103 protein-coding genes, 4 tRNA genes, 1 pseudogene and 1 CRISPR repeat array (2 of these 109 cut by a window edge) are annotated in these 115,343 nt (G+C 41.7%); of the genes and pseudogenes, 67 read left to right on the plus strand and 41 right to left on the minus strand.

Translation table 11 applies throughout. The features are described from left to right. From KZ793_RS04810 to cas6f, 7 genes are all read left to right on the plus strand, one after another. On the plus strand, positions 1-289 hold the 3' portion of the coding sequence (locus tag KZ793_RS04810; RefSeq protein ID WP_225813991.1) for a type II toxin-antitoxin system RelE/ParE family toxin. It extends 23 nt beyond the left edge of the window; only the last 289 of its 312 coding nucleotides appear in the window; its start codon lies off the left edge, out of view; the stop codon is at positions 287-289. A gap of 560 nt (positions 290-849) precedes the next feature. After that, a complete protein-coding gene (locus KZ793_RS22505; RefSeq protein ID WP_255619158.1) occupies positions 850-984 on the plus strand; it encodes a hypothetical protein in 135 nt (44 codons plus the stop codon). 136 nt (positions 985-1,120) lie between these two features. Continuing rightward, complete coding sequence (locus tag KZ793_RS04815) at positions 1,121-1,297, plus strand: hypothetical protein (protein WP_225813993.1); 177 nt, start codon at positions 1,121-1,123, stop codon at positions 1,295-1,297. A 95-nt stretch (positions 1,298-1,392) separates the two neighbouring features. Then, positions 1,393-2,736 carry a type I-F CRISPR-associated protein Csy1 gene (gene csy1, locus KZ793_RS04820; RefSeq protein WP_225813995.1) on the plus strand — a complete coding sequence of 448 codons (1,344 nt, stop codon included), beginning with the start codon at positions 1,393-1,395 and terminating at the stop codon, positions 2,734-2,736. Then, positions 2,733-3,695, plus strand: a complete 963-nt coding sequence (gene csy2 / locus KZ793_RS04825) for a type I-F CRISPR-associated protein Csy2 (RefSeq protein WP_225813996.1) — start codon at positions 2,733-2,735, stop codon at positions 3,693-3,695. The genes csy1 and csy2 overlap by 4 nt, the downstream gene beginning before the upstream one ends. A 23-nt stretch (positions 3,696-3,718) precedes the next feature. Beyond that, complete coding sequence (gene csy3 / locus KZ793_RS04830) at positions 3,719-4,729, plus strand: type I-F CRISPR-associated protein Csy3 (protein WP_225813997.1); 1,011 nt, start codon at positions 3,719-3,721, stop codon at positions 4,727-4,729. A 9-nt stretch (positions 4,730-4,738) separates the two neighbouring features. Further along, positions 4,739-5,293, plus strand: a complete 555-nt coding sequence (cas6f, locus tag KZ793_RS04835) for a type I-F CRISPR-associated endoribonuclease Cas6/Csy4 (protein ID WP_225813998.1) — start codon at positions 4,739-4,741, stop codon at positions 5,291-5,293. Positions 5,294-5,525: 232 nt separating this feature from the next. Here cas6f and KZ793_RS04840 read toward each other — a convergent pair whose 3' ends face one another. From KZ793_RS04840 to KZ793_RS04880, 9 genes are all read right to left on the minus strand, one after another. After that, positions 5,526-6,323 carry a PhzF family phenazine biosynthesis protein gene (locus tag KZ793_RS04840; RefSeq protein WP_225813999.1) on the minus strand — a complete coding sequence of 266 codons (798 nt, stop codon included), beginning with the start codon at positions 6,321-6,323 and terminating at the stop codon, positions 5,526-5,528. Positions 6,324-6,667: 344 nt separating this feature from the next. Further along, positions 6,668-9,334: direct repeats of the CRISPR family, unit length 28 nt; unit sequence GTTCACTGCCGTACAGGCAGCTTAGAAA. Between the two features lie 48 nt (positions 9,335-9,382). Further along, positions 9,383-10,210 carry a 5-deoxy-glucuronate isomerase gene (gene iolB, locus KZ793_RS04845; RefSeq protein WP_225814001.1) on the minus strand — a complete coding sequence of 276 codons (828 nt, stop codon included), beginning with the start codon at positions 10,208-10,210 and terminating at the stop codon, positions 9,383-9,385. A 46-nt stretch (positions 10,211-10,256) separates the two neighbouring features. Continuing rightward, complete coding sequence (gene iolE / locus KZ793_RS04850) at positions 10,257-11,147, minus strand: myo-inosose-2 dehydratase (RefSeq protein ID WP_225814002.1); 891 nt, start codon at positions 11,145-11,147, stop codon at positions 10,257-10,259. A gap of 39 nt (positions 11,148-11,186) precedes the next feature. Then, entirely contained in the window at positions 11,187-13,091 is a 1,905-nt protein-coding gene (locus KZ793_RS04855) for a bifunctional 5-dehydro-2-deoxygluconokinase/5-dehydro-2-deoxyphosphogluconate aldolase (RefSeq protein ID WP_225814003.1), read from the minus strand. A gap of 75 nt (positions 13,092-13,166) precedes the next feature. Continuing rightward, on the minus strand, positions 13,167-14,300 hold the full coding sequence (locus KZ793_RS04860) for a Gfo/Idh/MocA family protein (protein ID WP_225814004.1): 1,134 nt from the start codon (positions 14,298-14,300) through the stop codon (positions 13,167-13,169). A 412-nt stretch (positions 14,301-14,712) separates the two neighbouring features. Next, complete coding sequence (locus KZ793_RS04865; RefSeq protein WP_225814005.1) at positions 14,713-16,422, minus strand: solute:sodium symporter family transporter; 1,710 nt, start codon at positions 16,420-16,422, stop codon at positions 14,713-14,715. A 119-nt stretch (positions 16,423-16,541) separates the two neighbouring features. Then, complete coding sequence (gene iolG / locus KZ793_RS04870; protein ID WP_225814006.1) at positions 16,542-17,528, minus strand: inositol 2-dehydrogenase; 987 nt, start codon at positions 17,526-17,528, stop codon at positions 16,542-16,544. Between the two features lie 364 nt (positions 17,529-17,892). Beyond that, entirely contained in the window at positions 17,893-19,827 is a 1,935-nt protein-coding gene (gene iolD, locus KZ793_RS04875; RefSeq protein ID WP_225814008.1) for a 3D-(3,5/4)-trihydroxycyclohexane-1,2-dione acylhydrolase (decyclizing), read from the minus strand. Between the two features lie 16 nt (positions 19,828-19,843). After that, positions 19,844-21,355 carry a CoA-acylating methylmalonate-semialdehyde dehydrogenase gene (locus tag KZ793_RS04880; RefSeq protein WP_225814009.1) on the minus strand — a complete coding sequence of 504 codons (1,512 nt, stop codon included), beginning with the start codon at positions 21,353-21,355 and terminating at the stop codon, positions 19,844-19,846. A 303-nt stretch (positions 21,356-21,658) separates the two neighbouring features. Here KZ793_RS04880 and KZ793_RS04885 point away from each other — a divergent pair, with 303 nt between their 5' ends. From KZ793_RS04885 to KZ793_RS04910, 6 genes are all read left to right on the plus strand, one after another. After that, entirely contained in the window at positions 21,659-22,492 is an 834-nt protein-coding gene (locus KZ793_RS04885; protein WP_225814011.1) for a MurR/RpiR family transcriptional regulator, read from the plus strand. Between the two features lie 222 nt (positions 22,493-22,714). After that, entirely contained in the window at positions 22,715-23,137 is a 423-nt protein-coding gene (locus KZ793_RS04890; protein ID WP_225814013.1) for a hypothetical protein, read from the plus strand. Positions 23,138-23,281: 144 nt separating this feature from the next. Further along, positions 23,282-23,617 carry a tRNA-binding protein gene (locus KZ793_RS04895; protein ID WP_225814015.1) on the plus strand — a complete coding sequence of 112 codons (336 nt, stop codon included), beginning with the start codon at positions 23,282-23,284 and terminating at the stop codon, positions 23,615-23,617. A 56-nt stretch (positions 23,618-23,673) separates the two neighbouring features. Next, positions 23,674-24,381 carry a helix-turn-helix domain-containing protein gene (locus KZ793_RS04900; protein WP_225814017.1) on the plus strand — a complete coding sequence of 236 codons (708 nt, stop codon included), beginning with the start codon at positions 23,674-23,676 and terminating at the stop codon, positions 24,379-24,381. Positions 24,382-24,448: 67 nt separating this feature from the next. Then, entirely contained in the window at positions 24,449-24,736 is a 288-nt protein-coding gene (locus KZ793_RS04905; RefSeq protein ID WP_225814019.1) for a type II toxin-antitoxin system RelE/ParE family toxin, read from the plus strand. Positions 24,737-24,750: 14 nt separating this feature from the next. Further along, positions 24,751-25,077 (plus strand): HigA family addiction module antitoxin, encoded by a 327-nt coding sequence (locus KZ793_RS04910; protein WP_225814021.1) that lies wholly within the window; start codon positions 24,751-24,753, stop codon positions 25,075-25,077. Between the two features lie 90 nt (positions 25,078-25,167). Here KZ793_RS04910 and KZ793_RS04915 read toward each other — a convergent pair whose 3' ends face one another. Together KZ793_RS04915 and KZ793_RS04920 are read right to left on the minus strand one after the other, a co-directional pair. After that, positions 25,168-26,706, minus strand: coding sequence for a peptide MFS transporter (locus KZ793_RS04915; protein ID WP_225814023.1), 1,539 nt, complete (start codon positions 26,704-26,706; stop codon positions 25,168-25,170). A 597-nt stretch (positions 26,707-27,303) separates the two neighbouring features. Continuing rightward, the gene (locus KZ793_RS04920; protein ID WP_225814025.1) at positions 27,304-28,245 is read right to left on the minus strand and encodes a Kdo(2)-lipid IV(A) acyltransferase; all 942 of its coding nucleotides are present in this window, start codon (positions 28,243-28,245) and stop codon (positions 27,304-27,306) included. A 272-nt stretch (positions 28,246-28,517) separates the two neighbouring features. On the opposite strand from KZ793_RS04920, the gene KZ793_RS04925 reads away from it, so the two are divergent. Continuing rightward, positions 28,518-28,754: a DinI family protein gene (locus KZ793_RS04925; protein WP_225814026.1), complete on the plus strand. Its 237-nt coding sequence runs from the start codon at positions 28,518-28,520 to the stop codon at positions 28,752-28,754. A gap of 255 nt (positions 28,755-29,009) precedes the next feature. Continuing rightward, positions 29,010-30,068 carry an oxygen-dependent tRNA uridine(34) hydroxylase TrhO gene (gene trhO / locus KZ793_RS04930; RefSeq protein ID WP_225814027.1) on the plus strand — a complete coding sequence of 353 codons (1,059 nt, stop codon included), beginning with the start codon at positions 29,010-29,012 and terminating at the stop codon, positions 30,066-30,068. 187 nt (positions 30,069-30,255) lie between these two features. On the opposite strand, the gene KZ793_RS04935 is transcribed toward trhO, so the two are convergent. From KZ793_RS04935 to KZ793_RS04960, 6 genes are all read right to left on the minus strand, one after another. Then, a complete protein-coding gene (locus KZ793_RS04935; protein WP_225814336.1) occupies positions 30,256-30,858 on the minus strand; it encodes a response regulator transcription factor in 603 nt (200 codons plus the stop codon). A 204-nt stretch (positions 30,859-31,062) separates the two neighbouring features. Then, positions 31,063-31,317: a biofilm formation regulator BssS gene (gene bssS, locus KZ793_RS04940; RefSeq protein WP_036775794.1), complete on the minus strand. Its 255-nt coding sequence runs from the start codon at positions 31,315-31,317 to the stop codon at positions 31,063-31,065. 200 nt (positions 31,318-31,517) lie between these two features. Beyond that, positions 31,518-32,570 carry a dihydroorotase gene (gene pyrC / locus KZ793_RS04945; RefSeq protein WP_225814028.1) on the minus strand — a complete coding sequence of 351 codons (1,053 nt, stop codon included), beginning with the start codon at positions 32,568-32,570 and terminating at the stop codon, positions 31,518-31,520. A gap of 217 nt (positions 32,571-32,787) precedes the next feature. Further along, positions 32,788-32,863: transfer RNA gene (locus tag KZ793_RS04950), tRNA-Asn, on the minus strand. Positions 32,864-33,128: 265 nt separating this feature from the next. Beyond that, a tRNA-Asn gene (locus KZ793_RS04955) sits at positions 33,129-33,204 on the minus strand. 241 nt (positions 33,205-33,445) lie between these two features. After that, positions 33,446-33,521 (minus strand) — tRNA-Asn (locus KZ793_RS04960). A gap of 708 nt (positions 33,522-34,229) precedes the next feature. Here KZ793_RS04960 and KZ793_RS04965 point away from each other — a divergent pair. Continuing rightward, positions 34,230-35,306 (plus strand): hypothetical protein, encoded by a 1,077-nt coding sequence (locus tag KZ793_RS04965; RefSeq protein ID WP_225814029.1) that lies wholly within the window; start codon positions 34,230-34,232, stop codon positions 35,304-35,306. A gap of 143 nt (positions 35,307-35,449) precedes the next feature. Here the strand turns inward: KZ793_RS04965 and KZ793_RS04970 are convergent. Continuing rightward, positions 35,450-35,525, minus strand: a tRNA-Asn gene (locus KZ793_RS04970). Positions 35,526-35,668: 143 nt separating this feature from the next. Then, positions 35,669-36,175, minus strand: a complete 507-nt coding sequence (locus KZ793_RS04975) for a YlaC family protein (RefSeq protein ID WP_225814030.1) — start codon at positions 36,173-36,175, stop codon at positions 35,669-35,671. Positions 36,176-36,658: 483 nt separating this feature from the next. Here KZ793_RS04975 and cspE point away from each other — a divergent pair, with 483 nt between their 5' ends. The 15 genes from cspE to cheZ all read left to right on the plus strand — a co-directional run bounded on the left by cspE (position 36,659) and on the right by cheZ (position 53,657). Then, on the plus strand, positions 36,659-36,871 hold the full coding sequence (gene cspE, locus KZ793_RS04980) for a transcription antiterminator/RNA stability regulator CspE (RefSeq protein ID WP_011146114.1): 213 nt from the start codon (positions 36,659-36,661) through the stop codon (positions 36,869-36,871). Positions 36,872-37,319: 448 nt separating this feature from the next. Beyond that, entirely contained in the window at positions 37,320-38,018 is a 699-nt protein-coding gene (locus KZ793_RS04985; protein WP_225814031.1) for an MgtC family protein, read from the plus strand. 623 nt (positions 38,019-38,641) lie between these two features. Continuing rightward, on the plus strand, positions 38,642-38,824 hold the full coding sequence (locus tag KZ793_RS04990) for a hypothetical protein (RefSeq protein ID WP_225814032.1): 183 nt from the start codon (positions 38,642-38,644) through the stop codon (positions 38,822-38,824). A gap of 2,550 nt (positions 38,825-41,374) precedes the next feature. Further along, the gene (gene flhD / locus KZ793_RS04995) at positions 41,375-41,725 is read left to right on the plus strand and encodes a flagellar transcriptional regulator FlhD (protein ID WP_036775787.1); all 351 of its coding nucleotides are present in this window, start codon (positions 41,375-41,377) and stop codon (positions 41,723-41,725) included. A 3-nt stretch (positions 41,726-41,728) separates the two neighbouring features. Further along, positions 41,729-42,310 carry a flagellar transcriptional regulator FlhC gene (flhC, locus tag KZ793_RS05000; RefSeq protein ID WP_118984432.1) on the plus strand — a complete coding sequence of 194 codons (582 nt, stop codon included), beginning with the start codon at positions 41,729-41,731 and terminating at the stop codon, positions 42,308-42,310. A 135-nt stretch (positions 42,311-42,445) separates the two neighbouring features. Then, positions 42,446-43,333, plus strand: a complete 888-nt coding sequence (motA, locus tag KZ793_RS05005; RefSeq protein WP_225814034.1) for a flagellar motor stator protein MotA — start codon at positions 42,446-42,448, stop codon at positions 43,331-43,333. Continuing rightward, a complete protein-coding gene (gene motB, locus KZ793_RS05010) occupies positions 43,330-44,325 on the plus strand; it encodes a flagellar motor protein MotB (protein WP_225814036.1) in 996 nt (331 codons plus the stop codon). The genes motA and motB overlap by 4 nt, the downstream gene beginning before the upstream one ends. 2 nt (positions 44,326-44,327) lie before the next feature. Then, positions 44,328-46,373, plus strand: a complete 2,046-nt coding sequence (gene cheA / locus KZ793_RS05015; RefSeq protein WP_225814038.1) for a chemotaxis protein CheA — start codon at positions 44,328-44,330, stop codon at positions 46,371-46,373. A gap of 53 nt (positions 46,374-46,426) precedes the next feature. Then, on the plus strand, positions 46,427-46,924 hold the full coding sequence (cheW, locus tag KZ793_RS05020; RefSeq protein ID WP_015834820.1) for a chemotaxis protein CheW: 498 nt from the start codon (positions 46,427-46,429) through the stop codon (positions 46,922-46,924). Between the two features lie 167 nt (positions 46,925-47,091). Continuing rightward, entirely contained in the window at positions 47,092-48,786 is a 1,695-nt protein-coding gene (locus tag KZ793_RS05025; RefSeq protein WP_225814040.1) for a methyl-accepting chemotaxis protein, read from the plus strand. A 53-nt stretch (positions 48,787-48,839) separates the two neighbouring features. Then, positions 48,840-50,474 carry a methyl-accepting chemotaxis protein gene (locus KZ793_RS05030; protein WP_118984428.1) on the plus strand — a complete coding sequence of 545 codons (1,635 nt, stop codon included), beginning with the start codon at positions 48,840-48,842 and terminating at the stop codon, positions 50,472-50,474. Between the two features lie 6 nt (positions 50,475-50,480). Beyond that, positions 50,481-51,368: a protein-glutamate O-methyltransferase CheR gene (cheR, locus tag KZ793_RS05035; RefSeq protein WP_225814042.1), complete on the plus strand. Its 888-nt coding sequence runs from the start codon at positions 50,481-50,483 to the stop codon at positions 51,366-51,368. Continuing rightward, the gene (locus KZ793_RS05040) at positions 51,361-52,413 is read left to right on the plus strand and encodes a protein-glutamate methylesterase/protein-glutamine glutaminase (protein ID WP_225814044.1); all 1,053 of its coding nucleotides are present in this window, start codon (positions 51,361-51,363) and stop codon (positions 52,411-52,413) included. The genes cheR and KZ793_RS05040 overlap by 8 nt, the downstream gene beginning before the upstream one ends. 194 nt (positions 52,414-52,607) lie before the next feature. Beyond that, positions 52,608-52,997, plus strand: a complete 390-nt coding sequence (gene cheY, locus KZ793_RS05045; RefSeq protein WP_118984425.1) for a chemotaxis response regulator CheY — start codon at positions 52,608-52,610, stop codon at positions 52,995-52,997. 9 nt (positions 52,998-53,006) lie between these two features. Further along, positions 53,007-53,657, plus strand: a complete 651-nt coding sequence (gene cheZ / locus KZ793_RS05050) for a protein phosphatase CheZ (protein WP_225814046.1) — start codon at positions 53,007-53,009, stop codon at positions 53,655-53,657. A gap of 495 nt (positions 53,658-54,152) precedes the next feature. Here the strand turns inward: cheZ and KZ793_RS05055 are convergent, their stop codons facing one another. Continuing rightward, complete coding sequence (locus KZ793_RS05055; RefSeq protein WP_225814048.1) at positions 54,153-55,556, minus strand: carbohydrate porin; 1,404 nt, start codon at positions 55,554-55,556, stop codon at positions 54,153-54,155. Between the two features lie 1,386 nt (positions 55,557-56,942). On the opposite strand from KZ793_RS05055, the gene KZ793_RS05060 reads away from it, so the two are divergent. The 4 genes from KZ793_RS05060 (at position 56,943) to KZ793_RS05075 (ending at position 63,324) form a co-directional block, all read left to right on the plus strand. After that, complete coding sequence (locus KZ793_RS05060; RefSeq protein ID WP_225814049.1) at positions 56,943-58,940, plus strand: dehydrogenase E1 component subunit alpha/beta; 1,998 nt, start codon at positions 56,943-56,945, stop codon at positions 58,938-58,940. A gap of 9 nt (positions 58,941-58,949) precedes the next feature. Next, positions 58,950-60,497, plus strand: a complete 1,548-nt coding sequence (locus KZ793_RS05065) for a biotin/lipoyl-containing protein (RefSeq protein WP_225814051.1) — start codon at positions 58,950-58,952, stop codon at positions 60,495-60,497. After that, the gene (locus tag KZ793_RS05070; RefSeq protein WP_225814053.1) at positions 60,490-62,340 is read left to right on the plus strand and encodes a type I polyketide synthase; all 1,851 of its coding nucleotides are present in this window, start codon (positions 60,490-60,492) and stop codon (positions 62,338-62,340) included. Before KZ793_RS05065 ends, KZ793_RS05070 begins: the two co-directional genes overlap by 8 nt. Before the next feature lie 561 nt (positions 62,341-62,901). Beyond that, positions 62,902-63,324, plus strand: a complete 423-nt coding sequence (locus KZ793_RS05075; protein ID WP_225814055.1) for a cupin domain-containing protein — start codon at positions 62,902-62,904, stop codon at positions 63,322-63,324. A 646-nt stretch (positions 63,325-63,970) separates the two neighbouring features. Here the strand turns inward: KZ793_RS05075 and KZ793_RS05080 are convergent. From KZ793_RS05080 to KZ793_RS22825, 4 genes and pseudogenes are all read right to left on the minus strand, one after another. After that, positions 63,971-64,438 carry a DUF6392 family protein gene (locus KZ793_RS05080; RefSeq protein WP_225814057.1) on the minus strand — a complete coding sequence of 156 codons (468 nt, stop codon included), beginning with the start codon at positions 64,436-64,438 and terminating at the stop codon, positions 63,971-63,973. 99 nt (positions 64,439-64,537) lie between these two features. After that, on the minus strand, positions 64,538-64,795 hold the full coding sequence (locus KZ793_RS05085; protein ID WP_118984414.1) for a colicin E3-like toxin immunity protein: 258 nt from the start codon (positions 64,793-64,795) through the stop codon (positions 64,538-64,540). An 8-nt stretch (positions 64,796-64,803) separates the two neighbouring features. After that, positions 64,804-65,328, minus strand: a pseudogene (locus tag KZ793_RS05090) (colicin E3/pyocin S6 family cytotoxin); the annotation flags it as partial. Continuing rightward, the gene (locus tag KZ793_RS22825; RefSeq protein WP_225814059.1) at positions 65,303-65,425 is read right to left on the minus strand and encodes a PAAR domain-containing protein; all 123 of its coding nucleotides are present in this window, start codon (positions 65,423-65,425) and stop codon (positions 65,303-65,305) included. The pseudogene KZ793_RS05090 and the gene KZ793_RS22825, both read right to left, overlap by 26 nt. A 452-nt stretch (positions 65,426-65,877) precedes the next feature. Here KZ793_RS22825 and flhB point away from each other — a divergent pair, with 452 nt between their 5' ends. From flhB to KZ793_RS05145, 10 genes are all read left to right on the plus strand, one after another. Continuing rightward, the gene (gene flhB / locus KZ793_RS05100; protein ID WP_225814061.1) at positions 65,878-67,029 is read left to right on the plus strand and encodes a flagellar biosynthesis protein FlhB; all 1,152 of its coding nucleotides are present in this window, start codon (positions 65,878-65,880) and stop codon (positions 67,027-67,029) included. Beyond that, positions 67,022-69,103: a flagellar biosynthesis protein FlhA gene (gene flhA / locus KZ793_RS05105; protein ID WP_225814063.1), complete on the plus strand. Its 2,082-nt coding sequence runs from the start codon at positions 67,022-67,024 to the stop codon at positions 69,101-69,103. The genes flhB and flhA overlap by 8 nt, the downstream gene beginning before the upstream one ends. 495 nt (positions 69,104-69,598) lie before the next feature. Then, entirely contained in the window at positions 69,599-70,018 is a 420-nt protein-coding gene (locus KZ793_RS05110) for a hypothetical protein (RefSeq protein ID WP_225814065.1), read from the plus strand. 554 nt (positions 70,019-70,572) lie between these two features. Next, on the plus strand, positions 70,573-71,016 hold the full coding sequence (locus KZ793_RS05115) for a hypothetical protein (RefSeq protein ID WP_225814067.1): 444 nt from the start codon (positions 70,573-70,575) through the stop codon (positions 71,014-71,016). Positions 71,017-71,195: 179 nt separating this feature from the next. Next, complete coding sequence (locus KZ793_RS05120) at positions 71,196-72,764, plus strand: FG-GAP repeat protein (protein ID WP_225814069.1); 1,569 nt, start codon at positions 71,196-71,198, stop codon at positions 72,762-72,764. 18 nt (positions 72,765-72,782) lie between these two features. After that, the gene (locus tag KZ793_RS05125) at positions 72,783-73,205 is read left to right on the plus strand and encodes a hypothetical protein (RefSeq protein WP_036775748.1); all 423 of its coding nucleotides are present in this window, start codon (positions 72,783-72,785) and stop codon (positions 73,203-73,205) included. Between the two features lie 35 nt (positions 73,206-73,240). Further along, the gene (locus tag KZ793_RS05130; protein WP_225814071.1) at positions 73,241-74,755 is read left to right on the plus strand and encodes a hypothetical protein; all 1,515 of its coding nucleotides are present in this window, start codon (positions 73,241-73,243) and stop codon (positions 74,753-74,755) included. A gap of 84 nt (positions 74,756-74,839) precedes the next feature. After that, on the plus strand, positions 74,840-76,354 hold the full coding sequence (locus tag KZ793_RS05135; protein WP_225814337.1) for a hypothetical protein: 1,515 nt from the start codon (positions 74,840-74,842) through the stop codon (positions 76,352-76,354). Between the two features lie 864 nt (positions 76,355-77,218). Continuing rightward, positions 77,219-78,718 carry a hypothetical protein gene (locus KZ793_RS05140; protein WP_225814072.1) on the plus strand — a complete coding sequence of 500 codons (1,500 nt, stop codon included), beginning with the start codon at positions 77,219-77,221 and terminating at the stop codon, positions 78,716-78,718. Positions 78,719-78,776: 58 nt separating this feature from the next. After that, complete coding sequence (locus tag KZ793_RS05145) at positions 78,777-80,264, plus strand: hypothetical protein (RefSeq protein ID WP_225814073.1); 1,488 nt, start codon at positions 78,777-78,779, stop codon at positions 80,262-80,264. A 149-nt stretch (positions 80,265-80,413) separates the two neighbouring features. On the opposite strand, the gene KZ793_RS05150 is transcribed toward KZ793_RS05145, so the two are convergent. The 4 genes from KZ793_RS05150 to flgA form a co-directional block, all read right to left on the minus strand. Further along, a complete protein-coding gene (locus KZ793_RS05150) occupies positions 80,414-81,502 on the minus strand; it encodes a hypothetical protein (protein WP_225814074.1) in 1,089 nt (362 codons plus the stop codon). A 397-nt stretch (positions 81,503-81,899) separates the two neighbouring features. Further along, entirely contained in the window at positions 81,900-82,340 is a 441-nt protein-coding gene (locus tag KZ793_RS05155; protein ID WP_225814075.1) for a flagella synthesis protein FlgN, read from the minus strand. Between the two features lie 11 nt (positions 82,341-82,351). Continuing rightward, positions 82,352-82,657: a flagellar biosynthesis anti-sigma factor FlgM gene (gene flgM, locus KZ793_RS05160; protein WP_049582025.1), complete on the minus strand. Its 306-nt coding sequence runs from the start codon at positions 82,655-82,657 to the stop codon at positions 82,352-82,354. A 124-nt stretch (positions 82,658-82,781) separates the two neighbouring features. After that, positions 82,782-83,441 (minus strand): flagellar basal body P-ring formation chaperone FlgA, encoded by a 660-nt coding sequence (gene flgA, locus KZ793_RS05165; RefSeq protein ID WP_225814076.1) that lies wholly within the window; start codon positions 83,439-83,441, stop codon positions 82,782-82,784. A gap of 221 nt (positions 83,442-83,662) precedes the next feature. On the opposite strand from flgA, the gene flgB reads away from it, so the two are divergent. The 22 genes from flgB to KZ793_RS05275 all read left to right on the plus strand — a co-directional run bounded on the left by flgB (position 83,663) and on the right by KZ793_RS05275 (position 106,534). Further along, complete coding sequence (gene flgB / locus KZ793_RS05170; RefSeq protein ID WP_118984342.1) at positions 83,663-84,076, plus strand: flagellar basal body rod protein FlgB; 414 nt, start codon at positions 83,663-83,665, stop codon at positions 84,074-84,076. 5 nt (positions 84,077-84,081) lie between these two features. Continuing rightward, on the plus strand, positions 84,082-84,486 hold the full coding sequence (flgC, locus tag KZ793_RS05175; RefSeq protein ID WP_225814077.1) for a flagellar basal body rod protein FlgC: 405 nt from the start codon (positions 84,082-84,084) through the stop codon (positions 84,484-84,486). Positions 84,487-84,498: 12 nt separating this feature from the next. Beyond that, on the plus strand, positions 84,499-85,197 hold the full coding sequence (flgD, locus tag KZ793_RS05180) for a flagellar hook assembly protein FlgD (RefSeq protein WP_225814078.1): 699 nt from the start codon (positions 84,499-84,501) through the stop codon (positions 85,195-85,197). A 28-nt stretch (positions 85,198-85,225) separates the two neighbouring features. Beyond that, positions 85,226-86,440, plus strand: coding sequence for a flagellar hook protein FlgE (flgE, locus tag KZ793_RS05185; RefSeq protein WP_088371945.1), 1,215 nt, complete (start codon positions 85,226-85,228; stop codon positions 86,438-86,440). 18 nt (positions 86,441-86,458) lie between these two features. Beyond that, positions 86,459-87,214, plus strand: coding sequence for a flagellar basal body rod protein FlgF (locus tag KZ793_RS05190; protein WP_225814079.1), 756 nt, complete (start codon positions 86,459-86,461; stop codon positions 87,212-87,214). Between the two features lie 23 nt (positions 87,215-87,237). Beyond that, positions 87,238-88,020: a flagellar basal-body rod protein FlgG gene (gene flgG, locus KZ793_RS05195; protein ID WP_225814081.1), complete on the plus strand. Its 783-nt coding sequence runs from the start codon at positions 87,238-87,240 to the stop codon at positions 88,018-88,020. Between the two features lie 74 nt (positions 88,021-88,094). Continuing rightward, the gene (locus KZ793_RS05200) at positions 88,095-88,847 is read left to right on the plus strand and encodes a flagellar basal body L-ring protein FlgH (RefSeq protein ID WP_225814083.1); all 753 of its coding nucleotides are present in this window, start codon (positions 88,095-88,097) and stop codon (positions 88,845-88,847) included. Positions 88,848-88,859: 12 nt separating this feature from the next. Then, the gene (locus tag KZ793_RS05205) at positions 88,860-89,969 is read left to right on the plus strand and encodes a flagellar basal body P-ring protein FlgI (RefSeq protein WP_225814084.1); all 1,110 of its coding nucleotides are present in this window, start codon (positions 88,860-88,862) and stop codon (positions 89,967-89,969) included. Beyond that, positions 89,969-90,910, plus strand: a complete 942-nt coding sequence (gene flgJ, locus KZ793_RS05210; protein ID WP_397443576.1) for a flagellar assembly peptidoglycan hydrolase FlgJ — start codon at positions 89,969-89,971, stop codon at positions 90,908-90,910. The genes KZ793_RS05205 and flgJ overlap by 1 nt, the downstream gene beginning before the upstream one ends. Before the next feature lie 129 nt (positions 90,911-91,039). Further along, positions 91,040-92,683 (plus strand): flagellar hook-associated protein FlgK, encoded by a 1,644-nt coding sequence (flgK, locus tag KZ793_RS05215; protein WP_225814086.1) that lies wholly within the window; start codon positions 91,040-91,042, stop codon positions 92,681-92,683. Positions 92,684-92,892: 209 nt separating this feature from the next. Continuing rightward, positions 92,893-93,858 carry a flagellar hook-associated protein FlgL gene (flgL, locus tag KZ793_RS05220; protein WP_225814088.1) on the plus strand — a complete coding sequence of 322 codons (966 nt, stop codon included), beginning with the start codon at positions 92,893-92,895 and terminating at the stop codon, positions 93,856-93,858. A gap of 802 nt (positions 93,859-94,660) precedes the next feature. Next, positions 94,661-96,637 (plus strand): type VI secretion system Vgr family protein, encoded by a 1,977-nt coding sequence (gene tssI, locus KZ793_RS05225; RefSeq protein WP_225814091.1) that lies wholly within the window; start codon positions 94,661-94,663, stop codon positions 96,635-96,637. After that, the gene (locus KZ793_RS05230) at positions 96,630-97,463 is read left to right on the plus strand and encodes a DUF4123 domain-containing protein (protein WP_225814093.1); all 834 of its coding nucleotides are present in this window, start codon (positions 96,630-96,632) and stop codon (positions 97,461-97,463) included. The genes tssI and KZ793_RS05230 overlap by 8 nt, the downstream gene beginning before the upstream one ends. 34 nt (positions 97,464-97,497) lie before the next feature. Next, positions 97,498-97,767, plus strand: coding sequence for a type VI secretion system PAAR protein (locus KZ793_RS05235; RefSeq protein WP_088371926.1), 270 nt, complete (start codon positions 97,498-97,500; stop codon positions 97,765-97,767). Between the two features lie 9 nt (positions 97,768-97,776). Then, positions 97,777-99,375 carry a hypothetical protein gene (locus KZ793_RS05240; RefSeq protein WP_225814095.1) on the plus strand — a complete coding sequence of 533 codons (1,599 nt, stop codon included), beginning with the start codon at positions 97,777-97,779 and terminating at the stop codon, positions 99,373-99,375. Further along, positions 99,372-100,292, plus strand: a complete 921-nt coding sequence (locus KZ793_RS05245; RefSeq protein ID WP_225814097.1) for a hypothetical protein — start codon at positions 99,372-99,374, stop codon at positions 100,290-100,292. The genes KZ793_RS05240 and KZ793_RS05245 overlap by 4 nt, the downstream gene beginning before the upstream one ends. A 109-nt stretch (positions 100,293-100,401) precedes the next feature. Next, positions 100,402-101,325 (plus strand): hypothetical protein, encoded by a 924-nt coding sequence (locus KZ793_RS05250; protein ID WP_225814099.1) that lies wholly within the window; start codon positions 100,402-100,404, stop codon positions 101,323-101,325. 172 nt (positions 101,326-101,497) lie between these two features. Beyond that, the gene (locus KZ793_RS05255; RefSeq protein WP_225814101.1) at positions 101,498-102,355 is read left to right on the plus strand and encodes a hypothetical protein; all 858 of its coding nucleotides are present in this window, start codon (positions 101,498-101,500) and stop codon (positions 102,353-102,355) included. Between the two features lie 109 nt (positions 102,356-102,464). Then, positions 102,465-103,385, plus strand: coding sequence for a hypothetical protein (locus tag KZ793_RS05260; RefSeq protein WP_225814103.1), 921 nt, complete (start codon positions 102,465-102,467; stop codon positions 103,383-103,385). 109 nt (positions 103,386-103,494) lie between these two features. Then, a complete protein-coding gene (locus tag KZ793_RS05265; RefSeq protein WP_225814105.1) occupies positions 103,495-103,881 on the plus strand; it encodes a hypothetical protein in 387 nt (128 codons plus the stop codon). Between the two features lie 198 nt (positions 103,882-104,079). After that, on the plus strand, positions 104,080-104,445 hold the full coding sequence (locus KZ793_RS05270; protein WP_225814108.1) for a hypothetical protein: 366 nt from the start codon (positions 104,080-104,082) through the stop codon (positions 104,443-104,445). A 1-nt stretch (position 104,446) separates the two neighbouring features. Continuing rightward, positions 104,447-106,534, plus strand: coding sequence for a DNA methyltransferase (locus KZ793_RS05275; RefSeq protein WP_225814110.1), 2,088 nt, complete (start codon positions 104,447-104,449; stop codon positions 106,532-106,534). A gap of 188 nt (positions 106,535-106,722) precedes the next feature. Here the strand turns inward: KZ793_RS05275 and KZ793_RS05280 are convergent, their stop codons facing one another. From KZ793_RS05280 to fliI, 13 genes are all read right to left on the minus strand, one after another. Further along, on the minus strand, positions 106,723-107,073 hold the full coding sequence (locus KZ793_RS05280; RefSeq protein WP_225814112.1) for a type II toxin-antitoxin system RelE/ParE family toxin: 351 nt from the start codon (positions 107,071-107,073) through the stop codon (positions 106,723-106,725). Continuing rightward, positions 107,073-107,357 (minus strand): CopG family ribbon-helix-helix protein, encoded by a 285-nt coding sequence (locus tag KZ793_RS05285; RefSeq protein ID WP_225814114.1) that lies wholly within the window; start codon positions 107,355-107,357, stop codon positions 107,073-107,075. The genes KZ793_RS05280 and KZ793_RS05285 overlap by 1 nt, the downstream gene beginning before the upstream one ends. Before the next feature lie 458 nt (positions 107,358-107,815). Next, positions 107,816-108,223, minus strand: coding sequence for a cytidine deaminase (locus tag KZ793_RS05290; RefSeq protein ID WP_225814116.1), 408 nt, complete (start codon positions 108,221-108,223; stop codon positions 107,816-107,818). Between the two features lie 192 nt (positions 108,224-108,415). After that, entirely contained in the window at positions 108,416-109,198 is a 783-nt protein-coding gene (fliR, locus tag KZ793_RS05295) for a flagellar biosynthetic protein FliR (protein WP_225814118.1), read from the minus strand. A 2-nt stretch (positions 109,199-109,200) separates the two neighbouring features. Next, complete coding sequence (gene fliQ, locus KZ793_RS05300) at positions 109,201-109,470, minus strand: flagellar biosynthesis protein FliQ (RefSeq protein ID WP_021324077.1); 270 nt, start codon at positions 109,468-109,470, stop codon at positions 109,201-109,203. Between the two features lie 20 nt (positions 109,471-109,490). Further along, positions 109,491-110,225, minus strand: coding sequence for a flagellar type III secretion system pore protein FliP (gene fliP / locus KZ793_RS05305; RefSeq protein ID WP_225814339.1), 735 nt, complete (start codon positions 110,223-110,225; stop codon positions 109,491-109,493). 31 nt (positions 110,226-110,256) lie between these two features. Further along, positions 110,257-110,709 (minus strand): flagellar biosynthetic protein FliO, encoded by a 453-nt coding sequence (fliO, locus tag KZ793_RS05310; protein ID WP_225814119.1) that lies wholly within the window; start codon positions 110,707-110,709, stop codon positions 110,257-110,259. A 1-nt stretch (position 110,710) separates the two neighbouring features. Continuing rightward, on the minus strand, positions 110,711-111,130 hold the full coding sequence (gene fliN / locus KZ793_RS05315) for a flagellar motor switch protein FliN (protein ID WP_021324075.1): 420 nt from the start codon (positions 111,128-111,130) through the stop codon (positions 110,711-110,713). After that, a complete protein-coding gene (fliM, locus tag KZ793_RS05320; RefSeq protein WP_225814120.1) occupies positions 111,123-112,127 on the minus strand; it encodes a flagellar motor switch protein FliM in 1,005 nt (334 codons plus the stop codon). Before fliM ends, fliN begins: the two co-directional genes overlap by 8 nt. Positions 112,128-112,132: 5 nt before the next feature. After that, a complete protein-coding gene (gene fliL / locus KZ793_RS05325) occupies positions 112,133-112,609 on the minus strand; it encodes a flagellar basal body-associated protein FliL (protein WP_225814340.1) in 477 nt (158 codons plus the stop codon). Positions 112,610-112,802: 193 nt separating this feature from the next. Beyond that, the gene (locus KZ793_RS05330; RefSeq protein ID WP_225814121.1) at positions 112,803-114,107 is read right to left on the minus strand and encodes a flagellar hook-length control protein FliK; all 1,305 of its coding nucleotides are present in this window, start codon (positions 114,105-114,107) and stop codon (positions 112,803-112,805) included. Then, positions 114,107-114,550 carry a flagellar export protein FliJ gene (gene fliJ / locus KZ793_RS05335; RefSeq protein ID WP_225814122.1) on the minus strand — a complete coding sequence of 148 codons (444 nt, stop codon included), beginning with the start codon at positions 114,548-114,550 and terminating at the stop codon, positions 114,107-114,109. The genes KZ793_RS05330 and fliJ overlap by 1 nt, the downstream gene beginning before the upstream one ends. A 42-nt stretch (positions 114,551-114,592) precedes the next feature. Continuing rightward, a protein-coding gene (gene fliI, locus KZ793_RS05340; RefSeq protein ID WP_225814123.1) for a flagellar protein export ATPase FliI crosses the window boundary here: on the minus strand, positions 114,593-115,343 show its 3' portion. The gene runs 614 nt beyond the window's last position; the window shows 751 of its 1,365 coding nt (coding positions 615-1,365); its start codon lies off the right edge, out of view; it ends in the stop codon at positions 114,593-114,595.

Genomic DNA, 115,343 nt, shown 5'->3' on the forward strand with positions numbered 1-115,343 from the left:
ACCGGATGCCCAAAGAGATCTGATCGAAATCCGCCGATTTACCATGAAACAATGGGGAACAGCTCAATCAAAAAAATATCTGTTGGAACTACGAAAAACCATTCGCCTGCTTGCCGATACTCCTTTCCTAGGCAAGTCTAAGTCTGATATTGGACCGGATATTTTGAGTTTTCCCTATGTCAGCCATGTCATTTATTACGTAGTGCATGAGCAGCAATTAGTAGTGTTCGGTGTGTTGCACAAACGTATGGTACCGTTGAACCACCTAGCTGAGCGAGAAGTGATTTGATGTGGCTGATTTTTTTGAATTGAGATTAGAGATGGAAAACACTAAATGTATTTGCCTGTTATCCGTACGGAAGTAGAAGAATTTAAGGAGGGAGATTTTTTTAAATAAATTGAACGTTTAAAGAGATAAGCTATCTAATGAATATGTCATTGATGATGAGATGTTTCATGGATATATTCATCTTGAATTGACAGAAGAAAAAAGTTTAATGCCATGACTTGATTGATACCCTATTTCTCATTACCACAGCGATAATTTTGGGTGAGGATATGGTGAGCTTTAGGTATTTTGTTGTGAAATATACAGAGGGAAAATCTTGGTAAAGGGAATGGACAGAATAAATTAAAATATCCTAGCTAGGGTGATGAATGCAGGGCTGGAGTATTTATTGGTCGGTGGTGATGTACCAAGTCATGTTTTCGCGCTAAATTTAGCGAGACACTAAGTGTTTGGATTGAACTTGATACTGAGACAATTTACCAGAATCTGGCTGATACCCATGAGATGGAACTAAAAGATATCAGCCAACGTTTTGGTGAGATTTGCCTCAGGAAAAAAAGATGATGGAGAAGTGCGGTGTTATCACCCGTTTTTATGGGTATTTGGCGCACCTAGTTGAGTGCGCCGCTGCCTGTACGGCAGTTGGTTTCTACTTAAGACTAAAGAAACATGTTTCTAAGCTACTTGCACAGTAGTATCTATACGATAAGCAATTAAAAAATTAAATGCTATATGTTTTATTTATACTAAAGAATAAAGATACATGGGTTGACTGTTTTTCTGGTGTAGTATAAGGTGTAGTTGTAAGCTATTCATTTTAGGAAAACAGCTATGAAAAGAAATCCGAATAGGAAGCAAGGAAAAGCAGGAAATTTGCTGAGTATGGTTATCATGTTACTTATATATTTGCCTTCAGTAACTGACTTTCATCAGGAGTCAGGTATTGTTCAAGGTCAAAAAGTAATCACGGTATCTGTCACTATCAGCCAAAGTCCTGCTAACCAGTAGAGTGATTGGAATAAACATGGTGCTATCTTTCTGTTTTTAGGGAGATAGCGCATTCTGATGACCAATATTGATAAGATAAGGTGAAATAAGAGGTTATGAATGAAAATGGGTTAAGTCGATTCATTATCGATTATATCGAAAGCCGTAAACAACCAAAGCTAGAGGCTTTTGATAAAGAGGCTGAAAAGAAACTAGCAAAACTAACCTCTGTGGAAGATATTACGCTAGTTAAACAAGAGTTAGATAAACAACGTAACGAATTGGAAGAGCGCTATGAAATTAGAAATTGGTTAGATGATGCTGCAAATCGGGCAAAACAAATCAGTCTGGTAACACATGCTCTGAAATTTACTCATAGTGATGCTAGAGGTAGTAGCATTTTTGCAACATCATCAAATACAGCTGGAAATACTAAATATCTTTCTACGGCGACTTTATATAAACCTGTAATCGATTCAGTTGGTAATGCGGCTGCTCTTGATGTCGCAAAATTGTTACAAACTGAATATCAGGGAGATTCACTAGTGGAGTGCCTAAATCGCGGAGATTATTCAGCATTAGCTGAATTGGTGGAAAATGATCAGCAACTTGAACGTTGGGTGAATGGATTCCGTCAAGCTTTGTCAGATGAAACGCTTTCCTCTCATAAACTAGCAAAGCAACTTTATTTCCCGGTAAATGGTAAATGTGATGAGTATCATTTGTTAAGTCCACTATTTTCGTCATCTCTGGCTCATGCTATGCATCAGCGTATCGTTGAAGCCCGTTTTGGTGAATCATCGAAAGAAATTAATAAGGCAAAGAAAGAAGAACGTTGGCATCCTGAAACTAGAGCAATTTATCCCAATACAGCTGTACAGAATATAGGTGGAACTAAGCCGCAAAATATTTCTTACCTTAATAGCGTACGAGGTGGACGAGCTTGGCTTTTATCTTGTTCCGCTCCTGACTGGCAAAGTAATATCAAGCTTCCGGAACGGTACAGGTCCATTTTTGAACAGCGTAGTCAGTTTGTTCGGTTATCTTATCGTACTGTCAGATTGATGCGACAATATCTATTTCGGGTACAGAAAAGTACGGAAGAAATCCGACGGAATCGTCAGGCATATGTTGATGAAATTATCGATATTTTATTTAATTATGTTGCTAGCGTACAGAATCAGGCTGAATTTAAAGGCTGGAGTGCGAATTGTGGTTTAAAACGTTCTCAGCAGCTTTGGCTTGATCCCTATCGTTGTCAACAAGATGAAATATTCAAATTTGAACGTGAAAGTGGAGACTGGAAAAAAGAAATTGCCGACGATTTTGGTCTCTGGTTGAACAACGAATTGCGCCATGAACGGTTAGAAGTTGGGTTGGCTGAACGTCATGAATGGGCTTCTGTATTTAAAAAACGGTTACGTGAATTTGGGGATGAATTGCCAGAGGTATCGTTATGAGTTATTTGATTGTTTTGCGCCATATTAAAGTAGAAAACGCAAATGCAATTGCAGGTTTAACCTATGGTTTTCCGGCAATTACTCATTTTCTTGGCTTTACTCATGCACTTTCACGTAAGTTACAGCAGAGTCATAATTTAAGATTAGAAAATTGTGGCGTTATTTGCCATAACCACCAACTGCATGCTTATCAGTCTGATCCGATTAGGGATAAAGTCTTTGCTTTAACTCGTAATCCATTAACTAAAGAGGCAAATACCGATTCTTTTAATGAAGAAGGTCGTATGCATATGACGGTTTCTTTATTAATAGAATGTTCTGGTGAAATTGCTGGTGATGCAGAGGCTAACGAATTGGAACAATATTTACTAGAAATATGTCCAACTCAGAGACTAGCGGGTGGTACTATTACTGAAATTGCTAAAGTCCATGTTATTGCTTTTCCACAACAAGAGCAGGAAACCCGTAAGTTAATGCGTCGTTTATTGCCGGGTTTTGCCTTATTAGATCGCACTGAATTGCTAGCTAAACACTACGAAGAATTAAAACAGGATAATCCTCAAGCAGAGATGCTTGATGCCTGGCTTGATTTTTCTACTATCAAAATGCGAGCTATTCCTGTTCAGGATGATAAGCAACCTGAAATTGGTGATCCTGCATATTGGGAATATATTCCTAAACCCGGTTTTGGATATTTAGTTCCTCTGATGACAGGTTATCAGGCAATATCGCCGCTATATCCCGGCGGGAAAGTAGATAAAACCCGTGATCCTAATACTCCATTTTGTTTTGTTGAAGCAATCTACGGAGTAGGTGAATGGAAAAGCCCGCATCGTATTGACGATATTCGCCAGTTACTCTGGTGTTATGACTACCAAGAGGGGGTCTACAGGTGTTGTAATCAGCAGACTGTTGCTCGTCAATCCAAACCCAATAAGAAAGTAAGAATAATCGACTGATTAATTTAAAGAAGGATATCTACATGTCTAAATCAACTATTAAAACGGCTTCTGTATTGGCATTTGAGCGTAAACTTTCTAATTCTGATGCTGTTATGTTTGCTGGAAATTGGAAACAAATTGACGGTGAATGGCAACCCATTGCTATTCAGGAAAAAGCTGTCCGGGGGACGATCTCTAACCGCTTGAAAAATGCATTAACTAGTGATCCTGCTAAGTTGGATGCCGAGATTCAAAAAGCAAACCTGCAACGTGTTGATGTTGCTGCATTGCCTTTTGATGTTGATACCCTAAAAGTCAGTTTTACATTACGGGTGTTAGGTAATCTTTCAACTCCATCAGTATGTAATGATCAGGATTATCAGGCTGAACTGGCAAACGTGATCAACGGTTATATCGCTGAACATGGTTTCAAAATGCTCGCTGCACGTTATGCAGAAAATCTGGCTAATGGACGGTTTTTGTGGCGTAACCGAGTTGGAGCAGAAGAAATTAAGGTTCGCGTAAGTGGTAAGAGTGGCAAATGGTGGGAGTTTGATTGTGAAGATTTCAGCTTACGTGAATTTGGTAAGGTAGACGGTAACTTAGCTGAACTTGCCGCCGAAATTGAGGAAGGATTGGCAAGCGATAGATCAACATTCTTCAACGTTGAGGCTTTTGTTCGTTTAGGTCATGGTCAGGAAGTCTTCCCCTCTCAAGAGTTAGTTCTCGATAGTAACAGTAAAAAAAGCAAAGTGTTGTATCAGGTTAATGAGATCGCTGCATTGCATTCGCAAAAAGTGGGTAATGCACTCCGAACTATTGACACGTGGTATCCAGATGCTACGGAGTTGGGTCTTGGCCCAATCGCGGTTGAACCCTATGGCTCTGTAACCAGTCGCGGTAAAGCTTATCGTCAACCTAAAGTAAAAATGGATTTTTATACTTTATTAGATAACTGGGTTATCAAAGGAAAAGTGCCAGAAGTAGAGCAACAGCACTATGTTATGGCGATTCTGATTCGTGGTGGCGTTTTTGGTGAAAAAGGTGAATAAGGGGACACAATGGATTATTACTTTGAAATCCGCGTCCTTCCTGATCCTGAATTTAGCCAACAAAGTCTGATGGAGGCATTATTTGCTAAGCTGCATCGGGCGTTAGGACAAGTAGGTAACGGGCGTATTGGGGTCAGTTTTCCGGGTGCGAGAAAAACATTGGGGGACACGCTGAGGATTCACGGTGCAAACGAAGCATTGAATGATTTGCAGTCGTTATCTTGGTTAAAAGGGCTCCGGGACTACACTGAAATGACTGATATCCAGCTGGTACCTCAAGATACTCGATATCGTCGTGTGAGCCGAGTGCAGGTAAAAAGCAATGTTGATAAGATTCGCCGTCGTTCGATTAAAAAAGGATGGTTAACGGAAGAACAAGCCCGGCAGCGTATTCCTATTAGCAAAGAGCAACGTACCAATTTACCGTTTCTGAATCTTAAGAGCTTGTCATCAAGGCAAAGCTTTCCGTTATTTGTTGAACAAGGGCCAATAGAGGAAGAACCAGCATCAGGTGTTTTTAGCGCTTATGGATTAAGTGCATCAGCTACCGTACCTTGGTTTTGACCCTTTTTTAGCGATTAATGATAACCTATTGATTTATCTAGGAGATTAAACTCTACTTATAAAAAGAGTTTTTCTCCTTTTTGTTCTTTAATAATTAATAGATTACAGATAATATTCAACTGTTTTCTGCCGCATAGGCAGCCAGAAGAAAAGAGTTTTGCTTTAATGGCAGAACTCTTTTTCTTCTCTCAATATAACCTTAATATCAATAATGCGTGTTGAGGTTCTTATCTTAGGAAATAATTGAGGTATTGAGGACGATATGCCCGTAGGAAAATAATTTGGCTTTTCCTAATAAATGTACTCGATCTCCGTGTAATTCACACACAATGTCTCCACCGCGTTTTGACAATTGACGTGCATACAATCTCTGTTTATTTAAACGGTTACTCCAAAATGGGGCTAATACACAATGTGATGATCCGGTTACTGGATCTTCTGGCACGCCTTTAGTGGGGGCAAAATATCGGGAAACAAAGTCAATTTGTTGTTCACCAAGTGCTGTTATGGCAACTCCCGGTAAAGGCAGAGTAGCTATTTTGTCAAAATTAGGTTTTGTATTTAGAACCTGTTCTGCGGTTTCGAGTAAACAAATATAGCGATTGTCAGAAACAAGAAGCTCGGATATTTTCTGGCCTAGTGCATTTTCGATATTTTCTTGCAGAGATGACTCTTTTTTGTAAGTCGCTTTGGGTAAATCAAGTGTATAAGTACCGTTGTCATGATAAACGGTAATATCGCCGGAACGAGTCTGGAATACGATGGGGTTATCAGTAACGGATAGATGTTCAATCATTACGAACGCGGTTGCTAATGTTGCGTGCCCACACAAATCTACTTCAACTTTGGGTGTAAACCAACGTAGGTGGTTACCGACTAAAAAAGCAGTTTCAGAGAGGTTTACTTCTGTAGCAATTGATAATAGCGCTTCATCTGGAAGCCAGTTATCTAATATAACAACAGCGGCGGGGTTGCCAGAAAATTGGCGATCTGTAAATGCATCAACATGATAGATGGGTAGTGAAATCATTTGCATTTCTCTTAAAATAGAATTGGTCATGAAAAAGGGATCAATGTTCTTAATTTTATTAAAAAATTACCCGCTATTTTATATAACTATATGTAATCGGAAAGAGAGTAAGTCGCTCAGTTTTAAGATATTTAGTTGGTTTACCGAAACATTGGGTATCGTTGTATTAACCAGATATGTGACCCTATTTTGACCCTATTTTGACCCTATTTTGACCCTTTTTTTGTGGTTGATTTTAACTTATTGATTTTTATATGATATTATATAATGCTTATAAAAAGGGTTTTTCTGCTTTTTGTCATTATGTTCTTTAATAATCAGTAAATTAAAGTTAGTATCTAACAGTTCACTGCCGTACAGGCAGCTTAGAAAAACAAAAAAAGGCCGTGACAGAATCGCGTCATTGTTCACTGCCGTACAGGCAGCTTAGAAAATTCCCGCCCAAACATTGGAACGCTGGATATCGTTCACTGCCGTACAGGCAGCTTAGAAAGAAGCAACCAGTCCGATTAGCGGCATACTGGCGTTCACTGCCGTACAGGCAGCTTAGAAAGTTGCAACCAGAGCACTTTTGCTTCGATATCGTTCACTGCCGTACAGGCAGCTTAGAAATGTACGGCAGTGCACGTGTTATCCTTCGTAACGTTCACTGCCGTACAGGCAGCTTAGAAATGAATCAGCATATAAACCGCAGCACCCGCACCGTTCACTGCCGTACAGGCAGCTTAGAAAGCTGGACTATTTCTGAATTCAAAGATCTACCTGTTCACTGCCGTACAGGCAGCTTAGAAAATATGCGGGATTTGCTATGTAATTTATTCCATGTTCACTGCCGTACAGGCAGCTTAGAAATTGGTCAGAGAGGGCACAAGATTGAGCGCTATGTTCACTGCCGTACAGGCAGCTTAGAAACCCAATCTTTCGAAAGTTACTCTGGATTTTAAGTTCACTGCCGTACAGGCAGCTTAGAAAAATACAGGCTTTTTGCTTCGTCGCGGGGATCAGTTCACTGCCGTACAGGCAGCTTAGAAAAACGATACCAATGCCTCCGAATAACTCATGATGTTCACTGCCGTACAGGCAGCTTAGAAATCAAGGATATCGCTAAACACGGAACATCGGATGTTCACTGCCGTACAGGCAGCTTAGAAAGTTGCACGTAAAATAACCGGGGGGCGTGTACCGTTCACTGCCGTACAGGCAGCTTAGAAAACACACGCGGCCCATATCAACACCCCGGCTATGTTCACTGCCGTACAGGCAGCTTAGAAAGCAATCAACCGAAGTACTGACAGCGAGAAATAGTTCACTGCCGTACAGGCAGCTTAGAAATGCTGGATAAGCCAGTATCGTGGGAAAAACGAGTTCACTGCCGTACAGGCAGCTTAGAAACGCACTGGCCGCTAACGCATTAGCGACATTGTTCACTGCCGTACAGGCAGCTTAGAAAGCAATAAAATCACGAATGCACTGTGGGCCACAGTTCACTGCCGTACAGGCAGCTTAGAAAGCGCAAATTCAGCTTTATTGCCGTGGAAATTTGTTCACTGCCGTACAGGCAGCTTAGAAAATCGTCATCGGGCCAGAGATAATTCACACCATGTTCACTGCCGTACAGGCAGCTTAGAAAAGTATTTCCCAGCCCTTTGCGAGAGTCAATTCGTTCACTGCCGTACAGGCAGCTTAGAAAATTGATTGGCGAAAAATCATAATAGCTACTACGTTCACTGCCGTACAGGCAGCTTAGAAAACGGCGATTAGCTCGCAAGGATGGAGTTAGTTGTTCACTGCCGTACAGGCAGCTTAGAAAACACGCCAAACATGGGACGGGCCGGGGCAATAGTTCACTGCCGTACAGGCAGCTTAGAAATTAAAAAGGTTCCATAAAAAGCCAGTAGCGAAGTTCACTGCCGTACAGGCAGCTTAGAAAGCGATATTTATGAGATGGTGGCAAATCAGGGAGTTCACTGCCGTACAGGCAGCTTAGAAACTACGCCATCAATATCGGAATACAAGCGTAGCGTTCACTGCCGTACAGGCAGCTTAGAAAAGGGGCGATTATCACAAGACAGAACCCGCCATGTTCACTGCCGTACAGGCAGCTTAGAAATTGCCGGCTGGCCCGTATGATATGAGATAATTGTTCACTGCCGTACAGGCAGCTTAGAAATGAAAACAGCAACCTCCGTTTGACCGCTTCGGAGTTCACTGCCGTACAAGCAGCTTAGAAATCTTTGATCCGTTGTGACCAGTCACAATGAATGTTCACTGCCGTACAGGCAGCTTAGAAAGTATGAGACAGAAAATAAACACGTAAATCGTCGTTCACTGCCGTACAGGCAGCTTAGAAATTTACTAGCCAGGGATAACATGAGATTAAAAGGTTCACTGCCGTACAGGCAGCTTAGAAATCTTTTTCGCGGACAGAATAACCAATTGTATCGTTCACTGCCGTACAGGCAGCTTAGAAAATAGCCTGGTTATTACGGTGAACAAAGCCCAAGTTCACTGCCGTACAGGCAGCTTAGAAAAAGAATAGCAATGACAACAAACTCAACGATACGTTCACTGCCGTACAGGCAGCTTAGAAATCAGCTGCTCGACCGTCTGATGCCCTGTAGTTGTTCACTGCCGTACAGGCAGCTTAGAAATTCACCACGCGCTATCGATAAATTAGCATTACGTTCACTGCCGTACAGGCAGCTTAGAAAATAGTCGCGCGATAGACTCTATGTCTGTAAATGTTCACTGCCGTACAGGCAGCTTAGAAAAAACCGCTTCGGTGATATCGGATGGATCTCCCGTTCACTGCCGTACAGGCAGCTTAGAAAGTGATTCAATTCATAATCAACAGGCTTCGGAAGTTCACTGCCGTACAGGCAGCTTAGAAAATTCGAGTAGAGCGGCTTTATCTGCATCAGTCGTTCACTGCCGTACAGGCAGCTTAGAAAAGTAAAATGTAAGATATCCCTGATTATCACGAGTTCACTGCCGTACAGGCAGCGGCGCACTCGATTGAGTGCGCTAAAATAAAAAGCCTATTTTCTGCCTGATGAGCATTAATTCTTATGCTTTTGAGCATACGTTTCACTATTAACCCATTGATGGTCTTTTTCCCAGGTAAATAGCCATTTGCGGGTTGGTCCGGCCATTACGTTGAGATAATAGTTGTCGTAACCGGCAATGGTTGCTACTGGATGATAGCCTTTGGGGACCATTACCACATCTTTGTTGTAAACAGCCATTGATTCATCCAGTGAACGGTCATCGGTATAGACGCGTTGCATGCAGAATCCTTGAGATGGGTTCAAGCGATGGTAATAGGTTTCTTCCAAATAGGTTTCCTGTGGCGCATTGTCGGTATCGTGTTTATGGCTAGGGTAGGAGCTGGTACAGCCTTCATTAGTAAAGACTTCAACCACTAACAAGCTATCAGCAGGTTTGTTATCCGGTAGGATGTTGTGAACATGGCGTCGGTTGTAGCCATTTCCACGTTGTTCTGCACCAATATCCTGTGGCGTAATCAGTCGAGTCGGGTAGCTTCCTTTACCCGGTGCTTGGCATACCGCGAGTTCGAGAGCAGTATCAGCAATAATTTCAACAAATTCCCCCGCCGTGATGTAAACAGCATAAGGTTTTTTGCGTTCAAATGGTTCCATACGATCGCCAATATGCTCAAACCGCTGATGCGGCGTAGTCACTGTAGCTTTTCCTGCCACTAAAACCAGACAGGTCTCATTTTCTGATGCGGGTAAGGTGATTTTTTCACCCGAAGCCAACTCATAAACATCAAAGTGGACATACTTCCAGTTGGCAGATTCTGGCGTGATATGTTGAGTACGTTTGTTCTGATCCGGTGCATGATATTTTGATAATAATTTGGACATGTTACCTACCTCAGCATTGCTTTTACATGAATCGAACGGTAGCTAATTAAAGTAACCCCGCGTTAATAGCCAGTTTACGTAAGTTGTTATAACCCATCATTGCGTAGGTTAATGGATGAGCAACCGCAGGATCTTGTTCCGCTTCAACCACCAGCCAGCCTTTATAATTCTGTTTTTTCAACACTTGGAAAATTGCGGGATAATCAACACAACCATCTCCCGGTACCGTGAATACCCCACTCAGCACAGCATCAAGGAAACTGGTTTTACGGTTTTTTATATCGTTGAGTACATCAGGACGGATGTCTTTACAGTGAACATGGTTGATACGTTTTGCCCAGCGTTCTGCGATAGCCAGTGGATCAGCGCCAGCAAAGGTTAAATGGCCGGTATCCAGCAACAATCCAACTTCATTACCGGTATTCTTCATCAGATGATCAATATCTTCCTCAGTTTCGATCACAGTTCCCATATGGTGGTGGTAAGCAATCTGAACACCTTGTTCTTGGGTGTAACGGGCAAATTCAGTCAATTTTTCACCGTATTCTTGCCAGCGGTTAGCTGGAAATTGAGGGCGAAGATGGACTGGCTTGTTTTGATTGCCGTGAATGCAATTTGTCACTTCCGCAAATACCATGACATTCGCCCCCAATTCGCGCAGCAGAGTTAGGTGAGATTGTACCGCTTTAATCTCTTCCGCTACTGAATGGGTGAGTAATTCGCCAGAATACCAGCCAGATACCAGCATGAGATCGTGGGCAGCGAGAATTGGGCCCAATACGTTGGCCTGACGAGGGAATTTGTTGCCCAATTCAAAACCGATAAAACCTGCTTGGCGGCCTTCTGTTAAGCAGGTTTCCAGTGATGTATCTGCGCCAAGGGTGGGTAAGTCATCATTAGTCCAGGTCAGAGGGTTGATACCAAGTTGAACAGCCATGATGGTGCTCCTGTTGAATAAAATAATTTTATTATGTTGCTATCCGCGCTGACGCCATAGGCTAATCAGGTTGTGATAGTTGGTTTTTATTTTCTGGATCAAACGGTTATCATCAATCTCATTTTTTAGCCATTTTAGGGATGGTTGACCAAATAGGGTTCTTCCGACAGCAAAACCTTTGACGATAGATTTGCCGGCTGCGGCATTAAAGCCCATTTCCAGCTCTTCTTGTGGAGCATCGAGGCCAAGAATAACGACGCCACGGCAATAGGGATCTCGCTGCTGGATTAGATAGTTAATGTGGTCCCAACTTTCAGAACTGAGTGGTGGGAGTTTCCACCAATCCGGTTTAACTCCAAGGTTATAAAAGCGTCTAAGTGCGCGAATATAGAACTCATCTGAGTGTTTCATTTCCGCAGGTAGAATCACTTCCAGTAAAAGTTCGTGACCAGATTTACAACATGCGGCATAAATTTCCCGAACTTTTTTCTCTTGCTCCAGGCGGAGTGGGTGAGCATCTTCTGGATGGAAAAACACCAGACATTTGACGATGTGTTCCAATGGCCAGTCAATAAGTTGAGAACCGATGTTGCCGTGTTCCAGACAAAGCGGGCGAGAGCCTGGTAGTTCGATTGGGCGGCCTATCCACCAACCTTGACCGGTAATTTCGTTTAAAACATCTTGACCAAAAGTGCTGTCACATAACAGTCCTATTTTTCCTTGTAATCCTGCTTCTGTGGCAACTTCCCGGCTGGCGCGCAATAGAAGTTGTTTTAATGATGAAATACGCTTGATACTGGCATTTGCTTGACGGGCTAATTCAATAAATTGAATACGATGATCAAATGCCATTACGTACAGTTCGTCCCATTGGTTTTTACGGGTGCTGATACGGTGGAGATGATTAAGTGTTTCATCCAAATCAGGGCGTAGTATTTGATTGGCGCGTGATAGATAGTTATCAAGTTCTGTTTTATCTGGCATTGCCGGTGCGCACCCATGACGAGAAACAACTAATGCGCCACAAGCATTAGCGTAAGTGCAGGCTTTTTCCCAACCTTCTTTATTAAGATAGCCGCGTAATAAGCCGGACATAAAAGCATCTCCTGCACCGAGTACGTTAAGCACATCGACACGAATGCCCTGTATGGTAAGGCTATCATTCACATCATTAGGGATTTCAGCGGTAAAAACAGAGCATCCTAGTGATCCCCGTTTACAAACCAATGCAGCAGATGTGAGTTTACGAATGTTGCGTAGTGCTTCGATAGTATCGGTGGCACCACCGGCAATGTGGAACTCTTCTTCTGTGCCAACAATCAGGTCAAATAGTGATAAGACTTCCTGTAACTGAGCTGTTACCTGTTCCGATGCGATATAACGTGATTCACCATCTCCCAGAGAAGTTAACCCCCAAAGTACCGGGCGATAATCAATGTCCATGACCGTTCTCACCCGGTTACGGCGGGCGTAGTTGAGGGCCGTCAGCACCGCATCGCGAGTGTTAGGATGAGAAAGATGTGTTCCGGTGATAGCCAGACAACGAGCGGATGCAATGTATTCTTCAGTGAAATCATCACGGGTAATTGCCATATCGGCGCAGTTATCACGATAGAAGATCAGGGGGAACGTGGTTTTATCTTTGATTCCTAGCAGTACCAGTGCTGTAAGGCGTTCTTTATCCGTGGTTAGATGGCTGGTATCACAGCCAACACTTTGCAACTCTTCCCGAAGGAAACGTCCCATGTGTTCATCACCGACTCTGGCTAGCATGGAGGATTTAAGCCCCTGACGAGCGGTACCATAGGCGACATTACCGGAAGAACCGCCAAGATATTTTGCAAAACTTCCCATGTCTTCCAGACGTGCTCCGATTTGTTGGCCATAAAGGTCAACGGCGATTCGGCCCATGCAGATGACATCAAATTTTTTTTGCTGCTCCATTGAACAATTCCTTATTAAGTACAACATCAAGTGTTGCTATGCTGAGCTCCGACAGTGGAGCGTTGATAAGAAGAATTAATTAATTTCAGTGACATTCACCCAACGTTGCTCTTGATAAGAACGAGCAATAGCATCCAGAATACGTGAGACTTTCCAGCCTTCGGTGAAATCCGGCCATATCTCTTTATTGCTGGCGATGCCATTAATCAAATCTCTGATTTCCACTGTTTTTTGATCATTGAAGCCGATGCCGTGACCTGCACCGTGACAGAATGGCGCATAGTCAGGATGCTCTGGTCCAATAAGAATAGTTTTAAATCCTTGGCGGTTTGCCGGTTCATCGTGGCGGTAAAGTTTTAATTCCGCCATTCTTTCTTGTGTAAAGCTCAAAGCACCTTTTGTTCCTGTAATGGTGTAGCTCAAACCCATTTTGCGGCCGCAGGCAATACGGGAGGTTTCAATAATACCCATTGCTCCACCGTTGAAACGCACCATAGCATGTGCTTGATCTTCGTTTTCTACCGCAACCATAATGCTAGAGCCGGTTTTTTCCGGGCGTTGTTTGATAACAGTGGCCATGTCTGCGCAAACAGTTTGGATATCACCAACCAGGTACTGCGCCATATTGATGATATGAGCAGCAAGATCGCCTAATGCACCTAAGCCAGCTTTATCTTTGAAGCAGTGCCAGTGAATAGGGATGAGTGGATCAGCCATATAATCTTCGTTATGAGTACCGTAGAAGTGAATGACTTCACCGATTTCACCATTCGAAATGATCTCTTTAGCCAGTTGTGCGGTAGGGTTTTTCATATAGTTAAAACCGACTAATGTTTTCACTCCGGCTTTTTTGGCGGCTTCGACCATTAATTTTGCATCAGTTGAGTTTAGTGCCAGTGGTTTTTCACAATAAACATGCTTGCCATGTTTGATCGCTTCGAGAGCCATCTCTTTATGAAGAAAATTTGGTGAACAGATATCAACAACATGAATATCGGGATCTGATACTAATTGGCGCCAATTGTCAGTAAAGCGCCGGAAACCTAATTGTTCAGACCGTTTTGCGGCGAGTTCAGCAGAAACTTCCGCTACCATGTCACAAACTAGTTTGCCTGCCAGAGAGAAAACAGTCGGTGCTTGTGCGTAAGCAATGGCATGGGTGCGTCCGATGTAACCAGTACCGATTAGGCCGATACGAATCTCTTCCATATAGCTATTTCTCCGAATAGAAGCGGATAGGTCGTTTGTTGTTGCAGTCAGTTCTTTAGTACTTGCCAGTTAGCCTTGGTTGTTGTCGCACATCTGTTATAGGAAACATTTGTTTCATTTTCAACTTAAATGAAAATATTAATTTCAAGTTGTGATCTGATAAGGGTTTTTTAGGTAACGTCGCGTTATATAGGGTTAATTTGCTAATGAGATAGGTACCATTCAGAGGTAAGAACAGAAAAAACAGAATATTAGAATTTTTGTTCCATTTGTAATTTGGTATATATGGAATGTTTTTATCATTAGCAAAAGAATAATCTTCTATATCCAGGATTTCCTCTTTCGAATATGAGGTGCAGGGAAATCCTGGCAGTGAGTTATTGTGATAATAATGTTGGAGTAATAAAGTCAGTTATTTATTTTTATTTGGTCTTTTTGGCATACTATCTATCATAATTTTCTTAAACAGCGTTTTACCTACCTGATAGAGTACATAAGATAATATTAATACAGCAGACAGGTAATAAATAATCATGATTACTTTGGGAACATTATGTGCAAGAAATACGTATACAGAGATTGAACATAGTGTAATTAACCATGCAACCGGTTTCACCATAGACCACGGCGTAATATTTACCTGTTCGGTATAAACATCTTCAAATGGTTTAGCTGGAAAAAAGTAGCCAATAGCCAACATGAAAATAACATTAAGAACAAATAAAATGCCAACCAGGTGAAAAAAGTGCAGGTTAATTTTTAAAATAAAATTACAGATAATATAGGCAGACATACCGAATAATAGGCCAAGTTTAGCGGCAATAGGCGGTACTCGTTTAGTCATCAGACCAACTAATACCACGCTGAGAATTGGCGCGTTAAAGATCCCCTGTAATTGTTGAATAAGATAGAACAGACCATCCGGTGCATTAGCGACTAACGGTGCGACGATCATAGTGATTAATGCTAACCCGATCCCCAAATATTTACTCATAGTGACAGTTTGAGTTTCGGTGGCATTTTGGTTGATCCGCTGTTTGTAGATATTGACGATAAACAGTGTCACAGATGAGTTAAGCCCTCCACTGAATGTGGAAAATACGGCACCGACCACCACAGCGGCAAAGAAACCAACCAATACTTCCGGTAGAATTAAATGTACTAATTCTGGGTAAGCATTATCTGGATTATCTATTTGTCCTTTGAAAATATGGAAAGCAATAATGCCAGGTAGAATAATAATAGACGGCATGATGAGTTTAAGTAAAGCACACAACATGACGCCTTTTTGTCCTTCGGCGAGATTTTTTGCACCAAGGGCCTTCTGAACAATGGATTGATTGGTACACCAAAAAAACATATTGGAAACAATTAGGCCGGTAAATAGCGTAGAGAAAGGAACCAGAGAATCTTCACTGCCGATGGAATTAAATTTATCAGGATTAGATTGATAAACTTCAACTAATCCTTGCCAGGCATTGCCATTGCCGACATAGAGTAGGGCAAAAATGGTGACCATTAACCCGCCAACGATTAAGCCAATGCCGTTAATAGTGTCCGCGGCGGCAATGGCTTTAATACCACCAAAGATGGCATAGACAGCACCTAATCCACCAACGCCCCAAACCATAATCCATAGAGCCGTCGTTTTATCAATACTGAATACATTGGAAACCTGGAATAGACTTTCCAATGCAATCGCGCCGGTATACAGCACAATGGGGAGTAGTGAAATGATATACATAGCCAGGAACAGAATTGAGGTAATAAGCAGCGTATTTTTGTCAAATCGGCGTTCAAGATATTCCGGGATGGTTGAAATACCGAGTTTTAGATATTTGGGCAGGAAATAAATAGCGAATAGAACGATGGTCACAGCGGCTATGACTTCCCAAGCCATAACGATAAATCCGGTTCGGAATGCTAATCCATTCAAACCGATTAAATGTTCTGTGGACAGGTTCATTAATAACATAGAGCTGCCAATATAAACACCGGTGAGAGATCGTCCACCAAGAAAATAGCCTTCAATAGATTCTGTCAGACGAGAATTATGGGTTTTGTAATAAGCAAAGCCAGCCACTAATAGGGTAAAACCGATAAATGAGAGAAAAGCTAACATACTATCCTCCAAGCCTGATTGACTATTTTCAGGCAGCAATATGCTGACGGGAAAGTAGTCTTTCCCGTTTTTAGGGTGAAAATAAATGTGAGTCAGTTAGTTAGAGATATGGGGCTGTTTTATAATCTGATTTCTTTACCTGAATGTAGGGATTCGAGAGCTTTATCGGCCAGATAAAGTGCCTGTTCGCCATCAGCGCCACTGCATTCTGGTGTGGCGCGACCAGCCATGACATCGACAAAATGATCCCATTCAGCAATGTAAGCTTCCCGGTAACGTTGCAGGAAGAAATGTTCTGGCTTGGCGGTTAAACAACCGCTGTTTTCCCAGATTTCAACACTGTTTTCTTTGATGTTACCGGCGCTAAGCAGTCCTTTTTCACCATGCAATTCAATCCGTTGGTCATAGCCATACCCGGAACGGCGGCTGTTGGTAATGGTTGCCATTGCACCTGATGGGAATTTCATAACGATAAAGGCGGTATCAATATCACCCGTTTGCCCAATTGCCGGATCAACCAGATTACTGCCTTGAGCGTAGATCGAGCAGGGTTCCTCACCAATAATAAAACGTGCCATATCGAAGTCGTGTATTGTCATATCCCGGAACATACCGCCAGAAACTTTGATATATTCAGCAGAAGGAGGCGAGGGATCGCGGGAAATAATCAGCAGAGATTCGGCTTTTCCTATCGTGCCAGCATCAAACAGGGTTTTTACTCGGCGGAATTGCGGATCATAACGACGGTTAAAGCCAACAAATAAGGGCACCTGATATTGTTTAACGGTTTCAAGGCAATGACGAATACGTTCAATATCAAGATGAACCGGTTTTTCACAGAAGATTTTTTTATGATGTTTTGCTGCGAGTTCAATCAGGTCTGCATGAGTATCTGTTGCTGAGGCGATAAGAACACCTTCTATTTCAGGATCAGACATTGCTTGTTCAATAGTTTGTCTTTTTGTTTGGTATTTCTGTACTAAAAGTTCAGCACTTTTCTGATGGGGATCGACAACGGAATAAAGACAAGTTTCTTTATGATGAGTGATATTCACTGCGTGTACTTGTCCAATTCGTCCGGCGCCAAATAATGCAATGTTGAACATGGATGCTCCTTGATACCTAAGTATCTGCTTATGAGATACTTTAAAATATATCAAATAAAACATTTATTTCAATTTGTTAATATTTGGAAATTATGTTTTTGAGCGCAGGGTAGCATTTTGTTGATGACAATATTAAATTTATGTTAATTAGATCACGTAAAGTAAGATTGATACTGGATGGAGTGGAACATTTGTCTTTTAAAAACAAATTATAATATGCATTAGACTAAGTAATCGCTACGCTTAATCGTAGTGATTGAGAGAAGGAAAAAAGTAATTTGTTTTTGGAATAAGAATTTCAAAGATAGCATTAAAAATGATTAGAAAAAGAAAAGTGGCCTGCTGTCTTACAGGCCATTGCTTTTTAATATTGGCGTATTTTAGTGGCAACCATCTCCTTTATTTTCTTTGCGGCAGATTCTATCTCTGGGTTTTCCGCTACTTGTGCTGTGCCTATTCGCCACCATGATTCATAATCATGCGTCATCGTTTTAGGCAGCACTTTGATATCTATGAGTACCGGTACAGTCTGTTTTTGGGCTTCCTGTAACGCATAAAGCAGTTGTTGCTCATCGTGGACTCGGTAACTTTTGCAGCCGTAGCTTTCTGCATTTTTGGCGAAGTCAACTTTAATCAGTTTGCCATTCATGTTGCCACTTTCGGGGTTACGGTAACGATTTTCTGTGCCGAAACTGCCCATCCCTTGGCTCATTTGCAGATTATTGATACAGCCAAATCCAGCGTTATCAAACAGCAACACGGTAATCTTGATATTTTCCTGTACTGCGGTTTGCAGCTCTGAATGCAGCATCATATAAGCGCCATCACCGACTATGGCATAAGCCGGTTGGTTGGGACAGGCTAGTTTAGCGCCAATAGCAGCGGCTATCTCATAGCCCATACAGGAATAGCCATACTCAAGATGATAGGTATCCGGTTGTTTGGGTTGCCATAATCGCTGTAAATCGCCAGGGAGGGAACCTGATGCACCAACAATAATCGCTTCGGGCTCAAGATATTTGTCTAATAATCCCAATACGCTGGTTTGTGTCAGGCGGGTTTGTAATGTCTGGCTGTACTCTGCCAATTTATCATCAAGATGGCCGGGGATTTCTGGTGTGAAATCTGCCTGATACTCAATTTCGAACAGACGATTTAACTCTTTTCTCCATGTTTCCCGTGCCTGATGAATCTCATCTTGATAACCACTGCGATAATTCAATTGAATAAGTTGTTCTGCAATAGCGTTTAACCCTGCTTGGGCGTCTGATACAACGGGTATTGCATCCAGTTTGCAGGCGTCAAATTCCGCTACATTGATAGTGAGAAATTCAACTTCTGGATGCTGAAATAGCGATTTGGATGCAGTGGTGAAATCAGTAAACCGGGTGCCAACGCCAATAATCAAATCGGCCTCTTTGGCGATCAGGTTGGCAGCAAGACAGCCGGTTGTGCCTAAACCACCACAATTAAGGGGATGGTCGGCAATTACGGCGCTTTTACCTGCCTGTGTTTCAGCAAAAGGAATATTGAAGTGTTCTGCGAACTGACGAAAAGCATGATGAGCTTCTGAATAGCGCACTCCGCCACCGCAGATAAGTAAAGGTTGTTTCTTGCGGTTTATGAGTGCCACTGCATCGTTAATCATGGCGACAGAAGCGGGGCGGCGTTCAATGCGGTGAATTCGTTTTTGGAAGAAATAGTCAGGAAAATCCCACATCTCGCCTTGAACGTCTTGTGGTAGGCAAATTGTGACGTTGCCGGTATCGGCGGGATCGGTCAGAACTCGCATCGCGTTAATCATAGCGCTCATGAGCTGTTCTGGTCTGGAGATACGATCCCAGTAACGAGAAACAGGGCGGAAACAGTCATTGGTGCTGATAGTATAGTCGTGGAACTGTTCAACCTGTTGTAAGACGGGATCAGGTTGACGGCAGGCGAAGAGATCACCGGGTAATAACAGCAGAGGAATGCGATTGGCTGTGGCAGTTGCCGCAGCGGTTACCATATTGGCGGAGCCGGGGCCAACAGATGACGTTACGGCAAAAATCTGTTTGCGCTTTTTCTGTTTAGCAAAACCTGTGGCGATATGGGCCATGCCTTGCTCATTACATCCTTGGTAAACGGTCAAGTGACCAGGATCTTGCTCCAGTGCTTGCCCTAATCCAACAACATTACCGTGACCAAAAATGGTAAAGATTCCTCTGATGAATGGGTATTGTTCTCCGTCTGCTTCCACATATTGCTGGTTCAGGAATTTCACCAATGCTTGAGCCGTTGTCATTGTTGATTTGTTCATGTTACAGAACTCCATTTTATTCCATTGTTGGCATCACAAAACTGCTGGAATGATGTTCTAACCTGATACTTGCTGGCCAGCGGCTGGTAACGGTTTTCATGCGGGTGTAGAAGCGAACGCCATCATTACCGTGAACGTTAAGTGGACCAAAAATTGAGCGTTTCCAGCCGCCGAAGCTGTGGAAGGCCATTGGTACCGGAATGGGGATATTGATGCCTACCATACCCGCTTGTACATCTTCGCTAAACTGGCGAGCGGTTTCTCCGTCGCGGGTGAATATCGCGGTACCATTACCATATTGATGGCAGTTAATTAATGTTAGCGCGGTGGCATAATCGGGTACACGGACAATTGACAGAACGGGACCGAAGATCTCTTCTTGATAGATTTTCATCTCTGGCGTGACATTATCGAACAGCGTCGGGCCAATAAAATAGCCATTTTCATAACCCGGAACCTTGAGTTGACGGCCATCAATTAACAAGCTGGCCCCTTGTTTTTCGCCGCTGTCGATGTAATCACCGATTTTAGCTTGGTGTTGCGCGGAGATAACGGGACCCATATCGTTTTCTTTAGTTGCGGCAATACCGGGACCGACAGATATTTTGTTGATTTGTTGACGTAATTTTTCAATTAACGCATCTGCCGTTTCATCCCCAACCGCTAATACAACAGACAATGCCATGCAACGTTCACCGGCTGCGCCAAAAGCCGCACCTGTAATAGCACTGCTAGCCATATCAAGATCGGCATCTGGCATCAGGATACAGTGATTTTTTGCACCACCGAGAGCCTGACAGCGTTTCCCGTGAGCTGAGGCGGTAGTGTAGATATATTCAGCAACAGGAGTTGAACCCACAAAGCTGACGGCTTGTACGCGTGGATCTGTTAGTAGTACATCGACCACCTCTTTATCGCCGTTGACAACATTAAATACGCCATTGGGTAAACCGGATTGTTTAAGTAGTGATGCTAATTCAACCGCGAGAGAGGGATCTTTTTCTGATGGCTTCAATACGAAAGTATTCCCTGTCGCTAATGCGATAGGAAACATCCACATAGGAACCATTGCCGGGAAGTTGAAAGGGGTAATGCCGGCACAAACGCCTAAAGGCTGCATTAATGAATGGCTATCTATGCCTGTTCCGGTATTCGCGGAATGTTCACCTTTTTGTAGATGAGGAATGCCACAGGCAAACTCAACGACTTCCAGACCACGAGTTAATTCACCGATAGCATCTGAATAGATTTTTCCATGTTCTTCTGAAATCAATCGTGCCAGTTTGTCTATATTAGCTTCCAGTAATGTTTTGAACTGGAACATGACACGAGCACGTTTGAGAGGTGAAACTTTAGACCATTCACTGTAAGCCTGATGAGCGACTTCAATTGCCTGTTCAACTTCATGAGCTGTGCTTAGTGCTACCTGACGTATCTGTTTTCCCGTCGCTGGATTGAAAACTGGCGAAAAACGGGTGCTATGACTGGGAATGAGTTGCCCATTAACATAATTCTGTACTTGTTCCATTCTGAGCCTCTTTTGTGGATTTGATGTTAGTACTGAATCGGAAACTTTGATAATAGATATATGAAATATATATTTTATTTTCAATATGATTTGGAACAAAAGGCAATTAGTGTGATCGGAGTAAAGTTTTTATGAATTACCGATAATTAGGTGACTAATTAGATGTTAATCAATATAGTGTTAATAATAAATCATTACAATGAATGGATTATGTGTTTCATTTTTAACTATAAAAATGAAATATGATTCAGCTTATACTGTAAAACGATTACAATTGCTGGCGATAAATTTTATGGGGGATTTATGTCTGTCGCATCGAATCTGAATGAATTTCAAGAACAAGTCCGTTCACGCTATAGTGAATTGAGTAAACGCCTGCAACAAGTAGCTCGATATGTGCTGGATAATACTAATAGTGTTGCTTTTGATACTGTTGCTGTGATTGCCAGAGAAGCTGATGTTCCTCCATCAACATTAATTCGTTTCGCTAATGCGTTTGATTTCAGTGGTTTTAATGAAATGAAACAGCTATTTCGCATGCATATGGTGGAAGAAACCGCCAGTTATGCAGACCGGGCCAGGTTATTTAGGGAACTGGATGGCGAACAGGAGCCGCCAGAAGACCCTCAGCATATTTTGCAGGAATTTGCTCGTTCAAATGTGCAGGCAATGCAACAGCTAGCAGCCAGGACGGCCCCCGAAGATTTAAGGAACGCAGTAGATTTATTGGCTCAGGCTAGGAATATTTACATTATTGGGCTGCGCCGCTCTTTTAGTGTGGCGGTTTATTTTTCTTATGCATTGAATCATCTGGAATGTCGCCCTTTACTCGTGGATGGTTTGGGGGGAATGTTCAGGGAGCAGATTAATTTAATTGGGGAAGAAGATGTTATCGTTTCAATCAGTTTTACCCCTTATGCAGAAGAAACACTGATGGTCAGTGAGCGGGCGGCGAAAGCCGGGGCAAAACAGATCGTGATTACTGATAGCCAGATTAGCCCACTTGCCAGTTTTAGTGATGTTTGTTTTGTGGTTAAAGAAGCACAGGTGGAGGCATTCCGTTCTCAGTCCGCTACTTTGTGTTTAGTGCAATCTTTGGCGGTTGCGCTGGCTTATCGACAAGGGAACCCGATTTAATTGCGAAGGTAACGCCTTGTATTCCCGATGAACATCTAATGATTATTGACCCGCAGATATCAGCGGGTTAATTTCTACCGGGTTAGTGGAAAAATCTCTGTTTAAACAAAATGTAAACCTGATATTGATAACTGACTTTTTATACGTAAATGTTGTTGATTCCTATTGACAATAATTATTTAATAATTGTTTGGAGTTATGGTTTTAAAGAGGGATCACACGATGATTAAAGGATCGCGTTACATTTTTGTCATTTTATCTGCAATTTCTTTCCAAGCATTTGCTTTAAATTTCCATTATAAAAGTGATATTCCGGCAGACAATAAGCCATCGGCAGAATATATGAAGCAGAGAGAAAATCTTGAGTCCAAGCATTTGGATATGAATTGGGATCTGAATGAGCTCATTGCAAATAATAAAGTGGCGGAGAAGTGGGAACTGGAAACACAGGCAAGAGAAATTGAGTTCTTGCTGAAAATAGAAGAGTTTAACAACTTTAACAACTTTAACAACTTTAACAACTTTAATGATTTTAATAACTTTGATGATGGGTTCAGTAAGAAAGTCCGTCAGGATCTTGAACGCGCTGCGCGTGTTAAAGAGAATGGCGGCATGACCAGAAGTAACTTTTTCGATCGGGAATAACTGTGACTCAAAGCAACTCGATAGTGAATTGAATGACCTGTCGGGAAAAATAGGCGGTTTGTCGACAATTATTGACACTCTTTCGAAAGAATTTCCTTCATTAGCATGTGAGTATAATGACTTCGCACTAAAGGAGAGGAATATATGGAACAGATCGAATGGACCGATTTTGAGAGAGTCGATATGCGGGTTGGCACAATTATTTCAGTAGAATTGAATCCTAAAGCCAGCAAACCTGTCTATAAATTACAAATTGATCTTGGCGAGTTGGGTGTTAAAAGCTCAAGCGCCCAGATAACTGTGCATTACACACCTGAACAATTAACTGGCCGTCAGGTTCTTTGTGTATGCAATTTTCCACCAAAGCGGATCGCGGGTGTTAAATCAGAAGTATTGTTAACCGGCAGTGTGGATGAGAATGGTGCGGTGGTGATCGCAGAATTTACTCTTCCTGTCCCAAATGGTCATAAATTATTGTAAGTCACGCTATTTTGTTGTCGAATGAATGGCGTGTATTTTAATCAGCGACAATAAATATGGCTCTTCAATTACCTTCATTACATTTACGTCGGTATTCTGCTGAAACTATTAGCCATAGCCATCAAGGGTTATGGCAGTTGGTTTTTGGCTATAACGGGCAACTTGAGTTAAACGTAGCAGGGCAACAACGTACCGTTAGTTTTGGAAATGTTGTTATGATCCCACCAGATGTGAAACACAGCTTTTTCGCTAGTGGTGAAAATCAGCAATTAGTGTTGGAGTTGCCTTCGGCACTGTTTAATCCATTACATAATGATGCTTTCTGGCAACCATTACCTGATTCTGCGCTTGCTCTTATTAAGTGGTTGCATGATTACCCGCAGCCACCCGCTAATCACGCTGATGCTGCCCGTTTGTTGCTCGCTCAGCTACCACAAGTAGGTTCGTCTTCAACGTTGATAGTCAAACTACATCAGGGGCTTGTTGGGCGTTTGCATGAGAAAGTGACGGTGATGGATATGGCTGATATTTGCGCAGTATCTGCCAGTACCTTGCGTCGTAAACTTTTTATTGCAACAGGGATGAGTCCAATGACTTATTTGAAAACGTGCCGGATGGAATTTGCCTATAATCTGCTGGTTTACAGTGATAGAACTTTGGCTGACATTGCTTTTCTATCTGGTTATGCCTCCCAGTCAGCTTTTACCTTTGCATTTAGTCAACATTACGGTTGTACTCCAGCTAGGTTGCGTAAAGCCAAATGATATTTTCAGCATTTTATGACTTTATGCACAACATGATTGTGCGTAACATACAAACAACGAGGATGTTATGGCTGTTGAGTTCAGGGATAGATGGCTAGAAAGATTTTATGAACAAGATTTACCGCACAAATGCATACCCGCATCTTTACAACGTGCGTTATACAGAAAACTACAAATTCTAGATGCTTCGGTTAAAGAGGCTGATTTAAGAATCCCTCCCGGAAATCATTTTGAATATTTGAATGGTTATTTAAGGGGATGGTGTTCAATAAGAGTAAATAAGCAATATAGGCTTATTTTTCAATGGATTGATGGGATTGCAGTTGATACATATCTGAATCCTCATAACTATTAAACTGAGGGAAATAAATGATGAGGAATACAAAACGTCGCCCTGCAACTGTGGGTGAAATATTGGTGAGTGAGTTTCTGGTGCCTTTGAATATCGAAATTAATGTGCTTGCGGAAGCTATGGGTGTTCACCGCAATACATTAAGTAGGATTGTGCATGATAAAGGTTCGCTGACCGTTCCTATGGCGATTAAATTGGCAGCGGCATTGGGGAATACCGCAGAGTTTTGGCTTAATATTCAACATGCAGTTGAACTGTGGGATGTGCGTAATCATGCATATCAAGCCGAATCACTGAATGTAAAACAGATAGTTAAGCCATCAGCTACAACGGTAATGCACTAATAATGTATGTATTTTCAAGGATATCAAGTTTGTGTGTTGAGATACGTAAAGCCATCTTATGATGAAATGGCTTTACGTGAGTGATAAATATTATTGGGCTTTTGCTTCTGACTTATCAGCACTATTGAGCAGGCGGCGAATGGGGACAATTAATACCATCAATACCACTGCACAAATAACCAGAGCTAAAGATACACGGGAGAACAGATCAGGTAAATTGTCCAGTTGGTCAGCACGCACATGTCCACCAATCAAGCCGGCAGCTAGATTACCCAAAGCACTTGCACAAAACCACAAGCCCATGACCTGACCCCGCATTCGGGATGGGGCCAGTATTGTCATCGTTGCTAGACCAATGGGGCTAAGGCACAGCTCACCGAGTGTCAGCAACAGAATACTTGCGACCAGCCAGAGTGGAGAAACCGTTTCACCTGTTGCTAGTACATTCTGGGCCGCCAGGATCATCAGACCAAAACCGCCGGCACCGAACAGAATACCAATAATGAATTTACTGATACTGCTTGGGTTGATATTACTTTTGGCTAATGTAGGCCAAAGCCAACTGAATACGGGAGCCAGTAGGACAATGAATAGTGCGTTGATCGACTGGAACCACACTGTTGGGATCTCAAATCCCATCACTAAGCGGTTAGTATAATCATTGGCAAACAGGTTAAATGAGGTTGGCTTCTGCTCGAATGCGGACCAGAAGAATGCAGCAGATACTAGCAGAATGAAACAAACTAGTAGGCGAGAACGGTCACTACTACTCAAACCAGCAAACAGGAACAGATAGATAAAGTAAAGTGTTACACAGGATGAGATGATATAGACCATCGTACTGGCTACAGCCACTGGATTAAATGGAATGATACCGAGGATTAACAGGGCAATAATCGCAATCATAGCGATGACAGTTATGGAAACCCATTTGCCGACGTTTTTACGTTTCACCGTAGGGCGATCCCAGTTTGAATCTAGGCCACCTTCTTTATCATAGCGGCGCATTAGGGGAACAGCGTAGAAACGGAAGATCAGTAGGGCAACCAGCATTCCTAGCCCACCAATACCAAAACCCCAATGCCAACCATAGTCTTGAATGAGTAAGCCAGTAATTAATGGAGAGATAAAGGAACCGAGATTAATCCCCATATAAAACAGGGAAAAACCACCATCACGACGTGGATCATCTTTTTTATACAGTGTTCCGACCATTACGGTGATACAGGTTTTAAACAGTCCTGTGCCTAATACGATCAGTAGTAAGCCGATAAAAAACAGGTGATGACTGAGGAAGGCGGAAAGAGCAATAGACAGGTGCCCTAATGCAATAATGATTGAGCCGTACCAGACTGCTTGACGTTGACCTAACCAGTTATCCGCCAGCCAACCACCGGGTAATGCGGTTAGATAAACACTACCTGCAAAGATACCGACAATGGCAGCGGCCTGTTCACGAGGAATACCCATACCACCATCATAGAGGGTTGCAGCCATGAATAAGATCAGCAGTGGACGTATGCCGTAGTAAGAGAAACGTTCCCACATTTCTGTGAAGAACAAAGAACTTAATGGATAAGGATGCCCAAAGAAAGTTCTGGTTTTTGTATTGTTAATGGAGGATTGCATCTAAGTTTTCCTATAAGACCGCACTCTAAGAGTGCAGTGTGTGTGACAAATAAAGCTTTTAAAAAGCTCTTTCAAATTTAGGTTTAGAGCAAACAAAAAAGCCACGTTTTTATTAAATGATGTCCTGTCTTGTTAATATATTTTTAACATATTTTTCGGTCAATTTTATTAACAAGTAGGATATCTCTTACTTTATATTCCATTTTTCAGAGCAAAATCCGACATAAATCTCATTTCTCATAATTGGTTGGTTAAAATTAGGATAAGACCTATTGACTTACTTCTATTTATATTCAATGTATTTTTATGGGGAAAATATTTTAAAATAATAAATTAAGTAATAACTATAATATATTAGTCATCTTTCCAAGAGCTTGATATTAACAGTGATAATAAGAGGTAAGAAAAATAAACTAGTTTGATTGTCAGCTTGGTATTTATTTTTAAATTTTAGGTTTATTTTGATTTTTATATAAAAATCGGAAATAGATTGGATTAAGAAATACAGCATTAGGATTGAAATAAGATAATGAATTATTGAGTTGTGTGGAAAGTGATTATGGCTGCTTCTTGGGTAAAGAAACAGCCGTAAGATATTTAATGAACTTTGTCCGCTTGTCCGTACAGGGAAGGCATCCCCTTAGGTCGGGTTTTAAAGCGACGATGCAACCACATATATTGATCAGGTGCCTGTAAAATTTCCTGTTCGACAACTTTGTTCATGAAAGCAGCCGCTTTCACTTCATCATCTTTTGGAAATCCGGCGACTGCCGGTTGAATAATCAGTTCATAACCTTTTCCATCAGGCAGACGACGGGGGGTAAAGGGGATCATTGCCGGATCAGCGAGGCGCACAAGTATCGAAGTGCCCGTGGTTGTTGCAGCGTGTTCTACAGCAAATAGTGGTGCAAATACGCTTTTTCGTGGGCCGTAATCATGATCGGGGGCATACCAGACAACTTCACCCTTTTTCAGGCAGCGGATCATGCCTTTGACATCTTTCCTATCCAGCATATATTTGTTGGAGCGCAGTCGTCCCCATGTTTGTAGCCAATCCATAACCGGATTATCATTTGGTCGGTAGACACCAATGCCCGGATTGAGCAAACCGATAATTCGGGCACCGAGTTCCAGCGTCAGGAAATGGATACCAATAACAATAATTCCTTGCCCAGTAGTTTGAATTTTTTGAATATTTTCTCGCCCAGTAACTGTAAACCAGCGTTCTATCCGCCAGTCAGGCCAAAACCAGGCCATACCCGTTTCAAATATTCCCATTCCGACGGATTCGAAGTTTTTTATTAATAGCGTGTGGCGCTCCTCTTGTGGCATATCAGGAAAACATAGCTCAAGATTTCTTTCGGCAACTTTGGCACGTTTTTTCAGAAAGCGCATAGAAAATCTGCCCAGACGTGTGCCTATCCAGTAAATAACGGGGTAGGGGAGCAGAACCAGTAAGTAAAGCAGACTGATACCAAACCAAATAGGCCAATAACGGGGATGAAGTAGTGAACGTTGAAAAGAAGGTGCTTGTATCATGGATTCTCAGGTTTTTATAGTTCCAATAAGATGGACAAAACAATTTCCTTATTGTGACATTTTTTGACGGGATATCGAAGTTTTCAAGCATGAAATGTTTATGAGCTCGATTTTGGTGCGCTTAGCTGTCATCCCGTTTTGTCATTAATAAAGAATGGTAGCTCATAATTTACTGATAAATAAAAATTAAAATAGTTTTACAGAGCTATTTACAATTCATGTAGATAATATTACTGTTTATATGAACAGTATTGTTTGTGGAGGGAAAAATTATGCATGTAGAAGTCACTATCGATAAATCTAAAAAACTGCCAAAAGGTGCTGTCCCTGCACTTGCTGTAGAACTGGATAACCGTCTTAAACGTCGCTGGCCTGATGTTAAAACCAATGTGAAGTTGGCAAGTCATGATGGGTTATCTGTTCGTGGTGGTACGCCTGATGACAGGAAAATTGTTGAAGAGATTCTACGAGACACATGGGAAAGCGCTGATGATTGGTTCCAGCCTTGATAGAGATTAAGCCATTGCCAGTTAAACCGGCTGGTTGCTAGTTGTTTGGCGTATCTACCCTTGGCCTGTGTGCAAAGGACTGCGTAATCAATTGATGGGAGGAGGGCCCTCCCGTTTTATTATTACTGATTTCCTATCACTGCGTTACAAATGACTACTCGTTGAAAATCATTTTCGTTATCATATTACGCTTGATAGCGGAGGCTATCACTTATACACCTATATTTTATGACTTGAAATTCAGGAAAGTACACCATGCCAGTGTTACACAACCGCATTTCTAATAAAGAGCTGAAAGCACATATGTTGGCGGAGACCCAACCTCGCACGACCATCTCTTTTTACAAATATTTTAACATCTTAGATCCTCTGGCTTTTCGTAACAGCTTGTATCAACAATTTACCGAGCTTTCAGTATTTGGCCGGGTTTATATTGCTAAAGAGGGGATTAATGCTCAGATAAGTTTACCAACCCATAATTTAGCAGCATTTAAGGCTTTGTTGTATAGGATTGATCCTGCATTGGATAATTTGAGGCTGAATATTGCGCTTGATGATGATGGGAAATCTTTCTGGGTTTTGCGTATGAAAGTACGTGACCGCGTAGTGGCTGATGGGATTGAAGATGAAACTTTTGATCCATCAAAGACTGGCGAGTACCTTAAAGCAGAACAGGTCAACCAGATGCTGGATGATCCTGACACGCTATTTGTTGATATGCGCAATCACTATGAATATGAAGTCGGGCATTTTGAAAATGCAATTGAAATTCCTTCTGATACATTCCGTGAACAGTTGCCAATGGCTGCGGAAATGTTGCAGGATAATAAGGATAAAAATATTGTAATGTACTGCACCGGTGGTATTCGTTGTGAAAAAGCCAGTGCTTATATGCTGCACAATGGCTTTAAAAACGTCTATCACGTAGAAGGCGGTATTATCGAATATGCCCGTAAAGCGAGAGAACAGGGATTACCGGTACGTTTTATTGGTAAAAACTTTGTCTTTGATGAGCGGATGGGGGAGCGTATTTCAGACGATGTGATCGCTCATTGCCATCAATGTGGCGTGTCTTGCGACAGTCATACTAATTGTAAAAATGAAGGTTGCCATTTGCTATTTATTCAATGTCCAGAGTGTGCAACTAAATTTGAAGGCTGTTGTAGTGAAATGTGCGGAGAAGAAGTAAGATTACCGGAAACAGAGCAGCGTGCTCGCCGTGCCGGTCGTGAAAATGGAGCAAAAATATTTAATAAATCCCGGCATCGTCTACAGGATGGATTGAACAGCCTTTCACTACAGTCTGCTGAATAATGTGATTAATTGCTGGCACAGCGATCAATGTGCCAGTTTATTTGATTTATACCCGTCATCTTTCAAGTTGCCTCTTTGTTGGTTGCACTCACTCACCCCGGTCACATAGTCATCTATGCTTCCGGGGATTCGCTCCCTTGCCGTCGCGATGCATCTTGAAATCCATAGGTATAGTTAATAGGATATTTTAATAGAGATATTTAAATACATTGTAAATAAAGCAGAGTTCAACTCTATTACGCACATTGATTTTTTCAGTAATGTGTCTTTTATGAGAATAGACCGTACTATTACTGATTTTTAACTTTTGGGATATCTGGTAATTAGGGATTTCTTTCATCCAGTAATCGATAACTTTATGTTCTTGAGGGCTGAAAATAGAACAATATTGGTCGATTTTTGCTCTGTGTCTCTGAATTTCTTGCAATGTGGTTTTACTAAGTTTATTAAGCAAATAGGTAAGATTTCTCTTTGCGAGAATAACAGCATTATCCTTCAATGTAATATAATTGTCACAATAAGGATAGGCGCTATTAAGGTATATATAAATACGAGTGTTATCTATAAGAGTTATAAATTTCTGTAAAGCGGAACAGTAACTGGCATGATGACAATAATGTGTCAAATTAGCTAAAACGATATCAGGGGAAAAGTGAGTTACTATATCTATAGCCTCGTGAATTGAAGGTGAGTCAATAATTTCAAGATTTTCAGCGTTATCGTTTTCCCTTAAAAACTCTCTGATACCTGAACGGGTATAATAGCACTCTTCAACAATTAAGATTTTCATTATTGTACATCCCTGTTCCTGTTTGGCCAAACTCACAATAAACGCCCCATCTATTAGTAGTCAACTCGGCAATTTTGATGGTTAAGTTAGCTTAATCCGAAATTATTATATAGTGATATGGTATTCCAGACAAAATCTTTGAGATGAATCGATGTGGTCTCCTAACCGGACACCCATTTATACGGGTGTCCGGGTTTAAGATTATTAATGCTTAGTATGGTTTAGATCGCTGTATTCTGAAGATTCGATCTTTTCAATTCCTGCCTGGAGGATGTATATCAATTGCTTTGCAATGTCAGTTGTCAACCATAAGGTTCGATCTACCATGACATGTTCTGGTGTTTGATCTTGGGAGGACAAATAGTGAAGGCGTAGCATCATTGCATCATATGTATCAACGGTACTGACATCCCAACCTACAACAGGATGCGTTTGAATAACTTCATCTTTACTGCCCATAAAACCTCCTAATCAGATCACTGCATTATTTATTAATATCATTGACTAAGAGCAAACGACCTCATTCTTGAATGAGTCATTAGTTAGTATATGCTTTTTAATGAAAGTAAGAAGGTTTTTTGTTAGGAATTATAAGTCAATTTGTTGGTGTATTGATAACTATGTAAATTAATGGGGATGATGACCATCCCCATGTTATATCAGTCTGCTACTTTCACATCCCAGCGGGCATCTTCGCCAGCCAAGAATGGAATAAGTTTTTCATTATTGCAATCAATGTGTTCAATTACGGTAGAAGGTTTGCGAGTTAGTTCGATAAAGCCTTCATTGACAGGTAGCCCGTAAAATTTAGGGCCATTAAGTGAACAGAATGTTTCAAAATGCTGTAATGCATTCATCTCCTCGAACACTGTTGCATAAGCAGGTAACGCTGATGGTGCGTTAAAGACGCCGGCACAACCACAGAAAGACTCTTTCTTGTGTTGTGCATGTGGTGCTGAGTCTGTGCCTAGAAAGAAGCGATCACAGCCACTGGCGACGGCTGCCCGTAAAGCCTCTTGATGCACATTGCGTTTCAGCACAGGCAGACAGTATAGGTGTGGCCGAATCCCCCCAACCAGCATATGGTTGCGATTGAACATGAGATGCTGTGGAGTTAATGTTGCTGCCAGATTGTTATTGCCTTCCAGCACATATTGTGCGGCTTCTTTGGTAGTTATGTGTTCAAACACAACTTTCAGTGCTGGGAATTGATTACGTAGTGGCTCCATGACTTGTTCAATAAAACGGGCTTCTCGATCAAAAATATCAATATGAGAAGCAGTAACCTCACCGTGGACGAGCAGAGGCATCCCCAGTTTTTCCATCGCTGCTAATAGTGGATAAATATTCTTTATATCAGAGACACCGTGACTTGAATTGGTTGTGGCATTGGCAGGATAGAGCTTACAAGCGGTAAAAATGCCTTCTTTATAACCTATTTCTATCTGAGAGCTTTCAGTCGTGTCAGTAAGATAACAGGTCATAAGAGGCTGGAAATTATGTCCTTCGGGAATGGCTGCCAGTATTCTGTCTCTATAAGCCTTGGCACTGACCACTTCTGTAATCGGAGTAAGCAGATTAGGCATGACGATAGCCCGGCCAAAGTAATGACTGGTGTAGGGAACGACAGTTTTTAGCATTTCACCATCACGAAAATGGAGGTGCCAGTCATCAGGGCGGCGGATTTTTATTGTGTATGATTCAGTGGTCATGAGAAACCGGCTCCAGTATATATGATAGGAACGAAGATGCTGAGTTCAGCATATCCAAGCCGGGAATGGATGATAAAGCTAAAATGGTTGAATAGCTATTAATGAATATAATTTTTAGAAAAAAACTTAGCCAAATCAACTAGGTTAGGGTAATCAGAGGTGGATTTTCTTATAACAAAGGAAAAAATGAAATATGAGGGTAAAAAAGAGATGAAGTTGGCTCCTCCAACTGGACTCGAACCAGTGACATACGGATTAACAGTCCGCCGTTCTACCGACTGAACTATGGAGGAACTCCTTCACAACGGGGCGTATATTAGTGATATGCTTCGGCTTTGTCAAAGTAGAAAATAACAAAAAGAGTTTGTTTGCTGGCAAAATGCACTTGTTGTTATATTTTTATGCTAATTAATTGATGGTTGATGGAATTTTATTCCATTAATGTAAGTTGAATCGAATTACTGTGCTTAATCTTAATGTTGTGAGTAAATAGTTGGGAGAATTAAGTAGAGAAGTCAGAATAGCAAAAATCCCGCATTAAGCGGGATTTTCATAATTTGGCTCCTCCAACTGGACTTGAACCAGTGACATACGGATTAACAGTCCGCCGTTCTACCGACTGAACTATGGAGGAACTCCTTCACAACGGGGTGCATATTAACGATATGCTTTTGCTTTGTCAAAGTAGAAAATAACAAAAATGGTCTATTTGCTGTCAAACTGAACTTTTTGATCTATTTTTATGCCGAATAAGGCTTATTTGCTGGAGATGTATGCTATAGAAGTCGGTTGATTAGAATTGTTATATTATGTTGTAAGCAACTACTGGAATTAGGGAGGCAAAAAGCCCGCATTTAGCGGGCTTCTTATGAATTTGGCTCCTCCAACTGGACTCGAACCAGTGACATACGGATTAACAGTCCGCCGTTCTACCGACTGAACTATGGAGGAATTGTCCTTGACAACGAGGCGAATAATATCTGGGTATTTTGGGCTTGTCAAAGGGGAAAAGTAAAAATTGAGTTTGATTGGTTAACTGATGTTCAATAATGATGTTTTTTACCATTTTTTGGTCAATTAAATTTTTCAACTCAAGAAATGCGAGAGTTAACTGATATTTACCCATGATAATTAGATGGTGAAAATATCATCTATATTTTTATTTGGAAAATAATTAATAATGAGCATTGAAAATATAATTAAATATATATTAGATAATTTTATTTTTGTGTTATTTATGATATTTATATATTACATGATAATTTTCCTATTTTATCTGTTTTAACAGAACACTTATTGTATTTTGATATTTATTAGCGGATTTACTTGTCTATAATTCTTAACTGAAAAAGTAATTTTGTATTTGATCTCTGATTTGGCAAGCATGATATTAATCCACGCCAAAGAGAATGTTAAAGAACTTGCCATTAATAATAAAATATCATTTTCTGCTAGTGCACTAAGATATTATCGATCTAATAATATATTTTTATATGCATATAAAATTAAATTAATAAAAATTATTTCAGAAAATATTTTAAATTAAATAATTGGTAAGGAGGTAAAAATAATTTTAAATATAAAATAAGTAAATAACATTTTCCCCGAAAAGAGTGGCTAATTTTCTGGTGATTTTTATAAAACAGATGAGGAGAAGTCATGAATTTTTTAATTAATACTGATGTAACTAACTGGGTTTCACATAAAGACTGGTTTAACGTTCCATTACGATTGTTTGTAGTTCTACAGGATGATGATGGTTCTGTATCATTAGAAAATCACAAAAGTAAAGTGGTGGTGAACGGCTTGAATGAAGGCGAATATGAAATCGTAAATAACAATAGCGCATTTGATCCCATTAGTAGAGCGTCTGAAATATTAGTAAAAATCAAGACAGATCAGAGAGTTAATGCTACAGTTGGTTTTGATGTTGAAGTAACGGATGCGAGTGGTGGTGTGGTAGCGAAAGTCGCTCTGAATCGATTTAAACTGAAGTCAGTAGGATTGGCAGCACCTGTATATCCGGCACATTATGATAATGTTATTAGCGGTGATGATATAAAAGCAGGAGTTAAAGTACTTTTTACTGATTCCAATATTTTAGATAAATATGAACTGAAATTTGTTTTTGATAATGATAATGTTGAAATGGTTCCTGGTGTGCAAAATAGCGGTGATATTCGTAGTTTGCCTGTGAAAAATGATCTCCTTACTCAAGGTAAACATGATAGCCTTTACTATACTATTAGCGAAAGCGGTGCTGCTAGATTTTCTGCTATTCAACGTGTACTTGTAGAGCTTGATGAAGATTCTGCAACAGTCCAAGTTCGTCGTGATTTAGAAGTGCCTTATATTGAAGAGTATGATGAAAATAGGGGCCGACCAATTGGTGAGAGTATTATTGATTATGACATCAATATTTTGGTCAACGATGTTAAACTTAAAGATAAGAAGTTGAAAAAAGGTACAGTATATATAAGGGGGTATTCTGCTAATAATAGAGATACAGGAGCATTAGTATTAAAGATAGATTCTTTACAAGGTAGTGAAGATAATATTTTCCGGTTAGCTGTAATTAAGCCTGAAGAAAATGCTGATGGTCAACCGGGTGGAGTTGATTTCTTTAATTATATAGGTAATGGTCAGGTAAAAATTCACTATGAAATATCATTTGTTGGTGAAGTGAATATATTACATAAATCTAAAGAGAAGATTTACAAGGTAGCTCTGGACTGATTATTTTGGTGCCGGCGAATGTGTTGTTGCTTATATAGAAAAAAGCCCAATTCTCATTGGGCTTTTTGCGTGCTAGCCATTTTTTGCATACTGGCTATTTCATGCGTATTAGAGATTCTCTTTAGCATCTCCAGACTTGAATTTGGCTCCTCCAACTGGACTTGAACCAGTGACATACGGATTAACAGTCCGCCGTTCTACCGACTGAACTATGGAGGAATCGTTCTTGAGAACGGGGCAAATACTAGTGATGAATTGAAAATCTGTCAACGCAAAAAGTTTATTATTTTGTTATTTGCTCGTCATATGAGCGCATTGTTTTATAATTGCGCTATTTTGTTGAAGTTAAGTACTTTTGTTCATTATCGGCTATTCATGATCGGTAACGATGTTGCTATATGTGATTGTTCAGGAAACGCCATGATATAAACATCATAAAAATGAATTTCACCTTTCATTTGTATAATGCGTTTGATTTCATCTTTTATTGCCAGTGGAACATGAGGGTGGGAACAAAGCTCTTTGATTGCGCAGTCTGAGATTTTTTCGCTGACGAACCATTCGCCGTTGTAACATACTCGTAAATCAAGTACGCCGATATCATCAAACCGATATATAGGTTTGATTTCGAGTAGTAGAACCGCCGACATAATAATGAAGAGTACTGTAAAAGCTAGCAGTGAAAGTAAACTAAAATATGGGGCGTACCAGATAAGTGCAGCGAGAAACAGGTAGGATATAAGCATAGCTAGGCAAAGATAAGGATAGTTGCTGATAAATTGGTTGTTAAAACGGGGTTTACCATCACGTTGTTCTTCAATGTTGATTCGTTCAAGATCCTGAATCAGTATCTGTTTAATGATATTCATATATTGACCTGATTAAGCAAAGGAAAAGTGAAATATTTTCATAACTATTTGTCCTCAAGGTTAGCATGGGGGAGGCGATCTTACGTAGATCAGTTGTTTTATTTTAATCTGCCAATTGTTATTGACTAAGACTAACTCTAATGCTTTCATTAAGATAAAGGTTGAATAAATCAAAAAAATTTATAACTAATGACGTTGTTTGTTAAATTATTGCTTTAATAATGAGCATTGATATTTTTTTTAAAACACCAATGCATAAAAAGGTTGCTATTCCTTTTCTATCATGAGTTAATGCAGCCGGCCTGATAAACAGACCTACTTTATGTACGACATCTTGAGTTAATGAGTTATGTGTAAGTGTTATCCTCAGATAGCCTTTGTTGACGCGTTTCCTTCTTAGTGCCTCCATAAGTAATAGCTGATATAACTGGCCAATACATGCCCAATGGTGGCAAAATTTTTTTGATATATAGGAAAGTCACAATGTCTGACAAAATGAAAGGTCAAGTGAAGTGGTTCAACGAGTCTAAAGGCTTCGGTTTCATCACCCCAGCTGACGGTAGCAAAGACGTATTCGTTCACTTCTCTGCCATTCAGGGTAACGGTTTCAAAACTTTGGCAGAAGGCCAGAACGTAGAATTCACCATTGAAAATGGTGCGAAAGGTCCAGCAGCAGCAAACGTAATGGCTATCTGATTGCTTGGATGATTTTGAAACCCGTCACTATTTTCTATAGTGACGGGTTTTTTCTTTACTAAAGTCATATCCTTCTTTACTTATTAATTACTCCTGATTATACTTCGTACAAATTTTATTGGGGAGATAGCCATTGGATAGTCAAAGTTTTCAGTTAAATAGACAATAAAACGGCAAGCTATTTCCTTCCGATTTGCTGCTTGCCAAATAAAGCGGGCAGTACCACTCAAAATATCTGAGCTGTACTTACTCAAAGAATGGTGTTATCCGGTACTTGGTCAAGTAGCCGGGATAGTATATTGAGTTTTTATTATGCTGTTATATATTTACGCTTTGTTACCTCCGGGTATGGACAGAAAATAGGGCTGAATTAAACATTCAGCATACATTTCTGTGTGCAAAATAAATGCACATGATTATTTATCCATTTGGTTGTATGGAGAATGTCATGTTAATAACTCCTTTTGTCTTTCATTTATTATCGGCTATGTGCTTTGGCGCATTAATTGGTGCTGAGCGCCAATGGCGTCAACGTATGGCAGGTTTAAGAACCAATGCATTAGTTGCGACCGGTGCAGCAGTTTTTATCCTCAGTTCAATAACAACTTCACCCGATAGTGCTGGTCGTATTGCTGCACAAGTTGTTTCAGGCATTGGTTTCCTTGGTGCGGGTGTCATTATGCGGGAAGGTATGAACATTCGTGGATTAAATACCGCAGCAACCTTATGGTGCTCTGCTGGAATTGGTGTGCTGTGTGGCCTCGGACAATATTGGCTAGCTGCGATAGCAACCGCCATTATTCTTTGCGCAAATATATTGTTACGTGAAGCGGCTCAACGTATTAATTTACAACCCAGGCAGCAGGCTATTGATCAAGTACAGTGTTATAAAATTCACGTAGTGTGTGACAGTGATGATGAAATTCTGGTGAGAACTTTGGTGTTACAGGCTCTCAATGGAGTATCTGTGAGGTTACAATCACTGAATTTCGCTGATAGAGTTCAACTTGGAAAATTTGAAGTGTGCGCTGAAGTGTTAGCAACACTGGATGAGCAAAAAGAGATAGAAGCAATTGTTTGTCGTATAAGTCTGGAAAAGAGCGTTAGCTCAATAAACTGGAAAATTGTTTCTGAACTACCGATCTGAAAATCTTTTGTGTAAAACAGCAATCACTAGTTTGATAAGGAATCACCGTTGACAAATGGGGTTTCGTCATCAGAAACAAGCAAGAATGATTGATCGAATATCTTGTACTAGGTGACATTATGTTCTTGCTGCTATTTGAGGCAGATATGCGAAGTGGTACTAGTCAAATAGTTACTGTTGTTACAATTAATCTATTGTTGATTAATGGCTTCTCCAGGTAAAAGTCGTTTGATGCGGTATTTTTAGCCTTGGTTATTGTTACTGGATTGCTATTCTCATATCAGAATTTAGTCATGATAAACCTGATATAGGTATCATACGCGGGTACAGAAAAATTGATGAGTTGATATTTAATTTGGTTCGCCATCAGTTGTTCATTATTGCTCAGAATTTTCAGTGAAAATATCAATTATTTTCAAAGGATAAGTAGAAGAAATGATCTAAGTTTGTTCTTATATAAGAGTAAAATAGATAATAATTCTGCTTGATGAAGAATGTCGTGAAAAAATAATGGAGGTAGTTAATGGTTACCATCAGACAAGATTTTAGAGTATTAATTTAACTGTTCGATATTTATCCGATGATAAAGTAAAAACGCTTGTCATCTTTATGGTGATGAAAGAGTGATGATATTACAGGAGTTGCTAACTTTCTTTGAGTCAGTGGAGGGGAGTGCAGTCCCTGTTATTTCTGTATTAAGAGAGAGTGGCGCAGCAGCAAGAGTTCTTACCGAGGATAATTCTGCTATTACTGTCAGGATTTGTCATGATGTAGGGTTAGAATTCAAAGTTATTTTAGCGTTCTAACAAACAGAGCTGATGGTTACTGAAATCTTGAGAAATGAAATCAGATTGGTATTTAGTAAACTGTGCATCGTAAAAATCCTGTATTGTAAAAGAACGGGCATGCAGTTGATTTCTTGATAATAACATTAATAATGCTGTGGTATTGAGATACGCTGGTGTAGGAGTTTTTGTTAGCAAAGGTACAGATAGTGCAAAAAAAGCGATAGATATTACTAGGCTTGATAAAGAATTTAGGGGTGTCAAATGAAGGTCCGTTAAGAGAAGAGAGGCGAGTGGGAGTATTATCAACTGCTTGAATATAACGGCAAGTTTGAACTTTGGTAATGTTTTTTTAATGTTGATTACCAGAGCCTTTATTCCATTTTTTTGGTGCAAAATATTCATTTACTAGTACAAGATCTGATGTGTGATATTTCTTGGTTTTTTTACATTGGGATAAAATGGATTAAACAGTTCCTGAGAAGATCATTATAAATGAGGTATTAAAAATGTTGAATATTCTATGGTACTGGCGGAGCCAGTTTGTTTCATTTCTGTTTTATAGATATATATTTTGATATTGATGATTTTTTTAGTGAAAAATTTTGTGCATAAGGTTTTATTTTAGCCAGATTAGTGTATTGAATTGTTATTTTCTCAGATATCTTTTGTTCATATATTGCGCGTATAAAGGATGTGTTTTGTCCAAAAAACAGATACATTTCCAGTGTTATTGATTACATAATTGATAATGATTCTCGATAGCTATATTCCCTTCTTGTTTGATGAACTATTGGGTTTAGAGCCTTTGTTCTGAGGGTATTTCTGTGATTAGGTTAGGTTGTAATCGGTTGTTGCATTAAACTGTCATGTTTGATGAATAGTTATAATTACTTGGAAAATTATCACTATTATTTATATGGGGAAATAAATTTCTTATCAAAATCCTATTCTTTTCATCTTTCTTATGGAATGTTAGGGTATTTATATCACCAATGATTATTAATTTCATTATTCTGGTGGGAAATAATATTGATTTTTATCTCTATTCCTATTAATTATTTTTGCAATAAATTTCAATTAATTATTTTGTTCCTGTAGAGTTAATTGTTTTATCTATTTTTATCATTTAAGGAAATGACGTTTTTGATATATATTAATGACGTTATTAGCTATATTCTTTATATGTATAAATAATGTTTTTGTGATGATGATCGTAAATATTACATGAAATAATGAGAAATGGGAAAAATGACTTTTAATATTTCATTTGATTTGTATCATAAGAATATGAATTCTGAAATAGCGTGTATTTTTTATTTAAATATTAATATGTAAACTATCTGTTTCTTGTATTATATAAATGGCGGTGATTTTATTTATGATGGATATTTGATAAGGTTATATATTTATGTAATTTGGACGTTTTATTTCTGGAATTGTATCTCTTACAGAACTTTAAAGCAGATTGTAAGGATAATAAATCATATTCAATTAGTTTAAAATGACTAATGTTTTTAAAATATATATATTGGACATATGTAAATTTAATTAATAATTAATTTGAGGCATGAAGACTAAAGATGAAAAAGATAAAGTAATCGATAGAGGGGTTTTGCGTATTATTATATTATGAGATATGCTATTTGATAAGTTTTTCTAATTAATTTTGCTGCTGTTTGGGTTGTCAGGAGTTGAAATAGACCGATTTTTCTGGCTGTCTCTATACTGGATATTGATTGTTATGCAATCAATAAGATGTTGTTATAGTTGTTTTTTTATTCATTATCTTACTGTATTTTATGCTATTTTTGTATGGTTAGTGTTATCTGTACATGGTGGTATGCATTTTTAGTTAAGCCTTTTGGTTAAAAAAGGTACAAATCTAAACGAAAAGTGATCATACCAGTATCTTTTTTGCAACCAAATTTTACATAAACTTAATCTGTTTTATCGTACAAATGGAGATGCCGGATCTCAGAATAAGATTATTGTTTACACTTATTACTCAAGGATAAAACTGTCTTTTTTAGTGTTAGTTTGACTCAGGATAGGATTTTTTATCGTTATTTTAAATTTATAAGTTTAATAGATCGTATAAAATCAAAAAATATATCTAATATTTTTATTTAGATAATTTAACTTATTAAAATTGAGAATTCGGATTTTATTTAATTGTTTGAATAGTTAATGAGCAATTCATCGATTAAATGCATATTAAAAGCCCTTGTTTTTGTGAGTTATGTCACATAGTATTTAAAATTGCGTCCTCTTTCCGTTGTATAAGTCGATGATTCAGGAGTAAAGTTGTTCTGCATTAAGAATATTCTTAATCGCCAATGAAAAATGTTATATCAGGTAACGCAATATTATTTTTGCAACTCACTACCGTAATATTTTTGAAGTTGGATGAATCAAAAGTAATACAAAGGATGGTTACTGCTCTGACTAACCCTGTATATTTTAGTTATGTAAGAGATTATTAATCCCTAAGCTATTTTAGGAATTTTTTCACGAGTGGTTTTTCGAACACTTAACTGATTTTTTAATGTAATCGGACGGGATAGAGAAATGAGTACGGTTGAATTGCTCAAACATATTTATGACATAAATTTATCGTATTTGCTTTTAGCTCAGCGATTAATTAACCATGAAAAAGCGTCAGCGATGTTCCGTTTAGGTATTAGCGATTCTATGGCTGATACGTTGTCTGAATTGACATTACCTCAGTTGGTCAAGCTCGCTGAGACTAATCAATTAGTCTGTAATTTCCGGTTCGAAGACAGTGAAACTATTCAGCAGCTTACTAGGGAATCCCGAGTGGATGATTTACAACAAATACATACAGGCATTTTGTTATCTACTCATTTGTTTCAGAAGTTATCTTCGAAAGACGATACGTCAGTGAAAAAAAGAGCATAAGAGATGGCCGAGAAAAGTATAGTTCAAGAAGCTAAGGATATACAGTTGGCGATGGAACTCATCACTTTGGGGGCACGGTTACAACTGCTTGAAAGTGAAACACAATTGAGCAGAGGGCGACTAATTAAGCTTTATAAAGAATTGAGGGGGAGTCCTCCGCCCAAAGGGATGCTGCCTTTTTCAACTGATTGGTTTATGACGTGGGAACAGAATATTCATTCATCAATGTTTTATAATGCCTATCGTTTTTTACTCAAGAGTGGTTATTGTGAAGGTGTAGAGGCTGTTGTTAAAGCGTATCGACTCTATCTTGAACAATGTCCTCCTGTTGAAGGGGACGCACCGGTTTTGGCGTTGACTCGTGCCTGGACGTTGGTACGTTTTGTGGACAGTGGCATGTTGCAACCTTCACAATGTCGGACCTGTGGTGGAACTTTTATTACTCATGCTCATCAACCTGTGAATAGCTTTGTTTGTAGTCTTTGCCAACCGCCATCACGTGCAGTAAAAAAACGTAAACTTTCCCTTGAGTCTGCCGATACTAATTCACAACTGCTGGATGGACTTGCTCAGCACGCAGTGTGAATTTAAATGGGAAAATTATTCCTACAGGTTACAGATTTTACTTTTTCTCTTGTAACCTGTATTGAAACCACAACCATTCTGGATTCAAACTGCTCAACTTCCCATCCGCTCACCAACTTAGCTAAAGGATATCGCGTGTTAGTATTTTTAGGATATATCGTAGTTTTTGGGGCGGTAATCGGTGGTTACCTGATTGTAGGTGGTCATTTAGGCGCACTTTATCAACCCGCTGAATTTTTAATTATCACTGGTGCTGGTATCGGTGCTTTCATTGTTGGTAACAACGGAAAAGCGATTAAGGCAACATTGCGTGTTTTGCCAAAGGTAATGCGTAGATCTAAATATAACAAAGTGATGTATATGGATCTGATGGCGCTGCTTTTTCGGTTGTTAGCAAAATCCCGTATGCATGGTGTCTTAGCATTAGAGCGAGATATCGAACATCCTCAGCAGAGTGATATTTTCACCCAGTACCCGCGTTTGCTTAAGGATAAGCATTTGATGGATTTTATCACTGACTACATGCGATTGATTGTGAGTGGCAATATGAATCCTCATGAAATTGAGGCTTTGATGGATGAAGAAATTGAAACTTATGAGCAGGAAAGCGAGATTCCGGCAACCAGTTTGATGATGGTTGGAGATTCTCTTCCTGCTTTTGGTATTGTCGCTGCTGTTATGGGGGTTGTTAATGCCTTGGGTTCGGCAGATCGCCCGGCAGGAGAACTTGGCGTGCTGATTGCTCATGCAATGGTTGGGACATTCCTCGGTATTTTGCTGGCATATGGTTTTATCTCGCCACTGGCAACATTGTTACGTCAGCGCAGCGGTGAACATCTTAAAATGATGCAATGCATTAAAGTGACATTATTATCCAGCCTGAATGGTTATGCTCCACAAATTGCTGTGGAATTCGGTCGTAAAACACTCTACCTCACAGATCGCCCTTCTTTCACTGAGTTAGAAGAACATGTTCGCCGGGTAAAAGTACCTGTCCCGCAAGAAACTGAAGAACAGGCATGAAGGCGCGTAACGTCTCTGTCATTAGGGTAAAAAGACGTAAAAGGAATGGCATCAAACATCATGGTGGTTCATGGAAAATTGCTTATGCTGATTTTATGACCGCCATGATGGCATTTTTTCTGGTTATGTGGTTGTTGGCAATTTCCAGCCCACAAGAACTGACTCGAATTGCAGAATATTTCCGTACCCCGTTACACGTTGCAATCAATAAAGGGGAGCGTAGCAGTGATAGCTCTAATCCTATTCCAGGAGGAGGGGAGGATGTGCTTCATCAGGAAGGTGACATTCTGCGTCAGGTTGAAGTCGTTGAAGCTAATAATGAGGCTCGTAAATTAAATAGGCTGCGTGAGCAACTCGATCAGTTGATCATTACTGATCCCCGCCTTAAAGCATTACGTCCACATCTGTTGATTGACATGATGGATGAAGGGTTACGTATCCAGATTATTGACCGAGAAAACCGGCCAATGTTTATGGTTGGTAGTGCAAAAGTTGAAAGTTACATGAGTGACATTTTGCGGGCTATTGCCCCAATCCTGAATGATATTCCCAATAAAATCAGCTTGTCTGGTCATACTGATGACTTGAAATATGCTAATGGTGAGCGTGGTTACAGTAACTGGGAGCTATCCGCAGATCGAGCGAATGCATCAAGAAGAGAGTTGTTGATCGGGGGATTGGATGAAGAAAAGATATTGCGTGTTGTTGGCATGGCTGCGACGGTTCGTCTGAAACAGGAAGATGCCAGTGCGCCAGTTAACCGTCGCATCAGTATCTTGGTGCTCAATAAACAAGCGGAAAAGCGGATTGAACAGCAAAACACCGGCAGCGATTCCTTGATTATTAATGATAGTAAGGAAATTCACGAGGCGATTGGAAAGGATTTGGCTGAAAGTAGGCCAGCACAACAGTCCAATGAAATCACAGTATTGGCTCAACCAGCATCACTGAGTGCTGAACCTAATCGTGTACCGGCTAAGGTGACAGAGTAACAATGGATATTACCGCGTTTTATCAGACCTTTTTTGATGAAGCAGACGAATTGCTGGAGGATATGGAGCAGCATCTATTGCAGCTCGATCCTGATGAGCCAGATCGGGAGCAATTGAATGCTATTTTTCGTAGTGCTCACTCAATAAAAGGTGGCGCTGCGACTTTTGGTTTTATCAAACTACAGCAAACCACGCATGTTCTGGAAAATTTGCTGGACAGTGCCAGACGAGATGAAATGAGTCTGACGACTGATATTATCAACCTGTTTTTAGAAGCGAAAGATATTATGCAGCAACAGTTGGATGCCTATAAAAGTTCTCAGGAGCCGGATGAAAGTGCGTTTACCTACATCTGTGAGACTTTGCGCCAGCTTGCATTGGAAGTACAGAGAGAGAATGAAGGCGGTGTTGAGTCTGTCATGGATGCGGTGATGCCAGAGGTGCCTGAATCTGAGCCAGAATTAAAATCGGAGCCTGCTGCGACTGAAAACCAGCAAGGTAGAGTTCGGGTTCATCTTTCTGGTTTGAAAGAGCGTGAAGTTTCTCTGATGCTTGATGAGCTGAGTAATCTGGGGGAGGTTTATGATACTGAACAGACTAGGGATAGTGTTGAAGCATCATTAGTAACATCAGCCACGGAGGACGATATTACTGCGGTGCTCTGTTTTGTTATTGAACCGGAACAGATCACTTTTTTGCCGGTAGTTGAACCCAAAGACAAAGTTAAAAATAAAGATACAGCTAAAGTTGTTAAAACAACTACGCCGGAAAAAGGTTCCACACCGCCGGCTGGACGTCCTGCACCGATACCTCCGGCTGGATCGCCACGTCAACGGGCAGAATCTTCCAGTATTCGAGTTGCGGTTGAGAAGGTTGATCAACTGATAAATCTGGTTGGTGAATTGGTTATTACCCAATCTATGCTGGCTCAGCATTGTAACGCTCTTGAACCGACTTTGTATGGCGATTTGCTAAATTGTATGGTGCAGTTACAGAGAAATTCCAGAGATTTGCAAGAATCTGTGATGTCTATCCGTATGATGCCAATGGAATATGTGTTCAGCCGTTACCCACGTTTAGTCAGGGATCTTGCTAGCAAGCTGAATAAAAAAGTGGATCTAACTTTGGTTGGCAGTTCCACTGAGTTGGATAAGAGTTTAATCGAGCGCATTATTGATCCGCTGACTCATCTAGTCCGTAACAGTCTAGATCATGGTATTGAAGAGCCGGAAGATCGGCTTGTTGTGGGCAAACCTGAAACGGGCAACTTGACACTTTCTGCTGAACATCAGGGCGGGAATATCTGTATTGAAGTTGTGGATGATGGTGCCGGGTTGAACCGTGAAAAGATTCTGGCCAAAGCGATATCACAAGGGCTATCAGTCAGTGAAAACATGAGTAACGAAGAGGTTGCGATGTTGATTTTCGCGCCTGGTTTTTCCACGGCTGAAGTTGTAACAGATGTATCTGGCCGCGGTGTAGGAATGGACGTGGTTAAGCGAAATATTCAGGAAATGGGAGGGCAAATCCAGATTAACTTCCAGGCAGGTAAAGGGACAGTGACTCGGATTTTGTTACCTCTGACACTGGCAATCCTTGATGGTATGTCAGTGAAAGTGAATGGCGAAGTGTTTATTTTGCCGTTGAGTGCGGTAGTCAGTTCTCTTCAACCGCAGGAAGAAGATATTTATCCCTTGGCGGGAGATGAAAAATTATTGCATGTCAGAGGAGAATACTTGCCACTCATTAAGTTATATCGAGTTTTTGATATTCCTGATGCAAAAACAGATCCGACGAAAGGGATTATTGTGATTGTACAAAGTGCTGGCCGTCGTTATGCCTTGCTGGTTGATCAATTAGTTGGGCAGCATCAAGTGGTTGTGAAAAATATCGAAAGTAACTATCGCAAAGTACCCGGGATCTCCGCTGCCACCATTATGGGAGATGGCAGTGTGGCGTTGATTATTGATGTTTCTGCCTTGCAGCAACTCAATCATGACCAATTGGCACTCAGCAAAGCTGAGTTATTAGCAAAAAATAAGCACTGAATGGGGGAGTATCCCCATGGAAAATCGTCAATCTCACAGTAAAAGGTAAGATCATGTCGGCCATAGAAGCGTTTAATAAATTGTCAGGAGAAACTGCCGGGGAAGGATATCTGGTTTTTACCCTGGGTGATGAAGAGTATGGTATCGAAATACTGAAAGTACAGGAGATCCGGGGCTATGATCAGGTCACCCGTATTGCAAATACTCCGGCATTCATTAAAGGGATAACTAATCTGCGTGGCGTTATTGTGCCTATTATTGACCTGAGAATTAAATTTGCCCAGGAAACGGTTACCTATAATGATAATACTGTTGTTATTGTTCTGAATCTGTTAAACCGAGTGGTTGGTATTGTCGTTGATGGTGTTTCGGATGTTTTATCGCTCAAAGCTGAGCAAATCTGTCCGGCGCCTGAATTTGCAGTAACATTATCTACCGAATATTTAACAGGATTGGGTTCACTTGATGATCGTATGCTGATTTTAGTGGATATTGAGAAATTGCTTAATAGCGAAGAGATGGCGTTGGTCGATTCAGTGGCTAAAAACTAATCATTAAATGTGACTGCCATCATCGACAGATGGTAGTTATTTTTTGTCTGTATTCCCGTAAATTCCAAACCAGAAAAAATATTCAAATTTCTTTTATTCGACCAGTAAAGTTTCCCTTGATGATGCCGATAACAGAGCCATGCTGATCTATTGTAAAAAGGGAAAACATGTTTAACCGAATGAAAATAGTGACCGGACTGATGGCGGTCATCATATTATTTGGTGCTCTGCAATTTATATCCGGAGGGCTTTTCTTCCATGAGTTGAAAAGTAACAAGGAAAATTTAGAAATACTGGATAAAATGCGGGAACAGCAGACATTTTTGAATGACACTTGGGTTAATTTGTTACAGGCCCGTAACAGTTTGAACCGTGCTGGCATTCGTTACATGATGAAAAAAGACGAGGGAGTCGATAATTACTACACACTGGAGCAGTTACTGACAGATACCAGAAGTAACCTCTCTATTGCAGAGCAGCGTTTTGAACAATACGAACAGACCGCTAAATTGCCTATTCATGAATCAGAAAGTCTTAATCGCCTTAAAAAAGCCTATGATGTTTATATTTCAGCGCTTCATGAGCTTATTGTGCTGCTTGAACATGATCGGTCGGTAGAATTTTTCAACCAGCCAACGAGCAAATATCAGAGTGCTTTTGAGGAAGAATATAACTTCTATTTGACTCAAAATGATCATCTCTATTCTGATGTGGTATTTGATGCAGATATATCCTACAGAAATGCGATAATTATGTTGGGTATTGTCATACTGATTCTGGTTTCAGCCATGATTTTTAGTTGGGTTAGCATCAAACATAGTTTACTGAATCCGTTAAACAAATTATTGGAGAACATTAAGGCGCTTTCCACCGGTGATTTGACACAAAATATTACTGTTTTAGGCAGAAATGAGATGAGTACGCTGGCTGTTGGCCTGAAGCATATGCAGAAAGAATTTATCACTACTGTCAGTAGTGTTCGTCAAAGTAGTGAAAGCATTTATGATGGAACCAGTGAAATTGCCGCCGGAAATAATGATCTCTCTTCGCGTACTGAGGAACAGGTTGCTTCTTTGGAAGAAACTGCCGCCAGTATGGAGCAATTGACAGCAACTGTACGCCAAAATGCGGAAAATGCTCTTCAGGCAAGTAACCTGGCTGATAGTGCTTCTGAAGTTGCACGCCAGGGCGGAAAAGTCGTGGCGAATGTTGTACAGACAATGCGTGAAATTGCCGGTAGTTCTCAGAAGATTTCCGATATTACCAGTGTTATTGATGCTATTGCGTTCCAGACTAACATTTTGGCGCTGAATGCCGCAGTGGAAGCTGCACGTGCCGGTGAACATGGGCGAGGTTTTGCTGTTGTGGCAGGAGAAGTGCGTAACCTTGCACAGCGTAGTGCTGAGGCAGCAAAAGAGATCAAAGCATTAATAGAAGATTCAGTAAGCCGCGCGGATACAGGTTCTGTCTTGGTTGAGAGCGCAGGTGAAACAATGAATAACATTGTCAGTTCAGTAACCCGTGTAACTGACATTATGGGTGAAATTGCATCTGCATCCGATGAACAAAGCAGAGGGATAACTCAGGTTGGCCTGGCTATCTCCGAAATGGATCGTGTAACACAACAAAATGCTGCTTTAGTTGAGCAATCCGCGGCGGCGGCGGCGGCTTTGGAAGATCAAGCGGCTGGATTGAAGAAACTAGTTTCTCTGTTCCAATTACCGAATCTTGGCGATAAATCTCAACCCGAAATGAAAATTGAGCATTTGCCTGTGGCTAAGACTCCTCCTGCTAAATCGAATCCACTGGTGTTGAAGAAAGCCAACAATGTGGAAGAACAAGCTAATTGGGAAACATTTTAAAACACTAAGCGATAACTACGGCTGCACATGCAGCCGTTAACAGAGGTGATTACATGTTAGGCAGGCTTCGTATATCAACCAGTTTATATCTGTTACTGATGATGTTTTGTGTAATGCAGATAATCTCAAGTGGTTTATCACTTGGAATTATTCACGCAGATCAGTCTTATATTGAACGGATTGATCTGGGAACACAGAAGAGGGATACCTTAGGGTTGAGCTGGGCAGCTCTGCTGCAATCGCGTAATACACTTAATCGAATCGCTGTAGGGAAAACGCTGCAACAATCTGAGGATCATATTGGCAGTATGGTTGCTAATGTTAAGGAGACCTTAGATAGGGCTGAGATGCATTTTGCCGAGTTTATTGCGCTGCCTAAATTAAATGACGAGGATGGTAGTAGTGTATTGCTGGCTTCAGTAGAAACCAGTTATAAGGAATATATCAAAGCGCTTAGAGAACTCTCGGCTTTTTTAGAAAGTGGTAATTATGATGCATTCTTAGACCAGCCGACAGAAAAGTATCAGCAGCAACTTGAATCTGATTTCAATCATTATATGCAATATATCGGTGAAGAGATTACAACCGCCGTTCAAGATGGTCGTCTTTATTACCAAATTTCAGTTGCCATGTTTGCCGGTGCGATCTTAATGGTACTGGCTGTTGCCTGGGCGGCTCATTGGTGGTTGAAAAAGAATCTGCTCAGACCTTTTGCCAATATGCGTAGTCACTTCCAGAATGTTGCGGAAGGAAAACTTAATAAAGAAGTTTCTGTTTTCACTCAAGATGAAATTGGTGAAGTGTTCCTCAAATTACGTGAAATGCAACGTTCACTGGTTAATTCCATTACTTTGGTAAAAGAGAATACTAATTTGATGTATAGCGGTATTCAGGAAATTACTCAGGGTAATACCGATCTCTCTTCCCGCACTGAAGAGCAAGCTGCATCACTGGAAGAAACGGCAGCCAGTATGGAACAACTGACTGCAACTGTGCGTCAGAATGCGGAAAATGCTCGTCAGGCCAGTGAATTGGCAGTATCTGCATCGAAAACAGCCTCTAAAGGGGGCGAACTGACAGTTGATGTTGTGGAAACAATGGATGCAATTGCCAATAGCTCACAGAAAATCAGTGCCATTATCAGCGTTATTGATGGTATTGCATTTCAGACCAACATTTTGGCCCTGAATGCGGCAGTAGAAGCCGCCCGGGCAGGTGAACAAGGCCGAGGTTTCTCTGTTGTTGCTGGTGAAGTGAGGGATCTTGCTCAGCGAAGTGCCGAAGCAGCGAAAGAGATTAAGACATTAATTAGTGAATCCGTTCAGCGGGTAAGCCAAGGTTCCGAGTTGGTTAGTCATGCAGGGAAGACCATGAATGAATTGGTCGTTTCTGTAAACCAGGTCACGGATCTGATGGCTGAAATTGCTGCGGCATCTGATGAACAAAGTCGGGGGATTCATCAAGTAGCACAAGCTGTTACACAGATGGATCAGGTTACTCAGCAGAACGCCGCATTAGTTGAACAGTCAGCCGCAGCGGCGGCGGCACTTGAAGACCAGGCCGATATTCTGGTGAAAATAGTGGCACAATTTGAGTTACCCGATAATTCAGAAAATAAGCTTGAAAATGAACTTTCACTGACGCTGAGGTCTGCGGATAGCGAAGGGACAGTCAATCAGACTCGCTGAGGCCAGATGAAATCAAATTTAATTGCTTCAGCGACAAGCTTGCCGTCTTCGCCACTGAATCACATGATTCAGCGTTATACCATGTCAGATGCGCATTTTGAGCGCATCTGCCAGCTCATATATCAACGTGCGGGTATTGTGCTGGCTGCACATAAACGGGAGATGGTTTACAACCGTTTAATTCGGCGTTTGCGTACACTTGAAATACGTGATTTTGGGCAATATTTGTTCATTCTTGAAAATGACATGAATAGTGAGGAGTGGCAGGAGTTTATCAATGCGTTGACAACTAACCTGACGGCTTTTTTCAGGGAAGCTCATCATTTTCCTCTGTTAGCTAAACATGCAAGTAAGAAGAGTGGATCGTACCGGGTATGGAGTTCAGCGGCATCGACAGGAGAAGAGCCATATTCGATTGCAATGACGCTAAGTGATGTTTTAGGGGAGCGTTTTCACCAGGCAAAAATTATTGCCAGTGATATTGATACCCATGTATTGGAAAAAGCACGCAAAGGGGTTTATCGACTGGATGAATTGCGCCAACTGACCGATCAACAGAGAAAACGTTACTTTTTTAAAGGTATTGGATCTTATGAGGGTTATGCTCGTGTCCGGCCCCAACTTGCTGACATGGTGACATTCCAGCGTCTAAACTTGTTAGATTCCAATTGGCCGTTTGAAGAGAAATTTGATGCCATCTTTTGCCGTAATGTTATGATTTATTTTGATAAAAAGACGCAGGAACGGATACTGCGCCATTTTGTTGCTTTGTTAAAACCTGATGGATTGCTCTTTGCAGGGCATTCTGAAAATGTCACTCAAATAAGCCGGGAATTCTACTTGCAAGGACAGACCGTTTACGGTGTAGGCCGGGCAAGGAGAGGTCATGAATAAAATAACTGTTCTTTGTGTCGATGATTCAGCGCTTATGCGTCAAATCATGCGAGAGATCATCAATAGTCACCCGGATATGGAGGTAGTGGCTTGTGCGCCAGATCCACTGGTAGCACGTGATCTAATTAAAAAGCATAATCCACAAGTACTCACACTAGATGTTGAAATGCCACGCATGGATGGTATTGATTTTCTAGAAAAATTAATGCGCTTACGGCCAATGCCGGTGGTTATGATCTCTTCTCTGACCGCCAAAGGTTCTGAAATCACATTAAGGGCATTGGAACTTGGTGCTGTTGATTTTGTAACCAAACCTCAATTAGGTATTCGTGAAGGAATGCTGGCTTACAGTGAACTTATTGCGGAGAAAATACGAACAGCGGCACAGGCCAAACTATCTGTGCCAATAACCACACCGGTAAGTTCTGCTCCTTTAAGTTTTAAGCCTTTGTTATCCAGTGAAAAACTGATAGCAGTAGGCGCTTCTACTGGAGGAACGGAAGCAATAAAGAATTTGTTGCAACCGTTACCTGTCACCAGCCCAGCACTCCTTATTACTCAACATATGCCACCTGGTTTTACCCGTTCTTTTGCTGAACGATTAAATAAACTTAGCCAAATTACCGTAAAAGAGGCTGAAAATGGTGAACGGATTTTGCCGGGGCATGCCTACATTGCTCCGGGTGATCGCCATATGGAGCTATGCCGTAATGGTGCTGATTACCAGATTCTGATCACCGATGCACCGGCTGTTAATCGTCATCGTCCGTCTGTGGATGTGTTGTTCCGATCAGTTGCTAAATTTGCCGGGAGGAATGCTGTCGGAGTGTTACTGACCGGCATGGGCAGTGATGGTGCGGCAGGTTTACTGGAGATGAAGCAAGCTGGAGCGTACACGTTGGCGCAGGATGAAGCAAGTTGTGTGGTATTTGGTATGCCAAGAGCGGCAATACAAATGGGGGCGGTGGATGAGGTCATGGATATACTCAAAATGAGCAAGAAAATGCTGGCAAAAATAAGCTCGGGGCAAGCTGTCCGTATTTAACGGCTATCGAATATACCCTATGGATTTCAAGATGCATCGCGACGGCAAGGGAGCGAATCCCCGGGAGCATAGATAACTATGTGACCGGGGTGAGTGAGCGCAGCCAACAAAGAGGCAACTTGAAAGATGACGGGTATAAATTTAATTTTTTAAGCGGCTCTGCGCTGACTGGTAAATAATTTCAAGGAGTTTTTATGGCGAATAAGGATCTGAGATTTTTGGTGGTTGATGATTTTTCAACCATGCGTCGCATTGTTCGTAATCTTTTAAAAGAATTGGGCTTTAATAATGTAGAAGAAGCTCAAGATGGGGTAGAAGCCTTGGCTAAGATTCGTGCATCTCAATTTGACTTTATCATCTCTGATTGGAATATGCCCAATATGGATGGTTTAGAGTTGCTAAAAATCATTCGTGAAGATGCCCAATTGGCTAAGATACCGGTTTTGATGGTGACCGCAGAAGCGAAGAAAGAAAATATCATTGCAGCCGCGCAAGCCGGGGCCAGTGGTTATGTTGTTAAACCTTTTACCGCAGCTACTTTGGAAGAAAAGCTCAACAAAATATTTGAAAAACTGGGCCTCTAAGGAGACATAATGAGTGTAAATCCAGTCATGCCAAGGGATGAGACCATTAGTGCCAGTGAAATTATCAGCCGTATCGGCCAGCTTACGCGTATGTTGCGTGATAGTTTACGTGAGTTGGGATTGGATCAAACCATTGCTCAGGCTGCTGAAGCAATCCCCGATGCAAGAGAACGCCTGGACTATGTTGTGCAGATGACAGCGCAGGCGGCGGAGAGGGCACTTAATTGTGTTGAGGCGGCTCAACCTCGTCAGAATGAGTTGGAAGCATCGGCAATATCATTGACTAAACGTTGGGATGAGTGGTTTGAAAACCCAGCTGAATTGCCAGTGGCGCGTTCTCTGGTGATGGATACCCGGAATTACCTCAATTCGGTACCTGAACATACTGCTTTCACTAACGCTCAACTGCTGGAGATCATGATGGCACAAGACTTTCAGGATCTTACCGGTCAGGTTATCAAGCGGATGATGGATGTTATTCAGGAAATAGAAAAACAGTTGGTCATGGTATTAATGGAAAATATGCCAGCTGATCAGATAGCGAAAACTAAGAAAGAGGCTGACAGCTTGCTAAATGGTCCGCAGGTGAACCAAAACGGCGTGGGCGTTATTGCTAATCAGGCTCAGGTTGATGATCTACTGGATAGCTTAGGTTTCTGAATATACCCAATGGATTTCAATATAGATCGCGACGGCAAGGGAGCGAATCCCCGGGAGCATAGCGAACTATGTGACCGGGGTGAGCGAGTGCAGCCAACAAAGAGGCAACTTGAAAGATAACGGGTATAAATATCACTATTTTTACGGCGCCCTTCATTTTCCCAAATAACGCAAGCCTGGTTATGACTAGCAATGAAACCAGTTTGCGTAAAATGTAAATATTGAGAATTTGAGAAAAATAAGCGACATCTTTTTACCTACCATTGGAGGAATACCTGGATAATAAAGTGAAATATTTTCAGAAAAAATATTATCCAGTCGTTTAAGGTCATACTGATTCATTGAACTGAGAAGCTCCGCGGTTAATTCACCTATTCGGTTCATCATGTTTTGTCCTCTGTTTTATTTATTTGCCAGTATGATCGCGTTAAAAATTTAGATCTGGTTGACTACTTCAATTACGGTTATGCCGATAACGGAGGCCATTAACCTACATCAGAAGAGATATTTAAATCTGGCGCGTGCGCCGTAGCGTCGGCCATTATTATTGGTGATTTTGTTGTTAGCATTTGCCTCCAGCATAGAGACGTAGGCGCCAAGATAGAGATTAAAGTTTTTCATATTCATGATGCTAGGAATCTGATATGACATATGGATGGTATTTATATCGTATTTACCCGGCTCACTGAATGGGTGATTAATATGTGCGGTCGTATCGTCAGTATTGAACGCTTTGATATTGTTGTGGGCATAGATATAACCCAGTTCGAAACGATGCCACATCACATTGATTCCGGTAGTGAAATTGTGTTCATCCGAGGCATCCAGATAGGCGGTGTTCAGGTTAGCGACAATGCCGTCATCAGGATTGGTCACCAGACCGTTCCAACTTAGTGTCATGCCGTAACCATTGCGTCTGGATTGATCGATCCATCGCCCTTGGTCATTCTGGTAGCCATAGGCGTTATTGACGATATTACTCTCCATCGCTATGGCAGCACTGAATTGGTCTTTTTTCCAGGCGGCTACTGGACGCAAATAGGCGACATTTTTTTTATTTTCCAGCGTGTTGCCGTGGTAGGTGTTGTTTTGGAATAGTGAAGTGCCATCTTCGAATAGAGTATTGAGTTCGAAATACCAATTGCCAGCGTATTTACTCAGCATTAGGTTACCACCGCTGTTACTGCGGCCACGTCCTTCTTTCATCATATAGATATAGCCGAAACCATCGGCATATAAATCGTTGGCGGTATTACCAGAATACTGAATAAAAGTATCTTGGTTGAGTGGGAACATATCGTAGGCTTCGAAACGCCCGATTTTTGCCAGCCAGTTTTTCTCATTGCCGAAGAAGAAAGCGGCGTCATCGAGATTCATTTTGCCAGTTATGTCGGCCAACGGTTGCACGCTAAAGCCGGCAAAGTTGTTGTTTTGATCGCGGCGGTAACCGTCCAGCCCGATCAAGATGCGGCCATTAATATTCCAACGCTCTTTGTCACCAGGTTTCCAGTCTTTATTATCGCTGGTTTTAAGTGAAGTAAGCTGACCGGTTCGGCTAGTGCTGTCAAGATTGAATTCTACATCGCCGTACAATTTTAGATCGGCGAAATCATTCAGTTTCAAGTTTTTGGTTGATGAAGCACTGTTTTCCAGCGGAGTAGTGCTTTGTGCTATTTGTATGGTCTGTTGTTTGGTTTCGATAGTGCGCTGTTCTAGTTGCTGTGCGCGTTGCTCGGCGGCAGTGGCTCGTGCTTCCGCTTGGGCAGCCCGCTGTTCTGCTTGTTGCAGTCGCTGTTCCAGTGCATCCAGGCGTGCCTCGATGCTATTGGCGGGTGATGCAAGGGCAGCGGCTGAAAATATTAATCCTGGTGTGACAATCAGATAGTGAAGGTTTTTCATGATATGTACCCTTTTGGGATATGAGTTATTATATCGTAATTAAATTATCAAGCTGGTTTTTTTGGACTAAAAGATAATTGAGTTGATTAGCAGATCGCAATCAAGTCGACTAACCAGATGAAGCTATTGTGATCGAATACTCAAATTCGGCATGAAAGATAAGTAACGGTGGAATGGATATCTACCATCAAGTGTTCAGGTTCAGGTTTGCGTTTGCAAGATCAACGGAAATGATTGGCATGGTGCGAAAGTGCTGGAGTTGTTTGTCAATGTTAAACAAAGGGGCTGTCAAAGCCGTTGTTATTTGAAATGAGAAAGAGTATCTAAAGTAGAAATAATTGCATTAATTAATCACTCTTCGAAGTATGAAAATTATATCTGCATTTGATTCTATTATTTATGGAAATAATTATATAACATAGAGATAAATTCATTAAAATCAACATCTTGGAAATTATATTTTATCTTATCATTTTTTTAATTTACTATTTGAATGGTTGGTAATACATTCAAAAGGTTATGAAATATATTTTTATATGTTGATATCCTACTAATTGCATTATAGTATCAGCGCTGTTTGGGATGATAATTTCATAGTAATCATATAGTTAAATTTTTTGCTGCCCTTTTTGTGATCACTCCCGCATTACTACAGTTTTTTTTATGATAAAACATGAGAGATAATAAGCTAAATTTTTATAAAATATCAGGATTGATGCTGGGTGATTTCGTCAATTCAGTTTTATCTATTGTTCGATATGAGGAGGTCATTATTGACATTCATCACAAAATATAATGAATTCTAATGTGAGCATAAAGTCTCAAGTTCGATTGATATAATACGTGTTATTATTGAGGCTATGTCTTGGTTAAACATAAAAATACCTAATGAAGAGCTTGTCGAAAAAATCTGATTATCAAAATAATTTAGCAAAGTAATGAATTATTCCTATGTCTCAGTGTCTATCGGGATAGTTCGTTATCATTGCAGGACTCAAAGACATAGGTAAAAACCTGTTTTTTTATTGTATTGTAATCATGGAAATGCCGATGCTTGTTGGCCCTACTCTTAACGAATGGCTGTTGTTCATCGGTTGGAGTTTTTTAAATGGTGTCACATTATGTTCAGGACAATGCTAAAAATTTAGGGAATACCATGACAGCCGAAGCCATTTATGGTTATGGAGATAATTTTTCCTTCCATATTAGGTGTATACCTCTATCTTTTGTAATTCGTGTGGGAAATACCCCTACGTTCACTTCTTTATCGGGATCTATAGTCTCTCAAGTAATCATGAACGGGACTACCCCGTGTTCGCTTTTTTATCAGGCATTAAAGCGCAATAACGACAACTACCACGTTAACTATTTGTGAGGAAAAAGAGAGTGATAGACGTACAGATCAATGAAGTACCTCTTAAGGAATACAACCCTTCAATTAATGATTGTTTGGATGAGCAAAAGTTACTTTATGACATGCTGCTGTCACGGGAATTTGATAATCGTAGTGCAATAGTCACGCGACAAGGCCGAGCTTGGTTTCATGTGTCGGCTGCTGGACATGAAGGGTTGGCTGTGCTGCCTCAGCTTATGGAAAAGAATGATGTACTGGTTCCTTACTATCGTGATCGGGCATTAGTATTAGCGCGTGGTATGTCGATTGTTGAAATGACAAGGGAACTTATGGGGAAGGCCACTTCTCACTCAGCCGGCCGAACCATGTCGAACCATTTTTGCTCCAAAGAGCATAATATCTTCTCGGTAGTCAGCCTGACGGGGACCCAATGTATTCCCGCGGCTGGCGCTGCTTGGGCAAGCGTGTTGGACAATAAAAACGGGCTTGTCGTGTGTGGTGTCGGCGATGCGGCAACCCGGCAGGGAGAATTTTATGAAGCGGTCAGCTTTGCGGTTGAAAGGCGTTTGCCGGTAGTTTTTGTGGTTTCCGATAATAAATTGGGTATTAGTACGTCAACGGAGAAGATGGCTCCGTATCGATTGGGAATATTTAACGAGTGTTTGATCCGCCGTGTTGATGCCCGCAGTCCGGAAACTGTGTTTCCTGTTGCACAGGAGGTATTCAATAAGGCGCGATTTGAGCGGACTCCTTGCATATTGGTTTGTCGTTTGGACCGGTTGGATTCTCACTCTAATTCAGATTCTCACAAACTGTACCGTACCCCGGATGAACTGGAAGTACTACAGGATCCTATTGAAAATTACGTCGCTTATTTAAAGGCAAAAGGAGCGATTACCGAGCAGGCTCTGGCTGAACAAAAAGAGAGCATCAAAGCTGATGTAGCGGAAATATTCGAGCGTGTTTACCGCGAGGAAGAGCCTGATCCTGCAACTGTCAGTACCTATTTATGCAATCGTGAAGGAACGCCTACCGTACATGTTGAGATGGAAGCTGAAGAGACACAGGTCAAAGCGGTAAATCAGGTTTTGGACGAGGCATTAAGTCAGCATCCGAATGTGCTGTTATTTGGTGAGGATATTGAGGATCCTAAAGGGGGGGTTTTTGGTTTCACCCGTGGCTTATCCACCCGTTATCCTGATCGCGTGATTAATGCCCCCCTTTCTGAAGCCACGATTATTGGTTCGTCTGTTGGGTTGTCTGCCTGTGGTTGGCGTCCGATTGTTGAACTGCAATTTATTGATTTTGTTGGGCTGGGACTCAATCAGCTACAGTCACAACTTGGCACTTTAAGTTGGAGAACGGTAGGAAAATGGCGCTGTCCGGTGGTGATATATGCTCCTTATGGCGCTTATCTCCCAGGAGGCGGTATATGGCACAGCCAAAGCTCGGACGGTATCTTAGCGCATATTCCCGGTATTAACGTTCTTGTTCCAACAACACCGGCTGATACCGTCGCATTGTTCCGTACAGCGTTAAGTCTGGACATGCCGAGTCTGATCCTGATCCCTAAACACCTTATGAGAGAGCGCCATGAACGCCAGTTGGTGAGTCCAGTGTCGCTTGGGCAGGCAAATATCGTCAGGGCAGGAAAGGATATTACACTGGTTGGCTGGGGAAATACTATTCAGCTTGCGACTATGGCTGCTCTTCAGGCAGAAAAAGACAATATTGACATTGAAGTAATTGAATTACGTAGTCTGGTACCTTGGGATAAACAACGGATTGCGGAATCTTTGCGCAAAACCGGGCGGCTTATCGTTGTGCAAGAGGATACCCGGACGGCCAGTGTTGGTGCATCCATTATTGCTGATATTTTGGATGAGAATGACAATTTCTTCTCTTTACTGGCACCTCCGCGTCTGGTGACGCGTGAAGATATTCATATTCCTTTTAATCCTTGTTTAGAGAAAGCTGTTTTACCCAGCACGGATGACATTTTGGCCTCCGTCCATGCGGTAATGAGCTAAGGAGAACTTATGGCACAGTTGCTTATTCCCCCGATGGGAGAAGGAACCACTGAAGTCGTCATCATCCAGTTACTTAAACAGGTGGGAGATCATGTTAAGCGTGATGAACCTGTTTATGAAATGGAGACGGATAAGGCCGCCTTTACCATTGAGTCTGATGTTGAAGGGATACTGGAAAAATGGTTAGCTGCGGAAAATGATATTATCCCTGTTGGATCGCCTATTGCCGTCATCAGAGCCGTTGGCGAGATGGCAGAGCCTTCCCCTGTCAGTGAAGAGTTAACGCCTCCGCCGGAGAAAATGGAGAGAGTGGCGGAAGCAGTAGAAAAAATAGAGAAAGTGGAGGCTGCTCCCGAGGTATCTGCTCCTCCTGCGCGTATTCCGCCGAAAACCCGTCAGTACGCACAAGAACACCAAATTGAGCCGCACATTCTTAGTCAACTGGCGGAAAAACATGGGACATTATTGCCCAATCATATAGATGAGTACCTTCAACAGCACCGTGAAACTAAGCCGTCGGAAAAGAGCAATGCAGAAAATGACAATGTGGGTTTTCTGTCCAGAGATCAGCAGCGTCTTAATCGTGCAATACGGTTAAATAGTGCTGCTGTACAACCTTGCTGGGCAGCTAAACCCTTATCGATTGAGCTTGTTGATAATGCTATTCGCCATTTAACGGAAACTTCCGGGCAGCAGGAGTGGATAACACCATTTCAGGTAATCACTTATGCGATTGCTCAGGCATTGAAAAAATTCCCGATGTTGCGTTCGAGACCGCTTGATCAAGAGCGTTATCACACTTATACGGATATTAACCTGGGTATTGCTTTTCTGGATGAAAAAGGCGATTTGAGTTCGCTGAAAGTACCGAGAACGCAGACAATGAGCTTTTTTGAGTTCAGGCAACACTTGAATAGTGTACTTGATCCCGATGCGGAAAAACTGCCCGTTGATATTGATGTTCCTATGATGATCTCCTATACCGGCAACGATGGCGCTACCTTTGCCGTACCTATTATTGTGCCGCCATCTCAGTCAACATTGTTCATCGGTGCGCCTCACAACAAAGAGATGAACCTCGTTCTGGCATTTAATCACTATCTGCTCAATGGGGTAGAGGCGTCTGAATTTATTACCGAGATTGTTACTCAGGTTCGCGCTCTGTCTGGATCACAATCTGTAGCCCATCAGATGGAAGGTAAATTGGGTAAACCAGTCTCTGGTCAGCTACGCACGCTCTTGGCTGATTTCTTGAATTGGGACGAAGATTTTACTGAATCAATGATGCAACGTACTTGGGCTGATTTAGGTATTGATTCGCTCAAGGCGGTAAAACTTGCAGAGCGAATGTCAGTACATTTTCGCCGAAAATTATCGCCAACGCTGTTTTGGCGTTATAGCTCACCGCATCGATTGATTGGATATCTTGATACTTCCAAAACTGAACCGACTGAAAACAAACATTCCTTAGATGATTTTATTAATGCGATGCGTTGTCTTGATGGTGAAGCAGCATTAGAGTTGCAGCGCCTCATGGCAGGAGGAAAGCATGGATAATCTGTATCACATATATCATTCACTTAGCCCGGATGAACAGCGGATCGCTAAATCTGCTTTATTGGATCATTTGAGTTCTATTACTCCCTCAGTAAGTAGTGCAGGTGATACGAAACAGATGCCTGTTGCTATTGTGGGCATGGCTTTCCGATTACCTGGGGCGGAAGATTCTCCTGATCAAATGTGGGAGATCTTAAGATCCGGGCGCAGTGTGATAAAAGAGATTCCTGAGCATCGGTTTGCCTCTGGAAAACCTTACGCGATTCCGTTGCCTAAAAAAGCCTTAAAAGCGGGGTTGCTTGATAGTATTGATGGTTTTGATGCACCGTTTTTTGGTATTTCTCCGCGAGTGGCGGCCATGATGGATCCGCAACAGAGAATGCTATTGGAATTGACCTGGCAGGCGATCGAAGATAGTGGTGCTAATCCGCTTGGCTATTCAGGATCAAAGACCGGTGTTTTTATTGGTTCGTGCAGTAATGATTATCGTGAACTCGTTGCGGCCGATATGGCGATGGCAAATGCCTATGCAACGACAGGGACACTGAATTGCCTTCTGGCTAACAGGTTGTCATTTTATTACAACTTTATTGGCCCAAGTTTGCAGATTGACACTGCGTGTTCAAGTGGATTGACGGCACTAACTCAGGCGGTGAATTCATTACGTTCTGGGGAATGCCAACAGGCGATAGTTGGCAGCGTTAACCTATTGAGCAACACATTCAACATGGCTGCTTATTACCGGGCGGGAATGTTATCTAAAGATGGTTGTTGCCGGGTTTTTGACGCGGATGCTAATGGTTTTGTCCGTGGTGAAGGAGCTGTCTGTCTATTCTTGAAGACGCAAAAACAGGCTTTAGAGGATCGGGATCCGATTTATGGATACGTTCGGGCATCGGCGGTCAATCATGGTGGACGCGCTAATTCACTGACTTCACCTAACCCTGAGCAGCAAATTGCGTTAGTTAAAGATAGCTTGCAACAGGCTGGAATCTCTGCGGAACAGATCAGTTACCTTGAAGCACATGGAACGGGAACCTCGTTGGGTGATCCCATAGAATTTAATGCGCTTAATGAAGTCTTTAACCATGATAAATCGGGAGAGATATCACAACCTTGCTATATTGGTTCAGTAAAAGCCAACATTGGGCATTTAGAAGGGGCTGCGGGGTTAGCGGGCATTGTTAAAGTTTTATTAATGTTGCAGCATAAATCTATTGTACCTAGCGCAGCGTTTCAGCGTTTGAATCCTGAAATTGATAGTGTGGATTCGCGCTTACAACTGGCTACAGAAGAAAATTCCTGGCGGGTTGGGGCAGGGCAAAAACGTTTCGCTGGGCTCAGTTCTTTTGGATTGGGTGGCAGCAACTCCCATGTCATTCTGGAGGAGGCACCAACTCAAGTGCAGCAACAGATTAAAGCCAATTTGGAGGGATATTATTATCCTATCTCGGCTAATAGCCAGGCATCGTTACAAAAAATGGTGGCTATGCTAGGGGGTTTTATTGAGAGCGATGAAAACATTGAGCTGCCAGCGGTTAGCTGGACATTACAGTTTGGCAGGGCAGCGTTATCCTATCGGGCATTATTTGTTGCAACATCACGGCAGGATCTTCTGAAACAGCTACGGGATTTTGCTTCGTCTGCTTCAACCAAAGAAGATCAATGGCTTCATATGGCAGAGGATGACTCTCGATTTTTATGGTTACGAGGTCAGGATATAGATTGGCGTATTTGCTGGCCTTCCGGGCAGAAACCGTTGCGTATTCGATTGCCCAAATATGCTTTTGAACATCGGCGTTACTGGTTACCTCACAATGAATCTGCGGTTGCAAAACAGTAGGAAGTGAAGCGGAACAGGAAAACCAGAGAGCATGGTGAAATAATGGTAAAAACCCCCACAATCTCGGCAGAGGTTGTGGGGTTTCTTTGTAGCACAATTTATGCTGTTCCTCTCTATGATAAAGATGAAATGTCAGACCTGAGCACTAAAATAAAAAATTTGTATTTATATATCTCTGAAATGGTTATTTTTAGTGAGGATTAAGTTCAATTTAATTAGCACCATTATTGTCCTGACTTAATAATATAATTAACCTAACTTTTGGCTAGTATTATTTTAAACTGGGATTATCTTCTACAAGGAAATTTAAAATAAGAGTTTTACAGTGATTGTTATCACAGAGTGAGCTTTTATAAAATACTACTATGGAATTACATATTTCCATTTGATATATTGTTAATAACCAGTTAGTTTCTTTGTTGATATGAGTTTGTGATGATTGAAATTTTACTGGGAAATATTATTTTATTTGGTCGATGGATAGTATTATTTTAATTAACAAATAGAGATGATAGTTACTTTAAAATAAAATTTTATTTGTAGAGATAAAAGGAAGGTAATATGGAATTTATTAAAAATAGATTTTGTCATTGGAACGGTGAACATCTCGTTGTAGATACAATGGCTAGAAGTCATAAAATGGTTAACAGTATGGGAACGGGCGAGGGATTAGTTTCGTTTGATGGCTTTGGTGCTGATTTAATTCGTTTCAGCAAAAATGAAGGGATGCAGAATCATACTCACTTAGGGCATCATATTTTATTTGTACTCTCAGGAACGGGTTATGTTATTTATGCTGGTGAAAAGCATGAAATAGAGCCTGGGGTTTGTTATTTTGTGAATGGGGAAATAGATCACGCGATTAAGGCAACCAGCGATTTGGTCATGGTTGTTGTTGGTAATAATCATTGTGCGGTTGATTCGCAAGATAGGACGACGCTAGTGCCATATAGAGATGGAACCCCAGAGGAATTAAAGGTTTAACCTGGGATAGATTAAATGAAACATGTGCTAGTGCTTGGTGGGTCGCGAGAATGCCATGATATTCATGAAGATAATTATAAATCAGGATAAGTAATTGGAGTGATAAAAGGATGATATGAGATTTTTTCAATTAATATAATATGAGCATTTCATGAAGGGGATCAGGTACTAGCTTATGAAACATTAGATTTACTGTAAATAAAATGGAGAAATATATTAGAGATAATATTATATTGTAATGATAAAAGTAGAAAGGACTATTGAAATTATTTTAATGTAATATTTAAATTGGAAAATAATTTCAATGGGTGGTGGTAATGAGTTTCCGGATGGAAATTGACTTAAATTAGTAATAATTAAGCCAAGATAAAATTAGGAAAGTCAGTATTCCATGTTAGGGTGAGAAAGTGATTAAATGTTTATGATTTCAAGGTCTATGTTATTTATAATGATTAATGAAAATATATATTTGAAACATATATAGGTTATGGGTGTGATCTAATAACAACAAAATTGACTTGAGTATAATATAGGAATAAATTTATGTAAGAAATATATTAATGTTATTATAAGATATTTTCAGTTTGACATTATAAACTGTTGATTAATGAATTGACTCTTAAGAAAAATCTTATCTTTATATTAATTACCAACGTACTTCTGAGGTGGGTAGAAAAGTCACTTCTTTAACGTGCTCTGATGAATCGTAATCAACTTGCATGTTAGTTGGTATACGAAAATCTAGTATCGTGTACAAGTCAACCCATCCAAACTCTTGCTTCATTATCACTTTTGGCTCTTTTGACTTTTCAGGCAATCCGAATTGTTCATGGATCCACTGACGTGACATATGTGAGATCAGTGGTGATGGTAACTCATTTGGAAATGTGTATGATGGTTTATCACTATCCAATAGGGTAAGTGTCACATCAAATAAAACTTTATTCTTCTTTTTAAAAGCAAGATAAACACCTTCTTTAACCATATCTAGAGATATATACTCAGTTCCAGAATTTCCTGTTGGCTTGGTTTTATAAGGAATTAAGCCTTTATCAAAAATTTCTTGATAGGTTTTACCTAAGCTATTAATTAATGCTTCAATGTTGACAGACATTTATTTATACCCAAGATCTGGCGTGTATGGAACGAAAACTTATGTTAAACACGGATAGCGGTTTATTGATCACTATCCCACTATCCGCTGAATCTCTGTTTACCACAAATCTCGATAATCAAAAGAGATTTGATAATCATAAGCTGATAAATCAATTTGATGCTTGAAATGGATCTGTAGAATACTCACCCATTTAGATTCCACGTCAAAGCCGCCGTTATTTATATTATCTTCTGTTGATATTCCTAATCCACTAACCATAACATCAGCATCATCTTCAAAATCTTTGGAATATTCACACCCTTCCCCCAATTCTGTTTTTTTATCAAACCACTCTAATCTTAATTTTAATCCCATTATATACCTCACAAATATTGTTTAATGCTTCGCCCTTTGATAGCAGGTTTTAACTCTTTCCCAGTCTTATAATCTATAGAGCAAAGGTGCTCACCATCACTTACTCGGTAAACTTCCAATTCACCATGCTGAGAGTCCCATTCATAAATTCTGCGGCCTTTACTATCTACCCATCTATCCCGTTTACCACCTCCATTTTGTTTTGGAGTTTTTTTCTTAGCTGACCGTAACCCAGAAACTCCAGTAATTTCCTCTGTTTTTGGGGCAGGATAATAATTGTGTCCATCTTGTGGTAATCAACTTCTAGGCTTACTCAAATACACATACACCGGCGGCATATTAGGAATGGGGAGGATCAGAATATAATCGCGAAAATCCTTCTCTTCCGGCATTGGCAACGATTCAATATTGCTGCCCACTTTATCCGGGATCGGCAATACGGTTATCTGAGACGGAATAAACGGCTGTTCCTCGTTCCCGGTATGAGGTGGAACTTTGAATTCCTGCTCATTCGGCGTCCATAAGATCGTCGGCCGGTATTCCATTGAATGTCATGGTGTGATCACCCGTAATAATTTGTCCGCCACAGGTGGTTTTGTCACCAACGAGCAGGTAATACCCTATTGCCATCTACTTCACTTCCCCTTGGGCTAACCACATTAATCGTTTGTTTAACTGAAATAATCACCATATCGTTACAACTTAAAAAGCAATAATTGATCGGTAATGCAAAAGATTTGAGTTAAAGAGATATAGAAAAGTTCCGCAATTGGTGAAGATAAGATCAAACTTTTTACCTTTAACTTTGATATCCGGTGGATAAAGGTTTGATTAGGGAGCTTTATCATTATCATTATCATTGGTTTTGGAAAGTACAACGTTGTTGGTTCTTACATTAATCGCATTTGCCGCCAGTCGTTTGGTTATCTGAGGCTGCCCATACTATTGAACTTGATCCCACAAATACCCGGCCAAATTTCCCATTGTTTCAGCCATCGGATTTTTTCTCTTTTGTCATGCTAACAGCCATTTGATTCCATATTTTCTGATCGATAGCGTTTGAAAATCTGACAAGGAAAGCCGTGGCTGAAGATAGCGATCTTGAGAAAACAGAAGAACCCACGTCCCATAAACGGGAAAAAGCCCGAAAAGAGGGGCAGATAGCCCGCTCCAGAGAGCTGAGTTCTATATTGATGTTGACCAGTGGTTTAAGTTTGCTCTGGATGAGTGGTCAGTCAATGACGCATGAATTGTCATTGATGGTGTTTGAAGGGTTTAGTTTTGATCACAATGTAGTTAGCAATGATAAGCAGATGGTTCAACAGATTGGCAGATTGCTCCAACAGGCTGTTTTGGCTTTGTTGCCGGTTTTTGCTGGATTAGTGTTAGTTGCACTAAGTGCCCCCGCGCTATTGGGTGGATTAGTGTTCAGTACCAAATCCATTAAATTTGATCCGAAAAAATTGAATCCCATTTCTGGCCTGAAACGTATTTTTTCAATGAATGCGTTGGCGGAATTATTCAAAGCACTACTTAAAGCGGGATTTGTCGGTATTGGTGCTGCTTTGTTCCTTTGGATGAACTGGCCTGCCATGTTACGGCTCATAGCTCAACCGCCACTGTTGGCACTGGATGATGCTATGCAAATGCTGATATTCGCTGGTTATGTGGTTGTTTTCATGTTGATACCGATGGTGGCTTTCGATGTTGTTTACCAGATATACAGCCATTTGAAAAAACTGAGAATGACCCGGCAGGAAATAAAGGATGAATTTAAAGAACAAGAGGGGGACCCACATGTTAAAGCGCGCATCCGTCAGCAACAACGGGCGGCTGCCCGTCAGCGTATGATGGCAGATGTACCGAAAGCGGATGTGATTGTCACCAACCCAACTCACTATGCTGTTGCGCTGAAATATGATGAAAAAGCAATGAGTGCGCCAAAAGTATTGGCGAAAGGGGCGGGAATAATTGCTTTGCGTATTAAAGAAATCGGTACAGAAAATCGTATTCCATTACTTGAGGCTCCGCCACTTGCCAGGGCGCTTTATCGCCATAGTGAAGTTGGCGGGCAAATCCCTGCGACACTTTATGCGGCAGTCGCGGAAGTCCTTGCTTGGATCTACCAATTGAAACGTTGGAAACGGGAAGGCGGCTTGAAGCCGAAGAAACCTGAAAATTTGCCAGTGCCGCCAGCACTGGATTTTGCTGGAGAAAATAATCGTCATGGCTAATCTGGCCTCTATACTTCGTTTACCGGGCAATATGAAAGGCTCGCAATGGCAAATGCTTGCCGGGCCGGTATTGATCCTCTTGATTTTGTCGATGATGGTATTGCCATTGCCGCCATTCATGCTTGATTTACTGTTTACATTTAACATAGCACTATCAATCATGGTGTTGCTGGTGGCGATGTTTACCCGACGTACACTGGATTTTGCCGCATTTCCGACCATTTTGCTGTTCTCCACGTTATTGCGTTTATCTCTTAACGTAGCTTCAACCCGTATCATTTTATTGGAAGGGCATACTGGTTCTGCGGCGGCGGGGCACGTTGTAGAGGCATTTGGCCATTTTCTGGTTGGTGGCAATTTCGCTATTGGTATTGTGGTATTTATCATCTTGGTATTGATTAACTTTATGGTCATTACTAAAGGTGCAGGAAGGATTGCCGAAGTGGGCGCCCGTTTTGTGCTGGATGGTATGCCGGGTAAACAGATGGCAATTGATGCCGATTTAAATGCCGGATTAATTGGTGAAGAAGAAGCGAAGAAACGCCGTGCTGAAGTGACGCAGGAATCGGATTTTTATGGTTCGATGGATGGTGCCAGTAAGTTTGTGCGTGGCGACGCGATTGCGGGATTGATGATCCTGGTTATCAACGTTGTTGGTGGCTTAATTGTTGGTGTAGCCCAACATGGTATGAGTTTGGGGGATGCGGGAGAAGCGTATACCCTGTTAACCATTGGTGATGGTTTGGTTGCACAATTACCTGCTCTCATTATTTCTACTGCGGCTGGTGTTATTGTTACCCGCGTGGCAACGGACCAGGATGTTGGTCAGCAGATGGTGACTCAACTGTTCAACAATCCCAGAGTGATGATGTTGAGTGCGGGTGTTCTCGGATTGTTGGGCATGGTACCGGGAATGCCCAATTTTGTTTTCCTGTTGTTTACTGCGGCATTGGCCGGTCTTGGCTGGTATCTCTATCGCCGTACTGATGCGCCGACGATAAATGCAGAAAAACCAAAAATAGAAGAACAGCAGCAGACATCAGAAGCTTCATGGTCCGATGTTCAGCTTGAAGATCCTTTGGGTATGGAAGTGGGTTATCGTCTGATTCCGATGGTTGATTTTCGTCAGAATGGTGAATTACTGGGGAGAATCAGCGGAATTCGTAAGAAATTTGCTCAGGAGATGGGATATTTACCCCCCGTAGTTCATATCCGGGATAACCTTGAACTGGCTCCGGCTGGCTACCGTATTCTGATGAAAGGAGTAGAAATTGGTCGTGGTGAAGCGCATCCGGGGCGCTGGCTGGCGATTAACCCCGGTGGCGCAGTAGGCGAATTGCAAGGTGATATCACGAAAGATCCGGCGTTTGGGCTCTCTGCGGTTTGGATTGATGATAGCCTCAGAGAGCAAGCTCAGGTTCAGGGATACACAGTGGTTGCAGCCAGTACGGTGGTTGCGACCCATATGAATCATCTGTTGACGCAATATGCCAATGAACTGTTTGGCCGTCAGGAAGCTCAGCAACTGTTTGAGCGAGTCAGTCAGGAGATGCCTAAACTGACTGAGGACTTTATTCCTGATGTTGTTAATCTGACAACCTTGCATAAAGTGCTTCAAAATCTCTTGTCTGAACAGGTACCTATCCGGGACATGCGGACAATTATTGAAACCTTGGCTGAACATGCACCTGGGCAAACTGATCCCTATGAGTTGACATCTTTGGTCAGAATCGCACTTGGCCGGGCAATTGCTCAACAGTGGTTCCCCGGAGCGCAGGAAATTCAGGTCATCGGATTGGATGCGAGCCTTGAGCGTTTGTTAATTCAGGCGTTACAAAATGGTGGCGGTCTGGAACCTGGATTAGCGGATAATTTGCAACGGCAGGCGACGGAAGCACTACAACGTCAGGAAATGCTGGGCGCGCCACCGGTACTGTTGGTTAATCATGTATTGCGCCCGCTGTTATCGCGTTTCTTGCGTAGAACTTTGCCTCAATTGGTGGTTTTATCTAATCTTGAAATCAGCGATAACCGTCAAATTCGTATGACGGCGACGATTGGTGGTAACGGATAGCTGTATCAATAGCATAGTGGGCCATTTTATTCCAAAATGGCTCTTATTATTCTTTCTTGAAAATTCAGATGTAGAGAGAGATTTTTCTCTTGGCACATTTTTTTACAAGTATCACCGAAGTGATTTTTATTCACTTCGGTTTTTTCATTATTAAATAATAATCGTCAATGGACTCAGAGGTTGATAAAGATAATCTATTATCAAAAGATAAATAAACTTTCTTGGATTATTCCGATAAATAGAAAAAGGGTATTATTTGAAATTCATAAATGATGATGTTATGCCCGTGGCTGATATTAAAAAAATTTTCGTAATAGCTTAAAAATAGATCAAATTATACTGAATGAGAATAATAAATAACGGGCTAAACAGTCAAATGCTGAATAAAATAATGATAAAGGGAAGATAAAAAATAATACACCAAATATGGTGACGAAAAAAGAAAATTCAGTAATATCTGATGCCCTACACAATTCAAAAGGATGAGAGTTAAATATGTATAAAAATATGTTAAATCCCGTAACATTAAGAAAAACAGAAAACGGACCTCAACTAAAAGGAAATGAGGACACATATGACACATCAATATTAAAAGGCAGTCCTGTAGGACGAAGGGATATTGGGAATTATGCACCACTACCCGCTCAAGCAGAAGTTTTTCAAAAAGTTGTTGACGAAAAAATAGCAAGCTTCAAAACAAAGGGAAATCCAATATCAATCGTTGTCTGGCGCAATAGCCAGACGGGGCTTACTCACATAATGGATGGCCAGCATCGGTTTATTGCTGCATGCATACTTGGAGTGCCTGTTAAATTAACGTGGAAAAAATTTGGTATACCACCCAATCGGATAGATTGGAGTGGTACGAAATTTTCAGATGGAATACCAGCTAAAACCAAGATATTTGGGAAATAATCTATTAGGTATATGCGATATTTTCTTAATTATTAAAGTAAAATTTTTTTATTATTTAGCAATGAGATAGCTTGGTGTAAATATGTAACATTTATACCCGTCATCTTTCAAGCTGCCTCTTTGTTGGCTGCACTCACTCACCCCGGTCACATAGTTATCTATGCTTCCGGGGATTCGTTCCTTTGCCGTCGCGATGCAACTTGAAATCCATTGGGTATATAAGTGTCATTGATTATTATGTTTTTTATAATGAAATTCTTGGTTGATTAATTTAAATATAATTAAATTAATAGTTATTGCGATACTAGCGAAATATTATTTAAACAATATCTTTTTATATGAGATTTCTAAAAAAAAGCAATTAAATTTTCATCAAATAACTGGCAAAAATTCACTTTTCTATAATGCTTAAATATAGCTGGTTGTGTCATGCGAAAAACGAATAGCGTAGTCAAGTTAAATATTAAATAAGAGTCATCGGGAGCGCGTCTTTCGAGGGCAGCATTAGCTATAACACATTAACCAAGGTCTGACTTTATTAATGGGGGGAACTTATGTCCACTGATCCGCCGCTACATCAAGAAGATATTGTCGTGATACATGTTGCCACGCCCGATGATCTGGTGAAGTTTGCCGATCAAGCACTCTTCTGGAATAAAGAAACCTATGAGCAGATGAAAACTGCGGAAGTGCTGTTTACACCGGCGGGAGAAACTCCACCTGGTCTGGGAATTAAATATGTCGCTACGCCCGATAATTTGGCGAAGTTTGTTGATGAAGAAGGCTATTGGAATGAGAAAACCTACCAACAGATGGAAGCTATAAGGGTGTTGTTTATACCCGCAGAAAAAATACGCGGTGTGGGGATTAAACATGTTGCCACACCCGATGATTTGGCGAAGTTTGCCGATAAAGAATTCTTCTGGAGTAAGAAAGACTACGAGCAGCTAAAAGCCGCAGAGGTGCTGTTTGTACCCAGAGAAGGAATGCCCGTTTAGGGGCTAAACATATTGCCATGCCAGACGATTCGGCAAAGTTTATCGGTAAAGCGGCCAGTTAGAATGAAGAGAAACGTCAAGCGGGGGATAAAGGCAGAATATTGTTTATCTCGAAAGTAAAAGAATAGAACGAGGTGTGGCAACGTTAATTTATCTGTCATTCTGCATTGGAGGTATCAATGGCTCACAATAAGATATCTGCATCCAGCGAAAATAATTTGTTGGATAAAGAAGAAGTTAAGTCCTGGTTTAAATTATATTCTTTGCCGAAAAGTGAAAATTATACTCAATTGGTGCAAATAGCGGCGGAAGGTCGGCGTTTGGCCGGGCTGGACCCTAGTCAGGTCGATAATAATCCAGGGGCAGGATTGAACCGAGATCTGGATGAGGTGAATTTACTCTTAGTGAATCCCGGAGAAGGGATGCATATCGGGGAAGACCGTGAAATTGCGGTCAATATTGATAAGGACAGCGGCTTACAGTTTATTAATGGCGAATTGGGGTTACGCCCTGACTTTAAATTGTCGCTGGAATTGTTTGAGAGTTTTACAGAGGAACAACAACGAGAACTTTACCGTTGGCTGATTCATGCTGAGGAGATGGCAGCCAGTAAGGTGCAATTGCCCGCGTTTGATTTGCCGACTAATGGTAACAATAAAAACCTTGGCGCTGTTGTCAGTGTCAGCGGCGATGGGAAAACTATCGCGCTTAGTGGGGCAGAGGCTAAGGAACCTGTATATCTATTTTCTTATACCGATAACGGTTGGCGGCAGCAATTCGCTGATTACGTCAGTGGTTATGGCGGCAGAGCGCTAAGTCTGAATCGAAATGGTAATGTTCTCGCGGTGGGTATTGATAACCGAAACAGTGATGGCGGGCATGGCTCAGTGTTCGTTTATCATAGATTGGCAAATGGCGCGTGGGAAAAATCGGCCAAACTTTGGCTTAGTGAGGCGAACGTTCAGCAGCATTTCGGTTGCGCTGTGAGCTTGAGCGCGGATGGCACACTATTAGCGGTAGGCTCTTATGGCTGGAGATCGGGTTTATTGGCTAACTGCGGCGCAGTGTATCTTTATCAGTATGACGGGAAGAAATGGTCACAGCTTGGTGAGCGTCTGACCTTAGCTTCTCCGGCACAGGGCGATATGTTTGGCGGCAAACTAAGCTTGAGTGCGGATGGTTCAACCTTGGCAGTGGCGGCAACGGGGCGTAATGGTAATGGTGAAGTGACGATATTTCATCGTCATGGGGAATACTGGCAGCCGCAACTGCCACTCAATTCGCTGACTTCGCCTTTAACCATCAGCAATGACGATTTTGGCGCCAGTCTCAGCCTGAGCGATAGCGGCGATATTTTGGCGGTGGGGTGTCCGGGAGAGAAGGGCAATATTGGTGCGGTTTATTTGTACCAGCGTCATCGTAATGGATGGCAAGTTATAGGGATACTGAGAGAAGCGGTGACAGCCGGAGAAAGGTTTGGCAGCGAGTTGTCATTGAGTAGTGACGGCCAGATACTGGTGGTGTCAACACCTGTTGGTAAAAATGACACAGGTGTGCAAACCGGTGCGGTATGGTGGTTTAGCTATCAGGATGAACAATGGATTATGCAGGGCAGGTTACTGGAGCTGGATGGGGAATCAAACCATAAATTTGGCGCCGGTGTTTGTCTTAGCGGTGACGGCAATACGTTGGCGATTGGCGCCAGTGGCTGGAAAAGTGGAGAAGGGAAAGTTTACCTTTACGACTAGCTAAATGAGGAAAAGACGATGGCGAAAGAGATAACAGATGAAACGGTCAGCCAGCTTAGTACCCACTTCGCCCCTGGCAAGATCCCGACTGAGGCTGCATTTTATTCACTGATTGATTGGGCCACATTGTGGCGACAGCTTTTTGGTTGGCAGGATGGTGATCAAGCTTATCATCCGGGGGTCGGATTGCAGATTATCGACAACCGTTTGGCGGTTAAGACTGGCGATGGCATCGCGGTGGAACCGGGAGGGCTTGCGTTAAGGCTACAGCCCAATGGGGGATTGATGTTGGATAAATCTGGGGCGTTGTCGGTGGATGGTACTGTAGCGGTTTCAGCACAAGCTTTTAAATTGCTTCCTGAGGAGACACGGAAACAAATTGCCGGGTTGTTATTGAATGCTGAGACAAAAGGCAGAAAACAGGGAACAGAAAACAGATGACGGTGACTGTCTAATACGGCTTTTGAGGAAATATTATGACTGATAAAGAAATTAGTTCTGTTGACTCATTGAAAGCGAGTTTTAAGTCTGGTGTTCCGCCCACGCCTGAAGCATTTTCCCTCTTGATTGATGAGGCATATAAGGCATATGAAATCATTGATGGTGATAAGGGTGATGGCCCGACCGCAGGGCTGAAACGAGATGACAAAGGAAAACTGGCCCTCAACACTCACCATTCTGGCGGGTTAAACCTTGAACAGAGGGCTTTGGCGTTGTCACTAAAGCCAGACGGTGGGTTTTCTTTTGATGGAGGAAGGCGTCTGAAATTGGATGCCGATCGGCAAGTTCAGTTTGCCGATTTTTTCAGTTTATCGCGGCGGGAGCGGATGGAGATCGCACAGTTGTTGGGTTTGAAACGCAGTACCAACACCAAGATGACGCGTATTGTTGCTCCTTCCCCCAAAGAGAATGAACGCTTTGGCACTTCTGTTAGCTTGAACGCGACGGGAGATTGCTTAGTGGTTGGGATGGGGAAAGTACTCTATTTGTATATGTGCCGGAAGGATGAGTGGTGGAATACAAGCACGCCCATTGTGTTTGAGGCTTATGGTGATAAATATCGCAGTGCTTCATGGAATGTCAGTCTGGATGCGGAGGGAGATAGCCTGGCAGTGGGATACTTAAGAGAAACCGATGTTTATAAAATGGATGCTTGTGTGTATATGCGCACGAATGGCGTCTGGGATACAAAAAACCCCATTGTGTTTCCAATCCAGCGTTCTTATAGCGGCTATGATGTAAATGTCAGCTTGAGCGCAGTAGGAGACTGTCTGGTGGTGGGGGGAGACAGATCTCAGCTCTATGTGTATACACGCACGAATGGGATCTGGGACAGAGATAACCCCATTAAGCTTTATTTTTCGGATTATGGTAACGAGGTTGCCATGATTTGTCTGAGTGCTTCGGGAAACTGTCTGGCGGTGCATGGTACCAATATTAATTATCCTTCTCCTGCAATAAACATGGTTTGTGTGTATACACGCACGAATGGGACTTGGGACGAAAGCTACATTAGGTTCCATCCCCCTGAAGATAGCTCACCCGGTTTTGGCAAGGTTTTTAGCCTGAATGCAGAGGGAGATCGTCTGGCGGTGGGGGCGGATGATGATTCACCCATTATTAATGGGAAGGTTTATCTGTATACGCGCACGAATGGGATCTGGGATACACAAAATCCCATTAAATTTTCGGCTCCTGCAAGTGGCGTAACGTATTTTGGCTGCGCTATCAAACTGAATGATGCGGGAGACCGTCTGGCAGTGGGGGCGGCTTCCCGGGTGTATGTGTATACCTATCTGAATGGTAAATGGAATATGGAAACACCTATCGAGATTTTGGACCCTTCAGGCAATTTAGATAATGTAAATGGTTTTGGTAAGGCTGTCAGTTTGAATAAGTTAGGGACGAGTTTGGCGGTTGGTGCGGTTTTAACCAAGGTTGGTTCTGCGCCTGAAGCTGGTGCAGTTTGTATCTTTGAGAATGTCAAATGAAGACAGAGGACAGAAAACGGAGGACAGAGAACAGAGAACAGAGAACAGATGACGGTGACTGTCTAATACGGCTTTTGAGGACATATTATGACTGATAAAGAAATTAGTACTGTTGACTCATTGAAAGTGAGTTTTAAGTCTGGTGTGCGACTTATGCCTGAAGCCTTTTCCCACTTAATTGATGAGGCATATAAGGCATATGAAATCATTGATGGCGCTCAGGGTGATGGCCCGATCGCAGGGCTGAAACGAGATAGCAAAGGAAAACTGGCCCTCAACACTCACCATTCTGGCGGGTTGAACCCTAATCAAGGCGCTTTGGCGCTATCATTGAAGCCAGAAGGTGGGCTCTCTTTTGGTGGGGGAGGGTATCTGAAATTGGTTGCCGATCGGCAGGTTCAGTTTGCGGATTTTTTCAGTTTATCGCGGCAGGAGCGGATGGAGATCGCGCAGTTATTGGGTTTAAAACGCACCATAGTGACGCGTATTGTTTCTCCTTCCCCTAAAGCGAAGGAGAGCTTTGGCGATTATGTTAGCATGAATGCGGCGGGGGACTGCTTAGCGGTTGGGATGATTAATAAAGTCTGTGTATATACGCGCCGGAAGAGTGGTGAGTGGAATACAAGCACGCCTATTGTGCTTGAGCCTTATCAAAATGATTATTTTGGATCTTCATGGGATGTCAGTCTGGATGCGGCGGGAGATTGCCTGGCGTTGGGAAATCGAGGGCCTGCTAATGCCAGCATGATGGTTGGTGTATATACACGCACGAATGGCGTCTGGGATGCAAGAAATCCCGTTTGGTTTCCGGCTCTGGACGCCAGAGAATACTTTGGTATTAATGTCAGCTTGAGCGCAGCAGGAGACTGTCTGGTGGCTGGGGGCATATACTCCTCTACGTTCCATATGTTTACACGCACGAACGGGATCTGGGATAGAGAAAATCCCATTAAATTTCCGGTCCCTTCGGGTTCTTATGAATTTGGTTGGGCTGCCCACCTTAGTGCTGCGGGAAACTGTCTGGCAGTGTTTGGAGAGGATCCTTCTTCTGGTTACATAAGAGGCACGATTTATGTGTATACACGCACGAATGGGAGCTGGGATAGCGAAAACCCGATTAAGCTCAAGCTCCCTGAAGGCAGCTCATCCCGTTTTGGCAAGGTTTTTAGCCTGAATGCAGAGGGAGATCGTCTGGCGGTAGGGGAGGTGCGTGATTATTTTCCCATTACTAATGGAAAAGTTTATCTGTATACGCGCACGAATGGGATTTGGGATAGCGAAAATCCTATTAAGTTTTCGGTTCCTGCAAGTGACGTAATAGATTTTGGACGCTCTCTCGAACTGAATGCTGCGGGGGATCGTCTGGCAGTGGGGGCAGCTGCCAGGGTGTATGTATATACCTGTCTGAATAATAAGTGGAATATGGAAACACCGATGGAGATTTTGAACCCTTCAGGCAATTCAGACAATTTAAATGGTTTTGGTCAGGCTGTCTGCCTGAATAAGGCGGGGACAAGTTTTGCTGTTGGTGCAGTAGTAGAGAGTGTCGATTCTCAACCCCAAGCCGGTGCAGTTTATGTTTTTGAGAATATCAAATGATGGCTATAATCACTAAGCTGGATATTATCTTCTACCCTTGGCATTTCATCCACGTTAAATTAATTCAACTGTTCTTTATTGTAAGGTTATTGGCGGCGCACAACAGAATATGAGTATCTAACAATTAGTTCGCTTTTCACCTTAAAACAGGGGAAATAAGCGCACGATAAAATCTAAGAAAAATTAATTAAACATGACAGGGATATATTGTAAAAGGACGTGGTGTTATCATTTCGGATAATTTTATATTGTATTTAATTTGGTGGTAATTATGATTTTGATATTATTTAAGTATATGCTAAATTTTCCTTGAAAATTAAAATGAAATACATTTATTTAATGATAATTAAAGGGTTGTTTTTAAATAATACTATTTTGGTTTGTTATTGATTATTTTATGTTTTTTCAGTAAATTTTTTAATGGATTGATTTGAGTATAATTAACTTTATGGTTGTTGCGATAATAGATAATAATAGTTGTTGAGTTATTATTTAAACGATATACTTTTATGTGAAATTTTATAAAAACAATTAATTTTTTATTAAATAATTGGCAAAAATTTACATTTCCATAATGCTTAATAATATCAGATTGTGCTATACGAAAAGCGAATGACATATTCAAGTTAAATATTAAGCCAGGTCATCGGAGATATGTTTTTCGAAGACAGCAACATACCTGAGGCAATAAGCGAAGTTAAGTGACGCCAAGCCGCAGGATATCGAGTTAAAAGGTGTGAAGGAATTAATTGTAGTGTATTTCGTGGTCAGTACCGTCGCTTAACTCCATCGACTTTAACGAAGTGGATAAAGCATTAACAGAAACCGATGGCACTGATAGTCTAATATGGTTTTTGGGGAAATGTGATGACTGATAAAGAAATTAGTACTGTTGGCTCATTGAAAGCGAGTTTTAAGTCTGGTGTGCGGCTTATGCCGGAAGCATTTTCCCACTTGATTGATGAGGCATATAAGGCATATGAAATCATTGATGGCGCTCAGGGTGATGGCCCGACCGCAGGGCTGAAACGAGATGGTAAAGGAAAACTGGCCCTTAACATTCGCCATTCTGGCGGGTTGAACCCTAATCAAGGCGCTTTGGCCTTATCGCTGAAGCCAGAAGGTGGACTCTCTTTTGATGGGGGAGGGTATCTGAAATTGGATGCTGCTCGGCAGGTTCAGTTTGCGGATTTTTTCAGTTTATCGAGGCGTGAGCGGATGGAGATCACGCGGGTGTTGGGTTTGAAACGCACCATGATGACGCGTATTGTTTCTCCCACTCTCTCTCCCGAGGCGCGTGAATCCTTTGGCTATTCTGTTAGCTTGAATGCAGTGGGAGACCGTTTAGCGGTTGGGATGAATACTAAAATCTGTATATATACGCGCCGGAAGAGTGGTGAGTGGAATACAAGCACGCCTATTGTGCTTGAGTCTTATCAAAGTGATTCTTCATGGGATGTCAGTCTGAATGCGGCGGGAGATTGCCTAGCGTTGGCAAATAGGTTCAGACAGAGGGTTGGTGTACATATGCGTGCAAATGGCGTCTGGAATGTAAGAAAGCCCGTTTGGTTTCCGGCTCCGAGCCGCATTGAATTCTTTGGCCTGGGTGTCAGCTTGAGCGCAGCGGGAGATTGTCTGGTGACTGGGTGCGAATTCAAATCTGCGTTACATTCTACGTTCCATATGTTTACACGCACGAACGGGATCTGGGATAGCGAAAATCCCATTAAGTTTCCGGTCCCTTCGAGTTCTTATGAATTTGGCAAGGCTGTCCGCCTGAGTGCCGCAGGAAACTGTCTGGCGGTGCATGGTTACGATGATTCCACAATAAGCACGATTTATGTGTATACACGCACGAATGGGATCTGGGATAGAGAAAACCCCATTAAGTTTATGGCCCCTAAAGATGAATTACGTCGTTTTACCAAGGTTTTTAGCCTGAATGCAGAGGGAGATCGTCTGGTGGTGGGTTCAAGTTCTTATCAATCCACTAATGTTGTTAGGGAGATTTATCTGTATACGCGCATGAATGGGGTCTGGGATAGAGAAAATCCCATTAAGTTTTCGGCTCCTACAAGTGACGTATATTTTGGCGATTTTCTCGAACTGAATGCTGCGGGGGATCGTCTGGCAGTGGGGGCGGCTTCCCGGGTGTATGTGTATACCTGTCTGAATGATAAGTGGAATATGGAAACACCTATGGAGATTTTGAACCCTTCAGGCAATTCAGATAATTTAAATGGTTTTGGTGGGCCTATCGGCCTGAATAAGGCGGGGACGAGTTTGGTTGTTAGCGCAACGTCAGAGAGTGTCGATTTTAAGCTCAAAGCCGGTGCAGTTTATATCTTTGAGAATATCAATTGATGCCCATACAGAAGACAGATGACGGTGACTATCTAATACGGCTGGCTTTTGGGGAAATGTGATGACTGATAAAGAAATTAATACCGTTGGCTCATTGAAAGCGAGTTTTAAGTCTGGTGTGCGACTTATGCCGGAAGCATTTTCCTACTTGATTGATGAGGCATATAAGGCATATGAAATCATTGATGGCGCTCAGGGGGATGGCCCAACCGCAGGGTTGAAACGAGATGGTAAAGGAAAACTGGCCCTTAACATTCGCCATTCTGGCGGGTTGAACCCTAATCAAGGCGCTTTGGCCTTATCGCTGAAGCCAGAAGGTGGACTCTCTTTTGATGGGGGAGGGTATCTGAAATTGGATGCTGCTCGGCAGGTTCAGTTTGCGGATTTTTTCAGTTTATCTCGGCGTGAGCGGATAGAGATCACGCGGGTATTGGGTTTGAAACGCACCATGATGACGCGTATTGTTTCTACCACTCCTAAGAAGAATGAATCCTTCGGCGGTTCTGTTAGCATGAATGCTGCGGGAGACTGTTTAGCGGTTGGGATGGGTAATAAAGTCTGTGTATATACGCGCCGGAAGAGTGGTGAGTGGAGTACAAGCACGCCTATTGTGCTTGAGCTTATTCATAATGAATATTATAGCTCTTTATTTAATGTCAGTCTGGATGCAGCGGGAGATTGCTTGGCGTTGGGAAATAGAGCGCCCGCTGATGGCGGAAAGATGGTTGGTGTATATACACGCACGAATGGCGTCTGGGATGCAATAAATCCTGTTTGGTTTCCGGCTCCGGGCGCCAGTGAATTATTTGGTGTGAATGTCAGCTTGAACGCAGCAGGAGACTGTCTGGTGGCTGGGGGCATATACCACTCTACGTTCCATATGTTTACACGCACGAACGGGATCTGGGATAGAGAAAATCCCATTAAGTTTCCGGTCCCTTCGAATTCTTATGAGTTTGGCTGGATTGCTCGCCTGAGTGCTGCGGGAAACTGTCTGGCGGTGCATTGCCACGATAGTTACGAGCTAAGAGGCATGATTTATGTGTATACACGCACGAATGGGATCTGGGATAGTGAAAACCCCATTAAGTTCGAGGCCCCTGAAGATAGCTCACGTGGTCTTAGCAGGGCTTTTAGCCTGAATGCAGAGGGAGATCGTCTGGCGGTGGGGGCGGATGATAATTTGAAGGTTTATCTGTATACGCGCACAAATGGGATCTGGGATAAAGAAAATCCCATTAGGTTTTCGGCTCCTAGCGGCGTAACGTATTTTGGCAGCGCTATCGAACTGAATGGTGTGGGAAATCGTCTGGTAGTGTGGGCGGCTTCCAGTGTGTATGTATATACCTGTCTGAATAATAAGTGGAATATGGAAACACCTATTGAGATTCTGGACCCTTCAGGTCCTCCAGACTATTTCAAGGGTCTTGGTAAGGTTGCCTGCCTGAATAAGGCGGGGACAAGTTTTGCTGTTGGTGCAGTAGTAGAGAGTGTCGATTCTAAGCCCAAAGCCGGTGCAGTTTATGTTTTTGAGAATATCAAATGATGGTCTAATCTAGGATAGCCCCATTTTTTGTATATATTACAAGGAAATGGGACTACCACAATGGGTGGTGATGCACTGACGCAGTGCGCGGCTAATGGTCGGTAAACTATATAAGTAAGCCGCTGAAATTTACGTCAGACTCAGCGGATTCAATATTGTTTGAAAAAATAGTCAATCATTTCCTGTTCAAATTCAAAGGCATCACGTCGTTCTGCAAGGTAGCTTTTTAGTACAGTGAGTGAGCGTAGGCTTTCGCGCAACTGGATTTCGTTTTCTATATTTTGCCGCAATTTTTTGCAATGTTCGCGGAGGTTATTCTCTATTGCCTTCGATGTTTCGTCTCCCAGCGTGCGCCAAATTATGCCCGGTAACGAATCAGATTTTTTTAGCTGATTAAGTTCATTGGCTAATATATCTATACGTGCTTTGAGCAATTTATTGATGTCGGATATATCCCGGCTGTTAAAACTGAAAGTTGGATCAATGTACTTGTGGTACATGTTTATTATCGTCCAGACATCATTATCTTTCTTGGCTTGTGATAACTGTACCATCAATTGGTTTTTTTTCTTTTTCTCATCTAAATCCTGTTCACGATCTGGATGCAGTACCTTGGCTATTTTTCTATACATTTGGCTCACTTCCTGCGATTTAAACAAAGAATCCAGTTTTTTCTGGTCTTCTGCCGCAGGATCGAAGTCAGTGGTCTCTTCTGCATCATATTCATCGTGGAAATGTTCTGATTCCCGTTGAAAACGCTGTTCTATGGTGGAACGCATTTTTTCGGGATTTTTTATCATATCAAGTAATTCTTCATCAGATATTTCTTCATTAAGATCAAAATATTCACCAAAAGTCTGCCGGATCTCAGCCATCTGTTCTGGTGTCGGAATTTCCTCTTCTTTAAACGCATGAAGATTGGAAAAGTGATCGGTCAACTTATTGAGATCGAGGTTTTCGTTAAAGGGGTAAGTACATAACTCAGCGAGCTCTTCTTCTATCCAGGAAAATAATTCTCTTCGTTGGTTTTTCCCCAGCGATTTTTTATCGGCAAATGAAAGCAACCGCGCTGCTTTATCATATCTGGACTGCATATATTGATGCTCTACCGGTAAGACTTCCTGTTGAAAGCGCATAAACAGTTTATCTTGCTGCTGTTGTAACTTGGCGATCTTCAACTGGTATTTTTCGATGGACGTCCAGTAAGTTTTGAATTGTTGCTGAGGTGTTTTTGGCATCTGTTGTCCGCTCGATTTGCTTTTTTTTAGTTTTTTGTGCATCAATGTGTTATTCCCAATATAGATCAATGAAATGAAGGGTGCTCTCGTTGTTAATCCATTAGCCCGATTTGTGATAATTCCCCGTTGTTGCTTATTCCTATTTTGCAGTATATTTTTGCAACACGCAAAACGTTATTGTTGAGCAATTGTTACGTTGGTTTACAAACGGTGATTTTTGCTAATCCGTTCTTCTCTGATTGCAACAACCGTTTCACAGTACATTTCGTTTGAATTGTTCATGCTTGAGGACTCTGTGAGCAGATACGAAGCCCGGTTTGAACAGGAGGGTGGTGCTTACAAATACGATCAAAACAATAAAAAGTAGCACTACCGCAATGGGCGGTAATGCACTTAATTAAACCTGAGCTCTATGGCCGGAAAGCATAGAGAGACGGGCAGCTTGACCATCTGAGCCATAAAGAGAAGGGCTATGGTGGCTTTTTAGAAAAGCGATAGCTTGGCTGTTGAGTTCAAGATGTTGGGTTAATAACAAACCGTTATGGGTGTTTAAATCACGAATCTGAGTAACCGCTTTGCCGATCTGTTGCCATAATGTGGCGAGTACAGGTTGCTTATCATAAGGCGCGATGACGTTTAATGTTTTGCTCAAATTAAGACGTTGCTGTTCTGAATGGCTAAGCGCAGATAACAAAAAATTTTTTCGTTCTGTTACCTGGTGCAAACCCCGTGCTTCAATAAAACCCTCACACAGAATGCGCTGTTCTTCCACCATAGTTTGGGTCAGCGAGGTCAAATAGGTCACTTGCTGTTCGAATAATTGTTGCAGTTCTTCCATAGCGGGTTTAATTATTTCTTATCGTACTGAAAGTTTTCGGCGGCTTCTTTGAGCAGGGCATCTGCGATTTTACCGCTGTTCATTTTTAAGGTTCCCTGAGCAATCGCTTCTTTCAACTTTTGCACCTTTTGAATATTAATATCCTGGCTGCTCGGCTGAACCAGTTTTGTTTGTGCTTCGCTCAGTTTTACTTGTGCATCACTGCTTTGTAAGGTAACGCCAGAGGTTTTTCGGGTGCCCTGGGCGCTGCTTTCATTAGTAGGTCGCTGTTGAACAGCAGCGATAGCTAATAAGGGGTGAGTGCGTTCGATACTCATAATCATTATCCTTTATGGCCAGGCATAGGTTCACCTATGGATCGGAGCAGGTTACATGCCATTTGCATACCTGCAAATCGTGCTCTGCTGGTTATATCGGCACAGTAAGAGAAAACTTTAGAACTTATAACATGATTTTTACATTGCCGTTTTCTAATGCCTGACCGGTTATAACGTGCCCTGAATTCATTCGAACCCTGACTTTATCAGAAATAGCGGCGTTATTAATAGCTTTCCCTTCGTTGCGTATCTGAAAGCCATTTCCCTGTACAATCACCGCCACACTCTGGCCTGACCGTACAACCCACGGGCGGCGTAACATATTATGCGTAATCGCCTGCCCCGCCGGGATGTTACGTATCGCAATACTGTTTTTTATCTTATTTTTGTTAATAACCAGATCATGCGGTAGTTTTTCCAGTAATCCACTTCTGACCTGAAAATCTTTATCTGATAAAACATCATTACGCGAGATAGCTCGGCGGGTAACCAGATAATTTCCTGTCACACTGACAGCGACTTGGATAAATTTGCGTTGTTGATGGCAGATAACGGGTAAAGAGAGGTTTCCCCGGTTTTGACCGCCGATAGGGGGTTGAATTTCCGGCCATTCACATTGGGGCCATTGTTGTTCAGGTGTTTTGATGTTAACCGAAACTTTATGATGATTATCCCGGTGTATCTGCTGAAAATAATGTTCTATAGCTTGAGGTAAATTATTGCCCCATGCCAGCGAAGTCATAAAGAAAAATGCGAATAGCCCGATAATATTTATAGCTGGCATCTTCTCGCTCTCATTATTTCCGTAGGTCAATACGCCGCTGTTTAGTAACGCACAGTGTACCTGTATTGAAAATCGGTCAATGGGATAAATAGCAATTCAATTAGTGTCTATTCATCCGATAGGCTTTTCTTTCTGCGTTTATTCTGTTTACTGCGAACTTCGCGATCGCGAACGGCGCTATTAAGGTCACAACCCAGGTAAGTCACATCAGAGGGAGGAATATGCTCGATAAATTAGATGCAGCCTTTCATTTTCAGCAGGAAGCTCTGTCATTGCGAACCCGGCGACAAGAAATATTGTCCGCTAACATTGCCAATGCGGATACGCCTGGCTATCAGGCGCGGGATATTGATTTCGCTACACAACTGAAAAAAACCATTGCACACGGTCGGGTCACCGGAAACGGGATTGGGCTGACGCTGACATCCGATCGGCATATTCCTATTCAGCCTCAGAAGAGAATGGAGATGGATTTACTGTATCGGGTGCCTTATCAGCCAGCGATGGATGGCAACACGGTGGATATGGATATGGAACGTGGCAATTTTATGGATAACAGCCTGAAATATCAGGCTGAACTGACAGCGACCAGCTCTCAGGTTAAAAGCATGATGTCAGTCTTACAGCAAGGATAAAGTCCATGTCTTTACTCAGTGTTTTTGATATTGCCGGCTCGGCATTATCAGCTCAATCCCAGCGATTAAATGTCAGTGCCAGTAATATGGCGAATGCTGATAGTGTTGCGGGGCCTGATGGCCAGCCATACCGGGCTAAACAGGTAGTTTTTCGAGTGGCTGCACCGGTAGGGCAGGAAACAGGCGGTGTGCGGGTCAGTGAAATTGTGGATGATCCTACTCCTTTCCGCCTTGAGTATCAGCCGGGACACCCATTGGCTGATGAAAAGGGTTATGTGCGGATGCCAAACGTTGATGTGGTCGGGGAAATGATTAACACCATTTCGGCTTCCCGTAGCTATCAAGCCAACGTTGAGGTGCTTAATACCACTAAATCGATAATGCTGAAAACATTAACGTTAGGTCAGTAACAGGAGCGACGCATGGCAATCACCAATTCAATAAACGGATCTCAGGATAACACTACGGTCAGGGAGTTGGCCCAGAACAGCAAGACAAAGAAGAACAGCGAAGAGCTGAATAGCAATTTTATGCAATTGCTGCTCGCGCAAGTAAAAAACCAGGATCCAACTAACCCGATGCAGAACAATGAGCTAACAGCCCATTTAGCGCAGATTAACATGCTAGAGGGGATCGAAAAGCTGAATACCACGGTAGGGTCCATTGTTGGTCAGATTAATAACAATCAATCTTTGCAGGCATCAGCCCTCATTGGACGAGGCGTAATGATCCCTGGGAATACCATTTTGGCTGGTTTAAACAAAGAAGCTGGGAACGTCAGTACGACACCATTTGGTATTGAGTTGGAAAGGCCCGCGGATAGTGTGAAAGTCACCATTACGGATAAACAAGGGACTGTTGTACACCAAATTGATATCGGTGGATTGGAAGCGGGTGTCCATAGCTTCCTCCCTTGGGATGGCAAAAAAGAGGATGGCACTCATGTTGAGGATGGTGCTTATAACTTCACCATTACTGCTAGCTATAAAGGCGAGCAGAGAGTGTTTCAGCCACTGAGGTTCGCGACTGTGAATGGCGTTACTCGTGATGCGGACGGCGCTAAGTTAGATCTAGGACGGATCGGTACTGTCACGATGGATCAGGTACGTCAGATTCTTTAACAAACAAGTATTTTAACGGAGAAGAAATATGGCCTTTTCACAAGCAGTAAGTGGTTTGAATGCGGCGGCAGGTAATTTGGATGTTATTGGTAATAATATCGCTAACGCGGCGACCTATGGCTTTAAATCCAGCACAGTTGCTTTTTCTGACATTTTTGCCGGTTCTCAAGTGGGTTTGGGGGTAAAAATATCGGGTGTTAATCAGAATTTTAAAGATGGTACGCCGACGACAACGAATCGCCCACTTGATCTGGCGATTACTCAGAATGGTTTTTTCCGCCTGCAAGGTGGTGATGGTGGGATTTACTATTCCCGTAACGGTCAATTCAAGCTGGATGAGAACCGCAATATCATCAACATGCAAGGCATGAAACTGACCGGCTATCCCGCAGTCGGTATCAATGGCGGTGCGCCGGAGATTCAGAAAGGGGCTAACCCAGAGCCGATTACAATACCTCAAGGTATACTGTCGGCTAAAGCAACAACTAAGGTGACGATGACAACCAACCTTAATTCGATGCATAAAAAACCGACAAATGGTTTCTCGCCAGAAGATAAGGATTCTTATAACTATCCTACCAGTGTTACCACCTTTGATAGCTTGGGTAACCCACATGGTATCAGGGTTTTCTTTGTGAAAACGAATGATAACGAATGGCAGGTTCATGCTCAGGATAGTTCGGTTGAAGGCGCTAAAGCCGCTTCGTTGGGGACGTTGAAATTTGATGGCAATGGTAAACTGATTGGTGACAATAATCAGTTTACCTTTAATGTTCCTTCTCTGAATGGCTCTAATGCCGCTGATATCACGATTGATTTTAATGGCAGTAAACAGCAGAAAATTGATGCTGATAGCATATCGGCACTTAAGCAAGACGGTTATGCCGCAGGTGAATTCGATGGTTACCGTATTGAGCAAGATGGCCGTGTCATCGGTACCTATTCCAATAAGCAATCTCAATTATTAGGTCAGGTCGTTCTGACTAACTTTGCTAACCCAGAGGGGCTGGCAGCACAGGGTGACAACGTTTGGATAGAGACGGGGGCGTCAGGCAGCCCAGTGGTTGGCATTGCGGATTCTGGCGGTTTTGGCAAATTGCTCAGTGGCTCGTTGGAAGCATCCAACGTCGATATGAGCCAAGAACTGGTTAATATGATTGTCGCTCAGCGCAACTATCAATCCAGTGCGCAAACCATTAAAACCCAAGATCAGATCCTGCAAACGCTGGTCAGTATGCGCTGATAGTCTCAGGATAGCATTATGGATCATGTCATTTATACCGCAATGGGCGGTGCGCGTCAGACACTAGAGCATCAGGCAGTGACGGCAAATAACCTGGCTAATGCATCGACGCCGGGTTTTAAGGCGCAACTGGCTGCTTTGCGAGCGGTGCCTGTTGAAGGGGCTGCTTTTAATACCCGTACTTTGGTTGTCGCTTCAACGCCGGGCTCTGACAATCGCCAAGGGCCGATGAATTACACCTCCCGTCCATTGGACGTAGCTATCGGGCAGGGGGGATATTTGGCGGTTCAGCTTGAAGATGGTTCTGAGGCTTATACCCGTAACGGCAGCATTCAAATTTCAGCGGACGGTCAGTTAACTATTCAGGGTAACTTGCTGATGAGTGAGAACGGCCCGATCGATGTTCCGCCACAAGCTGAATTAACCTTGGCGGCTGATGGCTCGATCTCTGCCTTGGTTGCCGGTGATCCGCCAACTTTACTGGGGCAACTTGGCAAATTGAAAATGGTGAAGCCTGAGAACAATCAGCTAGTTCGTGGCGATGATGGTCTTTTCCGTATGACTGAGCAAGCCCAGGAATTACAGGGTAATGTCTTGCCTGCCAGCGATGAGGTGAAATTAATGGCCGGTACACTTGAAGGAAGTAACGTCAACCCGATGGAAAGCATGGTGAGTATGATTGACAACGCCCGTCGTTTTGAAATGCAGATGAAAGTCATCCATAGCTCAGATGAAAATGCACAACGTGCTAATCAGCTATTAGCAATGAGTTGATTTAGACACAGAGGATAAAACCGATGATCCGATCATTATGGATTGCTAAAACTGGGCTGGATGCCCAGCAAACCAATATGGATGTGATTGCCAACAATCTGGCAAACGTCAGCACCAATGGTTTTAAACGCCAGCGTGCCGTTTTTGAAGATCTGCTTTACCAGACCATTCGTCAACCAGGGGCGATGTCCTCGGAACAAACCCGCCTGCCTTCTGGTTTACAGATAGGTACCGGGGTGCGTCCGGTAGCAACAGAACGTATACATAGTCAGGGAAACTTATCTGAAACTAATAACAGTCATAATGTTGCCATTAGAGGAAAGGGGTTCTTTCAGGTTCAGTTACCTGATGGTACCAGCGCCTATACCCGTGACGGTTCATTTCAGGAAGATCAAAACGGGCAGTTGACAACCGCTAGCGGTTTTTTGATATTCCCGACCATTACCATTCCTGATAACGCGACAGATCTCACCATTAGCCGTGATGGCGTTGTCAGTGTGAAGGTACAGGGGCAATCGGCACTTCAGCAAGTTGGTCAATTTACCCTGACAACTTTTATCAATGACAGTGGGTTAGAAAGTATTGGTGAAAACCTGTATGTAGAGACTAGCAGCTCTGGCGTACCGATTGAAAATGTACCAGGAATAAATGGCGCTGGGTTGCTCCAGCATAAATATGTAGAAACATCTAACGTCAATATCGCTGAAGAATTGGTCAACATGATTCAGACGCAACGTGCTTATGAAGTTAACAGTAAGGCGGTGTCGACGTCTGATCAGATGCTACAAAAACTGACTCAGTTATAACCTAATCGTCAATCAGAACTGCGGGGGAACACTCAGTTTCCCCGTTATTCAGAGATAAATTAAGAGCATCGAAGATGGATACAATGGCTGTTGCCGAGACCAGCGTTGTTTGTCAGTTTCGCCATTTACGGAAAAATGTGGCGAACAAATGGCGTTGTAGTATAGCACTGGCAGTATTGTCACTAACGGGCTGTGCGTATATACCGCAAAAACCCTTGGTTGAGGGGGCAACCACCGCAGCACCTTCTGTGACGACCGCGCCGGTCCCTAATGGCGCTATTTTTCAAGTAGTACAGCCTATTTATTATGGTTATCAGCCGCTATTTGAAGATCGCCGACCACGAAATATTGGCGATACCCTGACGATTACATTGCAGGAAAATGTCAGCGCCAGTAAGAATTCTTCGGCCAATGCCAGCCGTAATGGAAAAAACACATTTTCTGCCGCACTGACTCCCCGTTTTCTTAGCGGGCTAATTGGTGGAAATAAAACCGATTTAGAAATGGAAGGTGAAAATACTTTCAGTGGGAGAGGCGGCGCTAATGCCAATAATACGTTTAGAGGGACGATTACCGTGACGGTCGATCGGTTACTGGCAAATGGCAACTTACATGTTGTCGGTGAAAAGCAGATTGCTATCAATCAGGGAACGGAATTCATCCGTTTCTCCGGTGTGGTTAATCCACGGACAATTAATGCTAATAACACTGTTAGTTCCAATCAGGTCGCTGATGCTCGCATTGAATATGTGGGGAATGGATATATTAATGAAGCGCAGAACATGGGATGGTTACAGCGTTTCTTCCTGAATGTTGCACCGTTTTAACAGGGGATGGTGATGATAAAACAATGTGCTGTCAGCCTTCTTCTTGTATTGCTGGCTCTGATGACAACGACTGCATTGGCAGAACGTATTCGTGATCTCACCACGGTGCAAGGGGTGAGGGAAAATGCGTTGATTGGTTATGGATTAGTGGTTGGGCTAGATGGAACTGGTGATCAAACCACTCAGACGCCATTTACCACCCAGAGTTTAAGTAACATGTTATCCCAGTTGGGGATTACCGTTCCTCCGGGAACCAATATGCAATTGAAAAACGTGGCTGCCGTGATGGTCACCGCGAAGTTACCGCCGTTTGGTCGTACTGGGCAGAATATTGATGTGGTGGTTTCTTCGCTAGGGAACGCTAAAAGCTTACGTGGTGGTACCTTGTTGATGACACCACTAAAAGGTGTTGATAATCAGGTCTATGCTCTGGCACAGGGTAATATTTTGGTCGGCGGTGCCGGTGCCAGCGCGGGTGGTAGCAGTGTGAAAGTTAATCAGCTTGCGGGTGGCCGAATTAGTAACGGCGCAGTGATTGAACGTGAATTACCTACACAGTTTGGTGAAAATGGCATACTGAATCTTCAATTAAATAACGAAGACTTCTCTCTTGCTCAGCAAATCAGCGATACGATCAACCGTATGGGCGGAACCGGAACAGCAACGCCGCTGGATGCCCGCACGGTACAATTGCGTATGCCGAGGGACAAAAGTGAGCAGGTTAAATTTCTTTCTCATGTGCAGAACCTGACTGTCCGTGTTGATGTCGGTGATGCCAAAGTGATTATCAACTCTCGTACCGGCTCTGTGGTGATGAACCGCAATGTGATGCTGGATAGCTGTGCTGTTGCTCAGGGAAACCTTTCTGTGACGGTTGAGAATCAGGTGGTTGTTAATCAGCCCAATACGCCGTTAGCAGGTGGTAGTACCGTTGTCACCCGTAATCCCGGTGTCGCTGTTCGTGAACAAGGTGGCGTATTGCAGCAGGTTAATGCCAGTGCAAGTCTGAGTCATGTTATTCAAGCACTGAATTCATTGGGTGCGACACCGAATGATTTAATGTCAATCTTACAGGCAATGGAAAGTGCAGGTTGTCTGCGGGCGAGACTGGAGATCATTTGATGAGTGATTTTTTAACCCTGTCCGGGGCAGCTTATGATGTACAGTCGGTTAACACATTGAAAGCCAATCTGACAAAAGATCCGCAACAAGGGCTACGGCAAGTGGCCCAACAAATGGAAGGGATCTTTGTTCAGATGATGTTGAAAAGTATGCGTTCGGGCCTGCCTAAAGATGGCATGTTGAGCAGTGAACAGACTCACCTCTATACTTCGATATACGATCAGCAAATCGCGCAGAATATTGCTCAGAAGGGGCTAGGTTTTGCCGATATGATACTCAAACAGCTTTCTAATACTAAAACCGCCCCCAGCGAAATAGCGGGCAAGATACCCATGACTGCGGACAACGAAGTTTTGCAAACTTTGCCAAGGCAGGCGCTTGAGCAGTTTATACGTCGAACTGTGCCGAAGCCTGAGGCGGCGCCAAAACCGCTACCGCTGAACAGTACGAACTTTGTATCCACGCTCTCGCACCCTGCCCAAATAGCTAGCCAACGCAGTGGCATTCCTCATTTGTTGATTATTGCTCAGGCTGCATTGGAGTCGGGTTGGGGGCAAAGAGAGATTCTGACTGCCGATGGTAAGCCAAGCCATAATCTGTTTGGTATTAAAGCGGGTAAAGGCTGGAAAGGGCCGGTAACTAATATTTTGACCACAGAATATATCAACGGTGAGCCACAAAAAATGAAGGATAATTTCCGTGTTTATGGTTCTTATATCGAAGCGATTACGGATTACGTCAAATTGCTGACGGAAAATCCCCGTTACGCCAACGTTGCCCGCTCTGCTACCCCAGAGCAGGGGGCTTATTCCTTGCAACAGGCAGGTTATGCAACGGACCCTGGATATGCGAAAAAACTGGTCTCAGTTATTCAACAGCTAAAAGGTGCTGGAGAACAGGCGGTGAAAGCGTATACCTACGATTTGAGTAAACTATTCTGAACCCTATTCTGCTCAAGTTTTATTGCGCTCAGCCGATAAACTACAGTAGTTCAGACGTGTTTTTACCTATCTGAAAGATTGTTTGCCGCCGCCAGCGGAGACATAACTAAAACGCAAAAGGATCTTCTGATGTCCAACAGTCTTATTAATACCGCAATGAGTGGCCTTCAGGCTGCTCAGATTGCTGTGGGAACCGTGAGTAATAACCTCGCGAATGCCAAAGTTCTTGGTTATAACCGGCAATCGACAGTTATCAATCAAAACGGTGGCACCATGACGTCCGTTGGCTTTATCGGAAATGGTGTTACTGTTACCAGCATTAACCGTCAATATAACGAATTCATTAATCAACAACTTTCTGCTGCTCAGGCGAAACAAGGGGCATTAACCACTTATTCTCAGCAAATTTCCAAGATTGATAATTTGCTGGCAGATAAAGCAAATAACCTGTCAAACACCGTTGATGACTTCTTTACCAGTTTACAAAATGTTGTCAGTAATGCTGAAGATGATGCCGCCAGAACGACAGCCATTGGTAAAGCAAAGGGATTGGTAAACCAGTTGAAAAGTGCAGATGACTTCCTGCGTAAAATGGAAAATAATATTAACCGGGAAATAACTGACTCCGTTGACTCCATCAATAATTATGTCCAGCAAATTGCTAAACTCAATGGTGAAATTACCCGTATGAGAGGCGGCGGTAGTGCTCAACCAAACGCATTACTGGATCAGCGAGATCAATTGGTCAATGAACTGAATGAGCGGATTGGTGTGAGTGTGACTCAGCAGGACGGTGACGCTTATAATGTGACTTTTGCCGGTGGAACGATGCTAGTTCAGGGGACAACCGCCTACCGAGTAGCAGCGATTTCGTCCAATACGGACAGCAGTCGCATGACACTAGGTTATGATCGTGGTTTTGGTGACGTTGTTGAAATTGATGAAAGATACATTGATAAAGGTAAATTAAGCGGCATATTACGGGCGCGCAGTGAAGTGTTGGATAATTCTCGTAATCAGTTAAACCAATTAGCGTTGGTATTGGGCGATCAATTTAATCAGGTCCATCGTTCTGGTTTTGATTTAAAAGGTAAACCGGGTGAAGACTTCTTCGCATTTAATAACCCTGATGTTATTGCCAATGGCAAAAATAAAGGTTCTGCTGATTTCAAAGTGGAATATACAGATACCTCAGCGGTAAAAGCCAGTGATTATCATCTCAGCTACGATGGAGCTAATTGGAAAATCCAACGTGCCTCTGATAAGGCGGATATTGCTGCCAAAGTAACGGGTAATACTCTGGAATTTGATGGATTAAAGGTTGAAATTAATCCAGACAATACAAAAGAGCATGACCGATATACACTGAAAGCGGTTAATGGTGTTATTGGCGGTATGGAAGTGAATATTAAAGATGCGTCACAATTGGCGGCAGCGGGCACTAAAGATAGTGGACCGAGTGATAACGTCAACGCCAAAAAACTCATTGGATTACAAAGTAAAAAATTGGTAGAGGGTAAAGCGTCATTTTCTGGTGCTTATGCTTCGATGGTCAGTACTATTGGTAACCAGACCAGCACGGCGAATGTTGATTTAGAAACTCAGAATAATATTACTAAACAGCTTTATGCCGAACAGCAGTCGGTTTCCGGCGTCAATATAGATGAAGAGTACGGCGCATTACAAAGTTTACAGCAATATTATCTGGCTAATGCTCAAGTTGTCCAGACTGCCACAACCTTGTTTAATGCCATTTTGGATCTCCGCCGTTAATAAACGTGCCATTTAATAAAAAAATAGCCTGAGAATACTCGGATATTTATGGCATTTATACCTAATAGATTTCGAGTTGCAGCGAGGCGGCAAGTGAACGAATCCCCAGGAGCATAGATAACTATGTGACTGGGGTGAGTGAAAGCAGCCAACAAAGCAGCAGCTTGAAAGATAAAGGGTATAGCTGAATATTTAAAAGGAATAATATTGTGCGCGTAAGTACCAATATATTGTACGACCAGAAAATGGTTGGCATTACTACTGCCCAGTCAAAATGGATGCAACAGGGAACACAGCTATCTAGTGGTCAGAGGGTGATAAATCCATCGGATGATCCGATGGCGGCCTCTCAGGGCGTGATGGTTGCCCAGGCTGAAGCTCAGAATCAGCAATATAAGACTGCTCGTTCATTTGCCAAGAATGCGATTTCTATGCAATTAAGCGTAGTATCTAAAGTTGTTGGTGTGGTTCAAAATGTTCATGAAAGCCTGGTAGCTACAGTGAATGGTGTATTGAGTGATGAAGATCGTAACTCGCTGGCTATTCAACTGGAAGGATTTAAAGAGCAACTGGTTAACTTGGGTAACACCACTGATGGTAATGGCCGCTATATTTTTGCCGGTTATAAAACGGATGTGAAACCTTTTGATGAGAGTAAAAGCGGAACAGTTAGCTATCGAGGTGGCTCTGAGGAACTGACTCAAAAAGTGGATAGCAACCGCTCGATGATCATTGGACATACTGGGGCTCAGGTATTTCTCTCATCGACGAGTAATCCGATAAAAGAGCAGGATGGCAGCTCTAGTGAATCAGACATATTTAAAACCATAGACATGGCGATTCAGTCATTGAAAACGCCATTGGCCGAGGCAGATCAAAAGACTCGTGATGATGCACTGGAATTGCTGAATAAAGCTAACCGTGGTGCCCGCAACACGCTGAATAATGTCTCTTCGGTGGAATCGGTATTGGGTTTACAACTGAGAGAAATAGAAGATTTAGATAGCTTGGGAGCAGAACGCAGTCTGGCTAATAAGAGCCGTTTGAGTGAACTGGTTGATGTGGAATGGAATTCAGCGATTTCGAATTATTATCAACAACAAGCAATACTTCAAGCATCGTATAAGACATTTACGGATATGCAAGGCATGTCGTTGTTTGAAATACTCCGCTAATTTGATTTTCATTTTTACTTTAATCGCTGGTTTTCAGGCCAGCGATTTTTCAATTAAATATCTTACGTCATTATCTATTATTCAAATAATGCTGTTTTTCTTTCATCAAAACAAATTCAAGGAATACGAATATGTTTATTTACGGATTAACGATGTTGCACTTATTATGTGAATCTACCTGAATTTATCTTATTTGAGTTACAATTTAATAAGCAGAAAAGGAAAGGCATGTTGTTGTTTGAGATATTGCGCTAATCTGGTTTTCTTCTTTTATTTTTATTGCCAATTCATACAGGTGATTGTGGTTAGTTAAATCGCTATAACTCATTATAACTTATTAAATATATATACCCGTTATCTTTCAAGCTGCCTCTTTGTTGGCTGCACTCACTCACCCCGGTCACATAGTTCTCTATGCTCCCGGGGATTCGCTCCCTTGCCGTCGCGATGCAACTCGAAATCTATTAGGTATAGGCATTTTCTGTTATATACCCAACAAAACCATCACTTTATTCGGAATAAAATATTGGTTTTTTTTAAAAAATAAGTAGATTATTTCTTCCATTTTATATGCTCCCGTTTATATGTTGAAAAAATTAAGCTGATAGCCTGTTGATAATTTGAGGCAGAGATGTGGTGAAGTCTTCTGTCCATTTATGGCGGAAATATAGATCGAGATTAATTGATCTACCGGTGGAATAGATTTGGCAATTATTTAAGAAGGTGTTGATGAGATTATGATTATTTTAAATAACTTATTTAATTTCCTGATTCTCGACCTCACGCAATCAGGAGGAATGTCATGACAGATTCAGGGCTGGTTTTTACACTTGCTGCGGGTAGTCTCCCGGAGAAAACTTTTACTGTGGTTGACTTTACGCTAGATGAAGCGCTATCAACATTATTTTGTCTGGAAGCGACATTAACCAGTGCTGACCCGGATATTAATTTTGCTGATGTTTTGGATCATTTTGCGACACTGACCATTTATCGTGATGGAAAAATAGAACGCAGTGTCACTGGGATTGTGACTCAGTTTGAACAAGGTACGACAGGTCGTCATCGCAGTTATTATTCCTTGACCCTTCACCCTAGTTTATGGCGTGCGGGATTACGGGTTAATTCCCGTATTTTTCAGCATCAATCTGTGATCGAGATTATTGAAATATTATTGAAAGAAAATGGTGTCAGAGACTTCTATTATCACTTGAGATATGAACATCCTGAACGAGAGTTTTGTGTGCAATATGATGAGAGTGACTTAGTGTTTCTTCATCGTTTATTGGCTGATGAAGGGATATTTTATTATTTTAATTTTGAACAAGAGCGGGGTGAATCGATAATTGCTTTTAGTGATACTCAGTGGATAAATAAAACATTTTCATTGCCCTATCACCCAGAATTGGATGCGACAGGAAGCCAATGCAGCATCAATCGATTCTGTTGGCGTGAACAGGTTGGGATTGCCAATATTGAGTTGAAGGATCGTACTTTTAAAAACTCACTGTGGGGGGCTGAATATGAATATTATGAACGCCAAATTAACCACCAACGTTCAGATTTGCCCAGTTACACTTACTATGATTTTCCCGGGCGCTTTAAAAAAGGTGCGATTGGCGAGCGCCTGAGTCAATTTCGTCTGGAAGCGCTGCGCGCTGATGCTATGTTTGGTCGTGGGCAAAGTGATTGTTTTGCTCTGGCGCCGGCATCAGGATTTACGCTTACGGATCATCCGAAAGAGCAATTTAATACCCAGTGGCGGGTCATTAGCATCAGCCATCACGGTAGACAGCCACAGGCGGATGAATCCCGTTATGGTGAAATGGGGACGACCTTAACGAATGATTTCACCTTTGGCGATCGTAACCGGGTGTGGCGTCCCTCGCCTTATCCTAAGCCGCGTATTGACGGCCTACAAATTGCGACCGTGGTTGGCCCGGAGGGGGAAGAGATCTTTTGTGATGAATACGGGCGTGTGCGGGTACAGTTTGCCTGGGATCAATATGGCAAATTCAATGACCAGAGTTCCTGTTGGATAAGAGTCAGTCAGGCTTGGGCCGGCAAGCGTTGGGGCATGATTGCTATCCCGCGTGTAGGGCAGGAAGTGTTGGTGGATTTTCTACATGGCGATCCCGATCAGCCAATTATTACTGGGCGTACCTATCATGCCGCTAATGTTGTGCCTAATCCTCTGCCGATATCAAAAACCCAGATGTCCATTCGTTCAAAAACCCATAAAGGGGATGGTTTTAATGAACTGCGATTTGAGGATGAAAAAGACCGAGAAGAGGTGTTTATTCATGCTCAGAAAAATCTGGCGATTAAGGTGCTTAATTCCCGGGATGAGCGAATTAATTACAACCGTACAACCAGCATTGGCCATGATGACGAACTGGTGATTGCCAATAACCGTAAAATAACGGTTGATGGGCAGCAGGAACATAAAACCACCGGTGACTATATCGATCAGGTTGATGGTGACAAAGCCTTACAGGTCAAAGGCGATGTCATACAGAAAATACAGGGTGTATTCAGCATCGATACCAATGATGACATTACGATAACAGGCGGCGGCAAAATCACCCTGAAAGTAGGCGATAATTTTATTGTTATTCATGGTGGCGGCGTAGATATAAAAGGTGCGTCTATTAACTTAAATTCAGGTGGTAACCCCGGCGTCTTATTGCAACCGGTTAATCCGGCGATTTTGCAGAGTGCGGCTCATGCCGGTTCGATGTTTGTCGCACATTGCCCGAAGGAGAAAGATAACAATGGTTAAAGAAAAACTTTATGCTGTCATTGACGCCGCGACAGAATCCAAATTGTTTCTTATATTGGAGCATTTTGATCCACCGTTTACTTGTCTTTATGATGAATCTTTACCGCCTGAATTACTTAAGGTGGCGCCTTATTTAGTGGAAGTGACCGAAAAGTTAAAACTTTATTTGGAGGACTGTAACATACCTTGGGGAGTTTTCTTAAGCTCTCAGGCGGATATGAAAACATTACGTCGGCATTTGCGTAAATATTTACAAGTATTATTACCTGAACAGGATAAACCAGTATTTTTCCGGTTTTATGATCCGCGTAATATCTGGGAGTTTCTCAGTGTCCTCAGTGACTGGGAAATTCACTGTTTCATGGGGCCGATAGATAAAATTGCCACCAACTATCAGGGCAATATTCAAAGTCATGATTTTCTTGCTAATAGAGAACAATATCCACGGGATGCCAGTAGCAAAAGAAAGCTATTATCGATTACGCCGGAACAACTGGAAAAGATTGAGGCTGCTTTTGCTGAGCGTTATGTACAGACATTGGCAGCATTAATTATCGAATGGGAAACTATTGAGGAGTTTGATTACGTTGGTTATATCCGGAGGCTAATTACCGAGTTAAAAAATATCGGTATTACGGATGATCACAGTGTCAGAGGAATATTAAAGTTATTCTTCTTACGAAGATACTCATCTGTTAAAGAATCGCCTACTCGTTGTAAAAATATATTGAATAATATCTGTGAACCGGGGCATATACGGGCTGAAGAGTTGCTATTACAGGAGTTAGGCGATTCATCAGTACCTTGGTTCCATTTTAAAGACTGATTATTTTAATTTTGCCAGATATGGAGGAATAAATATGGGTAATGCGGTAAAAATTGGTGATATTGGCACGGCGCATGGTGATTGTGGCGCGACACCGGTTATTTCGGGATCGACCAGTGTGAAAGTTGACGGTATTCCTTTAGCTCGTCAGGGCGATAGTTTGGCGCCTCATTCATCTCATTCACGCATAATTGCTGGTGGTTCCAGTACCGTTTTTGTTGATGGTAAACCTGCGGCAAGAACCGGTGATGCGGTGAGTTGTGGTGGAATTGTGATTGGTGGTGGTAGTGTTAATATTGGTTAAGGAAAAAACATGCTTTCAGTTAATATGAAAAGTGCGGTTTGTGATTGTAAAATCCCGGACCTTTGTATTCACAAATTAGTATTAAAAGTTGGGAAACGGGTTTTTCATTATAACCAGATTGAACCGATAGGGGATATTTGGGTGGTTGATGAAGCGAAGGGGATACCGGTGTCTGTTTCATTGGTGGGAAAGCAGTGTATAACGAAGAATGCACACTGTCCCAAAGCGATTTTCTATAGCCCGGATAACCCGGCGTTTCAATTTTATGAATTGAGTAAAAATCCAATTAAGGGACCGGGAGTAGATTATGAAATCAGTTTTTCCCGTCATAACTTGCCGGTTGATCCGATAGCAAGTGATCCGTTAGGTTTTATTGCATCGTGGTTGTTTCAGAAGGGGGATCTGAATTGTTTACCGCATACGGATTATATTCTGACCCTGACGCAATGTTACGGTCAGCCTTTTGCCCAGCGCTCATTTCTCTTGCCGGATGATAAAGTGAAAATGTTGATGCTAGGGAGAGTGGATGCCTTTAGCACCAAAATCCATGTGTTGCCGCAATATGAATGGACACTGGATGTGACGATAGGGGCAGAACAAGAAGTACGGGAAAGAAGCGCGGAGGAAAGAAAAGCGGAGGCGCTGAAGGAGAGAAAGAAAACCAATCCGAACGCGAAAAAGCCCGGTCAAAACTGGCATAAACACACGGCGGGTTATGAATTAACGGACACGTTAACTGCCGAAGGGAGTTTTGCTTATACGCTGGGTCCTTATTCCCACACACTTACACGTGAACTGGAAAAAGAATTTAAAGAAAAACGTAAAAAGCTGGGTCTGGTGAATAAAGGCTTGCAGGCGGTTGAGACGTTGCAAAAACTGTTTTCCAGTGAAGGCAGTCAGGAAATTAAACTGTTGGAGGTGGAAATCCAGACTCCGGAAATAAAATTAAGCGGCGGCAGTAAACTGGTGAATGCCACACATGGAGACGCAGCTTATTTTGAGCATGCGGTTTCGGTGGCGTTAGCGCCGCTGATTGGGATAAAACTGCGGCTGGATTTAATTGAGGCGTTTGCGACGGAATTTGGGGTTGAGAAATTAATCGCCTTAATTCGTGAACAGGGATTAAAAGATAAGGCGGCGGTGGAAGAGGGACGGAATGGGGCTTATCTGGGGGCGCAATTAGATATGATTCTGGAAGGGGCGTTAAATCTGTCATTTAAATATGCCAGTAATGAAGAGCATAAAATGGAATTTCAACTGGGGGATATGGTAAGAGGTACGCTAGCGATTAAAGCGGAAACTAATATTCAGGCGGGGTTTAAATATTATCTGGTGGAAGGATATTTTAAAGCTGGCGCGGATATTGAAGCGGAAGGATGTTTTGAACTGGATAAACAGGATAAGGAGTTATCTCTGGTGTTTTTTCATCATGGGATTGTCGCCAGTTATTATGTGGAGTATGGGGTTGGGAAAGGTTCAAATGAAAATAAAAATAGTAGCTTTAACCCACAGAACAAAGAGGATCCTGAGAAGAGGAAGAAGAAATGGGAAATATATCCAAAACTGTCAAAAGAGAAATCAACATATAAACTGAGGTTATTGCAATGAAGAAATCTTTTCTATTTTTTATGGCATTGTTTTCATTAGCAGCTTATGGGGAAAATACAATGGATAAAGTTAAATATATTAGCTACTTAGAAACAAACCAGGCACTTTGTATGTTAAAATTAAATGGGATCTTTATCTTAGATAATTTTGATTCAAGATCTGGCTCCATATCGACAGGTTACAATATTGCTCCATTGTTGCAAAATGGTAATAACATTCTCAGTCTTGATATGGGGCCATTAAGTGCCCGGGATGATAAATATGTTTATAAAGAAAAAAATGCGGAGTGTAAGGTTCGATTGGTGAGGGTGACCCCCTATGATTCCGATGAAATTACCAATATTATCACCAAAGTAGTAGGTAAAGATGGAATATTGAAACCTAATAGCACGCAGTCTGTTAATTTCAATATTAATACTGCACAATCTAGTAAAATTGCTACGCAAGAATACCCAAATGAGTTTTATTATCATACAGAGCGGACAGTGACATTAAATGATCTGCCTATGTGGGCTTGGACTACGGCTACCTCTTTACCGGAAACTGCGATAAGTACTGAGTTGGTTAAAAAAGCTTATGAAGATATCTGGCAAATGTTGAAAAACCAGGATTTAACGGCACTGAAATCAGCCTATCAATTAACGCTGCATGAGGAATCTCAAGCTAATGACAGTACTGAACAAATCCATTTTGATTCGTTGGATTTTAAACATTATTTTGGTAAAGCCTATCAGGCTATACCGATAGATTGGAATAAATATAAATTGGTGCGCTATATGGAAGGAAGATTATTTCGATTTGAAGTTAAAGATGGGATACAGTCTCCATTATTAATTAGGGATAAGAATGGCGAAAATGGATTTACATTTAACCCATTGTTCTCTTTAATCAATGGAAAAGTGGTTATTTCGAGATAACTATGGTTTGTTTTAACTAACTCAGTATTAACTGTTTTTTGCAGTTAATACTGAGGAGTAAGGAAATATAACTAAAATATAAATCAGCATACAAATTGAGGTTATCGCAATGAAGAAATTTTTTCTGTTCTTTGTAGCATTATTTTCACTATCAGCTTATGGAGAAAATAAAATGGATCAAGTTAAATATATCACTTATTTAGAAACTAATCGTGCACGTTGTGTCCTTAGAATCAATGGAATATATACCTTAAGCAACCTTTATTCAATGACTGGAACTATTTCGACAGGATACAATGTTGCACCATTATTACAAAATGGTAAAAATACTATCTATATCGAAATGGCTCCATTTAGTGATGCAAAAGAGGGATACATTTATAAAGATAAGGATGCGGAATGTAAAGTTCGACTGGTGAGGGTGACACCTTACCAGTCGGATGAAATTACGAATATTATCGCTAGTGTGGCCGACAAAAATGGTATAGCAGAGCCTAATAGTATGAAATCCATTAATTTTAATACTAATACCGAGCAGTATAGTAAAATTACGGAAAAGAATCTCAAGGATGAGGGTATTTATTACGCCGAACGAACAGTGACATTAAATGATCTGCCTATTTGGGCCTGGACTATAGCTACTCCTTTGCCGGAAACGGAAGCAAGTACTGAACTGGTCAAAAAAGCTTATGAAGATGTCTGGCAAATAATGAAAAATAAAGATTTGGCCGCTTTACAATCGGTATCAAAATTAATGTTGTATGAACATGCTCAGGCCAATAATAGTACAGAACAAAGTTTTTTTGATTCTCTGGATTTTAAGAAAGATTTTGATAACGGTTATCAGGCGATACCGATAAACTGGAGTAAATATAAATTAGTACGTTATATGGGCGGGAGGTTATTTCGGTTCCAGCTTGAGCATAGTAATAATTCACCTTTATTAATTGAAGATAAAAATAATAGTGAGAATGGTCGCACATTTAGCCCTTATTTTTCTTTAATTAATGGAAAAGTGGTTATTTCAAGATAATTATGGTTTGTTTTAATTAACTCAGTATTAGCTGTTTATGATTGTTAATACTGAGTGATAAGGAAATATAATCAAAATAGAAATTGACATATAAATTGAGGTTATAGCAATGAAAAAGATTTTTTTGTTCTTCATGATATTATTTTCATTATCAGCTTATGGGAGAAACACTATGGATAAAGTTAAATATATCACTTATTTAGAAACTAATCGGGTACTTTGCAGATTTAAAGTGAATGGAATCACTACTTTAGACAACTTTAGCTCTATATCTGGTACTGTATCAACCGGATATAACATTGCACCGCTATTACAAAATGGTAAAAACATTCTCAGTCTTGATATGGGGCCATTAAGTGCCAGGGATAATAAATATATTTATAAAGAAAAAGACGCAGAGTGTAAGGTTAGATTAGTGCGAGTTACACCTTATCAATTGGATGAAATTACTAATATTGTTACTGAGGTGGTAGATGAAAATGGTGAATTGAAACCTAACAGCATGCAGTCCATTAATTTTAATATTGATACTGCTCAATCTGGCAAAATCATGACGAAAGAATACCCTAGTGAATTTTATTATCATACTGAGCGATCAGTTACATTAAATAATTTGCCCGCTTGGGCTTGGACTACGGCTACGCCTTTGCCGGAAACGGCAGCAGGCACGGAGTTAGTTAAAAAAGCTTATGAAGATATCTGGCAAATAATGAAAAATAAAGATTTGGCGGCTTTGCAATCGGTAGCCAAATTAATGTTATATGAACATGCACAGGCCAATGATAGTACAGAACAAGGTTATTTTGATTCTCTGGGCTTTAAGGAAGATTTTGATAATGGTTATCAGGCAGTGCCGATAGACTGGAGTAAATATAAACTAGTACGTTATATGGGAGGCCGATTATTCCGATTTGAAGTCGAACATGGATCACCATCTCCATTATTGATCAGAGATAAGGATGGTAAAAATGGCCGCACGTTTAGCCCATTTTTCTCTTTAATAAATGGACGAGTGGTTATTTCAAGATAATTAAGATTTGTTTTAATTAACTCAGTATTGGCTGTTTATGATTGTTAATACTGAGTGATAAGGAAATATAATCAAAATAGAAATTGACATATAAATTGAGGTTATAGCAATGAAAAAGATTTTTTTATTCTTCATGATATTATTTTCATTATCAGCTTATGGGAAAAACACTATGGATAAAGTTAAATATATCACTTATTTAGAAACAAACCGTGCTTATTGTGTTCTCAGAGTCAATGGGATCTATATTTTAAGCAATCTGGGTTCAAGGACTGGAACAATATCAACGGGTTACAATGTTGCACCAGTATTGCAAAATGGTAAGAATACTATTTATATCGAAATGGCTCCGTTTATTGATGTAGACGAGAAATATGTTTATCAAGAAAAAGGTACGGAGTGTAAGGTCAAACTGGTAAGAGTAACTCCTTATGAATCTGATGAAGTGACTAATATTATCGCTAGTGTGGCAGATAAAAATGGCACGTTGGAGCCAACCAGTATGAAATCTGTTAATTTTAATATTGATACCGCTCAGTACAGTAAAATCACAGAAAAAAATCTTAAAGATAGGGGGTTTTATTATGCGCAACGAATAGTGACATTAAATGATCTGCCTGCTTGGGCCTGGACAACGGCTACCCCTTTGCCGGAGACTGTGGCAAGTACTGAACTGGTTAAAAAAGCGTATGAAGATATCTGGAAAATAATGAAAAATAAAGATTCGGTAGCTTTACAACATGCCGCCAAAATAATGTTGTATGAACATGCACAGGCTAATGACAGTACGGAACAAAATTATTTTGATTCTTTAGACTTTGGGAGAAATTTTGATGACGGTTATCAGGCTATACCGATAGACTGGAAAAAGTATAAGTTAGTACGTTATTTTGGAGGGCGGTTATTCCGGTTTGAAATTGAAAATAGTAATAATTCTCCATTGTTAATTAGAGATAAAAATGGTGAAAACGGTCGTACATTTAGCCCATATTTTTCTCTAATAAATGGAAAAGTGGTTATTTCGAGATAACTATGGTTTGTTTTAACTAACTCAGTATTAACTGTTTTTTTCAGTTAATACTGAGAGGGAAGGAAATATAACCAAAATAGAGATCGACATATAAACTGAGGTTATCGTAATGAAAAAATTAATTCTGTTTTTTATGACCTTATTTTCATTATCAGCTTATGGGGAAAATAAAATGGATCAAGTTAAATATATCACTTATTTAGAAACAAATCGTGCTTATTGTGTTCTCAGAGTCAATGGGATCTATACTTTAAGTAATCTGGGTTCAAGGACCGGAACCATATCAACGGGTTACAATGTTGCACCATTATTGCAGAATGGTAAAAATACTATTCGTATTGAAATGGCTCCATTTAGTAATGCCGAAGAGGGATATATTTATAAAGATAAGAATGCAGAGTGTAAAGTTCGCTTGGTGAGGATGACTCCTTACCAGTCGGATGAAATCACGAATATTATCCCAAACAATTGCTTCATAATCGACTATGTTTGCTAAGTTTAGTCCTAATTACTGTGTTATTTGATTTCCCTTTTGATCTTTTTTTCAAAAATCGTTACGGTATAACGCTTAAAACGGGCAGGGATTCAACTTTCTATCTAATCCCAATGAAGAAGGATATCGTGATTTAAGTAACGAATTATGGAAACAGTTGAAAACAATAACCAATATTAAAAATAACCTTAAGGATTGCGCATGTACCACAATGAACATCAAATAATGAAAGCCGTTTACGATCACTTTTATGGTCAGATTAATGATAATGGTGTTATACCTATCGACCTACGTGTGCCTTCCTTGATTGGTACAGTTCAAGATCATACAAGAAAGGTTTTTGTAGCGAAAAAATTTGATTGTGAAAATCTTCAGATATCGCACTTGGCTACAGAAGAAGTGTCAAGGTATGACATTTACGAAAATAACTTTTTGTACAATATCATTGATAATGGAAAACCTGATCAATCTGTTGAACCTGTTCTAATTGAAGATATTTTTGCTGGCTGCAAAGCACGTACAGCAAAACTTCGTACGTCTGTTTCTATGCCAGTGTTAACAAAATAATATGAAGTATATAATTGAAAATAATTTCCCTTTCGAGCAGATTGATCCAATTGCGGAAATCGAAAGTTACAGAAAGGAAATTAACCGTCCCATTTACCACATTCATAAATGGTGGGCGAAGCGTTTAGGAAGCGTATTCCGTTCTATTGTTTCTGGTGCTCTTACTGAAGGTCAATGGAAGGATTTTTATGAATACCAAAAACATACCGGAAAGGTTGTGCTTGATCCTTTTATGGGTTCAGGAACTACATTGGGGGAAGCGGCAAAGCTTGGAGCAAGTATTATAGGATGTGATGTTAACCCAGTTAGTACATTCTTAGTCACACAAGCAATGGCTAGCGTGAATATAAATGAACTGAAAAAAGAATTTAAATCCATTGAACGGGATGTAAAAGAGGAAATTCTTTCCTACTATACAACAATGGTTCCCGGCGCTTCAAAATCCACGCCAGCACTTTACTATTTTTGGGTGAAGGTTGTTGCCACGCCAGGGGGTGAAGAAATCCCGTTGTTTTCAAGTTATGTATTCAGTAAAAATGCCTACGCTAGCAAGAAACCAGATTCGCAAATATGGTGCCCATCATGCGAATCTATTATTGTGGAGAAATACAATAGTACTGACATTAAATGTCCTTGCTGCTCATATAACTTTAATCCCCAAAATGGACCTGCCAAGGGGACAAAAGTTGTTGACAGTAGAGGTAATGAATACAAAATCAAGGAATTGGTATCTAGCAAAGAGCATCCACCAAAGCATAAACTGTATGCCATTATGGCGCTTAACGAAGCCGGTGAAAAGGTCTATATCAAACCGACCCAATATGACTACGACCTTTTTAATGAAACGCGTGAACGTCTTTCCCTGATCAAAGGCGATCTTCCATTACCCACTATGAAAGTTAGACCCGGATATAACACGAACCAAGCACGTGGATATAACTATAATAATTGGCGTGACTTCTTTAATGAACGTCAATTGTTATGCCTTGGATTATTGCTTCAGCGGATATTGAAGATTAAAGACAAGGTGATTCGAGATCATTTTGTTTGCTTGTTCAGCGGAACACTTGAATTTAATAATTTGTTTTGCAGTTTTAAGGGGGAAGGTACTGGTGCTGTTCGCCATATGTTTTCGAATCATATTTTGAAACCAGAGAGAACACCATTAGAAAATAGTGTATGGGGAACACCGGGAAAAAGCAGCGGTACATTTTCGACATTATTTGAAAGTCGTTTGATTAAGGCGAAAACCTATCTTGATGAACCATTTGAAGTATTTATTGAAAACAATGGGGTAAAATGTTTTTCAAAGAAAGTTGTTTGTAGTGATCCGATAAGGGTAAATGTTACTCAATCATGGGAAACGTTCAAAAACGCTTCTCAAGGTGCTTTGATTTTGAATGCGGACAGTTCTTCACTTCCCATCCCTGATTCATCGGTTGATGCAGTAGTTACTGATCCACCGTATTTTGATTTTGTTCACTATAGTGAATTGAGTGATTTTTTCTATGCTTGGCTTTCTAATGCTCTTAGTGGTGAATACGAATACTTAAATAGGAAAGATTCATCACATGAAAACGAAGTTCAAGATAGGGATAATGAAAGTTTCACAAGGAAAATTTGCAGTATTTTTAAGGAATGCAACCGAGTGCTTAAAGAAGATGGTCTCTTGTGTTTCAGTTATCATCATTCGACGATAGACGGCTGGATGGCAATATACGATTCTGTCACTAAAGCCGGTTTTGATATTGTAGCTGCTCACCCGGTAAAAGCTGAAATGTCTGTTGCCAGCCCTAAAAGCGCTGCAAAAGAGCCTATCAATCTTGATGCAATCTTGGTTTGTAAAAAGGAAGTTAATCCGCCAAAAATTGAGAACCCACAGGACGAAATCTTTTCCCGGTTCAGTGATTATGTTGAACGATTCGATGTTGTTGAAAGAAATCTAAGTTCAGGGGATTGCTTTGTAATTGCTTGTTCCCAGGCAATTATGGTTGCTTCATGCCTTCGAATGGATAGAGAATCGGCTATTGATCTGGTTAAGTGGTCTGTTGAAACATGTGTTCAGCGTAAAAAGATATCGCTTAAATAACCAGACCAATGGACGGATGTTGATAATTTTTTGTTTAATCAATACGATTATTATCAATAGATTCTGATCGACATATTAAAAGTATAAGAAATAACAGGTACTGTGCACAAAAATATGAGTGACGGTACCAATATTGACGATATTAGAGCTTTTCTCCATTAACGGCTGACCAGTGATAAGGTTGCAGTTCACGTATGGTTTAAACTATTGTTGAATACCAGTTGATCATTTGGGTATTTTTTCGCTTTTAGATCATATGGAAGAACTGGTGTTGAGAACGGTTGATTTTGTAGTACACGGAGAATTCTTACTATTCTATCTGCAATGTCGTAGATTAGTGTGTAATTTTTGTGAACCACTAACTCACGAGTGCCGTTAACTCTGCCTGGCCGCCCAGAATCGGGGTGATTAGTCAGATAACTGGCTTTCTCTGAAAAAAGTTCATCAAGAGCTAATGCTGCTAAAGGGTTGTTTGCCTCAACGTAGTTATATATTTCCTCACGGTCTTGAATGGCTTCTGGCGTCCAAAATAATTGCATTACTTGGCCTCAAAACGGCGGAGTGTGGCTTTGCGGCGGGCTAAAAATTTAGCCTCGACTTGGTCGGCTGGCACTAGATTACCAGCATCGGCAGAAGCTTGGCCTATTTCTATTTGCCTGCGGAACCAGGCATCATGGGCGCTCGTTTCTTGTTGCTGACGCACGAAATCCCGCATGAAGTCACGTAGTAGTTGTGCACCTTTGCGATCGAGTGATTTTGCTGCTGCGGTAAAGTCATTTTTCAGGGCATCATCGACCCTAAAGGTAAAAGTAGTTTCGCTCATAGCTAATGATTCCATCATAATGTGTTACAAAGTAAGTATAGTGTAGTACTTAAGTGGGTAGAATACTACCAGAAGGATGGTAAAATATAATATTTAGATAAAATTAAATCCGAAATAGTGTCACCTATTTGTAAAAAAATTATTATTGTCTCTTATTTATTCTCGTAAATAATATTGTGAATTGTTTATTTAAAATATCTTTAATAAGTAAAATAATATATTGACAAGCCTTAATTAAATTAATAAATGAATATGATAGTCATTGTTTTTTATTCTGGCTTGTTAAAGCTTCAAATTAGTGTACCTTGATGATTAAATTATTGTTATATTATTTTAATGTCTTGGTGGTAATGTTTTGTTAAAATATAATTTCATTTAATATAACCAAGTATTAACCACAATGAATAGTTAATACTTGGCAATAAAATAAATAACCAAATTAAAATAAATCACATATATTAGAGTTTCTCTCCATTAACGGCTGACCAGTGATAAGGTTGCAGTTCACGTATGGCTTTAAACAACAGTTCATTTTTATCATTAGTCACCGCGGCTTTTACTGAGCCGCCCCAATGAACCAGACGTTCCTGACATATTCCACAGGGTGTTAAAATGATATATTCACAGCCGGCATCTTCACGGTAGAGACATAAAGAGTGTGTTACCGCTTCATTCAATTTATGGGCTTCTAAATAAGCGCCAACTTCCATACAAAGGTATAATGCGTCAATTTTGGTATCAGGGGCAATGCTGGTTAAGATTTTGCCCGATTCTGTCCGTACTGAGGCAGCGCCGCCCCGTCCTTTAGGGTATCGTTTTTCAATTAAGTTAACTGCGGCATTATATAACTCTTGTTCTATATTCATTAATTTATTACTCCGTTCTAATTAGCTTATTTTTTCTGTGTTAATAATATCTTTGAAAATAAGCGGTTAGTTCATAATAAAATGCGCTTGTCTTTCACTTATCAACAGGATTTTCTAGTATAGAACAGTACGATTTATGTTGTGTAGAATACTTATAATTTTTTTAGATCAATTCCGGTTTAAAAAATGCCTTTAAATAACCATACCACTGATAATAATTGCCAGTCGGTTAAATAATTCACTAAACATACGCTCGGTAAATGGCGCTAACATCGGGATTAAAAGTGTGAGTACCAAGATACCGGTAGTCAGTGTTAACGGAAAACCGACCACAAAGATGGAAAGTTGTGGTGTCATCCGGTTTAAAATCCCCAATGATAAATTCAGTGTTAATAATAGCGTTATCAATGGTAGAGCCAGCATCATGCCGTTGATAAATATCATACTGGCGCTTTGTGCTAGCAGAAAAAATCCTTGAGCGCTGAGTTGCATTGGTTGTACCGGAAGAACCTGAAATGTATCCGCCAGAACCGATAATAGCCACAGGTGCCCGTCAAAGGCCAGAAATAACAGTAAGGTCAAGAGGTTAAAGATTCGTGCCAAAATAGGCATATTGGGGCCGCCGGAGGGATCAAAAAAGGTAGCGAATGAAAGCCCCATCTGTAAACCAATTACTTCACCGGCATGACGCACCGCAGCAAAGGCAATTTGCATCGTCAGGCCAAGTGATGCCCCAATTAGGATTTGTTGGAGCATCACCCAGAATGCTGTGACAGAGAAAATAGGCACTTGCGCAGGTTGCAGGTTTGGCATCAAGAGCAGCGTTATCATCACTGCCAGTCCGATTCTGACTTTTTTTGTTGCCTGTTTTTCGCTAAATAGTGGTGCAGTACTGAACAGCGCAAGCACCCGAACCAGCGGCCAGAAAAACTCACTGACAAACTGGATCAGCATTTCACTGTTAAAAGAGATCATAATCAGCCAATTATCACGGGTATGCTGCTGTAGAGTTCACGCATGTAGTCCAGAAATAGGTTTAGCATCCAAGGGCCGGCGATAACGGTAGTGACAAATACCGCCAGAATTTTAGGAATAAATGACAGCGTCATTTCGTTAACCTGTGTTGCAGCTTGCAACAAGCTCACAATTAAACCACATAATAAAGCCGATAAAAGCAGCGGCGCAGCGAGCGCCAGCGCGACTTTCATGGCTTCTGTTCCCAATGCCATTACTGATTCAGGAGTCATAATGTCTGTCTCTTTTCAGGTTAACCATAGAAACTTTGTGCCAGAGAACCTAGCAGTAATTGCCAGCCGTCAACTAGGACAAATAGCATGAGTTTGAAGGGCAGTGAGATAGTCGCGGGGGGTACCATCATCATCCCCAACGCCATCAATACGCTGGCGACCACCAGGTCAATAATCAAAAATGGGATAAACAGTGTAAAACCAATCTGAAAAGCGGTTTTCAATTCACTGGTGATAAATGCCGGCATTAATACTCGCATAGGAACGGAATCGGCGGTTTCAAATGGTGGTTGATCAGCAAGACGAGCAAACAGCGCTAAATCGTTTTCCCTTGTCTGACGCAACATAAATTGCCGTAGTGGCTTGGCACCATTTTCTAAAGCGGTTTCCAGACTAATTTTATCTTCACTGAAAGGCAGATAAGCATCTTGATAAACTTTATCGAAAACCGGTGACATAATGAAAAATGTCATAAATAGCGCCAGTCCAAGTAAAATTTGATTGGGTGGCGCTGATGGGGTGCCTAAAGCATTACGCAGTAAACCCAACACGATAATAATGCGGGTAAAACTGGTCATCATGAGCAAGGCCGCGGGAATAAAAGTCAGTGCGGTAATAAAAACTAACGTCTGAACCGGTAGTGACCAACTTTGCCCGCCGTTTGCCAGCGGTTGGCTGATTATCCCCGGCAACTGTGCCGCAACATTCATGGGTAAAGTAAGCGCGGCGAGTATCATCCCCAGACGGAATGACATGGCAAATTTATCCCTTGTCATAAAGAGAGAACTACTTTTTTTCATCACTTTTGCCTTGTCGCATCAGCGTATTTTTTAAGATCTGACCAAACAGTGCCGGTTTTATAGCTTGCTCTTCGGTGCTATCACGGTTGGATTCAGGTATTGGCATCTGATGTAATAAATTAATTTGCTGAGCAGTGACACCCAGTACCAGCCAGTTATCTTCAACTTCCACAATGACGACACGTTCACGTTGTCCCAAAGAACAACTGGCTTTGATACTTAATTGTTGCTGAGTTCTCCCTTTGCTGGAAAATAGCCCCATACGGCGAATTAACCAAGTGAGAGTGAAAATCAATAGCAACACTCCCGCCAGAGCACTGCTGACTTGCATCAGTGTCTGACCTGCGGGAAGGGGGGCAGAAGTGGCTACTTGAGCAACCGCTTGGGTTTGCGCGGCAGGCTCTGCCGCGCCATGATGCAGAGAGGGCTGGAAAGCCATATTAACGACTCAGGCGACGCATACGTTCAGAAGGGGTGATGATATCGGTGATACGGATACCGTATTTATCGGATACAACCACAACTTCACCCTGAGCAATCAGATATCCATTGATTAAAATATCCAACGGCTCCCCGGCGAGGCCATCAAGGGAAACCACTGAACCTTGAGATAATCTCAGTAGTTGTTTGATGGTCATTTTTGTCCGGCCCAATTCTACGGATAATTTGACCGGAATATCCAGGATTAGGTCGATATCCGATAAGTGAGCCAGTGCATCCTGAGGCTCCAGCGATTCAAATATTGCCGCGCTACTGTCAGAGGTTTGTTGTTGCGCTGCCTGTTGTTCCAGCGCTTCTGCCCACATATCTTCGGCAGATCCGGTTGAAGCGGTATCTGTGGGTTGCTTAGCATCACTCATTGGGCTGTTCCTCATCCAGAGCATTTAAAACAGGGTTAATAAGGTGTTCGACACGCAGGGCATATTGCCCGTTTAATGTTCCGTACTGACTGGTGAGCACGGGCACACCATCGACGTGAACGATCAGGCGTTCGGGTTTATCAATAGGTAAGATATCCCCCGGCTGGAGTTGCAGGATTTTTGACAGCCTCAGCGGGATATCAGCAAAGTTAGCGACTAATTCCAGTTCTGAATGCTGAACCTGTTTTACCAGGCTTTCTCGCCACAGGCTATCTTCTTGCCGGACATTTTCCAACGGTGGATTGGTCAGACGTTCCCGTAGGGGTTCGATCATGGCAAACGGAATACAGATATTAAATTCACCACTCAACGCACCAATTTCCACTTGAAATGGCGTTGTCACCACAATATCGTTCGGTGATGTCGTAATGTTGGTAAATTTTACCTGCATTTCAGAGCGGATATATTCCACTTCAATTTTGAAAATGGCACTCCAGGCATCACGATAGGAATCCAGCGCCATACGTAACATTCGATTAATCACTCGTTGTTCAGTATGGGTGAATTCACGACCTTCCACTTTGGTCGGGAAACGTCCGTCACCACCAAACAGGTTATCTACCGCGATGTAAACCAGGCTTGGTGCGAATGCAAACAGCGCTGTTCCTCTCAACGGTTTCAGATGAACCAAGTTAAGGTTGGTCGGTACTGCCAGGTTACGGGCGAATTCATGATAAGGCTGAATTTTTATTGCACCGACTGTAATGTCAGGACTACGGCGGAGCATATTAAACAACCCCATCCTGAAATGACGAGCAAAGCGTTCATTAATAATTTCCAGTGCTTGCAGACGTTCCCGAATAACACGGCGTTGGGTATTGGGATCGTAAGGGCGAATCTCATTTTCCCTGGACGCGGTATTTTCTGCGTCGTCACTGGCACTGTCGCCATTGAGCAGAGCATCAATCTCTGCCTGTGAAAGAATATTGTCACTCATGGTGATTATCGCAGAATAAACGTGGTAAACAGCACATCGGTGATGACCTGATCCGGTTCACCGGGTACCAAGGTTGGGCGCAGTGTTTGCTTGATGTCGTCCATCAGACGCAATTTGCCGTTGTCATGCGCCAGATCGGCTGATTTTTGGCGTGATAGCAACAACAACATACGGCTACGAACTTCCGGCAGATACTCGTGGAAGCGCTGACGAGTTTTTTCATCGGCTAAACGTAGAGTCACACCAATGTAGAGCACTCGGTCAAAGTGATCTTCATTGTCGATCAGGTTGACGGTAAAAGGCTCCAGAGTCATAAAGACCGGGACTTCTATGGTTTTGGATGCCACAGAGTTACTCTCTTTTGCCTGTTTAAGTGCCCACCAACTGTATCCCCCGATGGCGGCCCCGATAACGGCAATCAGTACTAACAGTATCATCCCAAATGGATTTTTGCGTTTACGCTCGTAGCTATAGTCAGACATGGACAGACAAATTCCTGTTTTTGTTGCGGATAAGTGTCCACGCGCTCCGTGGCGGACTGGCTTATCCATCAATATCGATAATCATTATCCCGCGTATTTCCGCCGGCAATAGCTGGAACAAACGGGGAAAAAACTACTAACTCGTTCGTTTGTTGTGAGCCTTGTTTATAGTACGTATCAATACCTTCCATCATCAGGCGAAAATATCCACACCGCCCCGAACCGATGCCAGTTGATGAGGTGTTAAATGTACTGTGGATTCAGTAGTGGAATGGTTTTCCGAGGCGGTATCCGCATGGTGACTTGCGGTGCCGCCCGAATGTTGTGAACCAGAACGTTGTTCTTGTTGCCACGAATTGGCGTTGTCACTGCTGACACTGCTTTGGGTCAGTTGAATGCCACTTTCTGCCAAGGCATGGCGAAGTCCCGGTAATGCCGCTTCCAGTGCGGCCCGGACATGGCTGTGAGCCGATGCCAGATGCAATTGCGCTTGATTATCTTCAACAGACATACGGATTTGCAATGCGCCTAGCTCTTGTGGATGCAGGCGTAGTTCTGCCTGTTGCAGGCCATTGCGGTTAAATAAAATGATTTGTTGATTTAATTGTTGTTGCCACTCTTCACTACCCAACTGGGCATTCAGTAAGGGGGTAGAAGCACTGGATAACTGAAACTGGGCTGTCTGGTTATGCCCGGCAGAAAGCAGAGGAGAGGTTGCTACAGAGGAGATTTGCCCGGTTTGTTGATTTTCAGTGACTGCTGGCGCGGGCTGGCTTTCAGCTTGAGCAGGGGTTTGAATTAATGCTGATTCACGTGGATGGGGTTGAGTTACAGTTTCATGCTGGAGAGTTGTGGCAGCAATTTTGGGTTTTACCGAAGAATTTTGCCCAAGTCCGTTTTCAGGTTTGGTTTTAAAAAGAACTTCTGTTTTTTCTTCTGTTTGTTCTTTTTGTTCTGGTTGTTCTGCAATCGTGGTTAGCGGATTTTCCTTAGTCGATAATCCTGTAACGACTAATTCTTTAGCACTAATTTGACGGTTTTTATCATTATGCTTAATGAGTCCGTCAGGTTGGAGGCTACTTTTCTGGTTTTCTGGTTTGATGGCTAACCCGGATAATTGTATAGGTAAACTTGCCGCCAGCTCTTCTGCTGACATGAGTTTCTCATCAACAGAAACCGGTTGTTTGTTTGCATCTGCTTTTACATCAAGGGGAACCTGCGAGGAGGTAATCGGCTCCGTTGGCATTCCATTTGAGATAGGTAATTCATTTGGGATAGACAATAGTGGCGATAAACCGATGTCTGTTTCATCCGCGGTCTCTTTTCCTTCTTTGGATGACACTTTTCCCGGTTTGACCATACCTTTCTGTGTCAGCTCGGTTTCCAGATTAAGAAACTGAGCAAAGACAGAAGATTGATCGGCGTTAGTGAGAGAATCACCGCGCGTTTGCTGATTTTCTGCCGGTTTCAGGTCAGCAGGCAAAAGAGTGACATTCATTATCCATTTCTCCGTTGTGCACTACGTTGGGCATACTCATCCATCTGTTTTTGCTCCGTTCTGTTCTGTTGTAATCTTCGGTTGTTATCTGCCCGCTGTTGTAAAGTATCAAAGGCATTGAGACGTTGTTGCTTTTCTTTCCACTGTGATAAAGCGGTCTCAAGCCGCTGTTGCCATTGATTGAGCTGTAATTTGTGCTGTTCAATCGCTTTTTCCAGCGTTTTCATGAATTGCTGGTAGTTTTGCCAGGTCGTACACGGCATACCGTCACTGAGCGTGTCGTTCAGGCGCATCCGGTACTCATCCTGATAGCCCACCAGCGTTGCGAGTTGTTGCTCCATTTGCTGATGGTTCTGACGAACTTGTGCCAGGTGGGTGGCGGCTTTTTCCACTGCATTTTGTGCAAGGTCACGCAAGGTCATGAGAGGTGATTGTTGCTGCATCTTATTCCTCGCTTTAATGGCAACACACAGAAAATCGTTACGTTACGTAGGTAACAACTGTTGTAATTGAATGCAGGCAGCTTCATATTCACTACGTTCTTCAATATCTTGCTGTAGAAATTGTGCCATGTAGGGATAAAGCTCAATGGCTTTGTCCAATAGCGGATCACTGCCTGCCGCATAAGCACCGACGTTAATCAGATCACGGTTACGCTGATAGCTTGCGAGTAGTTGTTTGAACTGCTGTACCCGTCGGTAGTGCTGCTTATCAATGAGTGCCGTCATCGCGCGGCTGATAGAAGCTTCAATATCAATTGCCGGGTAGTGACCTGATTCCGCAAGTGAGCGAGAAAGGACAATGTGACCATCCAGAATCGCTCGGGCCGCATCGGCTATCGGGTCTTGCTGATCATCACCTTCGGTCAGTACGGTGTAGAATGCGGTAATGGAACCACCGCCATTCACTCCATTGCCTGCACGTTCCACGAGCGCCGGAAGTTTAGCAAAAACCGAAGGAGGGTAGCCTTTGGTTGCCGGAGGTTCACCAATAGCTAGGGCAATTTCACGTTGCGCCATACTGTAGCGGGTCAATGAATCCATGATCAGTAATACATGTTGACCCCGGTCACGAAAATCTTCGGCAATCCGGGTCGCGTAGGATGCACCTTGCATGCGTAACAGGGGTGAAATATCGGCGGGTGCGGCGACAACTACTGAGCGGGCTAAACCGGCGGCGCCAAGGATGTTTTCAATAAAGTCTTTAACTTCGCGGCCACGTTCACCGATCAAGCCA

The organism is Photorhabdus antumapuensis, from assembly GCF_020387775.1.
Lineage (GTDB): Bacteria > Pseudomonadota > Gammaproteobacteria > Enterobacterales > Enterobacteriaceae > Photorhabdus > Photorhabdus antumapuensis.

Excerpts from the sequence above, each read along its gene's own strand:
- KZ793_RS22505 (WP_255619158.1), top strand. The coding sequence starts at position 850 with ATGATGGAGAAGTGCGGTGTTATCACCCGTTTTTATGGGTATTTGGCG.
- KZ793_RS04815 (WP_225813993.1), top strand. The coding sequence starts at position 1,121 with ATGAAAAGAAATCCGAATAGGAAGCAAGGAAAAGCAGGAAATTTGCTG.
- csy1 (WP_225813995.1), top strand. The coding sequence starts at position 1,393 with ATGAATGAAAATGGGTTAAGTCGATTCATTATCGATTATATCGAAAGC.
- csy2 (WP_225813996.1), top strand. The coding sequence starts at position 2,733 with ATGAGTTATTTGATTGTTTTGCGCCATATTAAAGTAGAAAACGCAAAT.
- csy3 (WP_225813997.1), top strand. The coding sequence starts at position 3,719 with ATGTCTAAATCAACTATTAAAACGGCTTCTGTATTGGCATTTGAGCGT.
- cas6f (WP_225813998.1), top strand. The coding sequence starts at position 4,739 with ATGGATTATTACTTTGAAATCCGCGTCCTTCCTGATCCTGAATTTAGC.
- KZ793_RS04840 (WP_225813999.1), bottom strand. The coding sequence starts at position 6,323 with ATGATTTCACTACCCATCTATCATGTTGATGCATTTACAGATCGCCAA.
- iolB (WP_225814001.1), bottom strand. The coding sequence starts at position 10,210 with ATGTCCAAATTATTATCAAAATATCATGCACCGGATCAGAACAAACGT.
- iolE (WP_225814002.1), bottom strand. The coding sequence starts at position 11,147 with ATGGCTGTTCAACTTGGTATCAACCCTCTGACCTGGACTAATGATGAC.
- KZ793_RS04855 (WP_225814003.1), bottom strand. The coding sequence starts at position 13,091 with ATGGAGCAGCAAAAAAAATTTGATGTCATCTGCATGGGCCGAATCGCC.
- KZ793_RS04860 (WP_225814004.1), bottom strand. The coding sequence starts at position 14,300 with ATGGAAGAGATTCGTATCGGCCTAATCGGTACTGGTTACATCGGACGC.
- KZ793_RS04865 (WP_225814005.1), bottom strand. The coding sequence starts at position 16,422 with ATGTTAGCTTTTCTCTCATTTATCGGTTTTACCCTATTAGTGGCTGGC.
- iolG (WP_225814006.1), bottom strand. The coding sequence starts at position 17,528 with ATGTTCAACATTGCATTATTTGGCGCCGGACGAATTGGACAAGTACAC.
- iolD (WP_225814008.1), bottom strand. The coding sequence starts at position 19,827 with ATGAACAAATCAACAATGACAACGGCTCAAGCATTGGTGAAATTCCTG.
- KZ793_RS04880 (WP_225814009.1), bottom strand. The coding sequence starts at position 21,355 with ATGGAACAAGTACAGAATTATGTTAATGGGCAACTCATTCCCAGTCAT.
- KZ793_RS04885 (WP_225814011.1), top strand. The coding sequence starts at position 21,659 with ATGTCTGTCGCATCGAATCTGAATGAATTTCAAGAACAAGTCCGTTCA.
- KZ793_RS04890 (WP_225814013.1), top strand. The coding sequence starts at position 22,715 with ATGATTAAAGGATCGCGTTACATTTTTGTCATTTTATCTGCAATTTCT.
- KZ793_RS04895 (WP_225814015.1), top strand. The coding sequence starts at position 23,282 with ATGGAACAGATCGAATGGACCGATTTTGAGAGAGTCGATATGCGGGTT.
- KZ793_RS04900 (WP_225814017.1), top strand. The coding sequence starts at position 23,674 with ATGGCTCTTCAATTACCTTCATTACATTTACGTCGGTATTCTGCTGAA.
- KZ793_RS04905 (WP_225814019.1), top strand. The coding sequence starts at position 24,449 with ATGGCTGTTGAGTTCAGGGATAGATGGCTAGAAAGATTTTATGAACAA.
- KZ793_RS04910 (WP_225814021.1), top strand. The coding sequence starts at position 24,751 with ATGATGAGGAATACAAAACGTCGCCCTGCAACTGTGGGTGAAATATTG.
- KZ793_RS04915 (WP_225814023.1), bottom strand. The coding sequence starts at position 26,706 with ATGCAATCCTCCATTAACAATACAAAAACCAGAACTTTCTTTGGGCAT.
- KZ793_RS04920 (WP_225814025.1), bottom strand. The coding sequence starts at position 28,245 with ATGATACAAGCACCTTCTTTTCAACGTTCACTACTTCATCCCCGTTAT.
- KZ793_RS04925 (WP_225814026.1), top strand. The coding sequence starts at position 28,518 with ATGCATGTAGAAGTCACTATCGATAAATCTAAAAAACTGCCAAAAGGT.
- trhO (WP_225814027.1), top strand. The coding sequence starts at position 29,010 with ATGCCAGTGTTACACAACCGCATTTCTAATAAAGAGCTGAAAGCACAT.
- KZ793_RS04935 (WP_225814336.1), bottom strand. The coding sequence starts at position 30,858 with ATGAAAATCTTAATTGTTGAAGAGTGCTATTATACCCGTTCAGGTATC.
- bssS (WP_036775794.1), bottom strand. The coding sequence starts at position 31,317 with ATGGGCAGTAAAGATGAAGTTATTCAAACGCATCCTGTTGTAGGTTGG.
- pyrC (WP_225814028.1), bottom strand. The coding sequence starts at position 32,570 with ATGACCACTGAATCATACACAATAAAAATCCGCCGCCCTGATGACTGG.
- KZ793_RS04965 (WP_225814029.1), top strand. The coding sequence starts at position 34,230 with ATGAATTTTTTAATTAATACTGATGTAACTAACTGGGTTTCACATAAA.
- KZ793_RS04975 (WP_225814030.1), bottom strand. The coding sequence starts at position 36,175 with ATGAATATCATTAAACAGATACTGATTCAGGATCTTGAACGAATCAAC.
- cspE (WP_011146114.1), top strand. The coding sequence starts at position 36,659 with ATGTCTGACAAAATGAAAGGTCAAGTGAAGTGGTTCAACGAGTCTAAA.
- KZ793_RS04985 (WP_225814031.1), top strand. The coding sequence starts at position 37,320 with ATGTTAATAACTCCTTTTGTCTTTCATTTATTATCGGCTATGTGCTTT.
- flhD (WP_036775787.1), top strand. The coding sequence starts at position 41,375 with ATGAGTACGGTTGAATTGCTCAAACATATTTATGACATAAATTTATCG.
- flhC (WP_118984432.1), top strand. The coding sequence starts at position 41,729 with ATGGCCGAGAAAAGTATAGTTCAAGAAGCTAAGGATATACAGTTGGCG.
- motB (WP_225814036.1), top strand. The coding sequence starts at position 43,330 with ATGAAGGCGCGTAACGTCTCTGTCATTAGGGTAAAAAGACGTAAAAGG.
- cheA (WP_225814038.1), top strand. The coding sequence starts at position 44,328 with ATGGATATTACCGCGTTTTATCAGACCTTTTTTGATGAAGCAGACGAA.
- cheW (WP_015834820.1), top strand. The coding sequence starts at position 46,427 with ATGTCGGCCATAGAAGCGTTTAATAAATTGTCAGGAGAAACTGCCGGG.
- KZ793_RS05025 (WP_225814040.1), top strand. The coding sequence starts at position 47,092 with ATGTTTAACCGAATGAAAATAGTGACCGGACTGATGGCGGTCATCATA.
- KZ793_RS05030 (WP_118984428.1), top strand. The coding sequence starts at position 48,840 with ATGTTAGGCAGGCTTCGTATATCAACCAGTTTATATCTGTTACTGATG.
- cheR (WP_225814042.1), top strand. The coding sequence starts at position 50,481 with ATGAAATCAAATTTAATTGCTTCAGCGACAAGCTTGCCGTCTTCGCCA.
- KZ793_RS05040 (WP_225814044.1), top strand. The coding sequence starts at position 51,361 with ATGAATAAAATAACTGTTCTTTGTGTCGATGATTCAGCGCTTATGCGT.
- cheY (WP_118984425.1), top strand. The coding sequence starts at position 52,608 with ATGGCGAATAAGGATCTGAGATTTTTGGTGGTTGATGATTTTTCAACC.
- cheZ (WP_225814046.1), top strand. The coding sequence starts at position 53,007 with ATGAGTGTAAATCCAGTCATGCCAAGGGATGAGACCATTAGTGCCAGT.
- KZ793_RS05055 (WP_225814048.1), bottom strand. The coding sequence starts at position 55,556 with ATGAAAAACCTTCACTATCTGATTGTCACACCAGGATTAATATTTTCA.
- KZ793_RS05065 (WP_225814051.1), top strand. The coding sequence starts at position 58,950 with ATGGCACAGTTGCTTATTCCCCCGATGGGAGAAGGAACCACTGAAGTC.
- KZ793_RS05070 (WP_225814053.1), top strand. The coding sequence starts at position 60,490 with ATGGATAATCTGTATCACATATATCATTCACTTAGCCCGGATGAACAG.
- KZ793_RS05075 (WP_225814055.1), top strand. The coding sequence starts at position 62,902 with ATGGAATTTATTAAAAATAGATTTTGTCATTGGAACGGTGAACATCTC.
- KZ793_RS05080 (WP_225814057.1), bottom strand. The coding sequence starts at position 64,438 with ATGTCTGTCAACATTGAAGCATTAATTAATAGCTTAGGTAAAACCTAT.
- KZ793_RS05085 (WP_118984414.1), bottom strand. The coding sequence starts at position 64,795 with ATGGGATTAAAATTAAGATTAGAGTGGTTTGATAAAAAAACAGAATTG.
- KZ793_RS22825 (WP_225814059.1), bottom strand. The coding sequence starts at position 65,425 with ATGGCAATAGGGTATTACCTGCTCGTTGGTGACAAAACCACCTGTGGC.
- flhA (WP_225814063.1), top strand. The coding sequence starts at position 67,022 with ATGGCTAATCTGGCCTCTATACTTCGTTTACCGGGCAATATGAAAGGC.
- KZ793_RS05110 (WP_225814065.1), top strand. The coding sequence starts at position 69,599 with ATGTATAAAAATATGTTAAATCCCGTAACATTAAGAAAAACAGAAAAC.
- KZ793_RS05115 (WP_225814067.1), top strand. The coding sequence starts at position 70,573 with ATGTCCACTGATCCGCCGCTACATCAAGAAGATATTGTCGTGATACAT.
- KZ793_RS05120 (WP_225814069.1), top strand. The coding sequence starts at position 71,196 with ATGGCTCACAATAAGATATCTGCATCCAGCGAAAATAATTTGTTGGAT.
- KZ793_RS05125 (WP_036775748.1), top strand. The coding sequence starts at position 72,783 with ATGGCGAAAGAGATAACAGATGAAACGGTCAGCCAGCTTAGTACCCAC.
- KZ793_RS05130 (WP_225814071.1), top strand. The coding sequence starts at position 73,241 with ATGACTGATAAAGAAATTAGTTCTGTTGACTCATTGAAAGCGAGTTTT.
- KZ793_RS05150 (WP_225814074.1), bottom strand. The coding sequence starts at position 81,502 with ATGCCAAAAACACCTCAGCAACAATTCAAAACTTACTGGACGTCCATC.
- KZ793_RS05155 (WP_225814075.1), bottom strand. The coding sequence starts at position 82,340 with ATGGAAGAACTGCAACAATTATTCGAACAGCAAGTGACCTATTTGACC.
- flgM (WP_049582025.1), bottom strand. The coding sequence starts at position 82,657 with ATGAGTATCGAACGCACTCACCCCTTATTAGCTATCGCTGCTGTTCAA.
- flgA (WP_225814076.1), bottom strand. The coding sequence starts at position 83,441 with ATGCCAGCTATAAATATTATCGGGCTATTCGCATTTTTCTTTATGACT.
- flgB (WP_118984342.1), top strand. The coding sequence starts at position 83,663 with ATGCTCGATAAATTAGATGCAGCCTTTCATTTTCAGCAGGAAGCTCTG.
- flgC (WP_225814077.1), top strand. The coding sequence starts at position 84,082 with ATGTCTTTACTCAGTGTTTTTGATATTGCCGGCTCGGCATTATCAGCT.
- flgD (WP_225814078.1), top strand. The coding sequence starts at position 84,499 with ATGGCAATCACCAATTCAATAAACGGATCTCAGGATAACACTACGGTC.
- flgE (WP_088371945.1), top strand. The coding sequence starts at position 85,226 with ATGGCCTTTTCACAAGCAGTAAGTGGTTTGAATGCGGCGGCAGGTAAT.
- KZ793_RS05190 (WP_225814079.1), top strand. The coding sequence starts at position 86,459 with ATGGATCATGTCATTTATACCGCAATGGGCGGTGCGCGTCAGACACTA.
- flgG (WP_225814081.1), top strand. The coding sequence starts at position 87,238 with ATGATCCGATCATTATGGATTGCTAAAACTGGGCTGGATGCCCAGCAA.
- KZ793_RS05200 (WP_225814083.1), top strand. The coding sequence starts at position 88,095 with ATGGATACAATGGCTGTTGCCGAGACCAGCGTTGTTTGTCAGTTTCGC.
- KZ793_RS05205 (WP_225814084.1), top strand. The coding sequence starts at position 88,860 with ATGATAAAACAATGTGCTGTCAGCCTTCTTCTTGTATTGCTGGCTCTG.
- flgJ (WP_397443576.1), top strand. The coding sequence starts at position 89,969 with ATGAGTGATTTTTTAACCCTGTCCGGGGCAGCTTATGATGTACAGTCG.
- flgK (WP_225814086.1), top strand. The coding sequence starts at position 91,040 with ATGTCCAACAGTCTTATTAATACCGCAATGAGTGGCCTTCAGGCTGCT.
- tssI (WP_225814091.1), top strand. The coding sequence starts at position 94,661 with ATGACAGATTCAGGGCTGGTTTTTACACTTGCTGCGGGTAGTCTCCCG.
- KZ793_RS05230 (WP_225814093.1), top strand. The coding sequence starts at position 96,630 with ATGGTTAAAGAAAAACTTTATGCTGTCATTGACGCCGCGACAGAATCC.
- KZ793_RS05235 (WP_088371926.1), top strand. The coding sequence starts at position 97,498 with ATGGGTAATGCGGTAAAAATTGGTGATATTGGCACGGCGCATGGTGAT.
- KZ793_RS05240 (WP_225814095.1), top strand. The coding sequence starts at position 97,777 with ATGCTTTCAGTTAATATGAAAAGTGCGGTTTGTGATTGTAAAATCCCG.
- KZ793_RS05245 (WP_225814097.1), top strand. The coding sequence starts at position 99,372 with ATGAAGAAATCTTTTCTATTTTTTATGGCATTGTTTTCATTAGCAGCT.
- KZ793_RS05250 (WP_225814099.1), top strand. The coding sequence starts at position 100,402 with ATGAAGAAATTTTTTCTGTTCTTTGTAGCATTATTTTCACTATCAGCT.
- KZ793_RS05255 (WP_225814101.1), top strand. The coding sequence starts at position 101,498 with ATGGATAAAGTTAAATATATCACTTATTTAGAAACTAATCGGGTACTT.
- KZ793_RS05260 (WP_225814103.1), top strand. The coding sequence starts at position 102,465 with ATGAAAAAGATTTTTTTATTCTTCATGATATTATTTTCATTATCAGCT.
- KZ793_RS05265 (WP_225814105.1), top strand. The coding sequence starts at position 103,495 with ATGAAAAAATTAATTCTGTTTTTTATGACCTTATTTTCATTATCAGCT.
- KZ793_RS05270 (WP_225814108.1), top strand. The coding sequence starts at position 104,080 with ATGTACCACAATGAACATCAAATAATGAAAGCCGTTTACGATCACTTT.
- KZ793_RS05275 (WP_225814110.1), top strand. The coding sequence starts at position 104,447 with ATGAAGTATATAATTGAAAATAATTTCCCTTTCGAGCAGATTGATCCA.
- KZ793_RS05280 (WP_225814112.1), bottom strand. The coding sequence starts at position 107,073 with ATGCAATTATTTTGGACGCCAGAAGCCATTCAAGACCGTGAGGAAATA.
- KZ793_RS05285 (WP_225814114.1), bottom strand. The coding sequence starts at position 107,357 with ATGAGCGAAACTACTTTTACCTTTAGGGTCGATGATGCCCTGAAAAAT.
- KZ793_RS05290 (WP_225814116.1), bottom strand. The coding sequence starts at position 108,223 with ATGAATATAGAACAAGAGTTATATAATGCCGCAGTTAACTTAATTGAA.
- fliR (WP_225814118.1), bottom strand. The coding sequence starts at position 109,198 with ATGATCTCTTTTAACAGTGAAATGCTGATCCAGTTTGTCAGTGAGTTT.
- fliQ (WP_021324077.1), bottom strand. The coding sequence starts at position 109,470 with ATGACTCCTGAATCAGTAATGGCATTGGGAACAGAAGCCATGAAAGTC.
- fliP (WP_225814339.1), bottom strand. The coding sequence starts at position 110,225 with ATGTCATTCCGTCTGGGGATGATACTCGCCGCGCTTACTTTACCCATG.
- fliO (WP_225814119.1), bottom strand. The coding sequence starts at position 110,709 with ATGGCTTTCCAGCCCTCTCTGCATCATGGCGCGGCAGAGCCTGCCGCG.
- fliN (WP_021324075.1), bottom strand. The coding sequence starts at position 111,130 with ATGAGTGATGCTAAGCAACCCACAGATACCGCTTCAACCGGATCTGCC.
- fliM (WP_225814120.1), bottom strand. The coding sequence starts at position 112,127 with ATGAGTGACAATATTCTTTCACAGGCAGAGATTGATGCTCTGCTCAAT.
- fliL (WP_225814340.1), bottom strand. The coding sequence starts at position 112,609 with ATGTCTGACTATAGCTACGAGCGTAAACGCAAAAATCCATTTGGGATG.
- KZ793_RS05330 (WP_225814121.1), bottom strand. The coding sequence starts at position 114,107 with ATGAATGTCACTCTTTTGCCTGCTGACCTGAAACCGGCAGAAAATCAG.
- fliJ (WP_225814122.1), bottom strand. The coding sequence starts at position 114,550 with ATGCAGCAACAATCACCTCTCATGACCTTGCGTGACCTTGCACAAAAT.